General features: G+C 52.5%; 89 protein-coding genes (1 of these 89 running past the window's edge). 17 read left to right on the plus strand and 72 right to left on the minus strand.

Annotated elements, in window-relative coordinates:
• A protein-coding gene (locus tag RSX24_RS16095; protein WP_236415631.1) for an ABC transporter substrate-binding protein crosses the window boundary here: on the minus strand, window positions 1-343 show its beginning. It extends 1259 nt beyond the left edge of the window; 343 of the gene's 1602 nt are visible here — the first part of the coding sequence; the start codon lies at window positions 341-343; the stop codon falls past the left edge of the window.
• Window positions 344-594: 251 nt separating this feature from the next.
• On the opposite strand from RSX24_RS16095, the gene RSX24_RS16100 reads away from it, so the two are divergent.
• Entirely contained in the window at window positions 595-2097 is a 1503-nt protein-coding gene (locus RSX24_RS16100) for a carboxypeptidase M32 (RefSeq protein WP_343261176.1), read from the plus strand.
• Window positions 2098-2325: 228 nt separating this feature from the next.
• Window positions 2326-4080 carry a glycoside hydrolase family 13 protein gene (locus tag RSX24_RS16105; protein ID WP_343261177.1) on the plus strand — a complete coding sequence of 585 codons (1755 nt, stop codon included), beginning with the start codon at window positions 2326-2328 and terminating at the stop codon, window positions 4078-4080.
• 107 nt (window positions 4081-4187) lie between these two features.
• Here the strand turns inward: RSX24_RS16105 and RSX24_RS16110 are convergent, their stop codons facing one another.
• The 3 genes from RSX24_RS16110 to RSX24_RS16120 are packed head-to-tail and all read right to left on the minus strand — an operon-like array spanning window position 4188 to window position 8660.
• Complete coding sequence (locus tag RSX24_RS16110) at window positions 4188-5711, minus strand: ANL family adenylate-forming protein (protein WP_343261178.1); 1524 nt, start codon at window positions 5709-5711, stop codon at window positions 4188-4190.
• Window positions 5708-7273: an acyl carrier protein gene (locus RSX24_RS16115; RefSeq protein ID WP_343261179.1), complete on the minus strand. Its 1566-nt coding sequence runs from the start codon at window positions 7271-7273 to the stop codon at window positions 5708-5710. The genes RSX24_RS16110 and RSX24_RS16115 overlap by 4 nt, the downstream gene beginning before the upstream one ends.
• Window positions 7274-7277: 4 nt before the next feature.
• A complete protein-coding gene (locus RSX24_RS16120) occupies window positions 7278-8660 on the minus strand; it encodes an alpha/beta hydrolase (protein WP_343261257.1) in 1383 nt (460 codons plus the stop codon).
• Window positions 8661-9133: 473 nt separating this feature from the next.
• On the opposite strand from RSX24_RS16120, the gene RSX24_RS16125 reads away from it, so the two are divergent.
• Complete coding sequence (locus tag RSX24_RS16125; RefSeq protein WP_343261180.1) at window positions 9134-11290, plus strand: alpha-amylase family glycosyl hydrolase; 2157 nt, start codon at window positions 9134-9136, stop codon at window positions 11288-11290.
• Window positions 11291-11417: 127 nt separating this feature from the next.
• Here the strand turns inward: RSX24_RS16125 and RSX24_RS16130 are convergent, their stop codons facing one another.
• The 5 genes from RSX24_RS16130 to RSX24_RS16150 form a co-directional block, all read right to left on the minus strand.
• Window positions 11418-12551 (minus strand): serine hydrolase domain-containing protein, encoded by a 1134-nt coding sequence (locus RSX24_RS16130; protein WP_343261181.1) that lies wholly within the window; start codon window positions 12549-12551, stop codon window positions 11418-11420.
• A gap of 225 nt (window positions 12552-12776) precedes the next feature.
• Window positions 12777-14078 (minus strand): MFS transporter, encoded by a 1302-nt coding sequence (locus tag RSX24_RS16135; RefSeq protein ID WP_343261182.1) that lies wholly within the window; start codon window positions 14076-14078, stop codon window positions 12777-12779.
• Between the two features lie 131 nt (window positions 14079-14209).
• Window positions 14210-15046 (minus strand): sugar ABC transporter permease, encoded by an 837-nt coding sequence (locus RSX24_RS16140; protein WP_236415619.1) that lies wholly within the window; start codon window positions 15044-15046, stop codon window positions 14210-14212.
• Entirely contained in the window at window positions 15043-16398 is a 1356-nt protein-coding gene (locus RSX24_RS16145; protein WP_236415617.1) for a carbohydrate ABC transporter permease, read from the minus strand. The genes RSX24_RS16140 and RSX24_RS16145 overlap by 4 nt, the downstream gene beginning before the upstream one ends.
• A gap of 150 nt (window positions 16399-16548) precedes the next feature.
• Complete coding sequence (locus RSX24_RS16150; protein WP_438286848.1) at window positions 16549-17841, minus strand: sugar ABC transporter substrate-binding protein; 1293 nt, start codon at window positions 17839-17841, stop codon at window positions 16549-16551.
• Window positions 17842-18301: 460 nt separating this feature from the next.
• Here RSX24_RS16150 and RSX24_RS16155 point away from each other — a divergent pair, with 460 nt between their 5' ends.
• Window positions 18302-19336, plus strand: a complete 1035-nt coding sequence (locus RSX24_RS16155; RefSeq protein ID WP_339274112.1) for a LacI family DNA-binding transcriptional regulator — start codon at window positions 18302-18304, stop codon at window positions 19334-19336.
• 176 nt (window positions 19337-19512) lie between these two features.
• On the opposite strand, the gene RSX24_RS16160 is transcribed toward RSX24_RS16155, so the two are convergent.
• From RSX24_RS16160 to RSX24_RS16170, 3 genes are all read right to left on the minus strand, one after another.
• Complete coding sequence (locus RSX24_RS16160) at window positions 19513-20835, minus strand: LLM class flavin-dependent oxidoreductase (protein ID WP_343261183.1); 1323 nt, start codon at window positions 20833-20835, stop codon at window positions 19513-19515.
• Window positions 20836-20861: 26 nt separating this feature from the next.
• On the minus strand, window positions 20862-22094 hold the full coding sequence (locus tag RSX24_RS16165; protein ID WP_343261184.1) for an MFS transporter: 1233 nt from the start codon (window positions 22092-22094) through the stop codon (window positions 20862-20864).
• 277 nt (window positions 22095-22371) lie between these two features.
• Window positions 22372-24390, minus strand: a complete 2019-nt coding sequence (locus RSX24_RS16170) for a methyl-accepting chemotaxis protein (RefSeq protein WP_236415611.1) — start codon at window positions 24388-24390, stop codon at window positions 22372-22374.
• A 343-nt stretch (window positions 24391-24733) separates the two neighbouring features.
• Between RSX24_RS16170 and RSX24_RS16175 the strand changes: the two genes are divergently transcribed.
• Window positions 24734-26137 (plus strand): RidA family protein, encoded by a 1404-nt coding sequence (locus tag RSX24_RS16175; RefSeq protein WP_339274118.1) that lies wholly within the window; start codon window positions 24734-24736, stop codon window positions 26135-26137.
• 387 nt (window positions 26138-26524) lie between these two features.
• Here RSX24_RS16175 and RSX24_RS16180 read toward each other — a convergent pair whose 3' ends face one another.
• The 11 genes from RSX24_RS16180 to RSX24_RS16230 form a co-directional block, all read right to left on the minus strand.
• The gene (locus RSX24_RS16180) at window positions 26525-28546 is read right to left on the minus strand and encodes a GDSL-type esterase/lipase family protein (RefSeq protein ID WP_343261258.1); all 2022 of its coding nucleotides are present in this window, start codon (window positions 28544-28546) and stop codon (window positions 26525-26527) included.
• A 100-nt stretch (window positions 28547-28646) separates the two neighbouring features.
• Entirely contained in the window at window positions 28647-29792 is a 1146-nt protein-coding gene (locus RSX24_RS16185; RefSeq protein ID WP_343261185.1) for a glycoside hydrolase family 88/105 protein, read from the minus strand.
• Between the two features lie 83 nt (window positions 29793-29875).
• Window positions 29876-31483, minus strand: coding sequence for a glycoside hydrolase family 43 protein (locus RSX24_RS16190; RefSeq protein ID WP_343261186.1), 1608 nt, complete (start codon window positions 31481-31483; stop codon window positions 29876-29878).
• A gap of 225 nt (window positions 31484-31708) precedes the next feature.
• Entirely contained in the window at window positions 31709-32842 is a 1134-nt protein-coding gene (locus tag RSX24_RS16195) for a TerD family protein (protein WP_339274124.1), read from the minus strand.
• Complete coding sequence (locus tag RSX24_RS16200; RefSeq protein ID WP_343261187.1) at window positions 32839-33366, minus strand: SMI1/KNR4 family protein; 528 nt, start codon at window positions 33364-33366, stop codon at window positions 32839-32841. The genes RSX24_RS16195 and RSX24_RS16200 overlap by 4 nt, the downstream gene beginning before the upstream one ends.
• A gap of 49 nt (window positions 33367-33415) precedes the next feature.
• On the minus strand, window positions 33416-34237 hold the full coding sequence (locus RSX24_RS16205) for a purine-nucleoside phosphorylase (protein WP_339274128.1): 822 nt from the start codon (window positions 34235-34237) through the stop codon (window positions 33416-33418).
• A 331-nt stretch (window positions 34238-34568) separates the two neighbouring features.
• Window positions 34569-35762 carry a Ger(x)C family spore germination protein gene (locus RSX24_RS16210; protein ID WP_343261188.1) on the minus strand — a complete coding sequence of 398 codons (1194 nt, stop codon included), beginning with the start codon at window positions 35760-35762 and terminating at the stop codon, window positions 34569-34571.
• Window positions 35759-36856: a GerAB/ArcD/ProY family transporter gene (locus RSX24_RS16215; protein WP_343261189.1), complete on the minus strand. Its 1098-nt coding sequence runs from the start codon at window positions 36854-36856 to the stop codon at window positions 35759-35761. Before RSX24_RS16215 ends, RSX24_RS16210 begins: the two co-directional genes overlap by 4 nt.
• Before the next feature lie 20 nt (window positions 36857-36876).
• Window positions 36877-38589, minus strand: a complete 1713-nt coding sequence (locus RSX24_RS16220) for a spore germination protein (protein WP_343261190.1) — start codon at window positions 38587-38589, stop codon at window positions 36877-36879.
• Window positions 38590-38716: 127 nt separating this feature from the next.
• Window positions 38717-39250, minus strand: coding sequence for a chromate transporter (locus tag RSX24_RS16225; RefSeq protein WP_343261191.1), 534 nt, complete (start codon window positions 39248-39250; stop codon window positions 38717-38719).
• A 10-nt stretch (window positions 39251-39260) separates the two neighbouring features.
• Window positions 39261-39896, minus strand: a complete 636-nt coding sequence (locus tag RSX24_RS16230) for a chromate transporter (RefSeq protein WP_343261192.1) — start codon at window positions 39894-39896, stop codon at window positions 39261-39263.
• A gap of 268 nt (window positions 39897-40164) precedes the next feature.
• Here RSX24_RS16230 and RSX24_RS16235 point away from each other — a divergent pair, with 268 nt between their 5' ends.
• Window positions 40165-41352 (plus strand): ROK family protein, encoded by a 1188-nt coding sequence (locus RSX24_RS16235; RefSeq protein WP_343261193.1) that lies wholly within the window; start codon window positions 40165-40167, stop codon window positions 41350-41352.
• A gap of 160 nt (window positions 41353-41512) precedes the next feature.
• Here RSX24_RS16235 and RSX24_RS16240 read toward each other — a convergent pair whose 3' ends face one another.
• The 18 genes from RSX24_RS16240 to RSX24_RS16325 all read right to left on the minus strand — a co-directional run bounded on the left by RSX24_RS16240 (window position 41513) and on the right by RSX24_RS16325 (window position 63991).
• Window positions 41513-42535: a formylglycine-generating enzyme family protein gene (locus RSX24_RS16240; RefSeq protein WP_343261194.1), complete on the minus strand. Its 1023-nt coding sequence runs from the start codon at window positions 42533-42535 to the stop codon at window positions 41513-41515.
• Between the two features lie 283 nt (window positions 42536-42818).
• Complete coding sequence (locus tag RSX24_RS16245; protein ID WP_343261195.1) at window positions 42819-43166, minus strand: hypothetical protein; 348 nt, start codon at window positions 43164-43166, stop codon at window positions 42819-42821.
• A gap of 267 nt (window positions 43167-43433) precedes the next feature.
• Window positions 43434-44420 carry a glycoside hydrolase family 43 protein gene (locus RSX24_RS16250; RefSeq protein WP_343261196.1) on the minus strand — a complete coding sequence of 329 codons (987 nt, stop codon included), beginning with the start codon at window positions 44418-44420 and terminating at the stop codon, window positions 43434-43436.
• Window positions 44421-44508: 88 nt separating this feature from the next.
• Complete coding sequence (locus RSX24_RS16255) at window positions 44509-45534, minus strand: endo-1,4-beta-xylanase (protein ID WP_236415585.1); 1026 nt, start codon at window positions 45532-45534, stop codon at window positions 44509-44511.
• Window positions 45535-45597: 63 nt separating this feature from the next.
• A complete protein-coding gene (locus RSX24_RS16260; RefSeq protein ID WP_343261197.1) occupies window positions 45598-47154 on the minus strand; it encodes a glycoside hydrolase family 43 protein in 1557 nt (518 codons plus the stop codon).
• Window positions 47154-47993 (minus strand): carbohydrate ABC transporter permease, encoded by an 840-nt coding sequence (locus RSX24_RS16265; protein ID WP_236415831.1) that lies wholly within the window; start codon window positions 47991-47993, stop codon window positions 47154-47156. The genes RSX24_RS16260 and RSX24_RS16265 overlap by 1 nt, the downstream gene beginning before the upstream one ends.
• Window positions 47994-48103: 110 nt before the next feature.
• Window positions 48104-49069 carry an ABC transporter permease gene (locus RSX24_RS16270; RefSeq protein ID WP_236415582.1) on the minus strand — a complete coding sequence of 322 codons (966 nt, stop codon included), beginning with the start codon at window positions 49067-49069 and terminating at the stop codon, window positions 48104-48106.
• Between the two features lie 144 nt (window positions 49070-49213).
• Entirely contained in the window at window positions 49214-50893 is a 1680-nt protein-coding gene (locus RSX24_RS16275; protein WP_343261198.1) for an ABC transporter substrate-binding protein, read from the minus strand.
• Between the two features lie 118 nt (window positions 50894-51011).
• Window positions 51012-52550, minus strand: a complete 1539-nt coding sequence (locus RSX24_RS16280) for a response regulator transcription factor (RefSeq protein WP_339274148.1) — start codon at window positions 52548-52550, stop codon at window positions 51012-51014.
• The gene (locus RSX24_RS16285) at window positions 52540-54363 is read right to left on the minus strand and encodes a sensor histidine kinase (protein WP_236415577.1); all 1824 of its coding nucleotides are present in this window, start codon (window positions 54361-54363) and stop codon (window positions 52540-52542) included. The genes RSX24_RS16280 and RSX24_RS16285 overlap by 11 nt, the downstream gene beginning before the upstream one ends.
• A gap of 43 nt (window positions 54364-54406) precedes the next feature.
• A complete protein-coding gene (locus RSX24_RS16290; RefSeq protein WP_343261199.1) occupies window positions 54407-55933 on the minus strand; it encodes a helix-turn-helix domain-containing protein in 1527 nt (508 codons plus the stop codon).
• A gap of 82 nt (window positions 55934-56015) precedes the next feature.
• Window positions 56016-56864, minus strand: coding sequence for an aminoglycoside phosphotransferase family protein (locus RSX24_RS16295; protein ID WP_343261200.1), 849 nt, complete (start codon window positions 56862-56864; stop codon window positions 56016-56018).
• A gap of 106 nt (window positions 56865-56970) precedes the next feature.
• Window positions 56971-57504 carry a cysteine hydrolase family protein gene (locus RSX24_RS16300; RefSeq protein WP_236415574.1) on the minus strand — a complete coding sequence of 178 codons (534 nt, stop codon included), beginning with the start codon at window positions 57502-57504 and terminating at the stop codon, window positions 56971-56973.
• A gap of 40 nt (window positions 57505-57544) precedes the next feature.
• On the minus strand, window positions 57545-57985 hold the full coding sequence (locus RSX24_RS16305; RefSeq protein WP_236415573.1) for a hypothetical protein: 441 nt from the start codon (window positions 57983-57985) through the stop codon (window positions 57545-57547).
• 3 nt (window positions 57986-57988) lie between these two features.
• Window positions 57989-58129 (minus strand): hypothetical protein, encoded by a 141-nt coding sequence (locus tag RSX24_RS16310; RefSeq protein WP_343261201.1) that lies wholly within the window; start codon window positions 58127-58129, stop codon window positions 57989-57991.
• A gap of 166 nt (window positions 58130-58295) precedes the next feature.
• Complete coding sequence (locus tag RSX24_RS16315) at window positions 58296-58850, minus strand: methylated-DNA--[protein]-cysteine S-methyltransferase (RefSeq protein ID WP_343261202.1); 555 nt, start codon at window positions 58848-58850, stop codon at window positions 58296-58298.
• Window positions 58851-58869: 19 nt separating this feature from the next.
• Complete coding sequence (locus tag RSX24_RS16320; RefSeq protein ID WP_343261203.1) at window positions 58870-59592, minus strand: DNA alkylation repair protein; 723 nt, start codon at window positions 59590-59592, stop codon at window positions 58870-58872.
• 355 nt (window positions 59593-59947) lie between these two features.
• On the minus strand, window positions 59948-63991 hold the full coding sequence (locus tag RSX24_RS16325) for an S-layer homology domain-containing protein (protein WP_343261204.1): 4044 nt from the start codon (window positions 63989-63991) through the stop codon (window positions 59948-59950).
• Between the two features lie 328 nt (window positions 63992-64319).
• Between RSX24_RS16325 and RSX24_RS16330 the strand changes: the two genes are divergently transcribed.
• Window positions 64320-64901: a LysE family translocator gene (locus RSX24_RS16330; RefSeq protein ID WP_339274159.1), complete on the plus strand. Its 582-nt coding sequence runs from the start codon at window positions 64320-64322 to the stop codon at window positions 64899-64901.
• A 15-nt stretch (window positions 64902-64916) separates the two neighbouring features.
• Complete coding sequence (locus RSX24_RS16335; protein ID WP_236415567.1) at window positions 64917-65693, plus strand: AraC family transcriptional regulator; 777 nt, start codon at window positions 64917-64919, stop codon at window positions 65691-65693.
• Window positions 65694-65777: 84 nt separating this feature from the next.
• Here the strand turns inward: RSX24_RS16335 and RSX24_RS16340 are convergent, their stop codons facing one another.
• From RSX24_RS16340 to RSX24_RS16355, 4 genes are all read right to left on the minus strand, one after another.
• Window positions 65778-66890, minus strand: coding sequence for a Ger(x)C family spore germination protein (locus RSX24_RS16340; protein ID WP_343261205.1), 1113 nt, complete (start codon window positions 66888-66890; stop codon window positions 65778-65780).
• 5 nt (window positions 66891-66895) lie between these two features.
• Window positions 66896-68404: a spore germination protein gene (locus RSX24_RS16345; RefSeq protein WP_343261206.1), complete on the minus strand. Its 1509-nt coding sequence runs from the start codon at window positions 68402-68404 to the stop codon at window positions 66896-66898.
• Window positions 68401-69543, minus strand: a complete 1143-nt coding sequence (locus RSX24_RS16350; RefSeq protein ID WP_343261207.1) for a GerAB/ArcD/ProY family transporter — start codon at window positions 69541-69543, stop codon at window positions 68401-68403. The genes RSX24_RS16345 and RSX24_RS16350 overlap by 4 nt, the downstream gene beginning before the upstream one ends.
• Before the next feature lie 190 nt (window positions 69544-69733).
• Window positions 69734-71167 (minus strand): glycoside hydrolase family 1 protein, encoded by a 1434-nt coding sequence (locus RSX24_RS16355; RefSeq protein ID WP_236415563.1) that lies wholly within the window; start codon window positions 71165-71167, stop codon window positions 69734-69736.
• A gap of 88 nt (window positions 71168-71255) precedes the next feature.
• On the opposite strand from RSX24_RS16355, the gene RSX24_RS16360 reads away from it, so the two are divergent.
• From RSX24_RS16360 to RSX24_RS16370, 3 genes are all read left to right on the plus strand, one after another.
• Window positions 71256-72197 carry a helix-turn-helix transcriptional regulator gene (locus RSX24_RS16360; RefSeq protein ID WP_343261208.1) on the plus strand — a complete coding sequence of 314 codons (942 nt, stop codon included), beginning with the start codon at window positions 71256-71258 and terminating at the stop codon, window positions 72195-72197.
• A 63-nt stretch (window positions 72198-72260) separates the two neighbouring features.
• On the plus strand, window positions 72261-73079 hold the full coding sequence (locus RSX24_RS16365) for a class I SAM-dependent methyltransferase (RefSeq protein WP_343261209.1): 819 nt from the start codon (window positions 72261-72263) through the stop codon (window positions 73077-73079).
• Between the two features lie 48 nt (window positions 73080-73127).
• On the plus strand, window positions 73128-73757 hold the full coding sequence (locus RSX24_RS16370; protein ID WP_343261210.1) for an SMI1/KNR4 family protein: 630 nt from the start codon (window positions 73128-73130) through the stop codon (window positions 73755-73757).
• Window positions 73758-73807: 50 nt separating this feature from the next.
• Here the strand turns inward: RSX24_RS16370 and RSX24_RS16375 are convergent, their stop codons facing one another.
• The 3 genes from RSX24_RS16375 to RSX24_RS16385 all read right to left on the minus strand — a co-directional run bounded on the left by RSX24_RS16375 (window position 73808) and on the right by RSX24_RS16385 (window position 76834).
• The gene (locus RSX24_RS16375) at window positions 73808-74602 is read right to left on the minus strand and encodes a hypothetical protein (RefSeq protein ID WP_343261211.1); all 795 of its coding nucleotides are present in this window, start codon (window positions 74600-74602) and stop codon (window positions 73808-73810) included.
• Between the two features lie 84 nt (window positions 74603-74686).
• Window positions 74687-75106, minus strand: a complete 420-nt coding sequence (locus RSX24_RS16380) for a hypothetical protein (protein ID WP_343261212.1) — start codon at window positions 75104-75106, stop codon at window positions 74687-74689.
• Window positions 75107-75553: 447 nt separating this feature from the next.
• A complete protein-coding gene (locus RSX24_RS16385; RefSeq protein WP_343261213.1) occupies window positions 75554-76834 on the minus strand; it encodes an XRE family transcriptional regulator in 1281 nt (426 codons plus the stop codon).
• Window positions 76835-77011: 177 nt separating this feature from the next.
• On the opposite strand from RSX24_RS16385, the gene fabV reads away from it, so the two are divergent.
• On the plus strand, window positions 77012-78202 hold the full coding sequence (gene fabV, locus RSX24_RS16390; protein ID WP_236415556.1) for an enoyl-ACP reductase FabV: 1191 nt from the start codon (window positions 77012-77014) through the stop codon (window positions 78200-78202).
• Window positions 78203-78341: 139 nt separating this feature from the next.
• Here the strand turns inward: fabV and RSX24_RS16395 are convergent, their stop codons facing one another.
• The 3 genes from RSX24_RS16395 to RSX24_RS16405 all read right to left on the minus strand — a co-directional run bounded on the left by RSX24_RS16395 (window position 78342) and on the right by RSX24_RS16405 (window position 80715).
• Window positions 78342-79598 carry a DNA glycosylase AlkZ-like family protein gene (locus RSX24_RS16395; protein ID WP_339274178.1) on the minus strand — a complete coding sequence of 419 codons (1257 nt, stop codon included), beginning with the start codon at window positions 79596-79598 and terminating at the stop codon, window positions 78342-78344.
• Between the two features lie 133 nt (window positions 79599-79731).
• Window positions 79732-79986: a ribosome rescue factor BrfA gene (brfA, locus tag RSX24_RS16400; protein ID WP_236415554.1), complete on the minus strand. Its 255-nt coding sequence runs from the start codon at window positions 79984-79986 to the stop codon at window positions 79732-79734.
• A gap of 126 nt (window positions 79987-80112) precedes the next feature.
• Window positions 80113-80715: a restriction endonuclease gene (locus tag RSX24_RS16405; RefSeq protein WP_236415553.1), complete on the minus strand. Its 603-nt coding sequence runs from the start codon at window positions 80713-80715 to the stop codon at window positions 80113-80115.
• A 259-nt stretch (window positions 80716-80974) separates the two neighbouring features.
• Here RSX24_RS16405 and RSX24_RS16410 point away from each other — a divergent pair, with 259 nt between their 5' ends.
• Both RSX24_RS16410 and RSX24_RS16415 read left to right on the plus strand, forming a co-directional pair.
• Window positions 80975-82234 carry a hypothetical protein gene (locus RSX24_RS16410; protein ID WP_343261214.1) on the plus strand — a complete coding sequence of 420 codons (1260 nt, stop codon included), beginning with the start codon at window positions 80975-80977 and terminating at the stop codon, window positions 82232-82234.
• 423 nt (window positions 82235-82657) lie between these two features.
• A complete protein-coding gene (locus RSX24_RS16415; RefSeq protein WP_343261215.1) occupies window positions 82658-83521 on the plus strand; it encodes a putative RNA methyltransferase in 864 nt (287 codons plus the stop codon).
• Window positions 83522-83600: 79 nt separating this feature from the next.
• Here the strand turns inward: RSX24_RS16415 and msrA are convergent, their stop codons facing one another.
• From msrA to RSX24_RS16440, 5 genes are all read right to left on the minus strand, one after another.
• Window positions 83601-84116: a peptide-methionine (S)-S-oxide reductase MsrA gene (gene msrA / locus RSX24_RS16420; protein WP_236415548.1), complete on the minus strand. Its 516-nt coding sequence runs from the start codon at window positions 84114-84116 to the stop codon at window positions 83601-83603.
• A 250-nt stretch (window positions 84117-84366) separates the two neighbouring features.
• Window positions 84367-84624 (minus strand): GlsB/YeaQ/YmgE family stress response membrane protein, encoded by a 258-nt coding sequence (locus tag RSX24_RS16425; protein ID WP_236415546.1) that lies wholly within the window; start codon window positions 84622-84624, stop codon window positions 84367-84369.
• 176 nt (window positions 84625-84800) lie between these two features.
• Window positions 84801-86114 carry an AAA family ATPase gene (locus RSX24_RS16430; protein ID WP_339274184.1) on the minus strand — a complete coding sequence of 438 codons (1314 nt, stop codon included), beginning with the start codon at window positions 86112-86114 and terminating at the stop codon, window positions 84801-84803.
• A complete protein-coding gene (locus tag RSX24_RS16435) occupies window positions 86115-87563 on the minus strand; it encodes an RtcB family protein (RefSeq protein ID WP_438286849.1) in 1449 nt (482 codons plus the stop codon).
• A gap of 587 nt (window positions 87564-88150) precedes the next feature.
• Window positions 88151-88969, minus strand: coding sequence for a TerC family protein (locus RSX24_RS16440; RefSeq protein ID WP_236415542.1), 819 nt, complete (start codon window positions 88967-88969; stop codon window positions 88151-88153).
• Window positions 88970-89434: 465 nt separating this feature from the next.
• Here RSX24_RS16440 and RSX24_RS16445 point away from each other — a divergent pair, with 465 nt between their 5' ends.
• Window positions 89435-90535, plus strand: a complete 1101-nt coding sequence (locus RSX24_RS16445; RefSeq protein ID WP_236415540.1) for a glycosyltransferase family 4 protein — start codon at window positions 89435-89437, stop codon at window positions 90533-90535.
• Window positions 90536-90573: 38 nt separating this feature from the next.
• On the opposite strand, the gene RSX24_RS16450 is transcribed toward RSX24_RS16445, so the two are convergent.
• The 11 genes from RSX24_RS16450 to RSX24_RS16500 all read right to left on the minus strand — a co-directional run bounded on the left by RSX24_RS16450 (window position 90574) and on the right by RSX24_RS16500 (window position 106044).
• Window positions 90574-90957, minus strand: coding sequence for an HIRAN domain-containing protein (locus tag RSX24_RS16450; protein WP_339274187.1), 384 nt, complete (start codon window positions 90955-90957; stop codon window positions 90574-90576).
• A 50-nt stretch (window positions 90958-91007) separates the two neighbouring features.
• Complete coding sequence (locus tag RSX24_RS16455) at window positions 91008-91973, minus strand: helix-turn-helix transcriptional regulator (protein WP_339274189.1); 966 nt, start codon at window positions 91971-91973, stop codon at window positions 91008-91010.
• 272 nt (window positions 91974-92245) lie between these two features.
• Window positions 92246-92764, minus strand: coding sequence for a hypothetical protein (locus tag RSX24_RS16460; RefSeq protein WP_343261216.1), 519 nt, complete (start codon window positions 92762-92764; stop codon window positions 92246-92248).
• 277 nt (window positions 92765-93041) lie between these two features.
• Window positions 93042-93677 carry a 50S ribosomal protein L25 gene (locus RSX24_RS16465; RefSeq protein ID WP_343261217.1) on the minus strand — a complete coding sequence of 212 codons (636 nt, stop codon included), beginning with the start codon at window positions 93675-93677 and terminating at the stop codon, window positions 93042-93044.
• Window positions 93678-93939: 262 nt separating this feature from the next.
• A complete protein-coding gene (pulA, locus tag RSX24_RS16470; protein WP_343261218.1) occupies window positions 93940-96840 on the minus strand; it encodes a type I pullulanase in 2901 nt (966 codons plus the stop codon).
• A 330-nt stretch (window positions 96841-97170) separates the two neighbouring features.
• On the minus strand, window positions 97171-98682 hold the full coding sequence (locus tag RSX24_RS16475) for an extracellular solute-binding protein (protein ID WP_343261219.1): 1512 nt from the start codon (window positions 98680-98682) through the stop codon (window positions 97171-97173).
• 70 nt (window positions 98683-98752) lie between these two features.
• Window positions 98753-99856, minus strand: a complete 1104-nt coding sequence (locus tag RSX24_RS16480) for a glycoside hydrolase family 88/105 protein (protein ID WP_343261220.1) — start codon at window positions 99854-99856, stop codon at window positions 98753-98755.
• Between the two features lie 23 nt (window positions 99857-99879).
• Window positions 99880-101382, minus strand: coding sequence for an extracellular solute-binding protein (locus tag RSX24_RS16485; RefSeq protein WP_236415525.1), 1503 nt, complete (start codon window positions 101380-101382; stop codon window positions 99880-99882).
• A 56-nt stretch (window positions 101383-101438) separates the two neighbouring features.
• The gene (locus tag RSX24_RS16490; RefSeq protein ID WP_236415524.1) at window positions 101439-102311 is read right to left on the minus strand and encodes a carbohydrate ABC transporter permease; all 873 of its coding nucleotides are present in this window, start codon (window positions 102309-102311) and stop codon (window positions 101439-101441) included.
• Window positions 102312-102356: 45 nt separating this feature from the next.
• Window positions 102357-103310 carry an ABC transporter permease gene (locus tag RSX24_RS16495; RefSeq protein ID WP_236415522.1) on the minus strand — a complete coding sequence of 318 codons (954 nt, stop codon included), beginning with the start codon at window positions 103308-103310 and terminating at the stop codon, window positions 102357-102359.
• A gap of 394 nt (window positions 103311-103704) precedes the next feature.
• Complete coding sequence (locus RSX24_RS16500) at window positions 103705-106044, minus strand: helix-turn-helix domain-containing protein (protein ID WP_343261221.1); 2340 nt, start codon at window positions 106042-106044, stop codon at window positions 103705-103707.
• A gap of 644 nt (window positions 106045-106688) precedes the next feature.
• Here RSX24_RS16500 and RSX24_RS16505 point away from each other — a divergent pair.
• Together RSX24_RS16505 and RSX24_RS16510 are read left to right on the plus strand one after the other, a co-directional pair.
• On the plus strand, window positions 106689-108815 hold the full coding sequence (locus tag RSX24_RS16505) for an endonuclease MutS2 (protein WP_343261222.1): 2127 nt from the start codon (window positions 106689-106691) through the stop codon (window positions 108813-108815).
• Window positions 108816-108868: 53 nt separating this feature from the next.
• Complete coding sequence (locus RSX24_RS16510) at window positions 108869-109108, plus strand: cysteine-rich CWC family protein (RefSeq protein WP_236415517.1); 240 nt, start codon at window positions 108869-108871, stop codon at window positions 109106-109108.
• Between the two features lie 168 nt (window positions 109109-109276).
• On the opposite strand, the gene RSX24_RS16515 is transcribed toward RSX24_RS16510, so the two are convergent.
• The 5 genes from RSX24_RS16515 to gcvH all read right to left on the minus strand — a co-directional run bounded on the left by RSX24_RS16515 (window position 109277) and on the right by gcvH (window position 115251).
• A complete protein-coding gene (locus RSX24_RS16515) occupies window positions 109277-110422 on the minus strand; it encodes a mannitol-1-phosphate 5-dehydrogenase (RefSeq protein WP_339274201.1) in 1146 nt (381 codons plus the stop codon).
• On the minus strand, window positions 110419-110853 hold the full coding sequence (locus tag RSX24_RS16520; RefSeq protein ID WP_236415513.1) for a PTS mannitol transporter subunit IIA: 435 nt from the start codon (window positions 110851-110853) through the stop codon (window positions 110419-110421). The genes RSX24_RS16515 and RSX24_RS16520 overlap by 4 nt, the downstream gene beginning before the upstream one ends.
• The gene (locus RSX24_RS16525; RefSeq protein ID WP_343261223.1) at window positions 110850-112931 is read right to left on the minus strand and encodes a BglG family transcription antiterminator; all 2082 of its coding nucleotides are present in this window, start codon (window positions 112929-112931) and stop codon (window positions 110850-110852) included. The genes RSX24_RS16520 and RSX24_RS16525 overlap by 4 nt, the downstream gene beginning before the upstream one ends.
• 14 nt (window positions 112932-112945) lie before the next feature.
• Window positions 112946-114409, minus strand: a complete 1464-nt coding sequence (locus RSX24_RS16530) for a PTS mannitol transporter subunit IIBC (RefSeq protein ID WP_343261224.1) — start codon at window positions 114407-114409, stop codon at window positions 112946-112948.
• A 449-nt stretch (window positions 114410-114858) separates the two neighbouring features.
• Window positions 114859-115251: a glycine cleavage system protein GcvH gene (gene gcvH, locus RSX24_RS16535; RefSeq protein WP_236415507.1), complete on the minus strand. Its 393-nt coding sequence runs from the start codon at window positions 115249-115251 to the stop codon at window positions 114859-114861.
• Window positions 115252-115343: the final 92 nt, after the last annotated feature.

Here is a 115343-nt window from a genome sequence, read left to right on the forward strand (position 1 = left end):
GGAACGTGTACGTCAATCGATCCTCGCTAACTTCGTAGGACTCGGCCAATAGCGGAATGACTTGGGCGTTTTGGTCCAGCGTAACCAATTGTTCGTAAATTTCGCGGGACACGTCCTTTACGGCCGTATTGGAGGAAATGTGGGCGTCCAGCGTCACGGGCTGAGTCGGATATCCGATATTCAGCACCTGGCCTTGCTTGGCCTCGCCTTCGGCCGATGCGGGTGCGTCATTCCCGGACGCAGCTGCTCCCTGCGTCGTTTGCCCCTGACCTCCCGAAGCGCAGCCGGCGAGCAGCAGCACGATCAGGATCAAGAGCAGCGCAGGTTTCCATTTGTTTTTCATAAGACAATCCCCTTTCTATTCTTCCCGATGGGTAAGGCCCGACAGGAACGATAATCACGACTTAACTTGTCGGATTAGTGAAATTTAATCTAAGGCTAAACGGAGGCCTGCGTTTTGTAAAATAAGCATTTATAAACTATGAATTCATTTTTTGTTAATCCACAAAGTGGGTCGATTTCGTTTACACCCACAAACGCCGGATGCTAAGATACTTGAAAAATTATCCTGATTATGGGAAAGGAGCTTGACCGATGCCAACGATCACGAACCTGCATCCGAAATTGCTTCAACATATCGAAAAAATCGAACATTACAAACAGGTGCTCACCCTGCTGAACTGGGATGCCCGAACAGGTGCGCCGCGCAAAGGCGCGATCCACGCCGCACGTGCCAAAGGTACACTTGCCGAAGAATTGTTCAAATTACAAAGGGACCCGGAATTCGGCAAGCTTTTGGAAGAAGCAGATTCTGATGAACATGCGGATGATCTCACGAAGCGGATTGTACGAGAGCATCGCAGAGCTTTTACGCGCTGGAGCGCTATCCCTGTGGAGGAATATCGAGCATTCGTAGATCGGCAAGGACTCGCAAGCGTAGCCTGGCTCGAAGCCAGGGCAGCCAATGATTTTTCCCTGTTCGCTCCTCATCTGAAATCCATTTTCGATCTCAGCCTGAAATTTGCTTCCTACTGGGGATATGACGAGCATCCGTACGATGCGCTGGTGCAGCAATTCGATCCCGATTTGAATGCCCGAACCTTGAACCGTATCTTCGGAGAATTGAAATCGGCGTTGTTGCCCCTGATTGCACGCGTAACCTCCGCGCCAAGACAGCCGGACACATCCATCTTCACTCGGCCGTTTCCGTTGGATAAACAAGAACAGCTTGGAATACAGTTGTTAAATGCAATACGATACGACTTCGATGCCGGTAAATTCGGCGCAACGGTACATCCTTTTAGCTCAGCCATTAACCCCCATGACGCGCGGGTGGCGTCGAAATATGTAGAAAATGACGTGCGCATTTCATTATGGAGCGCGCTCCACGAAGGCGGCCACTCGCTCTATACCCAGCATATCGATCCCGAATTGATCCATACCGGTCTTGGCATCTTTACCTCCTACGGCATACATGAATCCCAATCCATCTTTTTCGAAAAATTTATCGGCAGGCACAAGGGCTTCTGGCAGAACCATTATCCAGGCCTGCAGCAATTGCAGCCGGACCCGTTCGCCAATGTTGAGCTGGACGAATTTTATTTAGCTCTGAACGCCGTACGGCCTTCGCTGAACCGTTTCGAGGCGGACGAGCTGACCTACAACCTGCACCTTATCATTCGATACGAACTGGAACTGGCTATCATTGCCGGGGAAGTCGATTACGATGCATTGCCTGAAGCCTGGAACGACAAGTACGAGGAATATCTCGGCGTGCGTCCGCCATCCCATCTGGAGGGCATTCTGCAGGACGGGCATTGGTCTGCCGGGTTTGGACTGTTCCCTTCGTATACGCTCGGTTTCGTCTACGCTGCGCAGCTTCATGAAGCGATCCGCCGAGACCTTTCCGACTACGACCAACTGGTCGAAGAGGACCGACTTGAACCGATCCTCGAATGGCTGGCAACGCATGTCCAGCAATACGGCAAATCGCGTTCCGCTGACGAACTCATTCACGCTATTACGGGACAAGGCATTGATACCGCTCCATTGATTCGTTATTTGACCGAGAAATACGAACGGTTATATTCGTTGTGAGCGCAACAAACCCAATGCAGCAAAACACAACCGGAAATGATTTCTTTTCGGGAAAAAATTTATCATTTTACGGCTTCCCTTTTCCTCCGTCCGACTGTATAATAATGACATAATTTAAAGGCTATGTTGCCGAAAGGTACAACCTCGCGAACATTGGAGGTTGTGCCTTTTTTGCGTTTTCTGGCCTGATTTGCACCACCACTATTCCATCCAAGGAGTGAATGTGTAATGCAGCTTGAAGCTATTTATCATCGTGCACGCTTGAACTGGTCTTATGCTTATGATCGCAACACCCTGCATATCCGCCTGCGAACCGGACGTGACGATCTGGATCAGGTATCCGCCGTCATCGGGGACAAATACGCTTGGGAACGCACCGCCCGTACCCTTCCAATGCGCAAATTCGCCAGCGACGAGCTGTTCGATTACTGGCAAATCGAAGTGCAGCCTCCATATCGGAGACTGCGCTACGGGTTCGAACTGGAGCAGGACGGCGAACGGATTTGGATGACCGAACGGGGATTCGAAACCGAGCTGCCCGAAAACCCGCTGGAATTTTACGACTTTCCTTTCCTGAATCCGGCGGACATTTTCCAGGCGCCTGCATGGGTGAAGGACGCTGTCTTTTATCAGATTTTTCCGGAGCGTTTCGCGAACGGCGACCCGTCCATCAGCCCCGAAGATGCGGAGCCTTGGGGCGGCGAACCGACGCCGACCAATTTCTTCGGCGGAGATTTGCAGGGAGTGATCGACCACCTCGACCATTTGAACCAGCTCGGCGTAAACGCCATTTACTTTACTCCGGTGTTCGAGGCCAGCACCAACCACAAATACAATACGGCCGATTATTTGAGGGTCGATCCTCATTTCGGCACCAATGCCAAGCTTAAGGAGCTCGTGGATGTATGTCATGCCCGCGGCATTCGGGTGGTGCTCGATGCGGTGTTCAACCATTCGGGAAGAGACTTCCCGCCTTTCGTCGATGTAATGAAAAACGGCCAGGCTTCGCCATACGCCGAATGGTTCCATGTGCGCGAATGGCCGCTGCGGATCGAGGACGGCATTCCGACGTACGATACGTTTGCCTTCGAACCGATCATGCCTAAGCTCAACACCGAGCACCCCGAAGTCAAAGCCTACCTTCTTGAGGTCGCCCGGTATTGGGTGCAGGAAATCGGCATCGACGGATGGAGGCTGGACGTGGCGAACGAAGTGGATCACCGCTTCTGGCGCGAGTTCCGGGATACGGTCAAAAGCATCAAGCCGGACGCGTATATCCTCGGCGAGATCTGGCACGATTCCATCATGTGGCTGCAAGGGGACCAGTTCGATGCGGTCATGAACTACCCTTTTACCAATTCGGTGCTGGATTATGCGGTCCATGGCAAATTAGACGGAGCTGCCTTCGCCGGAGAGATTGGAAATCTGCTCGCGGCTTATCCGCAATCCGTCACGGAGGCGGCCTTCAATCTGCTGGGCAGCCATGACACGCCGCGCCTCTTGACGGTCTGCGAGGGCGACGTTCGGCGCATGAAGCTTGCCGTCCTGCTGCTGTTGACCTACCCGGGAGTACCATGCATCTACTACGGCGACGAAGTCGGGTTGGAAGGCGGCTACGATCCGGGATGCCGGAAATGCATGGAATGGGACGAAACCCGGCAAAACCGCGAACTGCTCGACTTCTACACGCGGATCATCACGCTGCGCAAAACCCATGCGGCGCTGCGCGGCTCCCATTGGCGCATCGTGCACGCCGCCGAAAAAGATGCCGCAATCATAATCGAACGCACCGATGACGGGAGCCACGAACATTTCCGCCTGCTGATGAATGCCGCCGAGTCGCCTCGGGTGCTGCAATTGCCCATGCCGGAAGAAGCAAGCTGGCGCGATGCATTTAGCGGCGAAGTGCTGACCTCGGAAACGTCGACGCTGGATATAGCGTTGGAAGGGCTTGATTTCCGCCTGCTCAAACTTGAAGTCTAGTGTATTCGGCTCAACGTTAACCCAAACCAAACACCCGCAGGAACCGATGGTCGATGGGCCATCCCTGCGGGTGTTTTCACGTTTAATGTTTCAGCCTTATCTTCGGCTTATGTTTCGATTTGTTCTGGCGAGACGGCAAGGGGCTGCCTTACCTTTTTCATGCGCGGGCTCGTCAGGCCGTCCTTCGCCAAGATGATCTTTTGCGGAATTTTGTAATCCGGCAGGCGTTCGCGGCAATAATCCCAGATCATCCGGCGCAGCTCGGCGAGGGGCATCTCCCGGCTTGTCTGCACGGTGACCGTTACACGCTGGCCGGTGATGCCGCTGTGTTCGCCGCAAACGACCGCCACTTCAATGACCTCCATCTGCTCCAGCACGCCCTCCACCTCTGCCGGATAGACTTTGCGGCCGCCTACATTGATGATCTCGGAATCGCGGCCCAGAATGCGGAGATACTCCCCTTCCATCACGGCAGCATCTCCTGTGCGCAGCCAACCGTCTTCGGTAAACGGCGACGGCGCGTTTAAATATCCAAGCATGGCCGTTGCCGTGCGAATTTCCAGCAGCCCGTCCACCACGCGATACTGCACTTCCCCGTCCCGTACGGCAAACAACAGGGAGCCCGACGCTTTGGAGCGCGTCGGCAAAATGCCGAGCTCGGACATCCCGTAAGCTTGAACCGTCCGAATGTGAGGAAACGCCCTGTTCCACGCTTCGAGCAGCGCCTGTGACATTACCTCAGACCCATACGACACCACTTCCAGACTGGACAGATCAAAGTCCCGGTACGCACCGCTGAGCAGGAGCAGGTTCATAAACGTCGGCGATACGGGCAAGGCCTGCACCCGATGCCGCTCGATCGTTCTGCACACCTCCTCCGGCGATCGCTCGGGGATCATGCACAGACAGCCGCCGCTGGCCAGCGATTGCAGCAGCGTATTGAAACCGCCGATATGGTCAAAACGCATGAAAGGAATCGTCCGCAGCGGGCGGCCCTGCCTTTGAAACCGCTGCAGCAGCCGATCGGCGCGATGCACGGCAGCCTTGCTTCGTCCCGTCGAACCGGAAGAAAAAATGACCAGACCGCCGACCTGCTGCTGACGAAGTTCGGTTAATAGCGGCGGCAATCCGTCCGCCTCGAATCGCTTTACGCTTAAGGCCACCAGACCGCCAGGCACGGCATCGCTTAACGTTGCCGTACACCGATCTTCGTCAGGCACGGAACGAAGCTTGTCCGCACTCCAAAGCAACCCCTCCGATAAAGTGTCACCTACATCATCAACGTCGGCCCCATACCCATCAGTATCGGAGTGCTTCTCCCGCCTGGCCACGATTCGCCATTCCGCTCCAGCCAAATCCATATACTCCTCCCGCTTGTTCCGAACTAGGTCCGGAGCCAGCGGAATAACGATGCAGCGCTGCTCCAGCAGAGCCAGCAAAGCGGCAGCGGCATGGGGAGAATAGTCTGTCTCCAGCGTAACGACGCAGCCCGCCATGCCGGCATTGCCGATCAGGCGGTTCATCCTGCGTACCTCTCCGCGCAGCCATCCGTAGCTGTAACCGTCATTCTGCCATACCATGGCCGGGGCGGAGCCCCATCCCTCGAATCGCCGCAGTAACGTTTCGATCATGGTTCCACTCCTTCCCGCTGCGCACGCAGTTTGCCCTCCAGGTAATCCACCAGCGAACCGACCGTGCGGTAAGGACTTTCAGGCATCGAAGCAGCCGCCATCTCCGTCAGTGCGACCGATATGCCGTATCGATCCTCGACCTCCTGTTCCACGACGGCTAATAACGACACCAAACCAAGCGAATCCAACCGGCCGTTCCTGCCATAGAGCGGAGCATGCAGTCCAAGCTCCACCGGGATGCCGCCGCGTCCATATGCATTCAGTTCATGACAGCTCTCCAGAACGATGCGGGCCAGCTTTTCTTCCCGCTTCGCCTCCGCCGAATTCGCCTTTTCATCCCCGGCAAATGCACGCTGAACAAAGCGGGATTCGCTGCCATGGATGGATTGCATCTTCTCGTACCAGGCCCATTCATCGTTCGCCAGTTGCCCGATGACCCCACTGAGCTCATCGTTCCAACCGGAATCACGCTTTGCGAGCCTGGCCATCAGCAGCTTGTGACTCCGTTCCCAACGCCCGATCAGGCCCTGCCAGGCCTCAAGATAGGCGTCGTACGGCGAGCCTAACACGCGAGCCGCTTCCAGCAGTAAATCTCTGAAAAAATACCGGCTCCATCGCATATCGAACAATAGGCCCGGTAGCCGGGAAACACCAGCATTACTGGATTTCCAATCACCGGAAAGGTTAACCTCAGACATTGCAGCGGTCGCCCCCTGCTGCCCATTCCGGAAGACAGAATGGTGTGCACGCTCACTCCCGGACTCTCCTTGAACGCGGGAACGTGCCCCGCCTTCGTCTTCTTTTCCTTCCATATGGAGCGTGCGCAGCAGCTCTACGGTGACGGCTTGTCCAAAGTAATAATTCCGTTCCCCTTGCCTCACCTGCCTGGCCGCCAGGAACTCGTGAATTTGCGTAGCCAGGGCTGCGCGCAGCACCTCTCGATACCCGTCATCATCCAGCTGGCCCGCGGACCGAACCTCCATCGTTCCGTAGGTTCTCAGCTCTTCCTTTCGCTTGGCTGACGCCAGTTCGGGCATCGCCTTGTGCCCTTTCCAGAAATCGCGAAAGGCCGAAAGCGAGACCGCCCCCTTATATTTGGAGGGGACCGGATCATACACGTCCACATGCCGTTCCCCGATATCGCACACGGCCAGCCAGTGGTCCACCAGATGCAGGCGGGAACCCTCCCTTAGATGTTTATGGATATACTCCGGATTCCGAAAGTTCTCGTCATACGGCAAATGGTAGCTCGAACCCGTTGCGAGGAACAATTCACCTTCTCCCACGCGCTCACGAATGGCGGCAAGCCCTTCCTCGAAACTGCCCATTTCGCGCTGCTCCCCCATGCTCCAGACGGCATCCTCGTAATCCAGCTTGTGAAAATAAGGCTTGACCAGCCCCGTGTCCGAACACGAGGGAAGGGTAAACAATCGGCTGGCCGCCAGAAGGCCAAGGCTGCTCTGGCAGCCCTGGCGCCGCAAAACCTCATGAATCAGCGGAAAATGGCAGGGATAATAAAACGGAATATCCATCAGTGGCTGAACATGCCGTAAGGATGACATCGGTTTACCTCCTCGTTTCGTTTCTGGCCGGGCTGTCGCCCCAGGAACGGATCGTATAATGGAGAGACTGCGGATGCGTGGCCCGGAAGACGCGATTGGGCATCGGCCGACCATCCGGGTCGGTCTCAAATCGGCGGAAACCACGCGTAAACCGGAACCGGAAACCGCTGTCCCGCGGAACTTCGAAGCATCCTTCGTAATGTCCGTCTCCGACATGTTTCAGCTTCATGCCCATGCCGCCGTATATGGTGTCTTCCGCAGGTTCGCGAGACGGCGATTGTGCGCTCAGGCAGATGAGAACGTGACCGGAAAGCTCCTCCACGACGGTGTACGCCTTGGTTGCCGTCAATTCCCCGAACTGAAGCCGAACGACCGCCCTGCCGGTAGCGACGGGAATCAGCGTTCCATCCGGCAGTACCTCGAGCACGTCAGGTTGTTCGGAAATGTATGCCCCTTCCAGCAGGCTGACCTTAACGCCGTTGTCATAGCGGAGCAGGGCATTAATTCGGCATTTCATATCTCCTTTCAACCCTAGAACACTTCTGCCCTTGAGTTCGAGGGAAGCCGGGTTGCCTTTTTTACCGAACATGCAGAGCAGCGGAAGGTGTACGCGTTCGGCCCAATCGGCTTCCTGATGGCCGGCATCGGGTTGTTCCAGGTAAATGAGGTCCTTGCCAGCCACGTAACCACGGTCCAGAAGTTTGTCAACAACCTCTCTAATTTGGCTTGGAAGGAACAGACCTTCCATATCCCCGATATCCATCCACATCCGTACGTCTGGTTTTCCTGCGGGAAGCCGAATCATCGGCTCTTCTTTCAGCCGTCCCGGGGAACTCGCATCCAACTGCACGTCATAAAAAAACGGCGACAACATCATCAGCTTGCCAAAAACGTCCGGATGGCGCATGCCGATGTGGAACGTGCACAATGCGGCTGCGGATGAACCGATCATCCCCGTATGCTCCGGCTCCGTTAACGTCCGATATCGCCGGTCAATGAACGGCTTGAGCTCATGCACGATGAAATGTTCGTACAGCAGCCCCGAGCATCCCACGTCTACAGCTTCGCGGACCGGCGCAGCATAATGGTAAAACTCATTGTGCGTAACCGGGCGAACATGGGAGATGCCCACAATAATCAGCTCCTCCATGAGCCCCAAACCGATCAGGCGGTCTGCCGCCACATCCATCTGCCACGTTTCCTGGCCCGGCTTGGAGAGGCCGAAAGCGCGCTGGCCTGCATGCATATAAACGACCGGATACCTTTTATCGGTATGCTCATGATATCCCGGAGGCAGATACACATGGATATTTCGGCTGTTGCCCAGCCGCGTTGCCTTGAATTCGCTCAAACATTCGATAACCGACCTTGTCTCCAATGAACTCATCACGGATCATCGCTCCCCTCAGCTCATCATGCCTTGCAATAATGAAACGCCTCTCTACGCTGCTGCCTGCAACGACAAACAACCCCGCCTCGAAGGAGACGGGGTTGTTTCGGATCGGATCATCGTTTCCGAAATGCATGGCCCTTGTATTGTGGATTCTGCGATTAGTGTAAATCCAATGATGCGGTTTGTAAATACGAAAACAAGAAAAATAAACCTAAAATAAAAGTTATTGACAAACCCATTGCCGTTTTTTATGATTACGGTGTGATGTACAACTCGAGGGCCATGCTTTTTAGACCTAAGGTCTAGGACAACCCCGGTAACTCCAGCAGGAGATGCCGGGGTTTTTGCATGCAGGAAGGAGGTAGACCCGTCCATGGTTGGCAAATGATTGGCCATCCGCAATTGTAAGCGTTTTTACTTCCACGGATTACATAATAACATACTCTAATCGCGAAGGGTGGATTACCATGTTGAATGTGACCAAACGCATCATTCTCAGCACCACGTTAACCCTCGGCTTGCTGGCCGGGAGCGCACTCCCCTTCCTGCCGGCGGCTTCCGTGCTTGCAGACCCCGACACTGCCGTAACGAACAAGCAGAATTTCAGCACAGACGTCATCTATCAGGTATTCACCGACCGCTTTCTGGACGGCGATCCTTCCAACAACCCTTCCGGAGCAGCGTACGATGCCAGCTGTACCAACCTGAAATTGTATTGCGGCGGGGACTGGCAGGGATTAATCAACAAAATCAACGACAACTATTTCACGGACCTGGGCATCACCGCGCTCTGGATCTCGCAGCCGGTAGAAAACATCCATGCCGTCGTCAATTACTCGGGCGTCAACAACACTTCCTACCATGGATACTGGGCGCGGGATTTCAAGAAAACCAACCCGTACTTCGGTTCCATGACCGACTTCCAGAACCTTATTCAGACCGCTCATGCCAAAGGCATCAAAATCGTCATCGACTTTGCTCCAAACCATACGTCACCGGCCATGGAGACCGATACCTCGTTCGCCGAGAACGGCAAGCTGTATGACAACGGCACGCTCCTTGGCGGTTACACCAACGACACCAACGGTTACTTCCACCATAACGGCGGCTCGGACTTCTCTTCCCTCGAGAACGGAATCTACAAAAACCTTTATGATCTCGCCGACTTGAACCACAACAATGCGACCATTGATAAATACTTCAAAGACGCCATCAACCTCTGGCTTGACATGGGCGTCGACGGCATCCGCGTGGATGCGGTCAAACACATGCCGGAAGGCTGGCAAAAGAGCTGGATGTCGGGCATTTACAGCCATCAGCCTGTATTCACGTTCGGTGAGTGGTTCCTCGGCTCTTCCGCTGCGGATGCGGACAACACCAAATTCGCGAACACTTCAGGCATGAGCCTGCTTGATTTCCGCTTCAATGCCGAAGTGCGGAACGTGTTCCGCGACAACACGTCGAACATGCATGCGCTGGATTCCATGATCAGCAGCACAGCAGCAGACTACACGCAAGTCAATGACCAGGTGACCTTTATCGATAACCATGACATGGACCGTTTCAAAACAAGCGCGGTCAACAACCGGCAGCTGGAACAGGCTTTGGCCTTCACGCTGACATCCCGCGGCGTGCCTGCCATCTATTACGGCACTGAACAATACCTGACCGGAAACGGCGATCCGAACAACCGCGCCAAAATGCCATCGTTCTCCAAAACAACAACGGCATTCAACGTGATCAGCAAGCTGGCTCCGCTGCGCAAATCCAATCCGGCCATCGCTTACGGCTCGACGCAGCAGCGCTGGATTAATAATGACGTGTACGTCTATGAACGCAAATTCGGCAAAAGCGTTGCCGTCGTGGCGATCAACCGCAACCAATCGTCCTCTGCCTCCATTAGCGGACTTGCAACGTCCCTGCCTTCGGGAACGTACACGGACGTCCTTGGCGGCGCGCTGAACGGCAACAGCATTACGTCCAACAACGGCAGCGTTCCTACATTCACGTTGGCCGCAGGCGGGACGGCAGTGTGGCAGTACACGGCTTCCGAAAGCACGCCGACGATCGGGCACGTCGGACCGATGATGGGCAAACCCGGCAACGTCGTCACGATCGACGGCCGCGGCTTCGGCGCAACCAAAGGCACCGTTTACTTCGGCACAACGGCCGTAACCGGATCTGCGATCCAATCGTGGGAAGATACCCAAATCAAAGTTACCGTTCCTGCCGTTGCAGCGGGCAATTACGCGGTGAAGGTAACCGCAGGCGGCGTAACCAGCAACAGCTATAACGGCTTTAATATTTTGACCGGCGAGCAGGTCACCGTTCGATTCGTTGTCAATAATGCATCGACATCCCTGGGCCAGAACGTGTACTTGACCGGCAACGTTGCCGAGCTCGGTAACTGGTCCACAGGAGCAAACGCCGTTGGGCCAACCTTCAACCAGGTCATTCACGCCTATCCGACATGGTATTACGACGTTAACGTGCCTGCCGGAACGCCACTCGAGTTCAAGTTCTTCAAGAAAAACGGCTCTACCGTCACATGGGAAAACGGATCGAATCACACCTTCACCACGCCAGCCAGCGGCACCGCAACCGTAAACGTGAACTGGCAATAAAATAACTCGGCAAAACCAAACACCCCGATGCAGCACGCATTTCGCGTATGCTCGGGGTGTCCGTATTTCCGTTTTGCTTTTCAAGCTGCATCGCTGATTAATGGATAAACAAGAATTCCCATCTGCTCTATAAGCAAGCGTAAACGATATTTCTCAAGCGAGGCTGGATGTACGGCTCCTGACTGTTCAACAGGTGCTGCGCATACATAACCGTAAGTTCCGAATCCGGATCGATGATGGCCATGCAGCCGGCAGCGCCGCTCCAGCCGAACTCGCCCAGCGGACTCAAGGAGCCGCTGCCGGCCTTGGAGACATGGGTCCGTACGCCTAACCCGTAGCCGTAGCCTTTCATTTGATCCCAGGAGTAATCGCCTCGGGTCAAATCATTCAGATGGTCCGTACGCATCAGTTCGACCGAAGCCTGTGACAAGATGCGCACGCCGTCCGGGCTTGTGCCGCGCCCAGTCAACGCATTTAGGAACAGCGCGTAATCGCTGACGGTAGACAACAATCCTGCACCCCCGCTTTCCAGCGCCGTGCCTACCCGGAAACCGTTGCCGTCCATGCGAACGGCTTTGCCAAGCTCGTCATTGTACGCATACTGCGGAATCAATCTGGCCTGCTGCTCGTCATTCAGGTCAAATGCCGTATCGTGCATGCCGAGCGGGTCGGTGATTTCCTCTTTTAAGTATGTGCCGAACCGTCTGCCATCCACGACTTCAATCAAAGCGCCAAGCACATCGTGGCACATGCTGTAATTCCACTGCGTCCCGGGCTCGAACAGCAGCGGCTCTTTCGCAAGCGCCTTCGCAAATTCACGCGTCGACAACGTTCCGTTCGTGCTCTTCACGGCCTCATGGATAGATGGTGCTCCAACGTCATAGGAAAATCCGGCCGTCATCGTAAACAGGTCGCGCACCGTAATGGCTTTTGTCGCTTTCTCCAGCCGTACTTCCCCGTTCGGCAAAGTTTTTCTGACCGTCATCTCGGCATATTCCGGCAGATAGTTCGAGATCGGGTCGCCAAGCAGCATTTGTCCTCTCTCCACAAGCTGAAGCGCTGCGACGCAGGTCATGATTTTGGTCATGGAGTACAAGTTGATGATCGCGCCTTCGCCGATGGGCGTTTGCTCTTCCAAATTAGCAAAGCCGTTGCGATAACGGAAAACCGTTTCGTTGCGATGCATGACAAGTACTTCCGCCCACGGAATACGCCAAGCGGTGATGCGGTCGATAAATGAAGCAAGCGGTTTAAAATCCATGTTCGCTCATCCCTTTATATGTAGAATTGATAATTATTGCGCCATACGGCCACGTTCTCCCGCATGTAACCGCATACTATTAATATACGACCAATCGCATTCAAAGACCACCATCAGATCGCAAGAACGGACGCCGACCGGGCGAATTCCCGAATGGAAACTCAACGATCGCACCAAGCAGGCGAAACCGCAGTACGTGTTTTCCTCAAGTCCCAAGCATGCCTTCTACTTATAAGCACGGATGGGCTTCATGGCCACTGCCATAACAAACGCGGTCAACAAAAGCAGAGCACCCAATCCTTCCAGCACCACCGGAGCTCCGAAGCGGTCCGCCCAAACGGACACGACCGATAGGCCAATGATCGGCGCCGTGCTTGTGAGCGTGCCCATGACTCCATAAACCCTCCCTTGAAGTTCATCGGGCACTTCAGCGCGAACCATGATCTGCGGCAGCATCGTGCAGCAGGCGAACATGGCTCCGCCGGCTACAATGAGCGGCAAAGCCCAATACGGCGAAGTGATGTAGGATAACGCCGCGTACAACGGTCCCAGCAGCAGGAGGCCAACAAATATCCACCTTCCCCGGTGCTTCATCCGGCCAGCCATGGCCATAAGCCCGGCAGAACCAAGCATGTACCCGAGCGGAATGCAGGTTTCGATCAATCCGAATTGCACCGGATTCACTTGCCATACCTTTACCGCCATCACCTGCACGAGCATCATGGCAGACATGAAAAAGAGCAGCAGAATCGGCTGCAGCACAACAATGGCGCGCACAAGCGGCTGCGAGAAGAGATAAGCGAAGGAGCCCCTCCACTCCTGAACAAAGGTGGTTTTGGCGGTCGTTGTCCGTTCCACGGATGGAAAACGGCCGGCAGCCGCCACGCAGACCGCCGAGAGCAAAAACGTGCTTGCCGTAACGAGAATGGCATAGAAGCCGCCGATCAGCGCCACCGCCGCTCCTGCCGCAGCAAGTCCGCTGATCCGGGCAATGTTGTCGACCAAATGGATTGCGCCCGTAGCCTGCTGCAGATGTGGCTTGCCGACCAGGCGGCTAACCGAAGCGTAAAAGGCAGGTGCATGAAACAAGCTGGAGAACATCGACAGGCCAAGCATGAGCAGCAGCAATGGAAAAGGGGCATGCAGCACAAACAGGCTTACGGCAATGGTCGCGGCCATAAAAGCCCGGAACAGATCCGAGGACAGCATCAATGTGCGACGGTCAAAGCGATCTGCCAGCGTGCCTGCAAGGGAACCGAAAACAAAGCTGACCGCCATGTTGCAAATTTGCACGGCGGCCATGCTCTTGGCGCTGCCCGTCGTCTGTAAGACCCACAAGCTGATGGCAATGCCGTTGAAACAATCGCCGAAGACAGAAATGCCGTAGCCGTAAAGCAGTCTTCGAAAAGCTTTGTTGTGCCGCAATGCCGGTTCGGACGCGGTATCGTTTGCAGGACAAGCCGTACCCATGCCTGGGTGCAAATCCGCAGAGCCGGAGCCCGAATCCACCTGACGAACAGTATCCATAATTTCGTTTCCCTCCCGTTTGTATCGATCATTCCAGCCGTAAATAGGACATGCATGAAAAGCGCTCCGAAAGAAGGAGTCATTGTGCAATTCCTTCGATCAAAGCGCCTGAAGAGGTGATGAATGTATGTTTATCCTTTGGAGGCTCCTGTCGTAAGCCCCTGTACCAGGAAGCGCTGCAGGAACACGAAGAGCAGCGTGATCGGAATCGCAATCAGCACCGCACCCGCGGCGAACATCGTAAAGTTGCTGTCCTGATATCGGCTGACCAGATCCCACATGCCTACGGCCAGCGTCCAATTTTCTTTGGTGCGCAGCACCAGCCGGGCGAAAATAAAGTCCATCCATGCCCCCGTGAAGCTGGTGAGCGCCACGTAGGTCAACATCGGACGGGACAGCGGCAGAATGATGCTGACGAAGACGCGCAGATGGCTCGCTCCATCGATCCGTGCCGCTTCATCCAGGCTGCGCGGAATCGTATCGAAGAACCCTTTGACGATGAAACCGCCCAGCACGGCACCCGACGAATACACCAGAATCAGCGCGGCATGCGTATCCAGCAGCTGAATTTGCAGCAGGATGATGTAGATGGCGATCATGCTCATGAAGCTCGGGAACATGCCCAGAATCAGCATCGTGGACAGGATGGTCTTGCGCCCGCGGAAGCGGAAGCGAGACAATGCATACATTCCCAGCGTGACGAGCAGCGTCGAGAAAATCATCGTAAAGAACGCGATTTTGAGCGTATTCATGTACCATCTGCCGTACAGGAAAGAAGGGGTCGTGAACAGTTCACCATAATGCGCCAGCGTGAACGCTTCCGGCCACAGGCTTTCACTGAATAACGCGGCGCCCGGGCGCAAGGACGAGAGAACGATCCACAGCACGGGATAGATCGAAACGATGGCAATGATGACCAGCAGGACATAGCTGAGGACCAGCCGCAGCGGATTGTTTCGTTTCTTCATTGGATCATGTCCTCCTCCTTGAATGATTTCGAACGGCGGAAGTTCCAAATGGAGAACGATGCAATAATAAGGAAAATGATGATGCCTACCGCCGATGCCATGTTGAACTTGTTGTTATCGAGCGTCAGTTTGTACAGCCATGTCACGAGCAAATCGGTAGATCCGGCATATTGGTAATCGCCGCGAAGCGGGTTGCCGTTCGTGAGCAGGTAGATGACGTTGAAGTTGTTGAAATTGCCCGCGAACTGCATGATCAGCACAGGCGTTGTGGCAAACAGGATGAACGGCATCGTAATGATGCGGAATTTCTGAAAGCTGCTCGCCCCGTCCACTTCGGCGGCTTCGTACAAATCACGAGGAATGGCGGTAAGCACACCCAAAATGAGCACCATGCTGACGGGGATGCCGATCCACATGTTCACGACGATGACCGTCACTTTGGCCCAGAACGGATCGGTCAGCCAAGGCAGCCCTTCCAAACCGAACGCTCTCATGTACGTATTGATCGGACCGAACTGTCCGTTGAAAAGGTTGCGCATCAAGAGCAAGGAAATAATCTGCGGGATGGCATAAGGAAGAATGAAGATTGTACGCCACAGCTTCTTAAAACGAATGCCGCGCTGCTCAATCAGCAGCGCAACCAACACGCCGCCAAAATACGTCGTGACGGTGGCCAGCACGGCCCAAACGACCGTCCAACCCAATACGCCCATAAACGTCTGGCTCCAGGATTTCAACTGGACCAGGTCGCTGAACGTGCCGAACCCGACCCAATCGACGAGTTTGGCGGGAGGAATGTGATCCGGAGCCGAGTAGTTGGTGAAAGCCAGCGTGATGGTGAACAAGATCGGCATGATCGTGAAGAACAGGACACCCAAAGCGGGAATGGCAAGGAACAGATACGGGAACTGGGTATCCAGCGCGCTTCGAAGAGAATTCATGGCGGATCGCGGCTGTTTGCCTTCTTCCCTCCATTTTCCCGTTAAATATGCATCCCTTACGTTAAGCGTATATATAAGTAGAAATACGAACAGAACCAACAGTACGATCAGGCCGTCCAGCAGCAAAAAGATCGAGTGATCCCCTTTCTGCAGAACGGTCGATCCATTGACCTTCACGAACCGCTGCGTATTCTCGCCCAAGGTCCAGATGCCCCAGACCGCATGGTTCAGGCGGGGAATGAGGTAGGCAAGCCCTACGGCTTCCAGCGCGATCAAAATCAGTCCCTTGATCCACTGGCCATTGTACAACTGCCCCAATCCCTGCAAAATAACGGACAGCACGGCCGCGGTCACGCGGTGCTGCCTCGCTCCTTCCGGTTTTACGTTCACCGGAACATGCTGCTGCTTCATGGATATGCTCCTTCCGGCATTAGAGTGGCCTGCCCGCAGTGCGGACAGGCTGGTCTTTATCCGCCGGCCGTACCTTGCCACCATGAACTGCTGTCGTAGTCGAAGTCGAACGTTCAGCAATCCATCGTAACGAACACGGTCCAGACGCGATTATTTCGTGGTAGCAAGGCTTTCGTTAATCTGTTTGACGGCATTGTCGAGCGATGACTTCACGTCTTTGCCCCCGTCCCAAATGTCCGTAATGGCGGAAGAGATCGGTCCCCATACGCTATCCATGGCCGGAAGCGAAGGCATCGGCGTTGAATGGTTGAATTGCTCCAGAAACGCTTTGGTGATGTCGTCCCCTTGAACTTTGGGGTCTGCCGCCACGTTTTTATCTGCCGGAAGGGTTCCGTTCATCTCGAAATTAAGCATCTGCGATTCCTCGCTGGAGAGGAATGCCGCAAGCAGTTTCGATGCATTCGGGTATTGCGTGAATGCATTGACGTAATACGCCTTGACGCCGGAGAACGAGGTCATCGGTTGTCCCTCGATTTGCGGAAGGGGCGCAACGCCGAAATCGATGCCTGCATTGCGATAGTCGGCGATCGTCCATGGTCCATTGATATCCATCGCGAGCTTGCCGCTGCTGAACAATCCTTTTTTGATATCGTAATTCACGTCGCCGAGCTTGACAGGCAGGACCTCCGCTCTCAGCTTTTGCAGGAATTCCCCGCCCTTTTGCGCGCCTTCGTTGTTCAAACCGATATCCTCGCTGTTCATGCCGTCATCCCCGAAGATGTATCCGCCTTGGGATGCCAGGAACGCAAAGTCGTAGTAAAACTGCTGCAGCTCCCACATGAGTGCATATTTATTGTTTTTGGTATCGTTGAACGTTTTGGCAAAGTCGATGATTTCATCGAACGATTTCGGCGCTTCCGGATAGAGCGCTTTGTTATAGAACAAGGCATACGTTTCCACGCTGTACGGATATCCATACAGAATGTCCTTGAACGTTACTGCCTTCAAAGCGTTTTCGCTGGTCGATTCCGTCGTTCTCGATTCAAATACGTCGTTGGGCAAAATCAGGCCCGCTTCGGAGGCACTTCCGATTTTGTCGTGCGGGAAGACGACAACGTCCGCGGCCAATCCGGCCGGTCCGTCCGTCGTAAGCTTTGTCACCTGGTCCGTCGGCGGCAATTCTTCGAATTTGACCGGCACGCCGTATTTCTCCTCGAATTGTTTGATTCTGTCCGCAATGAAGCTGCTCTGGTTTTTGTCTTCCCAAATGACCAACGTGGCCCCTGGTTCCGGTTGCAGCGTGTCTGGAGTGACGGCCGGTCCTTCCGTATTTTCTTCGGCGACCGGCGTTGTTCCCGCCGTTCCGCCGCCTCCGCCTGCCGAACAAGCAACCAGCGATAACGACGTGAATGCCGCGAGTAGAATCCCCTGCCATTTCTTCATTCTCATTTCCCCTTCCCCCTGATTGGTAAAGCGTTATTGTTGCGCTCTTTCCCCCTCTGCCGTGCTCTTGTCGCCAAAGCTTCGAATCACAGCAAAGACTGCGTGTTACGTATGGACAAACGTTTGCCCAAAATTCAAATCAAGCGTCTTTGCTTATTCATCAAGAAGGAGGAAACAGACGTTAACACCCAATAATCGTCCATGTAAGCGCTGTAATAATAAACACATCATACACTAGGGTTCTCCCCTTGCACAAACGTTTGCACAAATGATTTTAGACGAAATTGCCCCAAAATTTGTTATCTGTCTTGAAAAAGTGACGTTTTGCTTGATCTGTCTTTATTTTCCTTCATTTTCCTCTCTGGAGTATTGTCCCGCATACTTGCGGATTGATTTCTTCCAAACCATGAATTAACATAGGAGCATGTTTTGATATGACGGTAGGGAAGGGATTTTTCACATGATTACAATCAAAGATATTGCCAAAATGGCGGGAGTATCCCCTTCTACAGTATCCCGGGTGATCTCGAATCATCCCCGGATCAGTCGCGAAACCTCGGTCAAGGTCCGGCAGATCATGAAAGAACACAACTATCATCCCAACATCATGGCAAAGAGCCTGGTGTCCAAAACAACGCAAACGTTAGGCATCATGCTGCCGCGGCCGGCGGAGGAGCTGTTTCAGAACTACTTCTTTGGGGAATTGCTGCGAGGCATCATGAGCCATGCCACCCGCATGAATTATGAAGTGCTGCTATCTACCGAGTCGACTTCGGGCAACGGCCTTGACGCCATCTCCCGCCTGGTCTATGGAAGAAGAGTCGATGGCATTATGCTGCTTTCGTCGCGACGGGAAGATCCGCATATTGCGTTTCTGGAAGAGGAGCGTTTTCCGTTTGTGCTGATCGGCCGCAGCGAAACCCATCCTGATGCACCCATGGTGGACAATGATAATGTGCAAACGGCTTATGACGCGACCAGCCATTTGATTGCGCAGGGACATGCCCGCATCGGGTTCGTCAGCGGACCGCCGGAGTTTACCCTTTCTCATGATCGCATGACGGGATATGCCAAAGCGATGGAAGATGCGCAGCTGCCGACCCATTCCGATTGGATTCTGGAAGGAGAATATTTGCAGGACAGCGGATTCCGGGCCATGTCGCTATTTATGTCACTGCCAAACAGACCGACGGCGATCGTGGTCATCGACGATCATGTGGCTTTTGGCGTATTGCGTGCATTGGATGAGTTGGGATATCGCGTACCTGAGGACATCAGCGTCGTCAGCTTCAACAATATCGCCCTGTCCGAATTGGCTTCACCGCCGCTGAGCTCCATCGATATCGGCACCTATCAGCTTGGCTATTCCGCCGTTCAATTGCTGTTGAAGATCATCCAAGGCGACGAAGGCGCAATCTCGCCGAACCCGATTATCATCCCCCATCGCTTGATGGTCCGGGAATCTTCACTTTATACCTTGCCAAGACAGATTTAAGCATGTCCGCGCAAACGTTTGTCCAAAATCCTGAAAACGGATTCTCCCCCCATCACCCCGGTTCCGGGGTGATGGGCTTATCCATGCTTGCCGCAGGATGAAACGAAAAAACCACGCCCTGGGAAGACGTGGTCTGGCGTTCAGCCTTTTTTGCCTGCTGATGCTGATCTATGATTCTACTTTACCGATTCCAATGCGTAACGGTTGGACGGAATTTCAAGGCCCAGATTGCCCCGCAGCGTCGTTTGCTCATACGCCGTGCGGAACAAACCGCGTTCTTGCAAAACGGGCACCACCAAGTCTACGAAATCCGCCAGGCCGTTCGGCACGACCGTCCGGATGTTGAATCCATCCGCCGCTTCCGACTCGAACCATTCCTGTATCAGGTCCGCGATCTTCTCCGGCGTGCCGATAAAGGAAGTGCGCGGCGTGGATGCCAGCAATGCCACTTCCCTTAAGGTCAAGCCTTGCTCGCGGGCCTGCTGCTTGATTTTGTCCGTCGTGCTGCGGAAGCTGTTGCTGCCCAAATCGCCGATGTCCGGGAACGGCTCATCCAGCGCATATTGCGAAAAATCGAAATGCTCGAAGTAGCGCCCCAAGTAATTCAGCGCTTGGTCGATGGATACGAGAGCGGCGATTTCTTGATATTTGCGCTCGGCTTCTTCTTCGGTACGCCCCACGATCGGACCGATGCCTGGGAAAATGAGCAGTTCCTCCGGTTTGCGTCCATGGGCTGCCGCTCTCGCTTTTACGTCCCGGTAGAATTCTCTGGCTTCTTCCAAAGTTTCGTGAGCGGTATAGATCGCATCTGCCGACCGGGCTGCAAGATTTTTGCCCGATTCCGAGGAACCGGCTTGGAAGATGACCGGGTGTCCTTGGGAGGAACGGGCCACGTTGAGCGGACCCTGCACGGAAAAATGCTTTCCGCGATGATTCAGCGCATGCAGCTTGGACGGATCGAAGAAAATGCCGGCCTCCTTGTCGCCTATGAAGGCATCATCTTCCCACGAATCCCACAGTCCTCTGACGACTTGCAAATGTTCCTCGGCAATTTCGTAGCGCAGCGAATGATCGGGATGCTCGCCTTTGCCGAAATTCAGGGCCGAGCCTTCGAGCGGAGAAGTAACGACGTTCCATCCCGCCCGTCCGCCGCTAATCTGATCCAACGAAGCGAACTGCCTTGCAACGGTGAACGGTTCGCTATACGAGGTCGACAACGTAGCCACAAGACCGATGTGCGACGTCGCGCCAGCCAGCGTGGATAACAGCGTAATCGGCTCGAAACGGTTGAGGAAATGGGGGTTGGATTTTTCATTGATATATAAACCGTCCGCGATAAACAACAGGTCGAATTTGCCTTCCTCCGCCTTGCGCGCCTGCTGTTTGTAGTATTCGATGCTGACGCTGGCATTGACCGGAATGTCCGGATGCCGCCAGAAAGAGATGCTGTTGCCGACCCCGCTCAGATTGGCTCCCAGTTTCAATTGTCGTTTGCTCATCGTGTATTCCTCCCCGAATGGATGAATTAGTGGTTGCTGCTGTGCCCTGCCCCGGCGACAGTGTCTGAATTGTCCTGCTCCAGCTTCTGTGGGGTAACCGCGCTCTTTCGCACCATCCACGCCGCAGCCAACAGGGCGATGCCTGTCAACAGGAATACGACGGGAATGCCGGCCGAGCCGCCAATAAAACCTCCGACCAGCGGACCAAGCACAATGCCGAACTGGTTGGCGGATTGGCTCAAGCTTACCGCTCTACCCCGAAATTCAAGGGCTGCATGCCGCACGACCATCGCGTTCAGCGTTGGATAAACGGCAGCAAAGAAAAGGCCGTAAGCGAAGCGGACTCCCCCGAACACATACAGGTTGAATGCTAGTACCTGCAGCAAATTGCCAATCCCGCCGCCAACCAATCCGATCATCAACGTTTTATCGTATCCAAGCCTGCCGCCGAGCCTACCCCAGCGAGGGCCCATAATGACCGTGGCCACGCCGACTGCGGAGAATACGATCCCTGCGCTAAGCGTCGCCGTATCCGGATTTCCTCCAATGGAGACGACATATAACGTAAGCAAGGGCTCCAGCACCATGACCGAGGTGGATACAAGCAGGATCAAGCCATAAATGCGCATCAAGCCCGGCGTGGCGGCAGCAGTCTTCAAATCGGCGATCCAGCCTGTGCGGACGCTCACCCGTTTCGCTTGGTTTTCGCGAACCCCCATGACGATCATTGCAGACACCAGCGTAAGGATGCCCGAAGCGACAAAACAGCCCCGCAGCCCGACCCATTGGCTGATCACGCCGCCGGCAAGGGGTCCCAGAATGCCCCCTGCCGCCGTGGAAGTCGATATCACGCCCATCGCGTAACCGACATGCTTTTCCGGCGTATTGGTGCCAACCAGCGTGACGGAAGCTGGATGGAAACCGGCCATCAACCCCTGAAATATGCGCACGGCCAGAAAGGAATACGGGTCGTGGACAAAGGCATTGGCCAAATGGGCCGCAGCCAAGCCTGCGCCGGAGCGAAGCAGCATCAGCTTGCTGCCGTGCCTGTCCGCCAGCGATCCCCAGAACGGCGCGCACAAGCCGCTGATCAGAAAGCTGATGGAAATCGATATCCCCGACCAGACTTCAAGTCCCGACTGAACGCCAAGCTCATTTTGCAGAAACAACGGAAAAAAGGGCACAGAGAGCGTATACGCCATGTAGTTGAGAAACAGGCCCAGCCATAAGATGTACAGGTTTCGCTTCCAATGCGGCATGGCATGCTTCTCCATAGGTTTAAATTCCTATCAGGTAACTAGGTTATATATCATGTTAACGGAATACTTGCGGCATGTGTAATAGAAAAGTTCGATCGGCGTATTTAATAATTGAATAGCGGCATGTTTTTGCCGCATCCGCGAATCGGGCTTATGGGGTATGCCCAGCACACCTCCAGACATAAAAAAAGGAGAGCCGCGCTGTCATACGCTGCTCTCTCCTTCTTTTCACCAAATGTAATACCGATTCTAAGGTGACGTCCCAGAAACTTGCTTTCTATACCTTGAATTTGCCGATCAGTTCTTGAAGCTCCTGCGCCATTTTGCTCAGACTGTCCGCAGACGCGGACACCTCGACCATCGATGCGCTCTGCTGTTCCGTCGATGCTGCGACGCTTTGCGTGTTCCCCGCCGACTGCTCGGCAATAACGGCCACGTTTTGGGCCATTTCAACCATGCTCTGCGCGCTGGCGTGCACCTGCTCCACGATCGCGGAAACCTCGATCGTTTCGGACGCCGCCTGATCGATGGAATCGGCAATGACGCCGAAGGCTTCTCCCGTGCGGGAAACCAATGAAATGCCCTCGCGGACCACTTCCGTCCCTTCATTCATCGAGGCTACCGCGTTTCCGGTTTCCTGACGCACTTCCTGCACCAGTTTGCGAATCTGCTCTGCGGAGCGCGTAGATTGCTCGGCCAGCTTTCTGACCTCGTCAGCAACGACCGCAAATCCCCGGCCATGCTCCCCTGCACGGGCGGCCTCGATGGCCGCATTGAGGGCGAGCAGATTCGTTTGGCTGGAAATCTGGGTGATCAAACCGATGATTTCGCCGATTTCATCCGTCTTCTGTCCAAGCTTGTGAACGACATCGGCCGTTTGATTCACTTTGTCGTGGATCGTGTTCATTTGGGCCACCGCATGATTCACGACTTCGGCGCCTTCCTGCGCCTTTTCGTTCGCGGACTGGGTCAGCTGCGTAACATACTGGATGGAACTCGATGCCTGGTTCATGCCTTTGGAAATGTCTTCGGTCGCCTGATTAAACGCGGCCGAGTTGTTCACCAACCGGTCCGAACCGTCGGCGATCTGCTGCACCGCTTCCGAGATATACTCGGCAGTTGTCCGCGTCTGCTCGGAGCTTGCGGACAATTCCTCGGAGGTTGCCGCCACCTGCTCGGCATTGAATCCGACCTGCGACACCAGACTTCTCAAATTGGCGGACATTTGATTCACGGCGCCGGACAACTCGCCGAGTTCATCCTTCGAAGTGATCTTCACCTCGTTGGTCAGGTCACCCGCGGCAATATTGTTCGTTGCCGCCATCAGCCGTTTCAACGGCGCGTCGATGGAGCGAATGATCCAGGCGGCCACCAGCGCTCCGCCCACGATGGAGACGGCAATGATCACCAACGTGGTATACAATATTCCGCGGCTTGCTGCCGAAATTTCTTCCACGTCGATGACACCCACGATTTTCCACCCGGTTGCCTCATTGGTCGCGTACACGGCAATTTTGTCCGTTCCGTCTGACGAATACTCGACATTCCCTGACGGTTCCACTTTCATTTGCTCTACGTAGCTTTCGGTATCTTCGGAACCTATTTCAATCGTCGGATGGGTTATGTACTTGTTATCTTTGTCCAATACGGAGACATAACCTGTCTCGCCAACTTTGATTTTGTTGATTTGCTCGGCAAGATTGGTCAGGCTAAGCACGATGCTGACTACGCCGGAGTCGTCGGCGGTGGCCATGGAAGGCACAACGATCACTTTGCCGTCCTGGCTAATAATCGGATTGTTGACGAGCGTCTGCCCTTTATTCTCCATGGCCAGCGTATACCACGCCCGTTCCCTCGGATCGAAATCTTCCGCAAAGGTCTGCTGCGGCGAGTTGAGCAGCTTTCCTTCCGTTGTCGCAAATTGCACATGGTCGTACTCGGATTTCACCGCTTTGATTGGGTCCAAAATTTGACGAAGCAGCGGACTTTCGTCACCGTCGACCATGCCCTTGTTCACCGTTTGCGAGAGGTATTTCAGATCCTCCAGGCTAGTGTTGATCAGTGTTTCCACTTGCGTATTCACGGTTTCTACCGATTGACGCGTATTTTTGAGAAACTGTTCCGTGATGTCTTCCTTGGCGGTCAGATACGACAACCATCCCAAACCGGCTGTCGGAACGACGAGAATCACCAGAAAGGCCAAGGTGAGGCGTGCCCGGATCGTAAACTTCCTTCCGGTTTTGGGGACGCCAGGTTGAACGACAGGCTTGCTGCGTTTTGTCTTTTGCTTCTTCATGAATCCTATCCTTTCTTCGGCATCAAAGTTCTACCCATAATCGTCATGCATAGAAAGTGGCAGTTTTATATATTTCGGCATGACAGGCCGATAACTTTAGGCTAAAAGTCCTTTGATTTAATGAAAATTATAAATTTCGACATTTTCCTTGTTGGGAATTAGAGCATATCAGCAAATTTTTATTCAAACTTGCTAGCATAGTAGTCTTTTAGTTGCGCAAAAGATACATTATCATCCAAAAATTTAGGATGAAATACCCAATAAATCAATTGACAGGATGTGTACTTGTGATATAGTAGTCGAGAAATATTTTAATATGCCTACATAGGAAGGGTAGTTGGAGATGACAAATAAACAAACAGGAAGAGCCGTACGGCGTTTGACCGCAGGCATGCTTGCATTGCAAATTGGCATCACCGCATTCGGAGTTCCCGCATTCGCTTCGAAAGTGACCATCGTCTCGCCTCATGGCGTGGAAACCTTATCGCCGGAAGGCGCCATTCAGTCCACGGGAACATGGGATGTAGGAACGCGCGCGGGAGACTATGTTTACGTGGCAGGCATGCGCGGCATTGACCCCACGACCAACAAACTGGTCGCTGACGAAGAAGGCCGCATTCGCCAGGCGTTTCTCAACATGAAGCTGATTGCCGAATCCGAGGGCGCCACGCTGCAGGACGCGACTCGCCTCGTAGTGTATGTGACGGATATGTACCGGTATCGGCCCATCGTGAATCAGATCCAGGAAGAACTTTGGGGCAAGGGTCCGTACCCCCCGCGTACGATCGTGGAAGTGGACCGCTTGAACCAGGATGACATCGTCGAGGTAGAGGGCACATTCTATGCGCCGGAGAAAACATCGAAAGCAGCTCAGAAGGGACCGTCCGCGAACGGCACGAACGTGTCGCCTAACGGCGTCAAAACCCTTGCTCCTCAAGGCGCGATCCAATCCACGGGGACGTGGAATCTCGGAACGCGGGCAGGCGACAACATTTACGTGGCAGGCATGCGCGGCATCGATCCGGCCACCAACAAGCTCGTGTCGGACGAGGAAGGGCGTATTCGCCAAGCGTTTCTCAACATGAAGCTGATTGCCGAATCCGAGGGCGCCACGCTGCAGGATGCAACCCGTCTCGTGGTGTACGTGACCGACATGTATCGATATCGCCCGATCGTGAACCGGATTCAGGAAGAACTGTGGGGCGACGGACCCTATCCTCCGCGCACGATCATCGAGGTAGACCGCTTGAACCAGGACGACATCGTTGAGGTGGAAGGCACATTCTACGCGCCGGAGAAAACATCGAAGGCAGCTCAGAAGGGGCCGTCCGCGAACGGAACAAACGTGTCGCCTAATGGCGTCAAAACCCTTGCTCCTCAAGGCGCCATCCAGACTACAGGTACATGGGATCTTGGAACGCGTGCAGGGGATACCATTTATGTGGCAGGCATGCGCGGCATCGATCCGGCCGCCAACAATCTCGTGTCCGACGAAGAAGGCCGCATTCGCCAAGCGTTTCTCAACATGAAGCTGATCGCCGAATCCGAAGGCGCCACGCTGCGGGATGCTACCCGGATCGTCGTGTACGTCACAGACATGTACCGGTATCGTCCAATCGTCAATCAAATCCAGGAAGAACTGTGGGGCGACGGACCTTATCCTCCGCGGACCATTATCGAAGTGGATCGTCTGAACCAGGACGACATCGTCGAGGTGGAAGGCACGTTCTACGCGCCGAAAAAATAAATACGCACAACATGGCGGCTCCCTTGCGGGAGCTGCTTTTTGCTGCCACGAATCCGAGAGATCCAGTCGAAGCCGCTCCATTCTATCAACTTTTGAAGGGTCAGCCCGTTCGCTGGACTTGCCTGGAATCCACGGAAACTGCGGCTTAGCCCCCTCCACATGCCGCATGCTGTAACGAACCTCCCACACCTTATATGATGTTTTGGAGAGCGGTTGGAATTCTAACGAAACTCAGACACGTTATTTGACCGGAAAATGGGCGATTATGCACCATTTCCAGGAAATAACGTGTTTCAGGTTCATTAGAGCGGCTTGAAGAACACCAAAAAGGGCTCCCGCATTCATCCTTGAACGCACGGAAACCCTTTTGACAGTACTGGAGGAGCCTTAACCGACCCAATGCGCCGACTTGGTCTTCAGCCGGGAAAGGTCGTTTTCGATATTTATCGGCTGGGAAAGCACCCACATATAGTATAACGATTTGGCCGCTTTCTCCCGGGTGACCCCTGCTTTGGGTTCCAGTTCCCGGCCGTTCCAGACTCTTCCCCGTTCAATGTCTTTCTCTGAGCGCAACAATCCCAGCATGTACGCCTTCCTCACCCGATCGTAGAGAGCCGGGTCGATCTCGGCCGTATCCTGCAGCTGTTCAAAGGACACAAGCGGATAATACATGATTCCTCGTTCGTCGGGCGCCAAATGAGCATCATAGTCCGGTTGGTCCGGGGGAACTGCTTCCCCGTTATAGTCGGTCATGTAAGCCGGGAGCACCTTCGCACCGAATTTTGCCTCAAAGGCATCCAACAGCATGCAGCCCATGGTCTCTCTGGACAATGTCCCTTCCGCCTGCACGTCCCGACCTAATACGTCTGGGGCCAGATCCAATAACCGGGACAATGCATGTCGAAATTCGCCAAACTTCATCAACGCTTCCGGGTGAAAGCAGGATCGTTCATCCAGCTTCATAACGCCCAGCTGGACCAGCTTCTCAATCTGATTCCGGTAATACGCCCCGCGTCCTGTCATGGCATCGACAGCCATCTCGGGATATACGGCCGACCAATCCTGATTCCGAATCGCTGCCTGCACCTCCGGCTTCAGCCACGAAGCAACCCGGGCAGCATCAGGCTGCCCCTGCTCCGCAAGCCGCGCAAGACACGTAGCCACGATGCGGGCAAACGACTTGGAGAGGCTTTCTTTGAAATGCGTGCCATCGATCTTGCGCGCCGGATGACCGTTCGCAAGACTGCCGTCATTGGTTTTGCCCGGCGTCTCCCCTGCTTCGATCGACATGAAGACGGCGGTTGTGCCTTCGACACCGATCTCGTTATAGTACCGCACGCTCTCCCGGTTCAAATCGATCAGCGGCACGTTCAACTGTTCGGCCAGTTCACGCATGATCTTCGGAAATTGCCGCTCGCGGAAAGAGTCCGCGTAGACATGCCCGGGCGCGGCATTCCCATCCACCCGGGACATTGGCGTGACCAGCATCGGGATCATCTGCCTGGACCGGATCGCCGGAATGTACACCTCGCGAATATACGTGCGGTACATTTCTTCCGTCGCGCCTCTGCCAAAGCGGTGGTTCTCGTCACGCGATTCGTCGTTGTGCCCGAACTGGATCAACACGACGTCCCCTGCATTTCCCGTCAGCAAAATATCGTTGAAGCGCCCTTCCGTATAAGCGCTTTTGAAGGACCGTCCGCCCATGGCATAGTTGATCACCCGCACCTGCCTCGGGTCGAACAAATCATCGAACACCTGCCCCCAGCCGCTCATCGGCGCTTCCATGAAAATATAGGATTTCACGGTGGAGTCCCCGAGCGTAAACAGTGCAGGCAGCTTGCTTTCAGGGCGCGGGTAGACCGGTATGGGCGTCAGCACCAGCTCGGCGATGCCTACAGGACAGCCCAACCGGCGAGGTTCGATTTCAACGTCGATAAAGTCGCGTCCGTTCACATAGTCGTAACTCCATAACCGCTCGTCCTGAAAAACGCGTGTCCTATTGGGTACAAGCCGTGCCGCATCCCAATAATCCGCATTCAGCAAGCCATCCGCATGCATGCCCGAGATCGCGATCATCGTGTCGCCAAGCCCGGACGTGGTACGTACCTGTATCCGATATGCGCCAGGCTCGGCCTTGACCCGGAAACACATGCCGTAATGGTTGAAATCCTTCTCCGTGGATTCGTTTCGATCCGCAAATCGTTCCTCGATGATGACGCACCCCTCTTGAACCGGCACGATCTGTTCAATATGAACCTCTCGTGGCGGCTGGGCGCAGGTTCTTTCCACGAAACCATATCCGGCGGCGTCGTCATAACGCGGGACGACGCCCTGCTCTTCCTGCACAACGGACCGATACCCCTTTTTTGGCAAAGCCGTGAAGTTGAACTGCATGCTTTTGACCATCACATCGATCCCCCCTATCCGTTCATGCCATGATGGATTGCATTGCCTGCTTTCCCTTATTCCATCGTCCAGCCATCCATTATTTCAGTCCGCACCGTGCTTATCCGGACACAGAGCCGGCGTTTGCGGAACCGTATCGTTCCACCTCCAACGATGCCAGCAGATAGGGAGCTACGCCCATCGGTGTATCGGCAACGACCTGTTCCGAAATGTAATAATCATAGGAGCCGTTGCGATCCTTGCTTAACCCGGCCCCATTGCAGATCGAATGCAAGTGCAGTCCTTGTTCGTCCTCTGACACCAGATGTGTTCCAATGCCTTCATAACCGCGCAGCATGCCTGCGGCAAAAGACTTCTCCAAATACCCCAGCCTGATGCCTTTGGCTAGTGCATAGACGAACATGCAGGAACCCGAGGCTTCCACATAGTTGCCAGGGCGCTTCGCTTCATCCAGCACCTGGTACCACAGCCCCGTGGCTTCGTCCTGGACGCGCAGCAAGGCATGGCACATGCGGTGGAAGATGCCTACCAGCGTGCCGCGCCGCGGATGAGTGACCGGGAAATGCTCCAGGCTGTCCACGAGCGCCATCGCATACCATCCCATGGCCCGGCTCCAGAAGTGCGACGACAGGCCGGTCAACGAATCGGCCCACTCCTGTTCCCGCGATTCGTCCCATCCATGGTAAAGCAGGCCGGTCCGGGGATCGCGGGTTTTGCGCTCGATCAGCTCAAGCTGGTGAGCAACCTCATCCATCAGCTCGGGACGGGCAAATACCTTCGCATATTCCGCCAGAAACGGGGATGCCATGTATAAGCCGTCCAGCCACATTTGAAAGGGATACACTTTTTTGTGCCAGAAGCCGCCTTCCGACGTCCGGGGCTGACTGATCAACTGATTTGCCAGCAAATGGGCAGCCTTCGCATAACGTTCGTCCCCCGTCTGCCGGAGGAGCGGAAACAGGTTTTTGCCCTGATTGATCTGATCGAGATTGTACTCTTCCAACGAATACGTGCGAATCGATCCATCCTCGTTTACAAAAGCGTCCATATGCCTTTTTACAAAGCGAACATATTCGGCCGCTCCAAGCTGCTCGCCTGCACGTCCCATGGCCATGAGCAGCATGCCGGGCACATAAGCCCATCGTTTCAATATATATTCATGTTCTCCCCGATCATTACACTGTCCCAGAATCATTTCTGCAATGGTTCGTGCGCGGCTTGCCTGTGCTGTTTTCACGTGATCCATTCCGTGTTCCTCCTGTCATTAGTTCTCCTTCCCCTGCGGGTCCAACGCGTGAGCATTGTTCGACCGGGTAATGATCGCAGATTCTAATTCAGCCCCTCGTATTCGAACCAGCCGAAGTCAGCGAATACATCATCCCTTCCAGCGCTCTCCAATGCCTCGCTTCCGGTCGAGTCTGTGCCCGGCTGCGTGCAAGCATACAGGCCGATGTACGTGCCCGTAAATCCCCCGGCCCGGTCCGTGCTGAGCAGCCTGCCGTCTGCGTGTTCGCACAAAGGCGTCCATTCCGCCGAGTCATGCTCGCGATAGTCGAAACGGTAATCCTGATGATGCGCTTCTACCTTCAGTTGGATGCGATCGGCTGCCCATGCTGCCGCAGCCAGCCGTCTCTCCCGTCCGCCTTGGCGCTCCATCAGGCGCAGTACACGCTCGCCCCGCTCCAAGGCGATCTCGCATCGAAAATGATGATCCCCGTTATGGAACAGCGCTAGCCCCGCCGTTTCGCCTTCATGCCCGGGCTTAAACTCCAACTGCACGGCTGCCCTGAAGCTCAGATGCTGCTGGCGGCGTCCGACGAAGGCCGGATTGCCCTGTCCGGAAAGCGTTTCTTGCTTCAGCCTCAACCGTAGATAACCGGGACGTTCGCCAAGGCTCCAAAAGTCGCCGCGCGGCGTACGGAGGAAGTTCCAGACCGGGGAAAGACCGCTTCCATCGAACTCGTCCCGGACGGGATCAGCGGGCCAGACCGTTTCCGGCAAATCCGGCGCCTGGACCTCCAGTTCCAGCCTGCCCGCACCCGGGCTGACGACAGGCCATTCCTGTTCCCACACTACCGGAGCCAGAAACGTTTCCCTGCCCAGATTGCGGTAATATCCACCCGCCGTGCGGGAAGCAAGGCAGAACATCCACCACTCGCCATGCTGCGTCTGGACCAATTCGCCATGGCCCACGTTGACGATGGGATACTCCCGGCCGAGATGCCGATGGGTCAGGATCGGGTTAGCCTTGTGGCCTTCATATGGACCGCGCACGCTGCGGCTGCGGGCAATCGTTACCGCGTGCGTATGCCCTGTTCCGCCTTCAGCGATCAAGAGATAGTACCAATCCCCGATGCGGTACAAGTGTGGCCCTTCCTGAGCATGCGCGACTTTGAGCGCGCCTTGCCAGATGCTTTCTTTTTCGCCGATCAGCCGTCCTTGTTTCAGGTCAATTTCCTGCAGCCAAATATCCATATGTTTGGGATGGTCCTGCCCTTCCGGCGGGACGCGATTGCCCGTATAATATGCACGGCCGTCCTCATCGAAGAAGAGTGAGGGATCGATGCCCGGTGCGTCCTCCAGCCAAATGGGGTCCGACCAGTCGCCGGCCGGGTCCCTGGTTGTGACGTAAAAGTTATGTTCTTTTTTGTCGTTGTCGACATAAGTCGTGATCATGTAAAATACGCCATCATGATACCGGATCGTGGGAGCCCAGATGCCTCGCGAAGGCAGGATGCCGTCCAGATTGAGCTGGGAGGCGCGGTCGAGCACATGCCCAAGCTGCCGCCAGTGAACCAGATCCTTGCTGTGGAACAGCGGCACGCCCGGAAAATATTCGAAACTGGATGTCACCAGATAATAGTCATCGCCTACGCGAATGGCCGACGGGTCGGGATAAAATCCGGGCAGTACCGGGTTTTGAAACGTTCTCAACATAACTCTCCTCCAGTTCGTCGTATGGAAACACGCCCATTATAGTGGATTGAGAGGTCGTTTTTTTAATCGTTCCATGTGCATTTCGCCTTTTCTTCATCTTTTTTGCTCTTATGAGGGATGCCCCGGCCCACCCTGAATCCCAAAAAAAGAAACCATCCTGCATTTACGGATGATTTCTTATCGTTGCAAAAATGGATGCTAACGTGGTTCTCCATTATTGTCAGCTTACTTAAACTCTTCCGGACCGACATCCATCGCAAAGGTACCATCAGCATACAATAACGGACTGCGTTCAACGTTTTTGCGAGAGTATTGCTCTACGTGTGAGACGCGCATTTGCTTAGAATCGGTAAAATCGATGTGAGCAATCGCTACCCAATATGAAAGATGGCTTTTCTGGTGCAGCGGCGTGGTCACAACTTGCCCCTGATGATTGTCGACCACTGCTCGGACCTTCATGGATTTGAAACTTCCAATCCCGTTGCTGAGCGCGCTGTATGCCGCAAACAGAATGTATTTCAATGCCTCGGGGCGATGGATGACGATGGTTTCTTTGCCATGGGATAATGCATCCCCGTATAACTGTATGTAGGGTTGTTCAAGAGCGGATCCCAGGTTGCGATAATAAATTTTTCCGATCTCGTTGTCCTTCGTCACATAGAAGCAATAGAGATCCAGATCCTTGTCTTTTTTCCATTCTAACGTGGCGGTAACTTTTTCAGACTTCTTAATGTTGATGCTTTCTTGCTTTTTAAGGTCCAGCTTCAATGGCATGGGCGGTTCTTCTATTGCGGCAGCAGCTTCTTCGGCGGCATCCTCCAGCGCAAGGCCGTAATTGGTGACGAGTGCGGCAAGTCCGCCATGAAACCCGCTCCCGACGGCATTGAATTTCCAGTCCCCGTTATGAATGTACAGTTCGCCCACAACGATGGCCGTTTCCAGATTCAATCCGTCTCCGAAATGAAATGTAGCGATTTGTTCGCCATTGGAAGGATCATAAATCAGGCATGAGGCGTCCCGGACCATGGAAAAATTTTTTCCGTTGATTTCTCCTTCATGGATCGTCAGCGTGATTCCGATTTTATCGATGTCGGGCGGGATTTTACCAAACGAAATATGAATGCGTTCCATCTGCCCGTCTCCACCGAAACTATGCCTAACGGCTCCTTGCCTGCCCGATTGTTGGTTATAGAAAATCATATCATCGTCTCTCGTGCATCTCCCTTCATGATTAAGAAGAAACGCAGAAGCGTTGATATCGATGGATGGTCCCGACGTATGCCACGTAAGCCCAATCGCCAATTCAGGAAATATCCTGCCTTTAGTAAGTTCCACTTTTTGTCCTTTTTGCACAATCATAAACGCTCCTCCTCTTCCAGACACAACTCCAAAAATGCAAACAATCCGGATGCCTCCACCGCACGCCTGCCCCAATCATGCCAAAAGTAAAGCACCTGCCCCGCCTGCCCACGTTCTGACGGGTCCATGTCAAGACACAAGTAATCCCCGCCGCCGTTGCTGGCAATCGGAATCCATTTCGGATTCCAAGCCATCGGTTTGATTTCGGCATCGGCCTCCGGTTCCATTTCATCCGGTTCGAACTCCTCCTGCAGGAAACGCCAATTCTCCAGCACCTCCGCTAGCGGGGACAGGGTCAGGTTGCGGACGAAACACTCCGTCCCGATCTCCCACACCTGTCCATTGTGCACGCGATAGAGGTCCTTCATTTCTTCAGGCAGGGAGAAGCCGAGTCCGGTCTCGACATCGCGAAACTCCTCTTCGCTTGCACCCTGCTGCAAACCCAACGCCTCCCTGAAATCCGGACGCTCGTTTGCTCCTTTCGCAAATATGCGCTGCCACAACGTTTCTGCTTTGCTGACCATTCGGCTTCATCCTCTCCCCATAAGATTCCCGGCATGCTGCCGGAGCAGATTACATTTCTTTTAAAACGCCTTTGACCAAACCGATAAACGTCGTTTTCACCTGCGCAGCCACTTCGATGACCTCATCGTGGCTCAGCGGCTGGTCCAAAATGCCGCACGCCATGTTGGTCAGGCAGGAAATGCCAAGCACTTTCATGCCACCATGGGTCGCCACGATTGCTTCCGGAACGGTGGACATGCCGACGGCATCCGCGCCCAGCGTGCGAATCATGCGAATCTCGGCCGGCGTTTCGTAGGCTGGTCCCGTCCACCACGCATACACGCCTTGCTGCAGGCTGATATTTTGTTCCTCGGCGACCCGCAATGCCAGATGGCGCAGTTCACTGCTGTACACCTCGGACATGTCGGGGAATCGAACGCCAAGCTCATCATTGTTCGGGCCGATGAGCGGATTGTTGGCCACCAAATTGATATGGTCCGTAAGCAGCATCAGTTGACCTGGCGCAAAGCCGGTGTTCACCGCGCCGCAAGCGTTGGTAACGATCAGCTTTTCCACGCCCAGCGCCTTCATGATGCGAACCGGGAACGTCACTTCATCCAGCGTAAATCCTTCATAATAGTGAAGGCGCCCTTTCATCGCAACAACCGTTTTGCCCTGCAGCTCACCGATCACGAGTTCGTTCGCATGGCCAACGGCTTCGGATTGCGCAAAATGCGGAATGCTTGCATACGGAATCACCGTTGCATTTTCGATCTCGTCCGCCAGCGCCCCAAGGCCTGAGCCCAAAATCATGCCGACAACAGGTCGGCTTGCGCCGATTTTGCCCAATATGTAATCTCGCGCTTCATGAATATGTGATGTTTGATGCATGGATAGGTCCTCCCGAATGTATGGAATTAGAGTAGGCGAAACAGCACTGCATGATCCAGTGTAAGCTACCGAACCATCCGATGCAAACGAAAGGCTGACCTAAAAGGCAAAGACAAAGGCCGCTCGGCCCCTTACGACTGGAGCAGCTCGAAATACGGGATGACAGTGCGTCGAAATCCGGAGCTTCGCCCACATTCTCGTGAAACTGCATGCCAATGGAGTAAGCCTCATCTTGTCCCCACTGTACACAAAAAAAAGACTCTCTGTCGAGAGTCGGCATTCATATATTCCGTACAAACGAATGTAAACGAAGCTGATCCGTCCTTCGGCTTTAATCCACCGTCATGATCGAAGCCCCGTAATCTTCAATATGAACCTTCGCGCTAAACGTAACGGGAATCGCAACAAACTCTCGGTCCCAGTCGTCCTTGAGCTGCTCCCACAGGGCGGGATGCTGAATCCGTACGGTTTTGCCGAAGCCGGCTGCTTCCGCCCGCAGCAATTTCATTTTGGCGACGGCCTGCTGTGCCAGCGCGATCACCCGCTCCTCCACGATATCGGCTTGTTTGGCGAGCAATGCATTGTTCCCCTTGTTCTCTTTGCGAACAAAACTTTCCGAGATTCGACCGGTCGACGTTAACGTGACATGAAACGAAAGCTCGTCTCCCCGAACGTTGGCTTTGATTTCGCTTTTGGCAGACTTGATTTCGTAGGTGAAATTTCGCTGTGAACCCGGCTCCGCGACTCTCACGATGCCTCCGGCCAGATCGCCGGTGATCCACTGCAGCCCCTCCACATCGATTTCGCTTAAATGACCGCCGTATTCCCGCGTTTTACCACGGATTATGCCCGCACCGGACAGCTTGACACCTTGTTTCGTGACGATGACATTGGGCAAGATGAAGCTTGAACCCGACTTCAAGGGACCGATGACTTTGGCGAGTGAAACCGGTTTGACCATACGGGCGCTGCGGGATCGGTTGTTGAACAGGTCCTTAAGCATGAAGGCCGGCGTCTGTCTGGAATGCGTTTCTTTAAACGCATCGCTGGCCATTCCCGTGCTCGTAAAAAGCAGCAAGCTCAATCGAATATCGTTATCCGCCAGATAGAAGTCCAAGAGCTCATTCATGGGTACCTGCTCCAGCAGTTTCGAACCGATGACAATCGTTTTCAGATGAAAGCCTGCCGGAGACTGGTTGCTGAGATAACTTTCCCTGGTCATTTCCATGTTGGAATTTCCCGTCTCCTGTTCGTTGTAGAACGTTTTTCCCGGCGAAGCGGCACCGGAATTATCCCCCTTCTCAGGCAAAACAAACTGCACGGTTCGCCGGATGTATTGTTTGGAGTCATTGCTCTCCTTCCCCACTGCTGACGATGCGCCGTTCTCGTCCGGGGAAATCCAGTCCAGCGCAATCCCGGCCTCGAGATTGCGCTCCTCAATCGGTGAACTGCTCCAGCACCCCGCAAGCAGGATGCATCCTGTGAGCGCGCTGATCAGCAGCATGCCGAGACGTGCTTTTTTCATGACAGTTTCGACCTCCAAACGGAAAGCAGGAGCAGGATGATCGGAAAACACGAAAAGAGGACCAAATTGGCTTTTCCGACAAAAGCTCCCACAGCAAATACTTCATTCATGTTTTGAGGCAGTTGGGACAACACACAGATGAAGGGCACGGTCACATACAAGCTCCATTTGTACGGCATTTTCGTGATCTGGGACAACCCCAAAGCCGCGCAGTAGAACACAATCGTGAAGGTGGCGAAAATCTGGATGATCCAGATGGACAACAACAGGGATTCGAACCGTTCCAGCAACAGGTTCTCCACCTCCACGCTGCGCGCGAGATCAAAAAAAGGCCAGGTCCGCGTCAGGACGCCATCAATCGAAAATGCGCCGATACAGATGATCACCGCCGTCGTATAAAATACGACAGCCAACCCGATGCCCCACCCGGCAATCAGCGTCGCTTTCTTTGGGTTTTGCATTCGGCACAATATGAACAACAGACATTCGCTCCCGCTGAAGGTCAGCGTGGTCGATCCCATGCCATGCAGGACAGGCATGAACCCTTTGGCGAGCACCGGTCGAAGATTGTCCACATCGAAAATATGAAAACCCAGCGAAAAAATCAGAATCAGGACAAAAGCGATGATCGGAAAGATCACTTGACACACTTTCCCGATCGTGGTTATTCCCTCCATACACAGGTACAGGGATGTCCATATAAACAAAGCCAAGATGGCCCAGCCTGGCGTTCCTTCCAGCAGAAAGAACGAAGTGACTTCTTCCATGGATCGCAGTTCGAAACTGGCCACATTGATGTAATACAGGATCAAGATCAATCCGATGCACTTGCCCACGAAAGAACCGGCAATTTCCTGCACGTATTCGTAAAAGGTCATTTCCGGAAAACGCTGGCTCAGCTTGATGATGATCCATGCGTTAACAAAGCTGTATGTTCCTCCGACAGCCACCGTCATCCAGGCATCAGGCGTGCCGACTGCCTCGGCCAACTCCCTCGGCAAGATCAGCAGCTCCGCGCCAATGATGAAACAAACAATCACACCCATGGCTTGTAACGTCGTTAGCTGGTTGGATTGAGGCAACCCGGCTGACATCGCTGCACCCCCTTCCTGAGTTAATCGCTGCGTTTCGGATCTTTCGTTTTCAATACGTTCGGCCGGCTTTTCATGAATTGCAGCGGCGCGCGGATTAAATAATCCTTCCAGTCTTTAAGAGACTGGGGTACCGCCATCGTGACGTAGGGAATGCCAAAGCTTTTGAGCTTCAGCATATGGATCGTCAAAAACAGAAAAGACATAATAACGCCATAGAGCCCAAAGATCGCGGCGCTGAACATGATCGGAAACCGCAGCAAGCGCATGGAGATGCCTGCGCTGTACATCGGCGTGGCAAACGACGAAATGGCCGTCACCGCCACGACAATGACCAGAATGGGGCTGACGATGCCAGCATTGACCGCAGCTTGCCCGATAATCAAACCGCCGACGATCCCCATCGCCGGACCAATTGGTTTGGGCAATCGCAAGCCTGCTTCCCGCAGCATTTCGATCGCTACTTCCATGATCATCGCTTCAATCAATGTGGAGAAGGGAACGCCCTGCCTGGTGCCGATAATGGAAACGACCAGCTTCGTCGGAATAAGGCCGGGATGAAACGAAATGAAGGAAATGTAAACTGCCGGAGCGAACAACGAGATTAATGTAGCTACAAAGCGAAGGATTCGAATCAGGGAACTGGGCAGCCACCGCTCATAATAGTCTTCGGGCGACTGAAGCATCATGCCGTAAGTTACAGGCATTAGCAATGCATATGGGGAGCCGTCGAGCAAAATGGCTACCCTGCCTTCCAACAAAGCCCCCATCACCCTGTCGGGACGCTCGGTACTTTGAATTTGCGCGAAGGGGCTCAGAAAGTTGTCCTCAATCAGCTGCTCCACGTAACCTGCTTCCATCACTTCATCCACCTCGATGGTGCCGACGCGCCGCTTCACTTCTTCTACAAGCTCGGGATTGGCAATATCCTTGAAATAGACGACCATCAGTTCTTTTTCAACCCGGGTTCCTACCTTGTACGATACCATCGAGAGGCTGGCGCTCTCGCCATGTCTGCGAAGCATCGCCGTGTTGTCGCTCAGCACCTCCGTAAAACCGAGGCGTGGACCGCGAAGGACCGATTCGGAGACGGGTTCTTCAACCGAGCGGCTTTTTCCCCCGGAAATGCCAAGCACAATCCCGCCGGGAGCACCATCCACCAGCAGCATCACCGATCCGAACAAAACTTTGCGGAGCGCCTGCTTGACATCCGCAACCCATTCGATTTCTGCGATCGGCAGCAATTGCTGCATCAGAAAATCCGCCAGCGTCCGATCTGCTGCGAACCGTTCCGAATCCAATGGTGCGCTGCCCCAATCCAGCAGTGGTTTGATCACATTTTCGTCCAAACCGGACTTATCGGTCAGACCGTCAATGAAAAACAGAACCGCTTTCACGTTCAAATTTTGCAAATAGATTGTTTTTTCGTTGATGTCCTGCATGTCTCTGGCTGAAGCCCTGAACTTGCCCAGATTCAGCAGATGATCCATCGTAAAAGACAGCCCTTCTTCGCCAGCTTCCCCATCCCCCGTTTCGGTGTCCTGCCGGTCCGCATCGGAGTAAGCGGAAGGCTGTTTTTGTACCTCTTCCATCCTCTGTTTGCGCCTGCTGTGCCTTCCGTCCCAGGCCTGGATCTGTTGAAAGAGCTGCCATATGAGCAAAGGAAACAATGTCAGCCATACTGCTTCCGCTATCATGTTCCATTTCGGCAGATGATGCATGATCGTTTGCCACATGGTCCATCCCCCGTTTCCAAAACCTCCATATAGGTTGTAGAGTTTCCAAAAGATAATAAATCATGCAAAAAAAGAACAAAAGCGACGATTGGGTCTCATGCCCCAAATGACTTTTGTTCTTTCCGATTTAAAATATAACGATCCCGCCCGCTGCCGCAAGCAAAATGACGACGAACGGATGCAGCTTGTACTTGATGATCCCAAGCAGGCAGCCTGCACAGATGACGAGCATCCCCAGCGTCGTCCATTCGAGCAGCGATCCGGTATTGCCGCCAATGCCAAAGTGAATGGCCGCGTAAATGATGAGTCCGGTCACGATTGGCCTAAGGCCATAAAAAGAGGAGCGGACCCACGTATTGTTCTGCAAACGCAGGAAAAACGCAGTGAAACAAATAACGATGGCAAGCGACGGCAAAATAATGCCGATCGTGGATACGATCGCTCCCGGGATCCCGCTCTCGGAATATCCGATCAGCGTGGCCGTATTGGTGGCAATCGAGCCTGGGGCCATGCCGGCCAAGGAAACGAGTTCTTGGAACCGTTCCGGTTCGATCCAACCCTTATCCATCACTTCCCGCTGAATAAGGGTAATTACCGCATATCCTCCGCCGAACGAGAGGGAGCCCACTTTTAAAAACAACCAAAATAATTCCCACAGCATGTAATCACCTTCAGATGTAATATTCGGGAAAATGAGGCTCCTGCTTGTTCTCGTTGTCCTCCTTCTCCGTTTGTGCCGCCATGCCGAGTGCACGTTTGACAAACACTACAAGCACGCCGATGATCGGACCACCGATAATCAGGTACAGCGAATGAACCTGGGTGAACAGCAGCACGGATACGCTTGCGGCGGTCAGCAGCAAAGTCGCGGCATCCATGATCGACCGTTTGCCCATCTTGAATGCAGCCACGATGATCAGCGCCGCTATGGCTGCATGGATTCCTTTTAAAGCCGCCTGTACTTTGGGAACGTCCTGGAACATCATGCCAAGCAGGCTGAGGACAAATACGATGATAAACGTAGGCAGCGTAATCGCCGCAACGGCACCTATGGCGCCAATCACTCCTGCCATTCTATAACCGACAAACGCGGCTGAATTGACGGCGACGCCGCCCGGTGCCGAACCGGCCACCGATATCATGTCTGCCATTTCGGAGCGATCCAACCATTTCTTTTTCTCGACGACCTCGCGCTCGATCGCAGCAATCATGGCATAACCGCCCCCAAAGGTAGAGGGACCCAGCTTCAGAAACACGGCACACAACTGGACAAGGAGGTTAAGGTTAATTTTGCGTTGTGTGTTCATATAACACCTTCCCGTTTCATGTTCAATAACTCTTATACTTCATTATAGCATGTTTATTCCATTTTGGAATAAAGTCATCAAAAAATATTAGCCTAAAAGTTATCCTCCCTTTCACAACCTAAAAAACACCACATAATTCCACCAACTTAATTCCATAATAGAATTAACTCAATTATTCCTATAACATTAGCTGGAAAACGTAACTTTCTTCCGTTATACTGAATTTATCTATCCCGACTCATTCACTTGGAAATGGAGCCGTATACTGATGCTTAAACGTTCCCATTCTTCAATTCATAAACAGATTTACGATCGGATCGCTTACCTTGGCACCGTCTCCAAAGCCGATCTGCTGGAATATTTCACGATTACGAGCAGCAGCATGACACGTATTTTGGAAGATATGCTGGGCCAAAAAAAGATCGTCGTTTCCGGATTGGGCAGCTCCACCGGAGGACGCAAGCCGATTCTGTTCCAAACCAACCCATCCTACGGCTATTTGCTTGGGCTGGATATATCGCGAATAAGCTCTTCGCTGGGGTTATATGACCTTCACCTCCAACCACTGGCCCTCTCTCGCTGGAAAATGGATCGTGATTTAACGCCGGAGCGCTTCGTGGAACTGGTAGTCCAAGAAACGCAAGCGATGCTGGAGAAACATCAGATTGCCGCAGAGCAGGTGCTCGGGCTCGGCATAGGTGCTGTCGGACCTCTGGATCCGAAGCAAGGCATTATCCTGCAGCCGGACTTTTTCCCGTCCGAAGCGTGGAACAACGTGCCGATCTGCCGTATGCTGGAGGAACAGCTTCATATTAAGGCACGGCTGGACAATGGGGCCAACACGGCTTTGCTTGCGGAGCATTGGGCGCTGCGAGACGATACCTGTGAACACATGTTATATGTGCACTCGGGGGTCAGTATCCGCTCGGCCATCATGTCCGGCGGCAAAATCCTGCGCGGTGCGGCGGATACCGAAGGGGCCATCGGACAGATGATTATTCAGACGGGCGGCAAAAGGCTGCGGGACAAAGGCAACTACGGCGCCCTGGAAGCCTACGTCTCCGTCCCGTCGCTGGAGGAGCGGGTAAGCGCTCAGCTCAAAATCGGCCGGGAAAGCGTCCTGTCCGGACTGCCGCCGGAGCAAATCCATTTCGCGGCATTGGCTGAAGCGCTTGAACAGAACGACGCTTTGGTCAAGGAGCTTTTTACGGAAACCGCCTCTTATCTGGGCATCGGGCTGGCCAACCTGATCAATACGGTTCATCCGGAATACGTCATTTTGGGTGGAGCTCTCGTCAACGCGCATCCGCTGGTCTACGAGTCGGCCATTCAGATTGCCCGCAAAAACATCTATCATTATCCCGAGTACGATCCGGTCTTCTCTCAAGGGGAGCTGCGGGACGAAGGCGTGGTCACCGGCGCAGCGCTGATGATTTTGCAGGAATGGGATGGATGACCTTCTGCAAATCGTGCCAAACACATGCCAAAAACAAACCTCTGAACGATCGCGAACTGCGAGAACAGAGGTTTGTTTTCGTATGCCACAGCCTGAAAACGACAATCGGTGTAATCAAAAAAGCACCCTATAGGGGTGCTTGCATTAGCTTCTGGAAGCCTCAGCCGCGTTGTTCATCATCCGCGTCCGCAGCGCAGCGGAATCCGGTATTGCCTGAGGAGCTGTCAGGCGTATTTTTGTTGCGTGCCGCGACCCTGTACCGGTTGCAATAGGAGTCGTGGCATAGGTACGAGCCTCCACGCATGGATCGCGCATTTCCTCGGCTCACGCCGAGCGGATTGATGTTGGACGATTGGCGATGATAATACGGATCGAACTCGTCCGCACACCATTCCCACACATTGCCTGCCACATTATACAATCCAAATCCGTTTGGCTCAAACGCATCTACCGGCGCGGTTCCGACATATCCATCCTCGGCATCATTGCTGATCGGAAACTTTCCTTGCCAAATGTTGCACATATGTTTGCCGTCCGGCGTCAACTCGTCTCCCCACGGATACCTTGCCTGATCCAAACCGCCGCGCGCAGCATATTCCCACTCCGCCTCTGTTGGCAGACGTTTTCCGGCCCATTTGCAATAAGCCAGCGCATCGTTCCATGATACATGAACGACGGGATGGTTCATGCGATCTTCCACATGGGAACCCTTTCCTTCGGGATGTTTCCAATCCGCACCATCCACGATGTGCCACCACGGCGTCTGCATGACCATCGTGGCTCTGTTCTGCCTTTGTTCCGGCGGTAGCAATAAATGAAACACAAAGGAGTTGCCGAACCGCTCTGCTTCCGTGACATAGTTGGTATCTTGGACAAAATCGGCAAACTGCGCATTCGTCACGGCATAACGATCGATGTAAAACGATGAGAGCTTGACTTCCCTGGCCGGTCCCTCTCCGTCCTGTTCGAAACCTTCCGTGCTGTCCGTTCCCATACGGAACGTTCCACCCTCCAACCGAATCATGCCTGGGCGCTCCGCTGCAGGTGCATTCTCTGTGTCGCTTTCCTGACAGCAAGCCTGTTTTAGGGTAATACGCTTCCCCGGCTTGATGTTGACCGCCGTTTTTCCGCGTCCCGGCGTGCAGCAAGAGGCCTGGTTACCGTCCCGTTCGTTGTGATCCATAAAACGTACCCCCTTCGATGGTCTTTGCTTTATTTAATTATATCATCTTAATTTCATTTTGGAAGAAAGTGTTGGGCGGCAACTATATAAACCCCACTAAGCAATCACACAAGGCACTGCGAGTGCAGTACCATCTTCCGATCACGACAAAGACATCTTCCGGTTCCACCCGAATGTAGGGGGCTACCAAAAGATGTCGCCTGAATCGTCATCTTCATTTCATTTTGGTTTGGGTACAGCAGCTTGGAAGCGGCTTGCCCCTGTTGGAACCTGCGTCCTTCTTTTATAACTTGTCTACCTGCAGCACGATAACCTGCTTCTCGGTGACGGCATGGCGAAGCCTTTCTTCAGTCAGCACGCCCAGCTTGATCAAGCTTTTGATCTTGTTTCCATCCGCCCTGGACGCGAGCCTCCACAGCTCAGGATCGGCAAGTGACGCATACAGCTTGTTGTCATCGTATTCCTTGCGGTGCTGCAGCACCGTTTTGATGGAAAATCCCCCAATGCACGTCTCGTACACGCCTTGCCCTTCGCAGTATGCGACGATTTCGTCGCGCAGTACGGCCAAGCGCTGCTCAATCTCCTTTTGCTGCCGTTTCAATTCGAAATACTCCGTAACCTTTTGTTCCATGGTCCCGCCTCCTTATAGCTTAATTCATATGCAAAGAGGCGAAGATTAGGACTTGCATCCTGAAGATTGTCCGCTGATGCCCTTGTGAGGATGCTGCCCGGATGGATGTGGTGCGCCGCTTCATGATTAAAGTAAGATGGTCAGCCACATGTCATGCAAAAAAACATTCTTGCCACGTATTCGTGACAAGAATGTTCTCTGCGAAAAGTACATCGGCAAGAGGTTACTGTCGATGTCGTCCAAGCCGACAAAACTTCTCCACCCGCATTACTTCTCGGGATAAGGGTTAATCATGCGAATGGTGCCATCCGGATTGTACGCCAACTCGGCAAATTTCACGCAGCGCTTGTAATCGACGCCGCCGGAAAGGGAGCAATCGTGATAGAAGAGATACCACTTTTCCCGGAATTGTACAATGGAATGATGCGTTGTCCAGCCTATGACGGGCGGCAAAATGGTGCCTTGGAATGTAAACGGCCCCATTGGGCTGTCGCCGATGGCGTACACCAGTTTGTGCGTCGTTCCTGTAGAATAGGACAAATAATATTTGCCATTGTACTTGTGCATCCATGGTCCTTCAAAATATCGGCAATCCTCGTTGCCTGCGGTCAGCGGTTTGCCTTCCTGATCCACGATGACGATCTCCTGCGCCTCCGAAGCCAGCGATAGCATATCATCGCTCAGTTTCGCCACTCTTGGTCCGAGGGCGGGAGCATCCGGGGCAGGACCTTCCGCATGTTCCACGTAGCTTCCTGTCTGCCATTTCTCCAACTGTCCGCCCCATAGCCCGCCAAAGAACATGTAGGCCTGATCGTCCTCGTCGACGAACACAGCGGGGTCAATGCTGAAGCTGCCTTGAATGTACTGCTCCTCCGGCTTGAACGGGCCTGCCGGAGACGACGATGTAGCCACACCGATGCGGAAAATGCCATCATGGTCCCGCGCAGGGAAAAACAAATAATAAGTGCCGTTTCTGAACGCGGCATCCGGTGCCCACATCTGGCTGGATGCCCAAGGGACATCCTTCACATGCAGCGCCTCGCCATGATCCGTCACGGGTGAATCCATGTCCGTCATGGACAGCACATGATAATCCTCCATCTTGTACTGGTCCCCGTTGTCATTCACTGGACCATCATGGTCGAGATCATGGGAGGGATAGATATAGATGCGATCCTCGAACACATGCGCTGACGGATCGGCAGTAAAGATATGGGTTACTAAAGGTTGATGCGGTTTAGGCAATTCGGACATGCAAATGGCTCCTTCCAAAAGATATGCAGCCGCGCCCAGCTTCTGGACGCGGCGACGGGTTCAACGATGACGGGTGATCCGTCTAGCTTCACTTGGGCGCGGCGATTTGCGCAACACGCTGATAGGCTTCCTTCGGACGATGCGACTCGTCGAACAGGAAAGGCCAGTTTTTCCGCCCTCGGACAGGGAAATCGTCAAGCCAGGTGTAATCGTCGGCAGCCCCCCAGAATGTCACGGCGCTGATATGTTCCTTGTATTCGTAAAGCAGGCGGAAAATGGATTCGTATCGCTCGGCCTGCAACTCCAGCATCTCCTCCGTAGGATGAACCAGATCCGTGCGCCTGTCGTCAAAGCGGAATACCGAGACATCCAGTTCGGTAAGCTGAAGCTGCAGGCCAAGCTGCGCATATCGCTCAATCGCGGCGCGCATATCGTCCAGGCTCGGATCATACAGATTCCAATGCGCCTGCAGGCCGACGCCATGAATCGGCACGCCTTGATCCAGCAGCGAACGGACGAGCCGATAAATGCGCTCCCGCTTGTGCGGATTGGACTCGTTATAATCGTTATAGAACAAAAGCGCCTGCGGGTCTGCTTCATGGGCGAATTCGAACGCTTTGGCAATAAAGTCCTCTCCCGCGATATCCAACCATTTGGAAGGCCGCAGGAATGCATTTTCGTCGTTCGCATCATCCGAAATAACCTCGTTCACGACATCCCAACCATAGATAACGTCCTTATATCTGCCAACGACGGTTTGAATGTGTGCGCGCAATCGCTCCAGCAATACAGCACGTTCCACCAGCCCGCCAGCTTTGTTCTCGAACAGCCATTCGGGAGTCTGGTTATGCCAGACCAGCGTATGGCCGCGCAGCGCCATCCCATGCTCCCGGGCAAAGGCCGCGATGATATCCGCATCCTCGAATGTATACAGTTCCTCCTTTGGATGCACGCTGGAGAATTTCATTTCATTTTCCGCCGTCAGGCTGTTGAAGTGATATGCAAGCAGTGAACGCTGGCGTTCGATCGTACCCGGATTCACTGCTGCTCCGATATGGAAAGCGTCCTTGTACAATTCCTTCAGTGGGGCCTCTGTTCGAAACGAAACCATCATTTCCCTCCTCGTTATTGCCCTGTTCCTCTTGGGCTGAAGCTTGCAGCCTGTATTGGCGGCAGGTCAGATCGAATACTCAAACCAGTCGAAACGGGCAGGAGTGCTGCTTGCCTGGCCGTTGCCCGTAGCGTATAGCCCGATCACCGCTCCGGTGAAGCACATTTTATGGACAAAATCCTCCGGAGAGATGGCACGCGCCGAACCCGACCCCAAATCCCTCCAGTTTTCCCCGTCCTCGGAACAAGCCAGCCTGTATTCCTTTTCTGACGATTCGATCCGGAGCCATAGCTGCTCCGCTTGCGTTTCACTTTCATGAACCGTGTGCGACTCTCCGCGCACCGTCAGACGGGCAAAGAGCACATTGCGGCCTTCCAACCGTCTTATGCCAAGCTCGTAGTGCGCGTCCTCATCCCGGCGGATGCACAACCCCGCTTCTTCCCCGTCGGCGACCGGCACGAATGACATACATGCCGTAAAGCTGGCATGCAGATGCTGCTGCCTCCGGCCGACAAACGTGAGCTGGCCAACGTCGCCGAGACCCGCCGCCTGACCATACAACGTCAGGAAACCCGGTTTTTCTGCAAGCGAGCATGCTCCCTCTGTCGGATTGCGCACAAACATCCATTGCGGTCCAAGTTCTCCATCGAATTCGTCCCGGCCGACAACGATGGCTCCATTTTCCTCCAACAAAGAAGGGGCCGTCACGGGCTGGCGCTGAACCGTCATATCCAGGCTCACTATTCCTTCATTGTTGTCAATGTGCGGCCAACCGTCATTCCAAACGACCGGTGCGAGGAACGTTTCCCGTCCCAGCACGCTATATCCTTCCTCCGTCAACCGCACGCCGAGAAATACGGCCCACCAGTCGCCGTGGTGATCCTCCACCAGATCGGCATGGCCCAAATACTGGATTGGATGATCCAGATGGCGATGGGTCAGGATGGGCTCTGGATAGCGTTCGAACGGACCGTAAGGTTTATCGCTTCTGCCGATGATTTCGCGGTGCTCCTTGGCCGTTCCGCCCGAAGCGGACATCATATAATACATGCCGTTGATTTTGTACAAATGCGGCCCTTCGGTCCATGGACCGCCGTCTCCATGCCAAACGACTTGCGGTTCGGAGAGCGCCTCTCCCGTCGCAATGTCGATCTCATACTGAATGGCGTGAGAGTCGTAATCCGCGCCTTGCTGGGCCGTAACATACACTTTGCCGTCATCGTCAAAAAACAGCGATGGGTCAATTCCGCCATACGGAATGCGAATCGGATCGGACCACGGTCCGGCAGGGTTGGTTGCCGTCACGTAGAAGTTGCCGATGCCTCTCACATCTGTCGTAATCATATAGAACGTGCCTGCGTGGTAACGCAGCGCAGGAGCGTAAATGCCGTCCGAGCTTTTCTGCCCGGTCAAATCAAGCTGGCTGATCCGGTCCAGTACATTGCCGATCTGCTCCCAATGAATCAGATCCCGGCTCCGAAAAATCGGTACTCCGGGAAAATATTCGAACGAACTGCAAACAAGGTAAAAATAATCCTCCGCCTTCACGATGCTCGGATCCGGATAAAATCCGGGCAGGATCGGATTGGCATAACGGATCGTATGCGATTGAAGCTGTGGCATTATTCCTTCACACTCCCTACGTTAAGTCCAACGACAAAGTATTTTTGCATGAACGGATATACGAGCAGGATCGGTACCGAAGCAACAATGGTAATCGCGGCCCGGATTGAAATCGGCGTTACCTGTGTCGAATGCTCCACCCCAACGCCGTTGGCTACCGAAGGGTTGCTGTTGGCGTTCATGCTGGAGGATAACAGCTTCATCAATTCATATTGCAGCGTGCTCAGCTCTTGACGGGAGGACGTATACAGAAAAGCATCGAACCAGGAGTTCCATGCCCCTACCGCGACGAAGAGCGCAATCGTTGCCAAAACGGGTTTGCACAGCGGAAAGATGACTTTCCAGAAAATCCTGAAATCTCCGGCCCCGTCTATTTTGGCTGATTCGATCAGGCTTTCGGGGATGGTATAGATATAAGTACGGATGACGATCAAGTTAAACGCGCTGACCAGCGACGGGATGACATACACCCAGAACGAATTGATCAAATGCAGGTCCTTCATCAGGAAATACCCCGGAATGAGCCCTGCGTTGAAATACATCGTCAGTACAAACACGGTCGTGATCAGCTTGCGGAAAATATATTCCCGGCGGCTCAGCGTATAGGCCAGCATGGTGGTCAGGAATATATTCAGCACGGTGGAAAGCACCGTACGCGCCACGGAAACCATGAACGCATTATAAATCGTGCCTGATGCAAACACCGCTTTGTAATTCTGCATCGTGAACTCGCGGGGCCATAAGTACAATCCACCCCGGATGGTGTCATTCCCTGCATTGAACGAAACGACAATCGTGTTCAGAAACGGGTACAACGTGACAATGACCAGCAAAATCATAAAGATGGTATTGAAGGTGTTGAACAGAATCGGTTCAATGCCCCTGCCACCCGGGCGGCGTACGGAAAGTGCCGTATTCCCTGAACCGGACAATGTAGTTTTTTTCATGATTATAACAGCCTCTCTTCCCCAAGCCGCTTGGCGGTCCAATTCGCGATGAGCAACATGGTAATGCTGACTACGGTTTTGAATATCCCGCCGGCAGTAGCTAGCGAATAGTTGCCCTGGGCAATCCCGTATTTGAGCACAAAGATATCAATCGTTTCCGACCAGTCAACAACAAGTCCGTTGCCCAGCAAATATTGAACCTCAAAGCCTGCTTCCAAAATATGTCCGATCGACATAATCAGCAGGATGACAATGGTTGGCTTGATTCCCGGCAGGGTGATGTTCCACATTTTTTGGTACCGATTGGCTCCATCAATGTCGGAGGCTTCATACAGCGCCGGATCAATAGAGGCCATAGCCGCCAAATAAATAATCGTGTTCCAGCCGACTTCCTTCCAGACATGGGAACCCGCAACGACTCCCCAGAAATACTTTCCTTCCGTCAGCCAGAGAATGGGTTCATTGATGAGGTGCAATTTCATTAAAATATCATTAACGATGCCGTCGGAAGCGAGCGAGGTCGCCACGATGCCGGTAACGATAATCCACGATAAAAAGTGGGGCAGATACGAAATCGTCTGCACCGTCCGCTTCCACATGACCTTTTTGATCTCATTGAGCAGCAGGGCCAGAATAATCGCGGTTACAAAGCCTAATATGAGGTTGATCACACTCATCGCCAGCGTATTGCGAAGCACTCGCAAAAAGTTGTCATCCGTGAATAAAAATTGAAAATGCTTGAATCCTACCCAGGTTTGCTGTGAGAAGCTTCTTGCAGGCTTATAATCCTGAAAAGCCATGGTCCAGCCCCAGACAGGGACGTAAGCAAAGGTAACGATATACGCAAGCAGAGGAACAGACATCCAGATCAGCTGTCTCTGCGCTTTGATGTTCTGCCAGGTCAGCCGTCGGATTTTCGGTTTTTTCTTCGGGCCGAGCGGCTTGTTGCCCACTACGATTTCCTCCATAATATCAAGCTCCCTATCCAGCTTTGTATTGAAAAGAAAACGTCAAGCGACGTTTTTCCAAGATGACAGACTGCGTCCAGCAATACGCGTTTTTGCAAAAACAGGAAGGAAGGAAAGCTGCCTCCCTTCCTGATGACCGTTGTCTTATTTCACGGACCAGTTATCGATTCTCCACTGCAATACTTCATTGATCCGGCTTTCGTAAGCCTTGATATCCAGCTTTTGAATTTCGGAAACGTATTCGTTCCAGACACTGCCGAATTCCGATGGGTTGGCCAGAATCGCTTTCGGCAAATATTTGGTCGACAATTCGTTCAGCTTGGTATTGGCAATCTTGGCTGGAGAACCTTCAACCAGATCGACGGACCAGGCCGGGTAGTAGATTGGATTTTCCGGCGGATCGCTGAAGAAATCCACGTAGCTGTTGAATCCATATGCATCCAGAACTTCCTTATCAAACGGTTTCAGGCTGGATTGATATTCTTCGGGCTGATTGCTTGCCGAAGTGGCGTTGCCATCGCTGAAATAGCCTTCCAGCTTCGGTGCGGTGGCATAGTAGGCGTCCGCTTTGTTAGCCAGCTTCCATGCAGCATCCGCAGCGTTGTCGCGTTGTTCCTGCGTTTTCATGAAGCGTCCTTCGTCGTTGACGTAGTAGTCCTCGCCCTCAATGCCCCAAGTGAGCGTTTTCTGCCATTCTTCTTCCATCAACTTGTCGAGCACTTTAATAATTTTTACAGGATCTTTAGCGCTTACGGTAATACCGAAACCGTTGTTCAAGTTGAGCGCTGCACGGTCGCGGTAGTAGTCCTTCGTGCTGCTATCGTACACGAGCGGGAAGCCGACATACGTGCGTTCGATTTTGCCTTGTGTTACCAAAGAATCTTCAGCGCTGCCGAAGTTCCAGTGCTGGTCGAACATGCCGAGTACTGTGCCGCTGGACAATTTAGCCATGTACTGATCGTAGTTTTGCGCAAACGCTTCCTTGTCGAGCAAGCCTTGTGCGTTAATTTCATTAAGCTTCTCATAGTACGTTTTGGCGTAATCCTTGTCCGCAAAAATCTCTGCCTTGCCATCGTTTACAACGACGCCGCCATCATTCGGATGACCGATCAAATGCTGTGGCGGGTTCAAAAGGCCCCAGTTTTTCCAGTCATAGTTCAATACCTCGAAGCCGATGGTCGGCTTGCCGTCGATGGTTGGATATTTCTCCTTGTATTTCGCGATCAACTCAAAGTATTCGTCCAGTGTCTTCAGCGTCGGGTAACCGAATTCTTTCAACACGGCTTTCTGAATCCAGAAGGCAGGTCCACTGTAATAAGTATCCGCTACCTCGCCGTTGTAAGCCCCGTAGTTGGGCAGGTAATAGATGTGCCCGTCGTTAGGGTCCTTCATCTGGTTCCAGTACTTTTCATAATGTTTCTTCAGATTAGGCGCATGCTCCTCGATCAGGTCTTCGAGCGGAATGACCGAACCGGCTGCAGTCAGCTTGGTATCCGCTGAGATCAGATCCGGATAATCTCCTCCGGCAATCATGACGCCGAGCTTTTGGTTTTTGTCGCCGGCCAAAAATTCGAATTTGAACGTAACGCCAAGCTCTTCCTTCATTTTCTTGTAGATTTTGTTGTCTGCGGTTGGCTGCTGTCCGGCCTCGTTCAGAAATACCGAGATTTCGATCGGATTGTCAGGTCCAACCTCGCTGCCGCTGCTTGCCTCCCCGCTGCCTGGTTCATTTGCACCGCCGCCTGAGCAGCCGGCCAGCGCAACGCTAAGCGATACCAGCAATATTGCCCCCATGCGGAAAAACTTTTTCTTGCTGTCCCCCATAAAGCACCTCCAAAATTTGATCTTGCTTTTGTGAAAGCCCTTTCATGTGAATGATTTCATTATAAATTTACAGCTGTCTGGAAACTATATTCGAATTATAGCTCTTTCCGAGAAAAGCTCAGGTTTTCTTGTATTCGTTGGGAGACATCTCAAGACGCTTTTCGAATTGTTTCAAAAAATGATTGTAGCTGGCGTATCCAACCCTTTCTGCCACCTCGCTGTTTTTGTACAGATTCGTCTGAAGCAGCCGGCAAGCTTCCTCAATGCGCAGATTATGGAGCAGCTCGTTGAAGCCGATTCCGTTTTTCCGTATCAATAATTGCCCCAGATAAGCCGGGTGCAGAAAGAAACGTTCCGCCAGCAGCTTAATGGTCAATCCTTCGCGAAAATGCGTATGGATATAGTCATTGATATCCTGCACAATGCCCTGGGCCTCGGCCGCATTCTCCTTTAGCAGCAATTCAAAGCAGACTCGTCCGCATGAATGCAGCATGCCGATCAAGTCATCAAAGGTCAACAGGACTTCATCCAGATTAGGGATTTCGAACAGACGATTTGAAGCGCCTGAATCCTTTTCCATTTGTTCCCCCATATACGCGCGAATTTCATGAAGAAGGTAGATGACGAATTTTCGGGCCTCATCCGGGTGAACCCGCGTCTGACGGAAGGATTGATTCATATGATCCACAACGGCCCGATAGGCCGCATGGTCAATGAGATGAAACGTTCCCAGCATGCGATCCAGCAGCTCCACCTGGTCGTAATGCCTTTGAAAAACATGCTCCTTGAGCGCGTCATATTCCAATACTTCGTTTCTCTCCGCTTCATAAAAGGCGTGCAGCAGCGCTTCCTCGGCCGTGATTCGCGAATGGCCGATGCGCGTCAGCGAGGATTCGGCTGCGCCAATCGCCATAAAGGCACGAAAGCCCGCCAGATGGCGAGCCAGTGCCTCCAATCGCTTCCTTACGCTTTCTCCCGATCCTTGGGAGGAGTGGGCAGCATCTCCGAACACAATGGAAACCAGATCGTTGCGCAAGCGGATCATATAGATGGCGTTCCACCCGTTCAGAAACTCTGCTGCAATGCTGTTCCATCGGCTATAATCCTCTCCGGACACCTGAACCAGGCATACATTCCAGACATCGGCGGACCGGGACAGGGATTCCATGAATCGAGCAGCTTCTGTGGATAGCGCTGTACCCGTCAGCGCCTCCTTAATCGCCAAAATCTCCTGCTCTCTCTGCGCGACCTGTCCGATATAAAGCTGCTCCTGCTCCTTGATCAGCTCTTGACCTATCGCGCGCACCTCGGACTCTGCCTGTTCCTCATCCAGCGGTTTGAGCAGATACCGGGAAACTCTGAATTTCAGCGCTTTTCGCGCATACCCGAAATCGCTGTATCCCGTCAAAATAATAAACTTGGTTGACCAGTTGCCTCTGCGCCGCCATTCCTCGATCATCTCCAACCCGTCCATGACCGGCATATGAATATCGACCATGACCAGATCCGGCTTCAGCTCTTCCATCCGTTCCAACCCTTCCGCCCCGTTTCCACACAAGGCACACACCTCAAACCCAAGGCTTTCCCAAGGGATCCACAGCTGCAAGCCCTCCAGCGCCCAAGGCTCATCATCGATCAGCAGTACTTTAAATGCCAATGTCCTTGCCTCCTTCTCCACCCTGATGCTCCAGCAGGTGCAACGGAATTTCAAAGGACACCTCGGTCCCCTCGCCCATTCTGCTCACCAGGCTGAAATTCACCTTATCGTCGTAATACAATTCAAGACGACGATAGACGTTGCGCAGGCCGATATTGCTGCCCCCGCTCTCCTCCTTGCTCCGCATGTGGTACAGAACCTCTTGCAGCCGCTCCTTGTTCATGCCCTTGCCATTATCGGATACAACGATGCGCAGGCGCTCGCTTGCGATTTCGGCTCGGATCTTCACATAGCCAAAACCCTCAATAGCCTGTATGCCATGCTTGCAAGCATTCTCTGCCAATTGCTGGATGCTCATTTTTGGTATTTTATAATGCCTCGCTTCATCGCTGATGTCAATGTAATATTCAAACTTGTCCCGGAAACGGAACTTTTCGATCCCCAGGTACATGACCGTAAAACTCATCTCCTCCTCCAGCGTTACCAGGTCATCCTTCCAGTTCAGCAGGCGGCGCAGCAGTTTGGAGAGGTCCTTGATGATATCCTTGACATCTACATAATTGTTTTTGGTGCTAACGACAAGCAGCGCATTCAGCGTATTAAATAAAAAGTGGGGATTCATCTGGCTTTGCAGCAAATTCAGCTCGGCACGAATGCGTTCGGCTTCCTGGCTTCGCTGCTGAATTTCAAGTTTGTACACATTGTTGATCAAGGAATGGATCTGAGCGGTCATCATATTGAAATTGCGGATCAGATGGCCGATCTCGTCTTTTCCGCCATCAATGTTGATCAGATCGAATTTCTCGTTGCCCACCTTTTGCATATGTCTGGACAGACGCTTCACCCGATAATTGTAGGACCGCAGCATGACATAGATGAAAACCGACGTAATCAGTGTAATGATGCCGGCGAGCATGCCGAAATAAAGCTGCATGGACAGCATCGCTTGTTTGACGCGTGTTTCCTGGGGCACGCCGATCAGCTTCCAGCCTTTCACATAGCTGGCGGTGCCAATCGTAACGATATGTAGGTCCTTGTCTGCCGTCTTGCTCATATCGAACAACGCGTAGTCGCTATCCACCTCGCCCTGATACTTGTCATCCGTCGACACGATGATTTGATTCTGTGCGTTGACCAGATACAGATCCAACGAGCTTTTTTCTCTGGCAATAACGTCGTAGAAACGATTAAGGTAAAAGTCAATGCGGACCAGCTTTTGATAAGAATTGTCCGCGTTGTAATAGTCCATTTTTTCAATTACGCTAAAATACGAAGCGATCGCCGCCCGATCATTCGCAGCCTGATCGCGGTAAGCGATCACTCTCAGCGATTCTCCTGCCGCTTTCCACTGCCTGAACCAAGTACTGGCGCGCATCGTATCGTCCAGATAGTAATAATCCCCGCCAGGCACGATCGTTGGATTGTCCGTGTAGATGCCAATTCGCTGAATTTGGTTGTTCACGGGAATATACGAGGTCACCCGGTGGCGGAGCTGCTCATCGAACGTGGTGTAGAAATCCAGCTGGCCGTTGTACTCCCGATCCATCGATTCGGACAACAGCTTGTCCGTAATCAAGGCGTGACTGACGGCGATGCCGCCGTCAATCATCGTATGAATGTCCTTTCTGGCCCGCTCCAGCGATATTTGCAAATTCTGTTCCTCGCGCTCTTTGATCAGACCGGTCATGCGATCCATGAACAAATAATTGCTCGCGATGATGGGAAGCAAAATCCCGATAATATAGATCAGCATAAACTTGTAGTTCAGAGGAATATCGTTCACGATGCCGCGCCATCGGAATTTTTTAAACATATTTGCTATCGCCATCCTTCATTCGTTACTTTCCGAGTCGGAACTATGGTTGCTTTCTGTATGCGGAAGGGGACATGCCCGTCATTCGCTTGAACTGACTTACAAAATAGTCGGCATTCGGATACCCTGAGTTTACCGCGACATCGGCAATGCTTAGACGGCTCTGGCGCAACAGCCGCTTTGCCTCTTCAATCCGTTTATCATTCAGATACTCCCGAAAGGACTTTCCGGTCTGCTGTTTGAAGGCTTGCCCCAAATAGTTGGCATTCATATGAAATTTCTGAGCAAGCTCCTGAAGCTGCAGTTTCTCCCGGAACTCCTGATTGACATACTGCACCACCCGAAAGGCCGTGCTGCATTCCTTTTCTTTCCGCTGCTCTTGCAGCGCCTTCGAGGCAATGCGGCTTAATTCGAGCGCATATTCCCGAAACGCGGGATAGGAATGTATGCCGGTAAGGCCGACCGGCATCTGTTGAACGTGCAGCATAAAGCTGTCCATATCCCCGTCCAGTTCCTTCAGCTGCTTGAGGACCCCCATTTCGAGGGCCAGCAGTTGAACCCGGACATATTCAATGTCCGACCCGTGGCTTCCTGCGTCCGAATTGGTCAACAGCGCATGTACCTCTCCCTCCAGCCTGTCTTGTTCGCCCGACAAAATCGTTGCAAGCAGGTTTGCCAGAGCTTTATGATTTACGCAGGCCACGTCCTCGTACTGCGGCAATTCCTGATCCTGCACGAAGCCGCCTCCATGCTGGTAACGCTTCCATTTTAGCGCGGATAACGCTCTGTCATACGCTGACCGCAGCGCGCCTACTCCGCCTGATTGATGACCGAATGAAACAATGATCGACGCATGGCCGGAGTATGTCTCAAACAGACTTCTCCCCAATGTTTCAAGCCGCTCCAGAGATCCTCCGCTTTCGGCAGCGAACACGCCGATTCTTCCTTCGGCATCCATAAAAGGCTCTGACCAATGTTCGTCGGCCAACAGGCGTACCCGTGCCTTCACGTCCTCTGTGCCGGCATCCGTTTCAATCAGAAGACAGGCCATGCTCTCATGACCTTCCATTTGCAGCATGCCCATCACCTCCGCTTGCAGTTCGCTGTCGTCCTCACCCTGCAGCAGACGGTTGAACAAACAATTCACATATAAAGCACGCTCGCGCTGATGCGCTTCCTTCGAAGCATGCTCCTCCTGGATTTTACGGCTCATCTGCTCCAATACGGTTTCAATCTCGGCCTCATCAATAGGTTTGAGCAAATAATCCTCCACACGCTGTTCCAACGCCGTTTTGGCATATTCGAAGTTGTCGTATCCGCTTAATATGACGAATCGCGGTGGTTTGGCCAGCCCATGCATAGAACGGTCGATCAGTTCGAGACCACTTACGGAAGGCATGTGAATATCTGTAAACACCAGATCCGGCTGAAGCCCCTCAATCATCGACCAGGCGGCATTGCCGTTCTCGGCCTCTCCGCAGATTCGAAAACCGTATTTGTCCCAATTCACCATGGTTCGCAGGCCTTCCAGTACCCACGGCTCATCATCCACTAATAAAACATTCATCATTCATGTTTCCCCCTTTCATGAAATGAAGCTTGCAGGGTGTCGTGTTTCAAACGTTGCCGCCATTCGTACTGTCGCCCTTCAACTACCGGAGCAACAAATCCGTACTTACATATGGATTACGATGCAGGATGGCCGCCATACGCTGCAGCGTTTCGCCATGCAAAGGCACGCCTCCGGTCCGTTTCAGCAAAAGCCAGCGCAAGCAGGCAAGGGCTTCGAACCAAATCATATCCTCACTGGCATAATCGTTCCACTGGAGAAATTCCACACGGTACGTTTTTCCGCATTTGGGGCCGGTATAGACGTCCATCAGGAAAACAGACCATGCGACGTCGTATCTGGGATCGCCCCATTGTCCGTTCGTCCAGTCAATGATGGTGCAGCACCCGTTCGCCTCCAGGACGTTCCACAAATTGTAGTCTCCATGAATCAGGCAGTCCTGCCTGAGTGATACGCGCTGAAGCGCATCGGATAAAATCCGTTCCAGATCCGGATGACTTGCAATGCCGGGAAAAAAGTAACCGGCGAAATCATAGGCTGGAATAAAATCATCATCCTGGGGGCTTTTCCTAAAGCGGTGTACCTCCATCAGCATTAACGCCAGGTCCTTGAGCTTCTCTGAAGTCAGCGTGTCTACAGGGATGCCGGCGTCGTTCATAAGCAAAACCTGATTCCGCTCTGCATCTTCGCCCCATCCATAAGGAATGGACACCTTCACACCTTGATGATGCAATTCGGAAAGCAGCCGATACTGATTGGCGATATTGGGCCTCGATTCCTTGTTCCAAATTTTGAGCACACAAGATCTGCCTTCGAACCCGTACCGATATACGTCTGCCTCCATCCCTGGCGACAAGGGGACGACATGGCATGGCTGGTTCATGAGTGCCCGAATGTCCTGATGGAGCTCGATCCAATGAATATCTTTCAATGCACAAACACCACTGCCATGCAATCCGGCTCCCCTCCCCTACTCCCCCTCAAAAACATTTCTGCCAGATGCGGTTACAAGGCTCCTAGCGGAAATTCGAATCATGTCATGCTCCGCCGGTCCATATTTCTTCCTCGCCCGCCACTGTCGCGAACAATCTCAGCACATGATTATGATGTGAGATGATCTGGCCTGCCTGCAGCTGCGGGGAATGCCAGGTGCTGTGCGCATCGCTCACGAGCGTTACACCATACCCGTGACTGAACGCGCTGCGGCAGGTCGTATCGACGCATACCTCTGTCTGCATGCCGCACAAGATGAGCTCTTTCACGCCCATCTCTTGCAGTAATAAATGTAATTGCGTTTCATAAAAGGAGTCCGGCGTCAATTTCTCGACGATAGCATCCCCTTGCAGGGGCGCAATGCTTGGATGAATTCCCCAGCCGTTCGCCCCCCGTTCCAGCGGGGTGCCCGCTCCTTCGGTATGCTGAATGTAGATCACGGGATGACCGTTTTGGCGTGCTTTGGCGATCAAACTTTTGATTTTTTGAAGCAGCGCCTCTCCCTGGACTACAGGGTCGGCTTCATCGAACATGGCTACCTGAACGTCGATAACTAGAAGTGCTTTTGAGTTGCTCATCCCCATTCCTCCGCTTCCAATATTTTATAATGAGCATCGCTCATCCAACCGGAGGTTTAATCGTTTTGGATGAGGCAAGCAGCCTTCGATCGATGCACGCGAATAACAAGGCGGCCAAAATGCCAAGCAAGCTCAGCGGCAGCCACTCGCCAAAAGAACTTTGGAGCGCCCTTCCGGAGGTAATAACGATCAAATAGATGGTTCCTCCAGCAAAACCAGCGATTGCATACCCAATCGTCGTTAACGTCGTTCTGACACCGGCATTTGCCGTGTGAATCTTGCCCAACCCGTAATCCAGGAGGAACGAAACGGGAATCCCAATCAACAGAAGCCCCGGCGTACCGTAAATCGCATAAATCAGAACGTACATATGGAAATCGTACGCCCCCCTCATGCCTACCGATAGAAGACCTAGAATACATGCAAATGCGATGGACGCAAGCAATGCCGAAAGCAGTTTTCGCGGGATAGCAGCCATCATCCGTCACCCTTTCTTTTCGTTTTCGGGCCGCTGCTGTTTCATAGATCCGGGTCGCCCTTTTACCGGGTAGCCAATTTCCCGGATGTCCTCTTCAAATCTCTCGATGCCGGGAAGTATGCCAATGAAGTTTGAATCCGTCATCATTTCATCTCTCCTCTCCCCGACCCTTCTTCATTCATATCCATCATAACCCATATATCGGAAGATGTGACAGCAAAAAAACCACGGTTTCCCGTGGTTTTCCGCTGTAGTGCGCCTCATTTCAGGCCCACCCTCCATTTCTCTTCCCTTCCCGTCACATCACGAGTCATTAAAACCGAAACCGCTCATGGCCGCCATCGGCCACGCCGTCTATGCGCTCCATGTCCAGCAATCTTCGCTTCAATTCAAGGCCGCCGCGAAATCCGGTCAGCTTCCGGTTGGCCCCGATAATTCGATGGCATGGCAGAAGGAGGGGAATGGGATTTGCTCCGTTCGCAGCGCCTACAGACCGTACGGCGGAAGGTCTGCCGATGGCCACGGCAATATCCCCATACGTCCGGGTCTCCCCGTACGGCACACGTCCAAGTTCCTGCCATACCTGCTTCTGAAACGCCGTTCCGACCAAATCCAGCGGAATGTCCCGCGATACCGCCATCCGTTCTCCGTTGAAGTATGCCTTCAGCCAATCGACGATGCCCGTTCGTTCCAGCGCGGACGCGTCTTCCTGCAGTTCCGCTTCCGGCGAGATCCGCGCAGCCCATGCGCTCCAGTCCTGCAGCGTTTCGTTCGGCATCACGATGCGGCACACCCCTTTTTCGGTAGCCATCGGGATCCAGGGCTGCCCATCCAGCTCCAACGCGGTCCATTTTATGCTTTGTCTCATCGGTTGTCCTCCATTCCGTTCAACCCTTGCTGCTCCGTGCAGTATGCTGCACTTTGGCAGTCTTTCTTTTCATGCTGCGAATCAACGCTTTTGTCTCTGCATCCACGCGGAGCGATTCCGTAATCTTTTGAAGCGCCTTGTTGTAGGTGAAATCGTCCAGCGTATTGTTTTGCAGATAACGCATCGTAATGTCAGGCTGCTTCACATAAGCGATCGAAACGGCCCAAGCCACGGCCATTTTGACGTAATATGCCTCATGCTTGATCCGGTCCAACGCAGCCAGCGCCCTGTCGATATAATGCTCGTCCATATAATAATTCAAGAGCATGACCGCCCCGAAGCGAATCTCGTATTCCTGGTCAGAAATCAGGTATGGCTGCAAAAAAGCCCACACTTCGTCTTGATGCTGTTTCGCCCTTTTCAATCCGATGCAAAAGCTGTCGCAAACGGACCAGTTATCGATCTTGGGAACGAAGCGGGCAATCTGCCGCAGCCATTCCTCCAGATCGGTTTTGACATAACCAAGCACCATCGCCTGCAGCATGGCTTCTTCGAAATAATCGTTCTTCGCCGCCTCCAGGTAACCGCGCCAGTCTTCGGCCGCGATTCGTTTCGCCACCTTGCGCAACGCCGGCAACCTCACTCCGAGCAAATTCGTGATGTTGGGAATGAGCGCCGACGCAAATTTTTGATATTCCGGTTCGGCGAGGGACAACAATTCGGTACGCACATCAGTAATCACTCGGGTCCTCCTCTGATATATAAACTGCAATAATCAATCACACAAGGCCACTGCGAGCGCAGTACCATCTTCCGATCGCTGTTATCCCCAGATTTTTTGATTCCCCTTTTTCAAGGGGAAAATCCGGTGATAAATGCGAACGCTTCGCTTCTCCAGATTGGTTCTGCCTCTCCGTTAACGTGTGTATGTTTTTTGCGGTTTACATAGATATATCTATCTACAAGTATAACTTTTAAGCCTGTGATTGTAAGCCTTACAGGAATGTTTGAGCAAGATTGCAAAATCAAAAAAACTATTTAACTGAAAAAAGAAGCGACGAAAGTTGCTCTCGTCGCTTCTTTTTTCTTGCCCGTTACTATTGTTTGGTAACTTGAATATAATCGAAATCCGGAATAAGTGCACCAGCTGCATCAGACAATTGTTGTTGGTCTTCTTGATTGACTTTTGAATATTTGATTTGAATGTCGCTGCCTTGCTCCACAGCCTGTTTAAATTTCCAAGAATATTTTTCATTGAGATCAATATAAATTTGGTTTTTGCTGTTCCAGTTAAGCGACATCAGATACCCACGAAGAGCATATTCTACGCCGTCAATCTTCAACGTTAATCCTGCTACTGCTGTAGAAGAATTACTTAGCTCGAATCCATTCGCAAATGATAAAAGAATCTTACCGTTTTGTTGAGAATAACTTGCTGTTGGCGACCCGGAAGCAGGAAGCTGCAAAATCGGTCCTGATATTATCTCTTCTGGATACGAATCCTGGGCCCAATCGATCAATCCGGTTGAATTGAACTTTAACGTTGCTTCCCCTTCAGGAAGAGGTGAATCAAATTGCAGTGTGTACGTGATCTCGCTCGATCCATAGCTGTATTTGATGAAATTCGGATTGTAACTCACACTTGCAATTTGCATACTGAATCTTGCTCTAGAAGCCGCGTCGAAATTCAACTCAGGAAAATCATACGGATCCCAGCCGGGCTCTATGTCTACCAAAACAGAACGACGATCAGAACTAAGCATAATATTTGTGAATTTTGGACTATACGCATTAATTTTTGCATTGGAGAAGCTTACTACCTCATTTTCAGCATCGCTCAAGTCCTTCAATGCAGTGCCGTTATAGCTGACTCTCAGAGTACTCAAATCAGCCTCTGTGATGCCACTGACATGAAGCTTGACATAGGCCGGTTGGATCCCTGTCTGCTTGTTAACCACACTTAAAGATTCCACGCGGCCACTGCTCAGCGTAAAGTCTTGGATGGAAGGAACGCTACTTGTGTTTAGTTTCTCGTTGAAATAGACATAAATCGAGTCCAGATCTCTGTTAATATACTTTGCGTAAGAAACTGGAGGTTGGGTATCCAAACTGCCGACGACGGTCTGGTCGAATTGAATTCGAGTGACTTCGCTTGAAACATACCCTTGGGATTGGTTAGCAATAACAAATTCCACTTTGGCTTCTGACTTATTACTATCAGAGATTTTGACCCCTGTATCGAAATCCTGAACCTGGTTGATTTGATCGGAGGTTATTTCAAAATACGGCCATTGATTCGTATAAATAAGCTTATTGTTTTCCCCTGAATGCCCTTCAAGGACAGCCTTTACATCTGACTTCCACCCACCATTAATAACGTTGACAATCATGTAGACTTCCGCAGGCGCGTTCAGTGCATATTTAACATGAATTGTGCCATCTTTAATATAAGCTTGGGGATAGCTGCTCACAAAATACGGATCGATAAATCCGTCAATGCCTACATTGTTCGTTCCAGCGGCCCTGATCGTCAAATCGTATTCATGTGTTCCTGCCGCTCCGCCGCTTAAAGTCGCTGTTAATTTTACGAATTGATCCTCTTTTTCAATTCGGGTGATGACCCCTGTGCTGGACAATGCAGACTCATTATCAGTCGACCAACTGATTAGAACTCCCGGATAGCCTGGCAGGGAAGTCGGAAGAAACAAATCACTAATGACGTTATTTTTATCTGTATTTTTCCCGAGGAACACTTTCTCGATTTCAGCGAATACTTCCTTTGCGCTTACGGGAGTTTGAACAGGTCCGAAAGCTGCACTTATGGCTGAACCGCTAGCCTGGATTTCGTCAGACGCAACATGAACACGAATATACTTTCCGCCATCGTCTTCAGTTAACGTATATTTTGCAAATGTTGCCCCATCAATTTTACTGTACAATCCTGTCTCTGTATCCGAACGATACCACTGATACAAAGCCTCTTGATTTACAGGCCCACCTTCGTAATGCACTGTTCCTGCACTTAACTCTGATCCTACCAATAGCTCCCCTGCGATCGGATCGATTGCCTGTAGAACCACTGTTCCTTCCGGACGATACGTAATCGTCATAGAAGTATCCGCATACCCTTCACGAGAGATGATGAGCTGATGCTGTTCAATGTTTCTTGGCTGATGGATGTCTAACTTGAGCAAGAAACGGTTGGTTTCATTTCCTTGACTCAGTCCCACTCCAAATTCAGGATTATACTCCATCCCATCCAAAGTTACTTTTACCCCAGAAACATCCACTAACGGATTTGCATCTGCGTCCGTTAAAGAAACAACACTGTATACAGAGGTAGTTACCGTTCCCTGCAAAGCTTGCGTTGCTGTTATCGAAGCATCGTAATGATTTGCTTGAATTAACGATTGATCGCTGCTTAGTATCGTAACATGTTCATTATTGGTTTTTGTTTCCTCATCCAGTTGGGTATCGGGATCTACAATGGACCCTTCATATTTAGACAATGTTATACCCAATGCGGGTGCTGAAACCGTAATCGTTGAACTAAAGCTAAATGTTCCATCCTCAGTCGTAGCGATAACTGTTCCTGTACCGGGAGTCAAGGCCGTTACTAAACCAGAATCGCTTACACTAATGATCGAAGTCTGGCCGTCAGCTACTTTCCAGTTGACTCTGGGATTGGTCGCATTGCCGGGCGAAACCGTTGCGGTAAGTTGCGTTTTTTGGCCAACCACAAGAGAAGCCGATGCAGGTGCAACCGTTAGGCCTGTCACCGCAACATATTCGTTTCCATTCCCTGGTGCAGAGCCTCCCGAATTTCCTCCTCCGGTGCTACTTCCACCAGAATTTCCAGCATTACCACTATTTCCAGTACCTGTACTCGATCCTGTCGTTCCAGCCGAAGGTACATAAGCAGCACCGTTAACTACAATGCTTGAGTTGCCTGAAGACTTGTCAATGTTGACGTTTCCGGTAATATTCGTTTCTGCTTCAGCAACAAACTCCTTGATCGACCCACTTGCTGCAATTTTTACATTCACAGCATGGTTTACTACTTTGTTGAAGTTGCCATCCAGTTTGATTTCTTGGCCTGCAAGGATATCGGCCGGGATTTCAACTGTCTCAAATCCGCCACCGGTAAGGTCCTTAGTGACAACCAAAGCGCCGCTTTCAAGTACAGTTAAAGATACCGATGTGCTTCCTGTAGCAAGAATCCGCACTTTGCCATTGTATTTGTTAACGACAAGTGCTCCTTGTACATCTACATTATTAAAAATAATGGAGTGCTCCCCACCGCCTTGAATGTGTACGTTGCCTTTGATTTGGACGTTATCAAGGGTTACTTCACCTTCTCCGACACCTTGTGTGACATACAAATCTCCGGAAATAGTCATATCCTTCAAAATCACATCAGGGGTATTGACCACAATATTTCCTTGGACGTCTTGCGAATATTCTCCAGGGGTTGTGACGAGCATCTGTATCAAATGATCAAATAAAGTGACCGCTTCGGCTCGAGAAAGGTTGGCCTGGGGCTCGAACGATCCATCCGGTCTGCCGTTAATTACTGATGCGGATACGAGGCTTTGTACCGATGCTTTGGCCCAATCAGCGATTTGATCACTGTCTTTGAATGTAACCGAATCTGTACCAGCAGCCGTTTGGAATGCTCCGGCCAAAAGCACTGCCGCTTCCTGACGCGTAATGGTTTTCTCCGCCAGAGCCTCACCATTCGTTCCTTTAAGAACGCCTGCCTTGTCCAGCTTTAGAATCGCACCGTAGTACCATTTATTCGATTCTAAATCCGAGAATGAATTGCTTCCCTCTTCTATGTATTTCATAATATTGTCAATCATGGCGGCAAACTCAGCCCTTGTTACTGGTGAGTTAGGACGAAACTTGCCATTGTATCCTTTTACTACGCCGTATCCTGTCCACTCTTCAATTGCTTTTTGTCCCCAATGTCCTGAAATATCCCCGAACAAGGACTTGCTGTTGAGACTCTCTGTAGAAATGGTTTCCGCATTTGAATTCATAATTTCAAAGGATGAAGCAAAAGTTGGAGTTATTCCCGGTAATAAAAGTGCGGTTGCAAGGCTAGCGCTTACAATCTTTCTCGAAAACTTCTTATTCATTTTTTATGGACTCCCTCTTCAAAAATTGGTAAAGGCTAGTTTTGTTATCCCTCCCTTCAGCAATTATAGTCGACTTAGTCTTTAAGACTCTCTTTTGGATCATTATAGTAAAAAAGACATAATGAAATATTAGTCTTTAAGAATCATAAAAACAATAGATTTGGTAAATTTTTTTCCTTTTTATATTTTTTTATCGTATTCAACCCCAATGTTCCTAACCCTTAAGCACTATTCTAACAACCTAAAGCGACTTTTCTGCAATAATGTACTATAGCGAACATATGCCGCCAAGGTATGATTCAGGGGACTTCAATTCCAAGGAGGCACCATGAATCTTACGTCCTTTCTCGTCTACTGCGTCATCGTCACGTTTACCCCGGGACCCAGCAACCTGGTCATTCTGTCCTCCGTCCAACATGCGGGCGTGCGAAAAACGATGTCCTATGTATGGGGCGCTACGCTGGCCTTTGGCCTGCTGCTGGCCGCCTCGGCGTATCTCAATCATCTGCTGGCAGACATGCTGCCGGGCATTCTTCGCACCATGCAGATCATCGGCTGCGTCTACATGCTCTATCTGGCATTCCAAATCTATAAAATGGGTTCAACCGAATCGACGGGTGGGCATACGACCGGCTTTATAAACGGCCTGCTGATGCAATTTGTGAATCCCAAAGTCATCCTGTTTACGTTTACCGTCATTCCAAGCTATGTGCTGCCCTATTACAACAATCCACAAACGTCGTTCATCTTCGTGCTGCTGATTACGTTCATCGGTTTTCTCGCGTACTCCAGTTGGCTGGTTTTCGGGGCCGTCTTTCGCACCTGGCTGCAAAAACACCGAAAAATAGCAAATACACTCATGGCATTATTTTTGGTATACTCAGCTATCATGGTATCCGGGATCATATAGAGAGGGGCTGACAGGATGGATATGTTCAACTACAAAAAAACGACCGACGTGCTGTCCCTGACGGCCAGCTTCTCGGAATTCGCCTATAAAAAGCATTGCCACGAGGAATATGCGGTGGGGGTCACGCTGCGCGGCATTCAACAATACCATTTGGATGGGCATTACCAAGCTTCCCATAAAGGCGGAGTTATGCTGTTCAACCGGGAACAGTCCCATGACGGCAGCTCCTACGACAAAGACGGCATCGATTATGTCATGCTGTACATTCGGCCGGAGCTCGTACAGGATATTCTGGGAAAAAAGGAGCTGCGTTTCGACGCGCCGATCGTCTATGACCGCAGAATGGCCAGCAGCATCTTGAAGCTGAACGATGCCGTTCAGCGTCAGGACGAGCCGCTGTGCAGCGAACTTTTGCTGGACCTTGTTCATTTTCTGGCCCGATCCGAAACCCGGAGTCCGGCACTCAGGCCCCATCACGAGTTTGTCCGGAAAGCCAAAGAAATCATGTTTTGCAGTACGGACGACGTACTCCAACTTGAGGCATTGTGCAGCGAATTCGGCATGTCCAAGTACAAATTTATCCGCGAGTTCAAAGCACTCTCAGGCATATCGCCATACCAGTTCTTCCTGAATTGCAAAGTGGAGCGGGCAAGGCATGTCATTGAAAGGCAAATGGATATCTATGCCGCCGTGGCAGAATGCGGCTTTGCCGACCTGACACACCTGAACCGGCATTTTCGCAGAGTATTCGGCATTACGCCCCATGAATACATGCTGCAATTGAATGCGTAACAAGACGGTCGCGCCTGTCCCAAGCAGCTTCACGGCTTCGCCAGCCGAAGCATTTTTCAAGGAAAGATTTTCAGAACAGCGAAGTCATTCCACAATGCCATCCTGAATGAGATGCAAATCGACATGGACCCGAATGTCCATAGAACCGTAATGTGCATAAAATTTCTCGCTGTTCCAATGCGGCGTGCAGCTTCGCACATATTCGCCATAAGCGACGGGGTCAACATTGGCTTGTTGAAATTTGCGCACCAGTTGATTGATTTTGGTTTCGAGATGTTTCTTCATTTCGGTTTCGCGGGCTTTCATGTCCCGGCCGGAAAGCAGAAACTCGTTGCGCGCCGCTTTGATGACGGAAGCATGGATTTGCACGGAGGTTTCTACCGCAGGTGCGGCCGAATGGCCGCCCAACAAACGATGCTTCACCGACGAAGACGTTATTTTCAGCAGCGCGTAATCATCCCCGGGCGGAGTGGTCTGCCGGTTCTTCGCCGAATCGCCGATCGGGGCCAGAAACTTGCCGTTTTTCGCGTTTTCCGTTAGCAGCTTCAGGCAGAGCCCTTCTTCTTCATTGATCTGCAACGCAGCTTTGTCCCCTTTGAAAACGACCACCCCGTCCACGGCGATGCGGTCCTCTCCGATCGGCCTGAGCCGAGGCAGGTATACGTCCTGTCCCTTGCTGAAATATTGGAACAATGCCTGGTGCAGGCTAAAATGGGGACTGTTTTGAGCATTGGAATTTTGCTCGATCAGCTTTAACAGGAACAGCGGATCGTTGAATTTCATCGACTTTTTGATCAGCTCCAGCGCTTCCCCCTCGGCCACGGCCATTTGCATTCTTCGGGACACCCGGGTGTTATGGGCCAGCACCTGCAGAATGTCCGCGATTCCCCGCTCGACATATGCTTCGCCCAGCACCATGACTCTCAGTTGACCGTATTCGATCGGCTCTTTCGCCTGTGCATTCATGCGCGGCATTACGTCGAAGCTGTTGGTCGAATCGATCTCCAGCAGGTCTACCCCGCTCTTGTCCTTGTCCGTATATTCGCCGATCAGCACGCCATTGTGGATCTGGTTGTCTTTCAGGTCGTACGCGGAGGTCAGCACCAGACTGATCTCGTTAATGATGCTGGTATCCCTGCACGAACTGAGAAGCATCAGGGTGAAGGACAGCAGCAGTATTTTGCATGCACGAACCATACGTGTCACTCCTCGTCGAGTCGATTCGTTTGGCGGGATGTCCTCGGATTGTAGCGCCTCATGGACAAAGGCTTGAGATAACTCGGTCTGGTATCGGTCACCTCATAGGACGCGCGAATCAAACTGTCTGTGAGATCCTTGAAACGCAGCGGAAAGAAGGGGGCCATATACGGAGAACCCAGCGAGCGCAGCCTGGAAAGGTGCACCAGCAAAAAGCAAAGCCCGATCGCGATGCCGAGCGCACCCCAGATGGCTGCCAGCAAAATGATGGGAAAACGCAAAAAGCGGATGGCATTGGACATTTTATAGATCGGGGTCACGAAAGAAGCGAGTGCGGACAGCGAAACGATAATGATCAGCACGTTGCTGGTTAAGGCCGCCTCTACGGCCGCCTGGCCAAGAATGATGCCTCCCACCACGCCCAGCGTCTGTCCGATCCGGTTTGGCAATCTCGCTCCTGCCTCCCGCAGAAATTCAATCGTAATTTCAAGAAAAATGGCTTCGATAAAGGGAGGGAACGGCACGTTCTGCCGGGACGCAATCAGCTTGCCGAGCAGTTCCTTCGGCACCACTTCGTAATGATAGGTCATCAATGCAACGTAGAGAGCCGAAGCAAACAGGGAGAAAACGACGCCAAAGATGCGAATCAATCGAAAAAAGGACCCCAGCGCCCAAGGCAAATAATAATCCTCCGGCGAAACGAAAAAATCGAACAGCGTGGACGGTCCCGTCACGATGCTTGGCGAGCCTTCGCTGATGACGGCCACTTGGCCCTGCATGAGGGCATAGACGACGCGATCGCGGCGCTCCGTCGTCGTGAACAGCGGGAACGGGGTCAGCGAATTGTCCGTGATCAGCTGATCCAGTTGCGACGTGTCGAAGACTACGTCGAAGTCGATCCCCCTCAGTCTCTCCTCCATCCTGGATACGTTCTCGGGATGAGCGATGCCCTCGACGTACAGGATGGCCACGGTGGATCGGGATAAAGAGCCGAGCGTCATTTGTTTGATGATCAGATTCGGCGTCCGCAGCTGCATGCGAATCAAATGCAAATTCACCGGCAATGCTTCCACGAACCCCACCTTCGGGCCGATGACGCTGAATTCGTTCTCGGTGTCGTTGTCGCCCCGCACCCCGTCTTTACCGACCATCGGAACAATAATAACCTGCTCCGCCCGGGCATGTTCACGAATGATCAGATTTCCTTGAAGAAGCAGCGGTATCACCTGATCCGTCTGCTGCTCGACTTTCGTTTCCTCGATCGGGATGCAGCGTAACAGATCGTGCAGCTCCAATCCCGCACGGGGAGCAAGTTGGTCCTGCAATCCGTGAATGACCAATTCCAGCAGACGGCTGTCCACCAAGGTCTTGTAGTAACACAGCTGCAGCTCCAGACCATTTCCGTCCAATTCCATATCCTGAACGATAAAGTCGTCGGAACGGCGGCAGGAGGAGAGCAGGTCTTTGTCCTGATGCTCCGGATTCGGAGATGTCTCTTTTTGCTCCGTATTCATACGCCCTCCCCTTTCCCTGAATGAAGTGGCTCGCCCTGTCGCGGACGATCCCTTTCGCTTCGCCGGATCAATGAAACCAGAAATAACAGCGGAACGTACATCAGAATCAGCATTTCCCCTGTCAAGTCATACCAGGCCGTCAGTTTTTCGAGCATGACCGTATCCTTGACCACGAACAGCATCGTCACAAAGAGCAGTATCATCGCCTTCAATCCAAGGCTGGGCCGGATGGCGCTTTGCAGCTTTATGCAGCGGCAGGAGGCCCAAAGGCTTAAAGCGATGATCGACAACATTTTCAGCAACCAGAGGGACAGCGCCAAATATTCCATGCGCTGGATGAGCGGCAGTTCGATGATGCTGATGAGACTGAGCGTGGGCCACAAATGCTCTTTCATCTGTCCGGGGCTGAAAAACATGTAAGCAAGAACGAAAAAAACAAGGTAAACCGCCGTTGCGGTGAACAATGCCGAATACGCCCATTTCACCGAACGCTCCGGAGACTTCACGTATGGATAGATCACCAGCAGTATCCCGCAGCCGATGAATTCATGCAGCATCTGCCGCGTGGACACCCATAACGCTCCCGCATCGTGATCCAACACGGGAAGCAGATTGCGGGGATGCAGGTAGGAGGCAACCATAAAGGTCTGGGGAAAAACGAAAATCAGGATAAACAACGTGCCCCACAGACAGATGCCGGCAACCGAACGAATCCCGCCCGAGACGCAGTAATAGATCAGGATGAGAATAACCAGACCAAGCATCCACGCGTTTTGCGTTGGCAGAACCCAGAGCTGGATGATATGGACATAGGTTTGGAACGTCACGAGCGCCCCCATGATAAAGTACAGAATGAACATCCAGTTGATGAAGGCTCCCAGATAGGAACCCCAGTATCGACGATTGATATGCACAAGAGAGGATCGGTCCGGAGATTGGCGGCCAAGCAGAACAAACATCATCTTGATGATCAGGCCGATGATGGCGGCTGCGGCCAAAATGCTGATCCAGCCGTCATTCGCCGCGCCGCGCAGCATATTGTGTTGAAAATTCATCAAACCTGCACCGACGAAGCTTACATAGAGCACGAAATATAGATGAAGCGGGGACATCGCGTAGCGATTTTCAGAAGTGTTCACAGAGATCTCCCTTTCTCAAGTGAATCGGATGGTAACGATTGCGTCATCATCATGCGTTTTTCCTTGAGATTAGGTTGGAAATAAATCGAAATTTTATGCAAAAAAGAAAGGACCGCCAGCGGCGATCCTTTTCAAACCAAACGGCCTCGCCGGATCGGAATGATCCGGCAAGGCCTGTCCAAATCACGGATTACAATTGTTCGCCGTTGGACGCGATGACGTCTTTGTACCAGTAGAAGCTTTTCTTCGGCGTTCTGCTCAGATCGCCGTTGCCGTCGTTGTCTTTGTTGACGTGAATGAATCCGTAACGCTTTTTCATCTCGCCCGTCGATGCGCTGACCAGGTCGATGCACCCCCACATCGTGTATGCGATCAGATCCACCCCGTCAGCCACCGCTTCCTTCATTTGCGTGATATGGTCGCGCAAATACCGGATGCGGTAATCGTCGTTGATGGAACCGTCCTCTTCCACAACGTCCACGGCTCCCAGGCCGTTTTCCACAACCATGAGTGGAATTTGGTAGCGGTCATAGAGATGGTTCAGCGTATATCTCAATCCTTGCGGATCGATCTGCCAGCCCCAATCGGACGCTTCCAGATACGGGTTTTTGACGCCGCCGAGCAAGTTTCCTCCGACTTTTTCCACCGATGGATCAGCACTTTCCACGAGGGACATGTAATAACTGAAGGAATAGAAGTCTACGCAGCCTTCTTTCAGCGTTTGCTCGTCCTCCGGCTGCATCTCGATCTGGATGCCTTGTTCCGCGAAGAAACGTTTGGCAAAGCCGGGATAAGCTCCGCGGACTTGCACGTCTCCGCAGATCATGTTGGAGATTTGGTCTTTTTTCTGTGCAAGCAAAATATCGTCCGGGTTGCACGTGTTCGGGTAGGTCGTCATAAACGCGACCATGCAGCCGATTTTGAAGTCAGGATTGATCTCATGGCCCAGTTTCACCGCTTTGGCGCTCGCCACGAACTGATGGTGCAATGCCTGAAAACGAGTCTGCGGATCGTCGATGCCGTCCGTCAGCGTCGTTTTGCCGTCGAACAGGATGCCCGCGGCCATGTACGCGCCCATCGGCATCGTCAGGCAGTTGATTTCATTAAATGTCAGCCAGTATTTGACCTGGTCTTTGTACCGGTTGAAGATCGTGTCGCAATAGCGAAGATAGCAATCAATGACTTCACGGGAAGCCCAGCCGTTATATTTTTGAGTCAGCCCAAATGGCGTTTCGTAATGGGAGATCGTAACCAATGGTTCGATGTTGTATTTTTTCAGCTCGGCAAAAACGTTGTCGTAAAATTTCAGGCCCTCTTCATTAGGCTCCAGGTCGTAACCGTTCGGATAAATTCGGGACCAGTTGATGGACATGCGGAACATTTTGAAGCCCATCTCGGCCATCATCGCGATATCTTCTTTGTAATGGCCGTAGAAATCAACGGCCTCGTGGCTCGGATAATACGTCCCCTCTTCCAGGACAGGCGTAATGCGACGCGGCGTCGTGTGCGTACCCCCGGTCATCATGTCGGACGTGCTTGGTCCTTTGCCGCCCTGATTCCATCCGCCTTCAAACTGGTTGGCCGCCGTAGCGCCGCCCCAAAAGAATCCGTCTTTCATCTTCATCTCTGCATCCTCCTTCATGTCTGGTCAAGCCTTCAACACAAGTGTACCACTCATACCCTGACAACGTTTGTCATGGTATAATCATGATATGGAACATAATCGATTATTCAAAATGTTGTTGCTTCTGCTGGAAAAAAAGAAAACGACCGCCCCGGAGCTTGCGCGCCTGTTCGAAATATCGGTGCGCACCGTCTACCGGGATATCGACCGTTTGAGCGCCGCTGGCATTCCGGTTTATACGACGACCGGCAAACATGGCGGCATTCATTTGATGGACCACTATGTCATGGACAAATCGCTGCTCAGCGAGGACGAGCAAAATGAAATTTTGCTCGGTTTATACAGCGTCAGTGCCATTCCCCACCTGAATGGCGCCCGGATGCTGCAAAGGCTGACGGCGCTGTTCGACCACAAGCTGGACTGGATCGAATTCGAGCATTCGCCGTGGGGCAGCATTCCTGATAAAGAAATGGAGCTGTTCAATCAGGTGAAGCAGGCGATATTTGCGCGCCAACCGATTTCATTCCATTACGTGGATTCCAATGGCGAGGCAAGCATGCAAACGGCTCAGCCCGTAAAACTCGTATTCAAAAACAACACCTGGTACTTCAAAGGATTGAAGCAGCTTGAAAGCGGCACGGCCGTCGTCGAAACCTTCAAAATCAAACGGATCAGCCAGCTGCGGTTTGTCCCCGGCCTGCCTGTCCTTGATCCATTCGCTTTACCGACGGATGAAGCCATGCAAACGCCGGAGGAACTGGTCCGGATCGAGTTGCTTTTTTCGGATACTGTGGCGTACAGGGTACATGATTTCTTTGATCCGGTGTCGATCCACCCTGAACAAGACGGTACGCTGCGGGTAGTCATGCACCTGGACGAGGGCGAACGGCTGTATTCCTTTCTGATGTCCTTCGGTGCCGAAGTCACGGTCTTAGAACCAGCGAGAGTCAGGGAAGAATTGTTGAGGCGGCATCGGCGGGCCGTTCAACATTTACTGGAAGAAAGTGGCGTCGAGGGTAAGGAGGAGTGATATAATGGAACCAGCGTTGTCTTTTTTCGAATTATACCTATCTCTTGCCAAGGAGGCTTGTCCATGATCCAACACATCCGACGCAACAATGTTGAACGCTTCAAAGGATTTGGCACGCTGTACGACCAAAATCGGCCTTCCGCCCCGACGGAAGTGGTCGAAATCCTGACCGCCTATCTGGGCGGGCAGCCGCGGCTTGTCGCTGACGTTGGCTGCGGCACCGGATTGTCCTCGTGGGTTTGGCTGGACCACGCCGAGCGCATCATCGGTATCGAGCCGAGCGACGACATGCGCGCCGTTGCGGAAGCCAAATGGGAAGCTGCGGGCAAGCCGGACAATCTGAGGTTTGTTTCCGGCATGTCCCACGAGCTCGGGCTTCCGGATGGAAGCGTGGACGTGCTGACATGTTCCCAGTCCTTCCACTGGATGGAGCCCGTGTCCACCCTGCGGGAATTCGCGCGTGTGCTGCGTCCCGGGGGCATTTTCGCTGCCTATGACTGCGATTGGCCGCCCGTGCTGGACTGGTCGTTGGAAACGGCCTATCAACGTCTGATCGCACAGGCCGATGATTTGGCATTCACGCTATCGGAATCGGATCACCAGGCCCACAAATGGAGTAAAGAAGGGCATTTGGAGCAGATTCAAAAGTCGGGACTCTTCCGTTATGTTCGGGAAATCGTGTTCCATCATCACGAGACCTTCACGGCCGAACGTTTCGTTAATCTCGCGCTTAGCCAAGGCGGACTGCAAACCGCATTGAAACTAGGAGCGGAAGAGCTGAACGGTTTGGCAGATGCGTTCAGGCAGCAAGCCGAAGACGTGTTTGCGGGTCAGACCCGGACCGCTCTATTTTCCTATCGCATGCGTTTGGGAGTCGTTTGATCGTTGGCACGGAAGAATGATGTACGCACCAAAGGAGAGTGTTCAGACTTGCACGTTAAGACGTATGAAGATTGGATAGGCCAATGGCTGGACGCCCATTTCGATACGCCACATCGGGAAATGGTCATGTCCTATCCCGCCAAAACGGATGCTGAAGACTACGGCGTGCCGCAAGCGATGCAAGATGGCAAGGTCGACGAAGAAGGTTGGGTGCGCTGGAAAATGGTCGCCTCAACGGTCACGGCAGAGCAAGTAAGGGAAATGGAGCGTACTTGCCGCCTCGCCGCTCCCGTTCCCCCGCTGTATCTGGCTTATCTCACTACACGTTTCGTGTTGAACGTAAACCTTCGATACGATGACTTCATCGTTACTTTGCCGGACCTGCCCTCCGATCATGCTTTACGCGACGTACGGACGATGTGGATGAACTGGGAGCAGCTCATTCAGCATGGATATATTCCGATTGCCACGTATGAAGATGGTGCAGGCCCCGTTTGCTGCGATACGCAGAGCCCCCTTCCGGATGGGGATTATGATATTGTCTGGTTTGATCACGAGGAATTCGTAACCGAAGATGCCGGAAGCCGCGCACGCTTGGAAGCAATGGTCAAGCCGCTGTTTCCGTCATTCCGGGACATGCTTCTCTCCGCCAAAGGAAGTCCCGCATCGCTGAAATGATGAATTACAAACAGCCGTTCCTTGGAGAGCGGCTGTTTCAATTTTTCCCGTCAGGAAGAGAACAGGCGGCTTAATTGGCCTTCCTGTGCGTTTAGTGCAAACACCACCTTGGAGGGGTCCTGCGGCGAGTACATCACCTGAATGATGTGTCCCTGCTGCACCTGCGGCAGCGCGGAGGTCAAGATTTCCTTTTGCGTCGTGACGGTAAACGTTTCTCCACTGCTCTTCGTTATGCTTAGCGTGATCTGGAGTTTGATCTTGCCGGATGTGATGCTTCCCAGCGGAGTTACGTCCATAATTTTGGCCATTGCCTTCTCCCCGGTGCGCGCAATCTCCATCATTTCCGGCGATACGCCCTGCTGCACCATCTTCTCGTTTAACAGTTCCTGCAAATCGTCCTGCGACAGCCGTCCCTTCAGGTCCAACCCCACCTTCCGCTCATCCTTCTCAGAGACGATCAATGGCACGAAGCTTCCCGGCTGGAATTGGGCCAATGACGTGAGCGGAACGATCGTGCGCAGCTCGGCATCATACTTCTCCCGTCCTTTGCGGGAGACGGTAAGCCGGAGCCTGACCTCCGGCTGTTCATTCACGTAGGTGCCTGTCTGCTGAATGGCGTTAATGATGCCGACCGCAGGGAGCCCCGATTTGATGCGGCGCGTCCCTAAAAACATGCTCAGCAACGACGGAATGAAAATCAGGCCAAACCCCGCATAAATCGCTGGCTTATACCACCAAGCGTCCATAATTAGGAACGGATCATTCCATAGATGTTGAGCCAGAAAAGGGGAGAAACCTACGCCGAATACAAGCAAAATACCGATTAGTCTAAAAAACGATACCACGTTATCACCTCTTAAAATCAATTCAATTCGTTGTTATATGAATTTAATGATGAATCCACTGCCTTATGTTCATTCCCTCGGCCATCAGCCCGATATCCATCCCATATAGATCAGTTCTGCCGGGTTTGCGGGATTTTTTCCTAAACCTACCCGGTCGCCAGCTCTGGGAATCTGCATTTTGGACACCAGCGTCTCCAGCGTTCGCCGATACCTGCTGCCATCCGTCTCGGTCACGTCAAGAACCAGCACAACGATGGGATCGAAGTTGATCAGCTTGCCCGTATCGGTAACGCTCACCACCGTCGCCGTTGCTGCGATGGGCAGCGAACCGCTTGCCGCCAATTGTGCCTGTCTGGCCGAATCGAGGCTCTGATTGATCGCGTTGCGATACTGCTTCGGCACCATCCCTTTCATCAGCATGCCCGTCAATCCTTTGTTCATCAATGTATCGGCCTTTGCGATCGCATCTTCCTGTTTGTTTTTTCGTCCGAACCATCCCATCATGATCAACCCCTCGTTTGGTTTGTTCTATATAAACCACACTAATCAGTCACACAAGGCACTGCGAGTGCAGTACCATCTTCCGATCGCTGTTATCCCCAGATTTTTTGATTCCCTTATTTCAAGGGAAAAATCCGTTGATCAATCTATGCTTCCGATGCAGCTTTCTTTCAGAAAGCTTCTAGGCGACCGCTTTGCTTCTCCAGATTGGTTCTGCCTCTACGTAAGGTATGAATGTTTTTTGCGGTTTATATAGGTTATAGTTTCATTATAAACACGCCATCCCCTGATTGGATACGGGTTCGGAAGCATACAAAAAAACCGGAAAGATCGGCCGTTTAAATCTCCGATTTCCCGGTTTTGCATACCCTCAAGGGTCGTTTCTGCAAAAAAACGATAGCTTTACCACAATCAATGACTGTTTTAGAGAAATGTTTTGCGGTATGGAGCTTATTTTTTTCGCAGCAAATATACGAGCTTGCGATAATACGTCGCCGCCTCCTTGTACCGCCGCAGCTCCTCGTTTACGACGGCCAACCCCTCATACAGCCGCTCGAGCCGCAGCGCATGCTGCACCGACTCAAAATACGGCAGGCAGGCCAGCGCTTTCGCAAGAAACGGCTCCCGTTCGCCGTGAGCAAGCGCCAGCTGGCTCTGATAAAACGTGGCAGCCATCTGTTGATCCTGCGTGATTGCGCAATTTTGCAGCCGGTCCACGCTATGGGCCAGCATGCCCCAGTTTTTGCGGGCCAGGGCTACCTCGCAGCGATATATCCAGAGCAGCGGCGCCATCGCCTGCCGGGTCTCCTCCGGTTCCCGTCCGAGCAGTGCTTCGAATCGGTCGATCTCGTCCTGGGCCTGATCCAGCTCGCCCGTCATCGTCAGCATGACGATCCGGTTGTTGGCGATCGCCGTCACGAGATCGCCCTGATTCGCCGCGTAGACGAGATTGGCTTCCGCCATCGACAGCGCCGAGAGCGCTTCTTGCGCGAGCCCCATTGCGAAACAATACCCGCTATATGCTACGTACAGTCCAGACAAGCGGTGAAACAGCCGCCGATCGTACACCTGCCGCATGGTCAGCTCAAACGTCTGTTTAGCCTCCTCATACTGCTTGACCTGAATATAAGCTTCCATTTTGATGTTCTGCACCGACAGCCAGAACTCGCTGCCAGGTGCCACAAGGTCGCCAAGGCGCGTGGCATGCGTCAATACGTCGGTAAAAGCATGCTTGGAGCGATAATACTGCACTTTGTAATATAAAAGCGCTTTGGACAGCGGGGCGGGAAGGTCCACGTCGTCGGGCCGTCCGTATTTCTCAAGGTAAAAGTTCAAATAGGATGTATGGATGTATTCATGGGCATCCGCATCGTTCAGTTGCTGATAATAGACCGCCTTCATCAGTGCGGTGGTCAGCTCCACGACTAGTGCATCGTCCCTGTCGTCCAGCGCATGCACCGCTTCCTCTGCAAGCATCGATGCCGGAACCGACAACTGTTCAAAGACGGCTTCGGCCCGGGCCAGCGTGCCTTCATCTTGTGCCCCGGCTTGCAGCACATAGGACGGCGGAACGCCAAGCCGCACTGCAATGGCTTCCGCCAAATCTTCGGGCAGCGGGTAGCGCTGCGCAAGAATATTCGCGAAATGGGCCTGCGTCACCAGCCCTTCCACCAGATCTTTGCGCGAAATGCCTTTTCGTTTGCTTAGAAATTCAATCCGTTCTTTTAGCATGACAGCATTCCTTTCCAACCAACTCGGGGGTCGTCCCTCTAGTTGTTATCATCCCAAATTCGCAAACCGAATGCCAGCATTCGGGCAAAATCATTCCAAACGGTTTCCGTTTCGGGCCTAATTGTTTTACAATGGAAAGGTATGTACACATGAGCTGAACATGAAAGGATGCTAATCATGATCATTAAACCAAGAACGCGTGGTTTTATTTGCACAACTTCCCATCCGGTCGGCAGCGCCGCCCAAGTACGGGAGCAGATCGAATACGTGAAGTCCCAGCCGAAGCTGAACGGGCCGCGCAACGTGCTTGTCATCGGTGCCTCCACCGGCTACGGACTGGCTTCGCGCATCGTCGCCGCATTTGGCGCGGGAGCGAACACGATCGGCATCTATCGCCCAAGCACGTCCACCGATAAACGCACCGCTTCCGCAGGCTGGTATAATTCCGCTGCATTCGAGCGCGCGGCCGAAGAAGCCGGACTGAAATCGTACAGCCTTACAGGCGATGCATTCGCCAACGAAACAAGAGAACGCGCCGTTGAATTGATCCGCAGCGAGCTGGGCCAAGTCGACCTCGTCGTATACAGCGTCGCTTCGGCACGCCGTACCGATCCGAATACCGGCGAAGTATTCAACTCCGTGCTGAAACCGATTGGTCCGTCCTATACCAACAAAACCGTCAACTTCCATACAGGGGAAGTCAGTGAGGTAACACTGGAATCTGCGACGGAAGAAGACATTCGCCAAACGGTAAAAGTCATGGGCGGCGAAGACTGGCAGCTGTGGATCGATGCCTTGCAGGAAGGCGGCGTGCTTGCCGACAACGCAACCACCATCGCGTTCTCCTATATCGGTCCGGAACTGACGCATGCTATTTACCGCGAAGGAACGATTGGCCAAGCGAAGGATCATCTCGAAGCGACGGCACGCCAATTGAACGAACGTCTTGGCGCAACCGGAGGCCGGGCGTACGTGACTGTGGCCAAAGCGCTTGTGACCCAATCCAGTTCCGCCATTCCGGTGGTGCCGCTTTACATTTCAGCGCTCTATAAAGTGATGAAAGAAAAAGGACTGCATGAAGGCTGTATCGAGCAGCTGCAGCGTCTGTTCGCAGACCGTTTGTATGCAGGCGGCGAAGTGCCAACCGATGCGGAAGGACGTATTCGCATCGACGATTGGGAGATGCGCGAGGACGTTCAGCAAGAGGTTGCCGACATCTGGAACCGCATCACGACCGACAACATCTATGAGCTGTCCGATCTGGAAGGGTACCGTAAAGAGTTTTTCCAACTGTTCGGCTTCGAAACCGAAGGCGTCGATTACGATGCAGACGTTGATCCAAACGTCGAAGTGCTGCATCAGCGCTAAGCCGACATCCTTAAATGACAAAGAGACAGTCCAGCACCAATGTATGGCGTGTGGACTGTCTTTTTGTCATTTTGCTCGGGCATAATCCTTATATACCCGGCCGCACTATGCGATTCATTTTAGCAGCCCATCTCACGTTTCAAAGCGTTTTGAGCTTGCGAAACAACCTGCTCAATCCCTTCGGGTCCGTCTTGCGGACCGTGATGGAACGTGCACCGTGCATGCCGGCGAACAGCGCCAGCCCTTCCTTGAAATCATCCAGCCACTCGTCTGCCGCGGGCGCGCCTGCTTCAATATGGAGCAGCTGAATCGCAAGCTCGCCCGTTTTCCGGTCCAATCGAGGGTCCATGCGCCCAATCAGCCGATCGCCATGAAGAATGGGCATGGCATAATATCCGTACGTCCGTTTCGACTCGGGCGTATAAATTTCCCATTTGTAATGAAAATCAAACAGATCGACGATGCGCTCTCTTCTCCACAACAAATTGTCCAGCGGCGGCAAAAAACGGACCGGACCGACCGGTTCATAGTGCGCTTCCTCCCGCTGCATCTCGCGCAGCAACGGTTCGTCCTCGGCTCGAATATAATATGGCGCGGCGACTTCCTCCACCTGCAGCGGGATCAATCTCCCGTCCCGCACCCTGGCAGCAAGTTCGGACCGACGCTCGGCCGCCGTTCGCGGAAACCAGCCGAGCCGAGGGTCTCGTCCATCGATGACGCGATAAGCATGCGCATACTTGTCCATCAGCGCCTGCTTTTGCTTTTCCGCATCCCATGTTTCGCCGAACTGCAATCCTTGCTGTTCCAGATGCGCCTCCGTAATCGCAAAATAACGTTCGGTTCCTTGTCTGGCTACAACGCGAATCGCGGCGGAATCCCGCAGCAGGTTAATCGCCAATGACGTATCTTTCGTTTTGAGCATATCAGGGCTGTCCCAATATCCGCTTACCCGCCGGGTCGCCTGAAAGGCCTTCGAAGGCAGCGGTCCTTCATCTCTCAATCGCTGCAGCACGTGGTCTGCTGCTTGGCGAACGTTTTCCAGCGAAGGAGCCAGCCGCTCCCGGTATCTGGCCCGAATCGGCTCATAGGTCGAATAGTCTTCCATCGGAATAACGCAGGCGGCATTGGCAAAATATTCGAATACTTGATGTTCCTTCAACAGCCCATGCAAAATGCCAGGCGTATAACCTGCGTCACGCGCCCCCAGCACCAAATGCTGATTTCCGGTGACGGCTGCGACAGGGTCGATTTGCACGCAGCCGAGGGAACGGATCAGGTTCATAATTTCATCCGGTTGGGACTGTCGGGATGGGGTTGGCCATGGTCCCAATAAAGACTGGGTGTGGAGCAGGAGACGCCGAACCGCAGCTTTGCTTGTATGCAGCACAGTTGTCATGGGTAAAATTCGTCCTTTCCGTACTGAATATAATTCCGGCTTAGATCACTGCCGCTGTCTATCGACATTATCATACCATTCCGATCATTTGTATCCAATTCAAGGGAGATTTTCCGAAAAGCAGCGACGGGGATCAGGCAACGGATTCGGACATCTGAATATTTCTATGTAAAGGTAAGCCTCTTGGTATATAAAAAGAAGCGCCACCATCCTGGATGATCCGCTTCTTATGTTTGACTTTATTCCGTTTTTCCTGTTTGCTCGGCATCACTCTGACATGTTGGGACAAGGCTCCGTAATCCCCATTGACTCTCCGGCTTTGTTCCGGACACCAGGTTCCCGTCCGCTGTGCTTTGCGCAGTGCTTTTTGCGTTTGCGTACGCGCCATCGGTACAACACTCCCTTTGAATTGGTATGCACCAAATATACCATGTGCTGCCTTGCAAGTGAAGGTGTCATCGCCCTGCTGCTTCGAGGAAAACCTTGGACCGCAAATGAACGCCCACGGCAAGCATCACCGTTGACGAACCGTCCTTTTCCTGCGGGATTGCCACGTTTCGATCGGGACGTCGTCGTCGTCTTCAATAAGTTCCATGGCCTCATCGATCCGCCTTGATTTGAACAAAACAATCAATTCATCCAAATCCTCCCGATCCAGCAGCTTCACCCCGTTGACCGCAGCCAATGTGCGGCAAGCCTCGGTATAACGCGCTGACGTCAGCACGATCGACCGATCCGCCTCGTAATAGCGCATGGACGCATAGATTTCCTGCACGGCGCTAAGACCCACCGGATGGTTGGCACCGTACCGCTTGGCCTGGACCACGCTGCGACGGCCTTGCCTGTCCACAAATACCAGATCTGCGCCGAAATCCCGGCTGCTCGTCGTTTTATGCACTTCTCCGTAGCCCATCTGTTGGAACAGATGAAACAGGTACAGCTCGAATTCGGAACCATCCTCCATTTTATCGATATCGCGCATCGTGATCTTCCGCGGGTTGGCTTCCCGCCGTATGCGCCGTCCCCGTTGCATTCGCCGACGTATGACCCATGCCAGCAGAAGCAAAAAAACGATGCAGCCTACCAGCAGCATACTTGCCTGATCGTTCCCATTCATCAGATTTTCTCCTTGTCCGTTTCAGCCCGGCTGCAGTTCAACCACGCCTTCTCATCCGATTAATATATCAAACTTTCGTCCTGGCAGAAAGAAAATGAATGCCTTGTAACCACGAAAAACGACGATAATTCTCCAAACAACGACAATTTATTCCCGTTTCTCTACAAAAGGTTGCAATCATCCCGTTGAACTCATGCAACTCGAAATGGTAGAATTCAACAGTTACATGTATTTCGATAACTGAAAGGTGGTCTATCTCTTGCATCATTCCCACAAAAGAAACACCAAAGCTTTGACGGCCTTGCTGCTCGGCAGCGCCCTGTTCTTCGGCATTACCGGAGCCGGTTCCGCTGAAGCGTTAACGAAGCCTTCGTGGACGTCCCCTTCCGTGGTGTTGTCCGAAGCCAACACGGAAGAACAGGTTTCGATCAAGGAGCTTCATGCAGTTCCCACCAAAAATCTCGTTTATGTGCATACGTCTCAGCCCGTGACCAAAACGAGCAGCAATACAACCCTGGATTGGCAGCTTGACTCTCTTCAAGCCTATGATGCCACGAGCGGGCAGCTGAAATGGAGCACCATTTTTCATGAAAAAAGCGGGCCTTACACGATCTCGTCCAAATCCCTGTACAGCAGCACCGGCACGGCATACGTCTACATGGCATACTCCGATGGAACCAAGAAAGTGTATTCGTATAATACATCCGGCAAAACCAATTGGGTGAAGAACGTTCAGGCTCCTTCCGAGATCTACCTGCTTGACAACGACACGCTCCTGGTCAGCTCAAGCCAAGGCGTTCAAACGAACGGGACCGTTCGCTCCACCCTCTCCCTGTATGATCGAAAAGGGACGTTGACCGGCAGCAAAACGATCAACGGTGCAGTGCTGCAAGCAGGCAACCATCGCGTCGTCGTAGATGCCAGCAAACAAACCAAAGTCGGCGGTTATTGGCAGCGTGCAGCGAATCCGAAGGTCGAAATTTATGATCAAACGCTGAATCGCCTGTCCTTCTACCAGTTCCCGAGCAATGCCAATACGATTGGAGACGGAGGAGGCGAATCCCTTGCCGTACTCGAGGACGGCTCTGTCATTATGCGTGCCAATTTCGCCAATACGGGCAACAAGCTGATGGGCTTCGGAAGCGACGGCAAATTGGCATGGGGACGCAGCATTGCAGGCAACGCCTACATCCAAACGTCTGGCAAGGGTTATACCCTGCTGACCGGACAGAAGCTGGAGCTTTACACAATGAAAGGTAAAGTTACGGAACGTATTTTCAAAGATGAGCAGCCTGTTCTAATGCAGATGGTTCGCACACAGGATGGCATGTACCGACTTGATTTTGCCAAAACGGGATATATCCTCGATCCGGAAACGCTGAAAACCGTGCACACCTATACAAGCTCTACATCGCCGTTGTTCGAAAATGCAGCAACGTACATCGATAACGTGTTTTATGCGATCCGTCAGGATGCGCTGAACAAATACGTGATCCCGTCCGCTTCGTCGGGCAAATAAACTTTAGAGCGCTGTTTTCCTTCTAAATAAACCGTAGAAAACATCCACACGTTAACGGAGATGGTACTGCGCTCGCAGTGGCCTAGTGGGATTTATTATTGCGGTTTATATTATAAAAGGGGACGGCGCTCTTTCATTTGCAACTTTCCTTTTTGGCAATGCATCGGAACCGATGCTATAATGGACAAGGTCGAATCGCTTGACTTATGCGTTAGACTGAGGCGTTGTATTGACGCCATCTTCATTGAAACTCACTTCCGCACAAGTAAGGAGCGCAGCGATCCCATGATTATTCAATTCATTCGATATCGATAACTAGGGGCATAACCTTGAACCTCGCTTTTTTTTGAATGATTGCGAAGGTTTATTTGTTATGCCCTTTTCTTCAGTTATCAAATCTGAATGAATGGGGTGCTGGTCCTTATGTCCATCCAACGAAGAGAACGCAGCGCAGCCTTGCTGCGTCCACATATCCACATGCTTCATTGTCCTTTATGCCATCATGAACTGGCTGCGGTTAATGCCGACTCCGTGCTATGCACCGCAAACCATACCTTTGACTACGCCAGACAAGGGTATATCAATGTTCTGACCCGCCCGTTCAACGGCCGGTATGACAAAAGACTCTTCGCCGCAAAAAGGGAAGTATGGTCCCGCATGGGTCTCTATGCTCCTTTGGTTGCCGTGCTTCGGGAGCAGCTTACGGAACACGCTCTCCGGCAGCGCGAGCCCATCCATGTTCTGGATGCCGGCGCAGGCGAAGGATCGCTTCTTCAACAGGTGACTCAACATCTGCCCGCCGTAGGCTGGGGTATGGATATCGCGAAAGAAGGCATCGCCATGGCCTCTTCGTCCTACGACGGCCAAATCTGGATGGTGGGGGACCTGGCCTGCAGTCCGTTTGCGGACCAACGGCTGGATGCTGTAATCAACATTCTGTCCCCTTCCAATTACGAGGAATTCATGCGAATCCTTCAACCGGGCGGCAGGCTCATCAAAGTTGTGCCGCGAAAGCTTTATCTAACGGAATTAAGGGAACGGCTGCATTCAGGCCGCATAGAGCGAAGCAATCCAGAACATCTGTCGCTTGAGCGCTTCAAAAAGCATTTTAAGCTCACAAGCCGAATTCCACTTACGTATACGCTTCAAGTAGACGAAGCCGTACGCGCTGCGCTCGTGCACATGACTCCGCTATCATGGCATAGCTCGGATGACCAGCTGCAGCAAGCAAGCCACACCCTCTCGCAGATCACCATTGATGTAGAGATCTGGACAGGAGCAAAATAAACAAAAGCCGGGAGCGCTCCAGCAGGAGCCTCCCGGCTTTGTTGCTTTGCAATCAAGAAGTCAGCCTCGGTCAGCCTCCTTACTTCCAGTTGCGTTCTATGAATTCATCCCGTCCGGACATGGCCCGATCTTCCTTGTAATGTTTCTCGTTTTTTTTGTGATAATCCTGATGGTAGTCCTCCGCCGGATAAAATACGGACGCGTCGCGAATCTCGGTCACGATCGGTTGGCTGAAGCGTCCGCTTGCCGCAAGCTCCCGCTTCGAACGTTCTGCCGATTCGCGCTGTCGCTCGTTATGCACAAAAATGGCTGTGCGATACTGGGAACCCCGATCCTGGAATTGTCCGCCATCATCGGTCGGATCAATTTGCGGCCAGTACAATTCCAATAACCGCTCATACGGGAACACCTCCGGATCAAACGTAATTTCCACAACCTCCAAATGTCCGGTTTCCCCTGTTTTGACCTGCTCATATGTCGGATGATCGACGTGACCGCCGGTATAGCCTGATATGATGCCATGAATGCCCGGCTGTTCTTCAAACGGCGTCACCATGCACCAGAAGCACCCGCCGGCAAATGTCGCCTTTTCCATGCTGTTCATCTCCCCTATTTCCATAACACACTTGATTTTCGTAAATATAAGTTTCGCCATCCCGGGCCAAAAATACAGGATTGGCCTTATTCTAACGATAACAGACTTCTCCCCGGTCTGCCAGCGTCACACAACAAAAGAAGGTTAAACGCGGCCGTTTGAAGCGGCCTCGCTTAACCTTCTTCATTCCGAGTCAATCGTCATGCAAGTGCATGCTCTTCAAGCCCGGACTCAACATTCTAACGACAGATTATCCCCGGCTGCGGCCCATGGAGCGGAAAATCAGGCTCACGATCGCCACCAGCACAATGGCCCCGATCAATGCCGGAACAATGTAAAATCCGCCCATCTCAGGACCCATGTCCCCGAGAATGACTCCACCGAGCCAGCCGCCGATAAACCCGGCTACAATGTTTCCGATGACGCCGCCAGGAATGTCACGGCCTACGATCAAACCTGCCAACCATCCAATGATACCACCTACGATTAATGACCATAACCAACCCATGTCATTCACCTCAATTACAAGTTATTGTTGTGTCTGTCTACTATTAACCGTTGAGCCGAATTTTAAACACCCCCACCCCAAAAGATGGTCAGCGTTCTGCCGGATTCATGTAAACAGCATTAGTATAACCTGGATAGGCAAATTTGTTGCATCATGGCCCGTTCCCGCTTTGAAACTTAGAAAAAGCCTACCCGACCCTGGCCCGGCTGCTCCATCCAGTTGTGCTTATGGCTCTTGTCCAGTTCGCCGCGCATACCCTGAATGAGCTTTCCGATGTCCACCTGTCCATGCTGATGCCATTCCAGCGCGGCGCTGACGTACAGTTCCCCGAGTTGGGCCAGCGAAAATGTTTCGGTACGTCTCGCCGCTTCCACCGTGCCCTCCTCGTCCGCAAAGGCGTCGAATCCGCGCTGCCGCAAATATTGCAGCCGCAGCGCTTCGTCGGGCATTGGAATTTCGTAAGCCCTGTCGAACCGACCAGCACGGTTCATGAGGCCCGGATCTATTTTTTCAGGATAATTCGTCGTTCCGATCAGAAAGATGCCTTCCTTCGACGTGGCCCCGTCCAACGTGTTCAGGAAGAACGAGCGCACCTCGGCAGGCATCGAATCGATGTCTTCGATGATCAGTACCATCGGCGCGAGCCGCTTGGCGGCATCGAATACTTCGCGCACGGACTCGCTGGTCGTGTATTCCGTAATCTGCCAGTACGCTGCCGGGCCTGGAATGCTGGCCGCAATCGATTTGACCAGGGTTGTTTTTCCATTCCCGGGATGGCCATAGAGCAAGATGCCCCGTTTGTACGGAATGTCATATTTGCGGTAAAAGGTGCGGTCCGCCTCGAAGAACTGGTCCAGCGAGCGGAAAATTTCCTGTTTGATCTCCTCGGACAATACTACCTCCTCCCGCGTTACGGAACGCGTAATGGACTCGGTCTGCCGATGGATGCCGCTTCGGGCATCGGTGTACACGGTCACCTTCTTCATGTTTTGCTGGCGCTCGCGCTCACGTACGCTGCCTAGAAATTGCTTCAGATGTTCTTCGCCCGCCGCAAACACAAAGTCCTCATTGTAAATGCCGTTGCTGCGGAAAAAAGGGATTCGCACAAGCGCAACGCCCCATTTCGGATAAGCGAACACATTATTGCGAATGGAATACTGCACCCCATAAGACGGCTCGTCCCCATCATCATCGTCGTAATGGAGCGTCCGCAATTCCAAATCCTCGAAAATCCGGGCGACCAGCTCCACATCCGGGCTTTCGGAACGCAGATCTTCATCAAGCAAGCTCCAATACTCGCTGTTCGGGTCATCGCTGGCATATAACTCGTAACGAATTCCGTATCGCTTGTACAATGCGGCAATGATGCCGCGGATCAGGCGAGCGTAAGTAGCATAACCTTCAATGCGGCCATCATGCTTTTCGTCAAAGGCATAGATGGATGAGATGGTGGTATTGTCTTCACTTGGCTTCAAGTTCTGTATCGTCATTTATTTGGCTCCCTTCACGGCCGCAAGCGGTTTGCACTTTGCCACGACCTGTGCCAGCCCTGCGCCGGTCACACTTTCAATAATTTCGTCCACATTTTTGTATGCTTGCGGGGATTCGTCGATGATGGATTCCAGCGAACGCTGGTTCACCACAATTTCATGCTCGGTCCCCACGCCCAGCGCCGACTCGAAATCCTGGACGGTCACGAGCCGCTTCGTTGCCGAACGCGACCGCACGCGGCCTGCCCCATGGCAAATGGAATAATAGTTGTCCGCACCCTGCGGCCGGCCCACCATTATATACGAGGCGGTCCCCATCGAACCCGGAATCAGTGCGGGGTGGCCTGTGGCCAGATAAGGTTTTGGATTATCGGGATGGCCTGCCGGCAATGCCCGCGTCGCTCCTTTGCGATGCACGAATACACTGCCCGCATCCTCATGTTTTTCTTCCCACGCATAGTTATGCATCAGATCGTACAACGTGTGAAACTCGCATTTTGGGCCAAACACTTCGCGAAACGCTTCCCGGATGGAGAACGCAATCAGATGGCGGTTCACCACCGCATAATTGAGCGCGGAATACATCATGTTCACGTAATGCTTGCCCTCTGCATGTTCGAGCGGCGCAAAGACCAGCTTGGGGTCAGACGTCCCGAGCCCGTTCCGGTGCATGACTTTGGCGATGGCCGATGAACTCGTCTGGCTCACATATCCGCCCCAAGCGCGGGATCCCGAATGGATCATTACTACAATTTGGCCGTCTTTCAACCCCCATGCTTCAGCAATGTCGCGGTTTTCTTCAGCAATCTCAATCGCCTGAATTTCGGCAAAATGATTTCCTCCGCCGAGCGTGCCAAGCTGACGATGCGACCGATGCCAGGTCATATCGGGCACAAGGTTCAATACCTCCTCGTCGAAAGCAAACTTGCTGCTTTCCACATGGGTCAGGGAGGTCGATTTTTTGGGCGTATAGCTGTCCGGAATGTATTTTTTCGGCAAACCGTGAAGCCCTTTGCGTACGATGTGTTCCAAACGAAGATCGGAGTAATGCCCGCGCTGGTTCGCTTCCATCGGCAATACCTTCTCAATGGCCTTGACCAACTTCCGGCGCAGTTTCACGTCTTTCAAGTCGTCCTTGTGCAAATTGGTCATATGCACCCGCATGCCGCAGCCAATGTCACTTCCCACGATGCTGGGAGAGACGTATCCGTCCTGCGCATCCCATACTGCTGTGGTGCCAATACACGTTCCTACGCCAACATGCACGTCAGGCGTGTAGCTCATGTACGAAATGCCGGGAATTTGCAAATTGTTGTTGGCCATCTCGAACACCTTATAGTCCAGCGATGAAAAAAGCTGTTGTGCCGCATATACCGTCAGATTGCCTGCAGGCAGGTTTACCTCATGCCGGTAAGCTTTCATCGTATGGTCCGAAGATAACATATTCATATTCGTTTTATTCGTATTATTCATAAACGTTGTACAAACCCTTTCCGTTGTTTCAACATGCAGCTTCATTGGATATCCGCAGTCATGTTAAAACCTTTTGATCATGATTTTCATGTAAATCGTTCATATCGCCCGTTAACGTCCATTGGATTAAAAACACAAAAAAACCATGGACAAATTGCCCATGGCTTCTTGAAGTACAACGATGAATGACAAGGACGGCATTTCGCATGCCGCAGTCAATGATTCATCATGATATAGGTTACGTGAGGCACACCGAAACGGCCGGGAAATAACGCTCCCTGATTCCAAACGATATGCCGCCATTCCTATGTCGCCCGTAAGAGGCCAAAGAGACAATGAGCAGGATATGAAATTGTAAACGTGCTGCGTTGTGCCTGGGTGAAATCATAACCCACCATCATGTCCTTCAGCCTCCCTTCATGAATTGTTATAAACCATATTAAGCTGGTGCCTTTCAGATTGTCAACCCTTTTCTTGGAAAAAGAAAAAACAGGAGTTCTTCCGAACTCCTGCCTCATGCCGATTGGAAATCGTGCATGTCATGCTGCGGCTAACATTTTGCGTCACAAGCCCGCTTGTTTTTCGACCTCGCCGACCGGGTTCTCGTCTTCCTTCTCCGGAACTTTGGAAGACATGAACCAACCGAACAAAGCGATGGCGATCAACACGACGTAAAACCCGAATTTCCAGATTTTATTTTCCGGAAAATGTTCATCCAACACGCCGAGAGACGGATGAGCCAACGTAATTACGGCCAGCTTGACCCCTACCCAGCCAACGATGACAAACGCGGCCACTTCCAGTCCAGGACGGGAATGAAGCAATTTGACAAAGAACGAAGCAGCAAAACGCATAATGACAAGACCGATAAACCCACCAAGGAAGATCACGATGAACTGGCCTCCATCCAACCCCCCGATATTGGGCAGCCCGCTTGGAGGCAAGGCTACGGCCAGCGCGACAGCCGCCAGGATGGAATCAACGGCAAAAGCGATATCCGCGACCTCGACCTTAAACACGGTCATCCAGAAACCGGATTGTTTTTTGGGCTTTTTAGGAGCTTCTTCTGCCGCTTCATCGGTTTTATTGCGGCCGCTCATTATTTTTTTCACGATATGGTTAATAGAAATGTACAGCAGATACAATGCACCGATGGCCTGAACCTGCCACACGTCAACGAGGAACGAAATCAGGAACAATGAGCCCAGACGGAAAATGAAGGCGCCGAGCAAACCGTAAAACAACGCTTTTTTGCGCTTTTCCTCAGGCAAATGCTTAACCATGATTGCCAGGACCAAGGCATTATCCGCTGCCAGAAGTCCTTCCAATACAACGAGTACAATTAATACCCAACCATACTCCAACAATAATGACAAATCCAAAATGACTCCTCCTTAGGTTCTATAGGATGTACAAAAAAAAGGACCTTTACCATCGCTGGCAAAGATCCTTTTTTTGACATATAAAAAGACCTTTACCCAGCATAACAACTTGGTAAAGGTCTCGCTAACAACAAACGCTGCCAATAAAGCCGGGGATGACATCCCGAATTGACGACTTTATTGTAAAAGCTACTCCCCTTTAACGAAGGATATGTAGTTTTCAAAGTTGAATCATTTCAATGTTTCATATAACCTGCTTTAATCATATTCATTACGACATTTGAAGTCAAGCTTTATTTGGGCAGGCCCCACGTTTTTTTTGAGAGAACGTTGAACGCGTGGAATCGGCGTCTCATTTTATTACGTACTGCGGCGACCTTGGTTGCATGGGGTCAAAACGTCTGAAGCCGGCATATCATAGGGAGAACCTTATATTGGGAATGCGGGACAAGGAGGGACCTGCGAATGAAAATAGCGATGGTTGCACCCGAAAAGCTGCCTCTGCCCGGAAACGGATCTGTTGAAATCTGCATTCTGGCCATTGCCCGCGAACTCGCTGAACGGCACGAAGTCACCATTATTAGCCGCACGGTGCCGGGATTTCCGCAGAAAGAACAACGGCAAGGCATCACCATTCGCCGCGTTCCTGCTCCAAGCCCGGACAGTTATACCAGGGCGGTGCTCCGTGTATTGAAAAATGAAGCCTTCGACCTGATCCAGGTCGATAACCGGCCACGATCCATGGCTACCATCAAACGAAGCTTGCCCGACATTCCGGTTGTGCTTTACCTGCATTCCCTCACCTTTGCACAACCGGGGGCGTCCAGACTGGCGATGCTTCGCCAGGCGGACTTGATTGCCGTCAACAGCAGATCGCTTAAGGAGCGGCTTGGTCGCAGATTTCCTTCTTTGAAACAGCACATGCGCATCGTTCCGCTCGGAACCGATTTGAATCGATTTGCTCCTGCAAGCCGTGCCGAGAAAGAACAGCTGCGCAAACAACTAGGGGTCACCCAACCGTTTTGCGTTCTTTACGCAGGAAGACTCATCCCTCGCAAAGGCGTGAATGTTCTCATTCGAGCCGTCGCCATCCTTCAGCAGAAACACCCTGTACAGCTGTTGATTGCGGGTAAAGGGCCGCCAAGTTACGTTCGCAAGCTGCGGCGTTTAGCTGACAGAAAACAGGTCCAGGCAACTTTTTGCGGACAGATCGCCCATGAAAGGATGGAACGATTATATCGTGCTGCCGATTGTATCGTCTGCCCATCGCAAAAACATGAAGCATTTGGCCTCGTCAACGTTGAAGCCATGGCATCCGGATTGCCCGTCATTGCATCGGACAACGGAGGTATTCGCGAGATCATCCAGACTGGAAACGAAGGATATCTGGTGTATGCCTACGACAAACCGGAATCGTTTGCCCTGCGTCTGAATCAGCTCGCATCCAACCCTGAACTCGCCCAAAGCATGGGCCAAAAAGGAAGGATTTGCGCAGTCAGCCGATACAGTTGGTCACGTACGGCCATGCACCTGGAAGCAGCGTATACCCGGCTCATTCGCGGATAGCCGCGAATGAGCTCCTTTGAATTTTTTTCAGCATGATGTTATTGCCCTCCTGTTCTGCCCTCGTGCTTTGTGCCTTGTATCTTCCGGCCCTTGATAAACGAATCCATATGGGGAATGGGCACATGCATCATTTCAATCATCTCCAGAATGATCAGGTCCTTCATGCAGAATCGCACTCTGGCACAGGTCTGTTGGTGGAATACGTCATATACCCCGCTGCCTGTCCAGCATCCATGGGGCACTTCAAGCGAGTTGTTTACGATATAACCGACAGTGCCGATCGGCGGCATGACGACTTTAATGGCTTGACGGTCCGTGCGGTTATCCGGATCCTTGACCAAAAAGAGAGTATCTCCGACATTCAACGCTTCCGTGCCATGATACTTTTCCATTCCTTGCATGGCCACAAATAATTTGATCATCATATTGCTCCTTCTGTTGTTTATTTCTCCTGTCCGGACAGGGGATTGAACTAATGATCACCCTCATAGCTTTTCAACCATTCCATCAGTTGATTCCGGATCTCTCTGCGATATTCCCGGGGCTCGAGGACCTCTGCTTCAGGTCCGTATTGGTACAACCATTGCAGAAACTCTCGACTGCTGTTTAACGTTACCTCGAACAACAAGCTGCCATCGGGCAGATCTGTCATTCGCGGACGGACAAACATCTCTTCTTCTTTTATGTAGGGAGCTATTTTTTCGGTAAATCTCACCTTGAAATGAATATGTTCGTCGCCACGGTCGACAGACCACGTATTTTTCATATATTGAATGATATTGAAATCACTCTTGTCAAAATGCTTGTTGGTCTGCAAAACATCGAGAAAACGGCTGATTCTGAACAATCTTACCCTTTGCTGCATATGACAGTAACCGATGAGATAGAAACGCTGGTCGCGCGGAATCAAATAATAGGGATCAATATCCCTGACTGTAATTTCATTGTTCGTAAGCGTATGATACTGGGTTCGAATCGTTTGCTGATCAAGGATCGCTTCAATAATGGGGATGAGCAGATTGGGATCTTTGCCTTCTTCCCGATATGCGGGAGTACCCATGCGAATAATGCCTGCAATGTTTTCCACGATTTCATTATTTTTTGATTTTGATTTGGTGTGAGCCGAAATAACCTTGTCAAATGCCGAGTCAAATCCAGCCGGCAGCTGCGAAGTATCCACCACGGACGGAAGCATGGAAAATACCATCGCCTCCTGTTCGGTAAAGTTCAAGGGATATAAGGCAAACTCGCCTATAAAACGATAACCCTTTCCATAACCCTCATTGATAATGGGGGCCACCCTGTCCAAAATCCGCAGATCTCGATAGATCGTACGAACGGTGGTGTCGCATTTCAAAGCCAATTCCTTGGCTGAAATTCCGGGATTCGCTTGTATAGCTTGAAGTATGCGCAGCAGACGAATTAATTTCTCTGTCATGCAGTTTCTCCCCTTCGATATTTTATCGGCAAGGAAAACTAGTTCCTTTAGTACTGAAATAAATCTTTAGACCCAACATCAATTTCGCAAATTCACCCTCCAGGCATAGTCCGATTGCACTTATCCCGCTATCCCAATATACCTTCCCTTACTTGCTTGCGTAAATTTTTTGCGGAGATCTCGCGTTCCTACGCCTATTAGCCTATACGCAAAAGGGTTGAATCGACAAAAAAAGCCCCGTCTCTTGAATCAAGAAACAGGGCTTTTCGGATTTATGAATGGCTAAGCTGCAGCAGCGGGGGGAGCACGTTGATCATATGGTCACACAGCTCTGTGATATCTTCCATCTGCTCTTCATTCACGGTGCGGACAAAATGAACATCTGCTGTAATGCGGTAACCATCGGATCCCCCGTATGTATAATGAACCTCTAGCTCGACGCGCTGTCCGGGCCAACCCTCGTCCAGGATGGAACGAATCGCCGGACAAGACGCTCCCGGATCCTGAACCAGCAGCTCATAGCGTAATTGTAAACGGCAGCCAGGTCGGCTGTCCGGCGTTTCCAATATTTCAGCCGCAAGATCGGAGAGCGAACTCTTAAGGATCACTTCTGCCGTCACCTGCGGCTGCCCTCTCAGGCAGCATTGAAGAACAAGTTCCCTGGACATTGCAGCCATCTCGAAGATATCCTTTCTGCCTGTAACCTGGATGATTTCGTCCAAGTTGTCAAGATCATAAAGCGCGTTCTCGAACCCCACTTTCAAATTGTCGTAAATGGTTGGATCAAACATGCCATCAAACCTCTTTCTTCATTTACTCCGTGCCCTTAGCAGAAGCTCTTGTTAGATAAAGAAGGTAACCAATAAATGTCTCCATTCCAGGGCGACATATTTTATTTTACGCAAACGATCCCAATTCGTCTCCAAATTTTCCAACTCGCCGTAATATAAAAAAACATATGTCAAACCATTGCCACATTGACGAAGCCTTTTGTCATGATCAAGGCGGCAAAAAGGCCCGGTCGGAAGACCGGGCCACAGGTTTCAAGCACCTCGAAACCATCACACATTATGCTTCTTCTATATCTTTTCCGGAAGCTGCCGATTCTGCATCAGCCTCTTCAGAGGTTGTTTCTTCATCAATCGAAGCTTGCGGCGGCATGACTGAAGCAATGATGGAATCTGCAGGCGTCACCAGTTTAAGCCCTTTGGCAAGGGTAATGTCGGAAGCAGTCAGACGATCCCCGATCTCCAGGCCGCTAACATCCACTTCAATGGAGGACGGGAGATCGGCAGGCAAACCTTCGACCTCGAGCTGTACCTCCTGGGACTGGAATACGCCGCCCGCTTTGGAACCGGCAGCCGTCCCTTGGAAATCGAGCGGAATGCTGACCGAAACCGGTTTATTCTTCGATATTTGCAAAAAGTCCACATGCAGCAGGCGGCCGTTGCGCTCCTGTTGGTCCTTGATCAGAACAGGCACTTTTTTTCCGCCTTCCAGTTCAAGGTTGAACATTTCGGAACGACCGGTTCGGGCCACTTTGAGCATTTCTTTTTCATCGACATGTATGGCGGTTCCCTCGATTCCCGGTCCATACACTACCGCTGGAATCCGGCCGCCTTGTCTCAACAGGCGCAGCGCGGCGCCTTTTTTTTCGGTTCTGGGTGTAGCCGTCAGTTGAGCCATTTCTCCGTTGGATTTCATGATTGAACATCCTCCTTCATGGTCCATGCGCCAAGGTTTTTCGTTTGACACACAGGTCTCTCTTTTGCACGACAATATGATCTTCGGCCATCATTCGGGCCATATCTATACTTACCCCAAAGCCACCGCATCTCAAACGTTAATCCGCTCATTTTTTCACATTAATCCATCTTTGCCAATCGGCTCCGATGTTCACGGCAAAGGCAGCCGGAGATCCTCCGGCTGCCTTTGCTCAAATACATACATGACTCTTTATGAAGCATTATGCACTGCTGAGATCGTTCATTCTCCCTGCATCGCGTATCACCTGCATATGGTCGGAACCACTCTGGACGACGATCAGCACATTCTCGTCCTCGGGCGTAATATCAACGTATCGGTCGCCGCACGTATCCTTGGCCTCCCATTCATTCAGGCGAATGATCAGCCCGAGATGCTGCAGACCGGAGGCCACCCGGAAACGCGCCTCCGCCGCATCGCCGTTCCTTTCCAGGCGCACGGCGCCATCCTGCATGCCCGTGCCCCAAACCCATACATCCCATCCGTCATACTGCCGATCCTGACGCTCGTACCGAAGCGTGACCAACCGCGACGTCTGCCTATGAACCGCAATGTCGATCGATCCCCGGACTCCTTCCGTCTCCGCTGTAATCCGGACATGGCCAGGTGCCAAACCGCGAACGATCCCGGCGGAACTGACCGCGGCCGTTTCCGGATGCGAAGAGTGCCAGCGAACGCGCACTCCCGATAGAGGCTGACCGAACTGATCCAGCACCAATGCCCTCAGCCGGCTAATGCGCGTCGTATACAACACGTTTTCTCCAACAATTTCGAGCCGTTCGGCATATCGCTCTTCGACCAGCAATAGACTGTAAGCAGCGATATCTCCGTATCGGGCCGTAATGACCGCATCTCCGGCTTGGATTGCCTCGATCGTTCCATCCTCTTCGATCCGGAGCACCTCGGGGGCCGAAGACGTCCACGTCGTCTTCGCATTCGGCACTACATTGCCCAAACTGTCAAGCACGACGGCGCGTATCCTTGCCTTCTCGCCAGGGCTATACGCCTGCCGCGGAGCATTGACTTCGATCACGGCGGGTTCGGTAACGCCTGCCTGCTCCATGTCATATAACACCATCAGCGACAAACGCTCAACCAGCACAGTCCCTTGCACGCTGTCAATCGCCTCCGTGCCGGCCCGCCGGTCATTGACGACCACATGCCAAGTCCCTTCAGGCAGGGTTAACGGCTGAGGCTGGGCAGAAGCATTGTAGATGACAACGATTCGGTTCCAGCTATCCTTGTTGGCTCCGTCCTTAAGCATAAAAACAACCATTTGCCCTTCGGCCCGGAGGAATTGCAGGTGCTTCCTGATCTGATCCGCATGAATCATGCGAAAGGCAGGGTGCGTCCGGCGCAGCTGAATCAGCCCGCGATAATAGTCGAATACGGCCCTGAACCTGGATTTATTTTTCCAAACGATCGAATTCACCACATCATCGCTGCGATAGCTGTTCTGGTCGCCAAACTTCGAGCGCAGCATCTCATCTCCGGCATGCAGAAACGGAATCCCCTGCGAGGTCAGCACAATGCCTGAAGACAACAACGAACGCCGAACCATATCACATTCCAGCACATCTTCTTCATCCACCAAACGATACGGGTCTGCTGCCCTTACTGCGGATTCCGCACTCCCGCCGCCAACCGGCTGTCCCCCTTGCCATTCGGGAAAACCAAGCTGGGGCCTCAAGTTCATCGTCGTGGCGATTTTATCCCATAGATTGAGATTGTCATGGGCCGTAACATAATTGATCGTTTCCGCTGGCGTGATCGTAAAGTCGTCGATGGCTCCCGCAACACCTGCGACGATGTCTTTCTCCTTGCCGCCGGCTCCGGTAGCGAATCCTTTGTCTGCACCGTCACTGTCCCCTTTAATGGCTCCACGAAAATGATCGTTGAACACGGCGAAGCCTTGACCGCGTTGGGCGCCTTTGAGCGTTTTTCGATTCAAGGGCGAATCCCCGCCCGTCCATGGCTCGCCATAAATCAGTATCGCCGGATCAATTCTCTCTTTCAATTCTCGCGTCAGTTCGTTCATCGTGTCCGTATCGATCAGCCCCATTAGGTCGAAACGAAATCCGTCTACATGATATTCTTCTGCCCAATGAAGCAGGGAATCCAAAATGTATTTCCGCACCATCGGCCGCTCCGTGGCCAGCTCATTGCCAACCCCTGATCCGTTACTAAGCGTCCCGTTCTCCCAATAACGGTAATAATACCCCGGTACAATCCGGTCGAAAGGTCCTTCATTCACGCTGAACGTGTGATTGTATACCACGTCAAGCACGACGCGAATGCCTTGCCTATGCAGGGATTGGACCATGGTCTTGAATTCGCGGATCCTTGTTGAAGGGTCCCGCGGATCGGTCGAATACGATCCTTCCGGCACATTGTAATGCTGGGGATCGTAACCCCAATTGTAAGGCAGCCTTTCATGGGGACCCGCATCCGCCAGAAGCAGTTCATCCACGGTTTGGTAATCCGCGACAGGCATCAAATGCACATGGGTAATCCCCAATTCGGCGAGGTGGTCCACCCCGATGGCATTTCCGTCCCGATCCGTCAGCCCTGATGCAGCAAAGGCCAGATATTTTCCTTTAAACGGAATATCAGCTTGGGGATCGGAAGAGAAATCGCGAACGTGAAGTTCGTAAACGACGGCATCAATCGGATGCAAAAATGCGGGTCTGGCATCATTCTCCCAATCAGCAGGATTCGTTGCGTCCATATCGATAATGGCCGTGCGCTGCCCATTGGCTGTGACCGCGTGCGCATAAGGGTCCGGCGCAATGGCAATGCGCCCATCCTCGTGAACGAGTCGGTACATATAATAATGGCTGTTCCAATCCCCCTCCAAGCGCAGACTCCATATCCCTTCGGCACTTCGAGTCATGGTATGGGAAATTCCGCCCTCATGTTCGGTTACCCGTCCATCCTCACCATAAGTCCCTTGCTCATCAAAAATCAGCAGCGTAACCTGCCGAGCTGTGGGCGCCCACAGCTTAAACGTGCTTGCAGCACGGGTATAGGTTAAACCAAGATCATTGCCCTCATAACGAAATTCGGTCCATTCCAGCATCGTTCCCACCGCCTTTGTATCCATGAATTTCGGTTTCGTCCCGATGTTACGGACCGGGACGCCATTTGTCAACCTAGGACCATGCATCACATATCGGCTGAATCTCCGCTTGCCATAGCATCATCATTGGTTGAAGAGCAATCGCTTCCAGAATCAGCATATGTAAACAAGCGCCTCAGATTGACAACGTTTGTGACTTTCCTGATAAAAAAAAGAGAATGAATCTACGAAATGCACGCTCTTCTTTGTATACCCGTTCTGAGCCACGTCCATAAGCAGGAAACCAAAAACAGGCCATGCTTCACGTCTTGATGACGTGAAACACGGCCTGTTTACAGTCACTTGTTTACGGGATCATTTCCCGTTCAATTCGGCATAGGAAGCTTCCAGTTCCTGAATCAACTGGTCGCCTCCCGATTTTCTCCAGTTCGCAACCTCCTGCTCCCAGCCGGCGTCGTCGATTTTGCCCATAATGTATTTGGTCTGGGCGTCCCAGATCATCTGATCCAGCTCTTGCCCGCGCTCGGTGTAGATATCCGATGACAATGTTAACGCAGGATTCGCAATGGCATATTGCTCGTTTTCGCGCGCCATTTTGGTTCCCTTCATGCCGATGGGCAGATCAACCAGCTCGGCGACGTTATAACCTTCGATGTTAAGCAGGTTATCGCGGTACGGCTTCACCTCGCGTTGATACCCATCAAAGTCCTTGAATTCGGTTTTGCCGTCCGCCGTTTTCGTATAATGCACTCCCTCAAGCCCGCGCAATTGCAACGTGCTTAACTCTTCGTCCAGAAGCTGGTCAAGGAAGGTGAGCACCCGCTTCAACTGCTCCTCGTCCGGCACGGAAGCTTTTGGAATCACGAGCATGCCATAGTTGCCTGGCTCGCCGGCAATGCGTATGCCGTCCTTGCCCTGGAACGGAACCACGTCAATTTCTCCGTCCGCTACATTGGGGGTCAGACGCTGCTGGAAGGACTTCCCGTTCTGGGCCACGCCGTTCAGCTTCATGCCGACGAGGCCGGAGTCGATCTTTTTGTCCGCATCCGAAGGATCGAGGGCCGGAAAATCGCTGTTGATCAGCCCTTCGCTGAATAAGCGTTTGAACAGCTTCATCGTGTCCACATACTCTGGCGTCAGAAATTCGGGAGTGAGTTTGCCTGCCTCGTCCACGCCCCACTTGTTTACGCCGCCAATACTTACAGCAATGCGCGTGAGCGGGGAGGACACGCCTTCATTATACTTTTTGTACAACAACGTGCCGTAAGTATCTTCCTTGCCGTTGCCGTCCGGATCGTTTTTGCGCATCGCCAGCATGATGTCGTACCAGTCGTCCAGCGTCTTCGGAACGTCCAGCTTCAGCTTGTCGAACCAATCCTTCCGGTATACGATCGCCGTACGGCCAATGTCCCGGAAATTGGGAATGCCGTAGATTTTGCCGTCAATCTTGATATTGTCGAAGTACGCCTTCGATTGGGGAGACAGGTTTTTGTAATCCTTCAGGTAAGGGCCCAGTTCCCAGAACAATCCAGATCGGGCTGCATTAAACGTGGTTGGCACATAATTCACCCGCATGATGGTGGGCATTTCGCCGGATGCCACCATGACGTTGACTTTGTCGTCAAAAGCCGACTGCGGTATCCACTGTACATTCAGATCGGTACCCGTATATTCCTCGATCTTTTTCTCGATCCCGTTTTCCTTGGCAGGCACGTCGCCCACCTGCATCAACGAAATGTTGATGGGAAACGGGCCTTCCCCCTCGGCAGGCGCCTTTTCGCCTCCGCATCCTGCCAACAATCCGGCGGACAAGGTCAAGACCATCATCCCCGCGCCTAATCGGGACATCCGTACTCGTGGGCTCATGAACCATCTCTCCTTTGGGTTACCATATTATGAATGCGCTATCATAATTGAGTTGAAGAAGGAACCGGCCTTACGCCAGTTCCAACTCTGTCCCTGCCAAAATGAACGGAGCGACCGATTTGGGATCATTGATCCGGATCGACTCGGTCACGTAATACTCGTATGAACCGTCACGATACGGAGTACCCCCAAGCCCAGCACCTCCATTGCACTGGGTCAAGGAGAGCATGCCTTCGCGGTCTGTTTTCAAGAGATGCTGTACCAGGCCATGGTATCCTTTTTCCGCAACCGGCTTGAATGTATCGCTGAGATAGCCTTTTCGAACGCCTTTTGCCAGCGCGTACACAAACATGGAGCTGCCCGAAGCTTCCAAATAATTGCGTTCACGGCCCGGCTGATCCAGCAGGTGCGGCCACAGGCCGGTCTGCTGGTCCTGCACGTTCACCAACGCATTTGCGATCCGCTCAAAAATGCCTACGATCTGGCCTCGCTGTTCATGATCTACCGGCAGATGATCGAGCGTGTCGACGACCGCCATGACGTACCAGCCCATCGCCCGGCTCCAGACATGCGGAGAACAGCCGGTCTCGCCCGAGCTCCAGCGCTGTTCCCGGCTTTCATCCCATGCATGGTACAGCAACCCGCTGCGCCGATCCCGCGTTTGCCGCTCGACTAACAGCAGCTGCAAGGCCGCTTTGTCGAACCACTGCCCATCCCCTGTTGCCGCGCCGTATCGGGTCAAGAAAGGCGTTGCCATGTACAGGCCGTCCAGCCACATCTGGAACGGATAGATTTTTTTGTGCCAGAACCCGCCCTCGCGTGTGCGCGGTTGCCCCTTTAACTGGACCATCAGCAGATCGGCGGCTTTGCGATATTTGGCTTCCCCCGTTTCTTCCATGAGCAGAAACAACGATTTTCCCTGATTGATCTGGTCCAGATTATATTCCTCCACTTTGTATGTGCGGATCGTTCCGTCTTCCAGAATGAAGTGGTCCATCAACTCGCGGATGTAGTCGAAGTACCGTTGTTCCCCTGTGCGAAAATAAAGCTCTTCCAGCGCTCTCAACACGCATCCGTTCTCATAGTGCCATTTCGCATACAGCTCATGCTGGCGGTAACTTTCCATAAATTGCTCTGCCATGCGTACCGGCGTGAATTGCAACGTTTCCTTCATGGACATCCTCCGCTTCCGGCTGCTTATTGAGCTTGTTTTTTGTAATCTTCCGCGTATTCCTCACGAATCTTGTCTCCGCCCGCCTTCTTCCAGTTCTCGATCTCCTGGTTCCAGCCGTTCTCGTCGATCTTGCCCATGATGTATTTCGTCTGGGCATCCGCGATCATCTGGTCCAGATCCGCCCCGCGATCGCCATAGGTCGGGGAATAGAGCGTCAGCGCGGGATTCGGCACGGCATGCTCTGCCAGTTCCTTGGCCAGCGTCGTTCCTTTCTCGCCCAGTTCGGTATCTTTCAGCTTGGGCACGTTATAACCCTCGACGTAAGGCAGATTATCGCGATACGGCTTCACCTCGCGTTGGAACGCATCGAAATCGCTCATCTCCACTTCGTTTTCGCCAACCTTGACAAAATGTTTGTCCTCAATGCCGCGCATCAGAAGTGTGGCCATTTCAGGCTCCATCAGCTTGTCGAGGAAAGAAAGCAGGCTTCTCAACTCTTCTTCCGAACCCACGGTTGCTTTCGGGAAAGCCAAAATGCCGGAGTTGCCCGTCTGCCCCGCTACGCGGTCACCATTCACACCCAAGAGTCCCGCAATGTCCACGACGCCGTCCGGCACGTTTTTGGACAGGCGCTCCTGCTGGCTCTTGCCGTTCTGGGCCACGCCGATGCGCATGCCAACAAGGCCGGAATCATACTTTTTCTCCGCTTCCGTCGAATCGAATACGGCAAAGTCCTGGTTCAGCAATTTTTCGTCGTACAGGCGTTTCAGCAGATCCAGCACCTGCTTGTATTCCGGTGTCATGAACTCGGGAGTGAAGCTGCCGTCATCCTCGACCTTCCACTTGTTCGGCGCGCCGAAGCTGACTCCGAGACGGGTCGTGAAGGAATATTGGTCCTCATTGTACTTCTTGAACAGCATCAGCCCGAACGTATTGTCCTGGCCGTCACCGTCCGGATCGGAAGTAGCCAGCGTTTTGATCGTTTCGTACCATTCGTCCGGCGTGGTCGGCACGCTCAGGTTCAGCTTGTCGAACCAGTCCTTCCGGTAAATGACCGTCGCGCGGGCAATGTCGGAGAATACCGGCACACCGTAAATTTTGCCGTCCACCTTGACGTTTTCGAAGAAGCGCTCGTTCTGGGCGGACAGGTTTTTGTAATCCTTCAGCAGCGGGCCGATTTCCCAAAAGACGTCATTGCGCATCGCATTGGTCACGGTCGGCGTGTACTGGACCTTCACGATTTTGGGCAGGTCGCTGGAGGCGATCATGACGTTGATTTTGTCGTTGTACGCCGATGCGGGAATCCACTGAATGTCCAGCTTGGTGTTTGTGTATTCCTCGATTTTCTGCTGAACCTCATTGCCTTTGGCCGGCACGTCGCCGACTTGGGCGATGGCGATGGATATGTTCTGAACCCCGCCTTCCGCCGCCTGACCGGAGTCCGACCCGCCGCAGCCTGCCAGCAAACCGGTTACCAATGCCAGCGTGCTCAGTACAGCCACTGCTTTCTTTTTCGTTGCTTTCATAAGAAATGAATACCTCCCCTTTTTAATCGGTCCTGACGTTCGCATGCAAATTAAGGTCAACCTTTTACCGAACCCAGCATCACCCCTTTGGCAAAGTGCTTTTGCAGAAACGGATATACGATCATGATCGGCAACGTGGAAAAGACGATGACGGCCATCCGGATGGTCAGCGGCTGAATTTCCGTCTCTTCGATGCTGGTATCCCCGATCCGGCTCTGGGCCAAAATGACGATTTCGCGCAGCCACACCTGCACAGGCCACTTTTCGCTATCGTTGATGTAGATGATCGCGTTGAAGAAGCTATTCCAGTGGGCAACGGCGTAAAATAGCGAGAAGGTTGCCATCGCCGGCATGGACAAGGGAAGCACGACACGGAACAGCACGCCGACGTCGTTGCAGCCGTCGATCTTGGCCGCATCCTCCAGCTCGTCAGGAATGGCCTGGAAGAAGTTTTTGAGCACGATCAGATTGAATGCGCTGATAGCCGTAGGCAGCATGAGCGACCACAGCGTATCGGTCAGATGCAGCGATTTGACGACGAAATAGGTAGGGATCATGCCGCCGCTGAACAGCATCGTGAACAATACGCCGAGCAGGATCGCCTGGCGTCCGCGCAAATATTTGCGGGATAACGGGTAGGCCATGAGCGACGTGAACAGCAGGTTAATCAGCGTGCCGACCACGGTGATGTAGATGGATACGCCCAAACTGCGAATCAGGGTATCCGTGGAAAAAATGTACCGGTAAGCCGCCAAGGAGAACTCTTTCGGAAAGAGAATGAAACCGCCCTTGGCCACCTCATGCGGGCTCGTAAAGGATACCGCCAGAATGTAGATAAACGGGATGACGGTCACGATACCGATCAACAGCAGAAGGCCATGGTTGACGATATCGAAGATTCGGTTACCCCACGTTTTGTCCTGTTGCATGGTTAAGTTCACTCCTGTCTGGTAAAGAACGTCCAATGCACTGCATCAGTAGACGCCTTCCTCCCCGAATTTTTTGGCGAGCCTGTTGGCACCGAGCACCAGCGCCAGTCCGACGACCGATTTAAAGAGACCTACCGCGGCGCTATAGCTGTATTGGGCCTGGGTGAGACCTTTCGTATACACGTAGGTATCGAAGACTTCGCCCACGTCCCGGTTGGTTGGCGTCAGCATCAGGAAGATCTGTTCAAAGCCCGTGTCCAGGAAATTGCCCAGACGGAGAATGAGCAAAATGATGATGGTGCTGCGGATGGCCGGCAGCGTAATGTGCCATGTCTGGCGCCAGCGGTTGGCTCCGTCGATGCGGGCAGCTTCATAGAGCTGCGTATCCACGCCGGACAGCGCCGCAAGGAATATGATCGTGCCCCAGCCGACCTCTTTCCATATGGATTGTCCCACGATCATCGAACGGAACCAGCCCGGTTCCAGCAGGAAGGCGATTTTCTGCCCCGTCAGGCTGTAAAGCATCTCGTTGATGGCCCCGCCTTCGGTCGTGAACAACATGTAGAATACGCCGACAACGACAACCCATGAGACGAAATGCGGCACGTATACCAGCGTCTGCACGAACCGTTTGAAGCGCTCCCGCCTAACTTCATTCAACATGAGCGCAAGCACGATCGGCAGCGGAAAGAAAAAGATCAGGTTATAAATCGCAAGCAAAAACGTATTGCGGAAAAGCATCCAGAATTGAGGTTCCCCGAAAAAACGCTGGAAGTGCTTGAACCCGACCCAGTCGCTGCCGAAGATGCCTTTGTATGGCGTATAATCCTGAAACGCCATCGTGATGCCATACATGGGTATGTATTTGAAAATAATGAAGTAAAGCACGCCGGGCAGCAGCATGATGTACAGCCACCGGTTTTTGATGATTTCCCTCCACAACAAGGTTTTGTCACTGCGAGCAGCGGGCTTTGTCCGGGCCGCCGTTTCGGCTTTCATAGTGTCTTCCTCCCCACTTTGGAAACGATTACATTTATCACTTCCTGAAATTCATGTTCTCATTGTCGGGGATAAACGGGTAACTGGCTATCATCTTGTTTTAGCTTCTTGTTTTTCCTTATGCAGCAAGGGTTTGCATCGTTTTCGGCAATGACGTTTCCAAGCGGGATGGACCGTTTTTAACCTGCATCCTCCGACCTTAACCGGCCGGGAATCATGCTGGTGAGCGGCTTGCTGCATGCTGTTATGGGGACGGAATCACCGAAAAAAGCCTGCCCGCCATGGCAGGCGTAGCAGGCTTTATATTCGTTGCAAGGACAAGCCCATTCAGGAGGCAACCAGACAGGACTCCGGCAATTTCCGCGAAATCCCCAGCCGGCTTCCCGACGCAGGGTCATCTCTGCTGCTCGCGGTATTTCCCCGGCGTGGTTCCCGTAATTTTGCGGAACGTGCGGATAAACGCCGTCGGATTCGTATAATTCAACTTTTCCGCGATTTCCGAAATTTTTAGGTTGGTCGTCTGCAGCCACGTTTTGGCTTTTTCCATGCGGTATTCGGCAAGGTATTCGGTAAAATTCACGCCGGCTTCCTTCTTGAACACACGGCTCAAATATACCGGATGAAAATTCAGCTCCTCGGCGCATACCTCAAGCGACAACTCACGATCGTACCGTTCCTCGATCAACCGGATCATGCGATGGGCAATGTTCATGTATTGCGATTCTTCCCGTTCATGGCAAAAGCGGATCACAGGCTCGAACAGACGGCGGCGGAACCAACCCGTCATTTCGTCCAGCGTGGATAACTTCAATAACCGTGACATCGATGCTTTCTCGCCGAGCACCTCGGCCACGTCTCCTCCCTGCTCCTGAACGAGCTGATACACCCTGGACAGCAGCTGCACCATAATGACGGGATATTCGCTGAAATGCAGCTTTTTGTCTGCGAGCAAAGCCAAATATTGCGCAAAGTATTCGTCGGTCTTGTCCTGATCCCCTTGCTTCAATGCGGAAGCCAACTGATCTTCGATCATGCGCAGCTGGGTATAGAGCGCCGCTTCGGTCCGACCTCGCGGCTGAATATCCTCATAATGCAAAATAATGCGGCTGCCCAGGCTTACCCTTCCGCGCAGGGCCTCTCGACTCTCATGGTAAGCCTGCGGCGTATCCCCGATCGCGGTATAGGCACGACTGATGCCGATGCTCACCGGCAATTGCAGATAGGTCACGACCCGCTCCCTTATGCCCTCTGCCTGCTGATGCATCCATGCTTTCAGCTGAGCCTCGTCCTCCAGCTTGGAGGCCAACACCGTCACCTGCGCATCATCGATCATGATCGGCGTAAATCGCATCTCGTGAGGCAGCAGCTCCTCAACCATGTTGGTCACGGCAAACAACAGCAAATCCCGATCCTGCTCTTCATACCTGGTCCCTTCCATCGTATCGATCTGCAGCGTCAACACGCCCAGCCTGGACCAATCTGTGGGAAAATCATACCGTTGCCCCTGATATCTGAAATCCTCCTCGGATATTTTGCCGGTTAACAGCTTCGTCATAAAAAATTCCTGCAAATGCACGTGCTGCCCCTTCATTTGCTCTCGCAACGTTTTCTCCGAGCTGAACAGGGTTTGCAGCTGTTCCTCAATGTACCCGAATTCATCCTGCCTGCGATTCGCCTGCGCCGAAGGGGAATCCAGGCCTTTGGTAAATTGCAGCAGCCTTGAAATGGGCGAGTACATCCGCCGACTGCCATACACGGCAACCAGGCCGGTAACACACAACATGACCAAGGTCGCCACGCCCGTAACGATCGCGATTTTTCGCGATTGGGCGGTAATTTGGTCGAGGGATACCACCGATACGTACAACCAGCCGTTTAACGGTGATTGTCTGTAACTGACAGCCATCGGCTTGCCTCCCACCTCTGCATTGAAAAAGCCCTCGGTCTCGCCGGCCAACCGAATCTTTTGATCGATTTCACGGTTCAGGAGCTCATATTTCTCTCCTTGCTCCACATCGTCCAGAAAGAAATGGCGCTCCTTGTCCAGCACGTACATATCGCCGGAGTTGGGATTGCGGCTCAAGAACGCACCCAGTTCCGCATCGGCGATGTCGATGACCAAGAACCCCTTGGGCTTGACATTGCCCGGCACCATCGGAATTTTGAATACCATGCTAACCACGTTATCCGAAGAGATCAGGCTTGGCGGGGAGACGTCTTGCCCGGTTTCGTTCATTCCTGCGGATACCGGCACGCTCTCCTTGGCCGAATGCACATTCCGCGTGACCCAAAAAAGACTGTTCGTATATGTCAAATAAGAATCGACGCGGTCGCGTATGCTGAAATCGTCCACTTTGCCAAAAGAACGCATGGAGACAACCCAGTCTTGTTCCAGATTGACCAAATAAGCCTGATCAATGCTTGTAACCGCTTGCAGGTTGTTGAACCCGGATGTGAGATCCCTGATTTCCTCAAATTCGCTGCTGTCGAGCGGCTGTTTCATCGCTTGAAGCACCAGCGGAGAATTCACGTATTGGATGGAGGACAACTGAAGGCTACTCAACACCTGCTCCATTCTCATCTGGGTCTGGTGCAAAATTTGCAGATTGCTCTCACGCACTTTCTGTTCAATGTCTTGGGAAGCAATGGAATAGGACACCGAACCGATCACGATCACCGGAAGAGCCCCAAGAATCATCGTAAAGCACAGCAATCGCAGCAAATATTTGGGCAAGTAGAGCAACCTCCTTTGTATAATATCGCTTTCATTGGATTAATTTACTATTGTTATTTTAAAACCCATCGTTATTCAAGTCCACTATTTCTTATTCATTGTTGACTTCAGAGCATTTTCCAGTTTATAGTGTAAGCATATCCTCAATCGTAAGGAGAGATTTTGATGTCGGTGAGCGTTCTTAACTAATTAGCTTCATATTCAGGATTATGGCCTTGCACTTGTGCATATGCCCAAATGGCGTATGTTTGTTTCTTGCTGCGCCAGAACCCTGTACTTAGTTAAGAACAGCGGATATCAACCATCATCTTCGGGATTGTTATGGGACCGGATCCAATACCGCGCTGTTGTTCAGTGCGGTTTTTTTGTGTCAGAAAGGTGTGCAGCTTCCGTGCAGCTTCTTTCTGGCCGTTCAAGAAAAACTCCGCGAAACGCGGCCTCTCTTTTGTGTATGCATCTTCAGCATGCTTCACAATTGACGTTTTTCTTGTTTGGGTCCGGTTGCCCTTCTTTCCCGTACAGTATGCGGGCGGAGAATGACGTATGTTCATTCTTCGCCCTTTTTTGCGTTTCCGGGCCAAACCTTGCACCGTGATGCGAAAACGAGAGAGGATACCAAATCTATACTGAGGAGAGATTCCCTTATGAAAGAACAAACGCTGCAGCGTCTTGATTATCATCGAATTCAACAGCTCGTTTCCGGCTGTGCCCTGTCCTATCTCGGCAGAAAGCACGCCCAGGACATGAAACCGATCGCCGATGCCCGCATGATCCAAATACGACTTGGGGAGGCCGACGAAGCCGTTGCCTTGATCCGTTACGGAGCAAGTGTGCCCATCCCTTCACTCGATGGCATGGAGACCATCATGAATCTGCTTGGTACCGGATATTTGTTCAACGAACAGGATTTCGGTCATCTGGCCCAGTTTCTGCGAAGCTGCGCCCAACTGATGAAATACATGGAGGGCAAAGCGGGGGTTGCGCCTACGGTCAGCCGTTATGCGGCCTCCATGATGCAAATGGAGCAGCTGCTGGGCGAGATTGAACGCTCCATCCACGCCGGGCGCATCCAGGACCATGCCAGCAAGGAACTGGCCCGCATCCGCAAAAAAATGGCTGTCAGCAGCGAACGCATGAAACGAAAGCTGGACGCGCTGGTAAGCAAACACCGCTCGATCATGCAGGAGCATGTCATCAGCCAACGGAACGGCAGGGCAGTGCTGCCGATCAAAAAGGAGTTCCGCAAACAGGTGAAGGGCAGCGTGCTGGATGAGTCCGGCAGCGGCCAAACCGTTTACATCGAACCTGCCGAGCTGGTCGGGCTGCAAATGGAGCTGTCTTCGCTTCAGGCGGAAGAATCGCGGGAAGAGATGAAAATATTGGGCGACCTGACCGCGCTGGCCGAATCCTACAGCCACGAGATCAAGCTTAACGTGGATACGGTAGGCATACTGGATTTTCTGTTTGCCAAAGCCAAATTTGCCGCAAGCGTGGACGGCGTAGTCGTGCGAGTCAATACTGAGGGGCGCACCCGTTTGCTGCAGGCAAGACATCCGTTAATGGGCAAATCCATGGTTCCGCTGGATTTCTCCATCGGGGACAGTTACTCGTCGCTGATCATCACCGGTCCGAACACGGGCGGCAAAACGGTCGCGCTCAAAACGCTCGGCTTGCTTACACTCATGATGCAGTCGGGTCTGCTCGTCCCTGTTGCGGAAGGCAGCGAGATGGCCGTCTTTGAAGAGATGGCGGTAGATATTGGAGACGGACAAAGCATGGAACAGGCGCTCAGCACCTTCTCTGCCCACATTCGGAACATGATCGGCATTCTGGAGCAAGCCGGCCCATCCACGCTGGTATTGATCGACGAGATGGCTTCCGGTACGGATCCCGGCGAAGGCGTCGGGTTGTCCATTGCCATGCTTGAAGAGCTTCACCGCCGGGGAGCCACCGTTGTGGCAACGACCCACTTCGGCGAGATCAAACATTTCGCTGCGGCGACGCCTGGATTCGAAAATGCGCGCATGGAATTCGATACCGTCTCCCTTCAGCCCCTTTACCGGCTGCGGATCGGAGAAGCGGGCGAAAGTTACGCCTACGCCATCGCGCAAAAGCTTGGCATGCCGGAACGCATCATCGAACGTTCCAAAGCGGTTTCTTCTCATGGAATAACGGAGAAAAAGGAACGACGAGATGTTTCTGAACAAGAAATGGATTCCATTCGCCCCCGTTCAGGAAGCCAACCAGGCGATCAGCGTTCCGTTCAGGAAGCACAACGTTTTTCTCAGCAGGGCTTGGGGCATCCGGACCATCATGCCTCCGGGCAGACGTCCGCCTTCGCTCCAATCCCGGCGCGGTCTCAGACTGAAGCAGGGCCGCAGCATGCCAAGCGACCTTCGAAATGGGATGCCGCCGTTCCCGAGCGGACCGATACACAGCCAGCCTCGGACTCGGATGAATCTGAATCCACTCACCGGACCAAAGCATTCAGAAAAGGCGACCGTGTATTCGCGGCCTATTTGAACGAGACGGGCACAGTGTACGAAACGGAGGACAAACGCGGAAACATCGGTGTGTTGATGCGCGGAAACAAAATCAAAATCCACAAAAAACGGCTGACGCTGCACATCGCTGCGGAAGAGCTCTATCCCGATCTGGATCACTACGATCTCGACATCGTGCTGGATACCAAAGAGAACCGAAAAAAACGTAAACAGATGGCGAGAAAACACGTGGATGGATTGATCATCGAAACGCCTCCTGAACATTGAAGCCGAAGCTGTTATACTGGGGAAAGGAACGCTATTAGAAAGAGGGGCTGCCCATGAGTTTGGAATCGGGTTCCGTGCACGACAACCTGCGCATAGCCAATGCTTTGACCTGCCCGCTGTGCGGCGAAGCCAACGGATGCACGTACGCGGCAGGCCGGCCTCATGAGGAATGCTGGTGCAAGGCCGCCGAATTTCCGGAAGGCATTCTGGATCGCATTCCGCCCGCGCAGCGCAGGAAGTCCTGCATCTGTCAGCGGTGCGTCGAAGATTATACCAAGCGTGCCAACGCATGAACGAAGCATATGCCTTAGTCTGAATGTTTACTCGACAAGGGGAATCTCTCGCCAAGAGTGGTCTCGAATAATTCAAGCATGACAAAAGGAGCGAATCGCCCCGATCATCCGGGGTGGTTCGCTCCTTTTTGTTTGAACTGCTAGAAGCAGTCCTCTCTTGATTGAACGTTACATTTCAGAGTGGTACTTCACGGCCTGTTGCAGCACCGGATGGGATTCGTCCAGGGATGTCACCTGGCTCAGCGCAGCAGCAACGCCTTTTTGGCGAATCAGGCCTTGAAGTTCGACGGCTTCCGGGTCCTCAGCCACGTCAAATTTGCAGGCCGCTGCCATACCCATGGCCAAATGCACGGTCTCCATTCCGTATTCGTAAGCCTGGGTAGCCGGGCGTACGAGCCGATCGTTCGGGGACAATTTGCGCAGCGGAGATCTTCCTACGCGCGAGACTTCGTCCGTAAGGTACGGATTGCGGAAACGATCCAATATTTTCGAAATATATTTCCCGTGTTCCTCGGCATCGAACCCAAACCGTTTCACAAGCACATTTCCCGTCTCCTGCAAAGCACCATGCACGATGGACCGGACCTTCTCGTCGGCAATGGCTTGCTGAATGGTGTCGTAACCGTAGACGTTGCCGATATAAGCCGCAACACAATGTCCCGTGTTTACGGTGAACAGCTTGCGCTCGATGTACGGTTCCAGATCCTCCACATACATGACACCTTCAATCGGGTTGAACGCAGGAGACATCTGTGAACGATTCACGACCCATTCATAGAAAGGCTCTACCTGAACATGCAGCGGATCCTCATGATGCTGAATCGGAACGATCCGGTCCACGGCGGAATCCGGGAAGTAAACATATTGGTCTGCCAAGCGCCGAGTAGACTCCTCCAGCAGCGAATAGACATGGTCTTTCAGCTGCGTGCTGGCACCGATCGCATTCTCGCAAGCGATGATGTGCAGCGGTTCGATCGCTCCGCCTTTGCCCAGCCGCTTTTCGAGTCCTTTGGCAATACCCGGTGCAATATGTTTCAAAATGTTAACGCCAACGGCAGTGGTGACAAGGTCCGCTTCCGCCACCGTTTCCGCAACGGTGTCCAGGTTGGTCCCGTCGATAGCATCAACATGGGTGACCGTTTCCGTGTCTTTGGATTCGTTCGCCAATTCCACCGTGTACTGTTTGCGCTGCTGCAGCGTGGACACCAGCCCTTGGTTCACGTCCGAAAAAACGACCTCATAGCCTGCGCGGGAAAGGATCAGCCCGATAAAGCCCCGTCCAATGTTGCCTGCACCAAAATGTAATGCCTTCATAGTTCCATTTCGCTTTCAAGAAGAGTGATGATTTCTTCGGCCGTTTTGGCATGGCGCAGAATCTCCATATTTTCTTCTTCTGCACAAATGACCGCGATGCTGGTCAGTATTTCCATGTGGTCTCCGCCTTGCGCGGCGATGCCGATGACCATGTATGCTTTCTCGTCGCCAAAGTCAACACCTTGCGGGAATTGAATAACCGAGATGCCGGTGGACAAAATAAATCCTTTCGATTCCTTCGTGCCATGCGGAATGGCAAGCCCGTTACCGACGTACGTCGATACGATCTCTTCTCGCTCCAGCATTTTGTCGATGTACTCCGCCGTAATGTGGCCAGCATTTTTCAGCACTTGCCCGGCCATGCGAATCGCTTCATATTTATCTTGCGCCGTCGCGTTCAGGACGACTTTGTCTGTCGTTAAAATACTCATGGTTGTTGCCCTCCAATTTCGGTTTTGCTGCGATAAAATCCGACCAGTTCACGGGAAAGATAATGAATGAGATCATCCCTGTTCCCTTTTTCCAACAATTCGATCATTTCTTCCTGCAGAAGCAGGGCGCTGATTTCGCTAAGCACCTCCAGGCTTTCCTTCGACAGCTCCCAAGGGCCCAGCATCAGCAAGACGTGGCTGACGCCTTCCGGGTCGTCTTCGGACATCAGCAGCGGCTGCGTCAGTTGGAACAAGCTGATCGATGCCCTGTAGATGCCTTCGCTGCGCGTGTGAAACAAGGCGAGCGAAGTGCCCGGAATTTTCTGGCTGCCTGCTTTTTCACGGGCCTCCAGCAATTTGGTTACTTTGTGCGGAGCTTGAAGCACGCCGCGCTCATGCTGTATTTTGCACATGGCATAGACTGTTTCATCCAATCCCAGGCCCTTATTGTCCAACGGAAATACCTGGAACTCGCCGATGATTCGCACGATCTCTACCAGCATGGCCTCAAGTCCTGACCACTGCGTTTCGCGAACGACAGGGGAATGCCCGCTTGAAGGCGGGCTGTGTTCCCGCTGCAGCGTCGTCGTTTTGATAAAATGCCGAAGCTGTTCGCTTTCCTCTCCGGTCAATAGCGGACTGACTTTGTAGTACTGGTGCTTTTCCATCGGCAAATCCACGGTCGACAATACGAGATCGTACTGCTCCTTAGGAATTCGGGCCGCTTCGTACCAAGACACGCTGTCCACAATGCGAATTTCGGGAATTTCCTTGGCGAGCCTGCTTGAGAGCATGCGCGACGATCCGATGCCGCTGGTGCACACAATGACGGCTCTGACCTCGCGCTTCAGCGTCCGCAACCGTTCAATGGAAGCCCCAAAATGCATGACCAAAAAACCGATTTCCTCATCAGGTACTTCAATGCCATGCCAAGCATCATTTACCGCCCGTTTAACGTCCGCGAACAAGGCTTCGTAATCCTGGCGGATTTGCTGCAATAAAGGGTTGCGGATCAGCTGCCGCCCTTCGATTCGTTCCAGAACAGGCTCCATATGGGCAATCAAACCTTCGCGCAGCAGCCGGTCTTCATGAAAATCGTAATGCGTGATCTTCTCCATGCTGTCGATCAGCGAAACGACCCGGTCAAGCACAAGCAGATCATCCACCGGCAGCAGCCGGGTGGTATGCATCAATTGCCTGGCTTCGATCAGCAGGCCGTGAACGTATTTCCGCTCCGCCAAATCGAGTTCGATGCCCAGTTCACTGGCAAGAATGGTGCAGAGACGCAAAGCCATATATTCCGGAACACTGTCTTCAGCGATCTGTACGTGCGGCATATCGTTCTCGATCGCACGGCCTTTGTTGACACGGGCCGCCATCACCGACAATTGCAGCAGCAATCTCATGTACTGGCGCTCAGGCATGTTCTCCAGCCATTCGATATCGGGCTGCCATAAGGCGTTTTCTACTTTCAATACATGACCATGCCCGATGATTTCGAGCAGCTTGTCGTTTGCCTTGGAGTTGGTATGCTCCGATCGGGCGCCGAACAGATCCGATTCGTCCAAATGCTCCATGGCAAGTTCCACCATTGCCCGACGGATATGAGATTCGCTCCCGGTAATCTCCACGCCGTATCCACGTCTTCTCACCAGAACGAGTCCCTGCTCCTCGATCCATGATTGCAATTCATCGAGATCGTGGCTGACCGTTACGACGGTGACTTTCAAATCGGATGCGATCGCGAGCAGCTTAATGGGCTCTTGATTATCGTCCAGAAGCAGGCTGAGCGCGTAAATTTTGCGCTCTTCGGGCGTCCATTCCATCGGCTCGACTTGAAACAGCTGTTGTCTTAGCCGTGAAAGACAGGAGGGATCTGCATCTAAATAGATGCCGATCCCGGATTTTTTTTTGATTTCGACCCCGTAAGAGACCAGTTTTTCTTCCAATGCGCTAAGTTCCCTCAATATCGTTCTGGTGCTCACATTGATCCGGGCCGCGATGTCCCCGGCGGTCACTTCTTTGGTCTGCTGCAGGAGAAATTCCAAAATCTCGCGTTGCCGCTTCGAAATATTCATTGTTGTGGTTCCGTTCAGGAATTGGATTTGAGGCGTTCAACCAGTGCCTCGTATTCCGGGCTCTTCAGGAAGTTTTCAATGGAGATGTGCTCCGCGTTCGGCGCGACCGTTTTGGCCCGGTCGGTCAGCGTTTTTTGCGTAATGACGATATCCGCATCCTGCGGAATTTCGCTGATCGCCGTATTGGTGACGTTCACGTCCACACCGGCCTGCTTCATTTTCTTCCGCAAAATCGAAGCACCCATCGCGCTTGATCCCATTCCCGCGTCGCACGAGAACACGATTTTGTTGACATCTTTCTTCACTGCGGAAGCCCCGATGTCTGCCGCACGGTCTGCTTCACGGTTGTCGTTGGCTACGGTTTCGTTCGCCGTCTTGCCTTGATTTTTCATTTCTTTCATCCGGTTGGATGCAGCTTCCAAATCCTCGTCTTTTTGTTTGCCCGTTTTGAGCAGAACGGCAGCAACCAGGAAGGAAACGACCGCTGCAATGATTACGCCTGCCAACATCGGAACGTACCCGCCCTTAGGTGTCAACAAGAAATAGGCGATGATACTTCCCGGAGATGGAGCGGATACGAGTCCCGCACCCGTCAACATGAACGTCAGCGTTCCAGCGACGCCACCCGCAATAGTGGCCAGGATCAGGATCGGTCTCATCAGGATGTAAGGGAAATAAATTTCGTGAATCCCGCCAAAGAAATGGATGATGGCAGCACCTGGAGCCGAAGATTTCGCAGAACCACGGCCAAAGAAGCAATATGCCAGCAAGATACCAAGTCCGGGACCCGGATTTGATTCCAGCATGAACAGTACGGATTGACCGAGATCTCTAGCCTGATCCGTTCCCAAAGGCGTCAAAATCCCGTGGTTAATGGCATTGTTCAGGAAAAGCACTTTTCCCGGCTCGATGATCAGGTTGACGAGTGGCAGCAAGCCGAGATCCATCAATCCTTGAACGCCCGCGGACAGAATTTTACTGAGCGCCTCAATCAGAGGGCCGATCCCTTTCAGGGCGATCAAGGCCAGAATTCCGCCAATAATACCGGCAGAGAAGTTGTTGACCAACATTTCAAAACCGGATTTGATTTTGCCTTCAACGGCTTTGTCAAACTGTTTGATGATCCAAGCCGCAAGCGGACCTGCGATCATTGCGCCAAGAAACATCGGAATGTCGCTGCCCACGATGACGCCTATGGTCATAATCGAACCGACGACGCCCCCGCGCGTGCCATGCACCATCGTACCGCCCGTATAACCGATCAGCAATGGCAGCAAATATTTGATCATCGGATCAACGAGCTGCGCAAAATCGGCGTTAGGGAACCAACCCTTCGGTATGAATAAAGCCGTGATCAAGCCCCATGCGATAAATGCACCCATGTTCGGCATAACCATGCCGCTCAGGAAACGTCCGAACTTTTGCACGCCTACCCGCAGTCCTTCGGCTTTCCCGGACTTTGCGTCCACTGAACTCATATTGATAACCTCCTCAACATGTTAAACCTTGACTCGACTGAACATATCAACACGCAGTTCAGATGAATAAAGGTACAAATCTTGTATTCGTGATTTTCAAGTTCATACTAAATGAAAACGGTATCCCTTACAACGAAATGAAAATCAACTCCCGTCATGAACGTTGATGACAAGATTTAAATTGGATCTGTTTTGCGTTGTCGCAAGTTCAACAGTAACGTACCGATTCCTTCTATGTATCATGCCCAATCATAGCCCTGGCTTATTAAAACAAGAATGCATAATATAAAAAAACAGTGTTTTTTAAGAGGCACAAGAGATACACCCTTTCAGACTTTCCCCTTAAACAACGCAAAAAAGCCAAGCGGCAGCTTGGCCGCATCGGCTTTTCAAACCCATGAAATATACACTTTTATTTTCAGTAATAATACGTAAATTAGTGCAAACGATTATTCTTCGGTATGCTTCCGGTAGGCATCCGCGTCCAGCAGCCCTGACAGCGCCGCGCTCAAATCGCCGTCCACGCGGATTTCAACCATCCAGCCTTCTTCATAAGGAGAAGTGTTGACCAGCTCCGGCGCCTCTTGCAGCGCCTCGTTTACGGCCACAACGATTCCTCCCACGGGCGCAAACAAATCCGAAACCGTCTTTACGGATTCGATCGTTCCAATGCCTGCCTCCGCTTGCACATTCGAGTCAAGGTCAGGCAGTTCAACAAACACAATGTCACCCAGCTGATGCTGCGCGAATTCGGTTATGCCTATACGCACAGTATTTTCACCGACGGTTTGCACCCATTCGTGTTCTTCACTGTACAGGAAATCGTTTCTCAATTCGCTCATTTGGTTATCCGCCTCGCTTTTTCATTAGTGGAGTGCATGCGTTCCTTGACCTTCCCTTTTTCCCAAAACATAGCGTATGACATGTCGGCCAT

The organism is Paenibacillus hubeiensis (genome assembly GCF_032334105.1).
Lineage (GTDB): Bacteria > Bacillota > Bacilli > Paenibacillales > Paenibacillaceae > Paenibacillus > Paenibacillus hubeiensis.

Excerpts from the sequence above, each read along its gene's own strand:
- RSX24_RS16100 (WP_343261176.1), top strand. The coding sequence starts at position 595 with ATGCCAACGATCACGAACCTGCATCCGAAATTGCTTCAACATATCGAA.
- RSX24_RS16105 (WP_343261177.1), top strand. The coding sequence starts at position 2,326 with ATGCAGCTTGAAGCTATTTATCATCGTGCACGCTTGAACTGGTCTTAT.
- RSX24_RS16110 (WP_343261178.1), bottom strand. The coding sequence starts at position 5,711 with ATGATCGAAACGTTACTGCGGCGATTCGAGGGATGGGGCTCCGCCCCG.
- RSX24_RS16115 (WP_343261179.1), bottom strand. The coding sequence starts at position 7,273 with ATGTCATCCTTACGGCATGTTCAGCCACTGATGGATATTCCGTTTTAT.
- RSX24_RS16120 (WP_343261257.1), bottom strand. The coding sequence starts at position 8,660 with ATGAGTTCATTGGAGACAAGGTCGGTTATCGAATGTTTGAGCGAATTC.
- RSX24_RS16125 (WP_343261180.1), top strand. The coding sequence starts at position 9,134 with ATGTTGAATGTGACCAAACGCATCATTCTCAGCACCACGTTAACCCTC.
- RSX24_RS16130 (WP_343261181.1), bottom strand. The coding sequence starts at position 12,551 with ATGGATTTTAAACCGCTTGCTTCATTTATCGACCGCATCACCGCTTGG.
- RSX24_RS16135 (WP_343261182.1), bottom strand. The coding sequence starts at position 14,078 with ATGGATACTGTTCGTCAGGTGGATTCGGGCTCCGGCTCTGCGGATTTG.
- RSX24_RS16140 (WP_236415619.1), bottom strand. The coding sequence starts at position 15,046 with ATGAAGAAACGAAACAATCCGCTGCGGCTGGTCCTCAGCTATGTCCTG.
- RSX24_RS16145 (WP_236415617.1), bottom strand. The coding sequence starts at position 16,398 with ATGAAGCAGCAGCATGTTCCGGTGAACGTAAAACCGGAAGGAGCGAGG.
- RSX24_RS16150 (WP_438286848.1), bottom strand. The coding sequence starts at position 17,841 with ATGAAGAAATGGCAGGGGATTCTACTCGCGGCATTCACGTCGTTATCG.
- RSX24_RS16155 (WP_339274112.1), top strand. The coding sequence starts at position 18,302 with ATGATTACAATCAAAGATATTGCCAAAATGGCGGGAGTATCCCCTTCT.
- RSX24_RS16160 (WP_343261183.1), bottom strand. The coding sequence starts at position 20,835 with ATGAGCAAACGACAATTGAAACTGGGAGCCAATCTGAGCGGGGTCGGC.
- RSX24_RS16165 (WP_343261184.1), bottom strand. The coding sequence starts at position 22,094 with ATGCCGCATTGGAAGCGAAACCTGTACATCTTATGGCTGGGCCTGTTT.
- RSX24_RS16170 (WP_236415611.1), bottom strand. The coding sequence starts at position 24,390 with ATGAAGAAGCAAAAGACAAAACGCAGCAAGCCTGTCGTTCAACCTGGC.
- RSX24_RS16175 (WP_339274118.1), top strand. The coding sequence starts at position 24,734 with ATGACAAATAAACAAACAGGAAGAGCCGTACGGCGTTTGACCGCAGGC.
- RSX24_RS16180 (WP_343261258.1), bottom strand. The coding sequence starts at position 28,546 with ATGGTCAAAAGCATGCAGTTCAACTTCACGGCTTTGCCAAAAAAGGGG.
- RSX24_RS16185 (WP_343261185.1), bottom strand. The coding sequence starts at position 29,792 with ATGGATCACGTGAAAACAGCACAGGCAAGCCGCGCACGAACCATTGCA.
- RSX24_RS16190 (WP_343261186.1), bottom strand. The coding sequence starts at position 31,483 with ATGTTGAGAACGTTTCAAAACCCGGTACTGCCCGGATTTTATCCCGAC.
- RSX24_RS16195 (WP_339274124.1), bottom strand. The coding sequence starts at position 32,842 with ATGATTGTGCAAAAAGGACAAAAAGTGGAACTTACTAAAGGCAGGATA.
- RSX24_RS16200 (WP_343261187.1), bottom strand. The coding sequence starts at position 33,366 with ATGGTCAGCAAAGCAGAAACGTTGTGGCAGCGCATATTTGCGAAAGGA.
- RSX24_RS16205 (WP_339274128.1), bottom strand. The coding sequence starts at position 34,237 with ATGCATCAAACATCACATATTCATGAAGCGCGAGATTACATATTGGGC.
- RSX24_RS16210 (WP_343261188.1), bottom strand. The coding sequence starts at position 35,762 with ATGAAAAAAGCACGTCTCGGCATGCTGCTGATCAGCGCGCTCACAGGA.
- RSX24_RS16215 (WP_343261189.1), bottom strand. The coding sequence starts at position 36,856 with ATGTCAGCCGGGTTGCCTCAATCCAACCAGCTAACGACGTTACAAGCC.
- RSX24_RS16220 (WP_343261190.1), bottom strand. The coding sequence starts at position 38,589 with ATGTGGCAAACGATCATGCATCATCTGCCGAAATGGAACATGATAGCG.
- RSX24_RS16225 (WP_343261191.1), bottom strand. The coding sequence starts at position 39,250 with ATGCTGTGGGAATTATTTTGGTTGTTTTTAAAAGTGGGCTCCCTCTCG.
- RSX24_RS16230 (WP_343261192.1), bottom strand. The coding sequence starts at position 39,896 with ATGAACACACAACGCAAAATTAACCTTAACCTCCTTGTCCAGTTGTGT.
- RSX24_RS16235 (WP_343261193.1), top strand. The coding sequence starts at position 40,165 with ATGCTTAAACGTTCCCATTCTTCAATTCATAAACAGATTTACGATCGG.
- RSX24_RS16240 (WP_343261194.1), bottom strand. The coding sequence starts at position 42,535 with ATGGATCACAACGAACGGGACGGTAACCAGGCCTCTTGCTGCACGCCG.
- RSX24_RS16245 (WP_343261195.1), bottom strand. The coding sequence starts at position 43,166 with ATGGAACAAAAGGTTACGGAGTATTTCGAATTGAAACGGCAGCAAAAG.
- RSX24_RS16250 (WP_343261196.1), bottom strand. The coding sequence starts at position 44,420 with ATGTCCGAATTGCCTAAACCGCATCAACCTTTAGTAACCCATATCTTT.
- RSX24_RS16255 (WP_236415585.1), bottom strand. The coding sequence starts at position 45,534 with ATGATGGTTTCGTTTCGAACAGAGGCCCCACTGAAGGAATTGTACAAG.
- RSX24_RS16260 (WP_343261197.1), bottom strand. The coding sequence starts at position 47,154 with ATGCCACAGCTTCAATCGCATACGATCCGTTATGCCAATCCGATCCTG.
- RSX24_RS16265 (WP_236415831.1), bottom strand. The coding sequence starts at position 47,993 with ATGATTTTGCTGGTCATTGTCACGTTGTACCCGTTTCTGAACACGATT.
- RSX24_RS16270 (WP_236415582.1), bottom strand. The coding sequence starts at position 49,069 with ATGGAGGAAATCGTAGTGGGCAACAAGCCGCTCGGCCCGAAGAAAAAA.
- RSX24_RS16275 (WP_343261198.1), bottom strand. The coding sequence starts at position 50,893 with ATGGGGGACAGCAAGAAAAAGTTTTTCCGCATGGGGGCAATATTGCTG.
- RSX24_RS16285 (WP_236415577.1), bottom strand. The coding sequence starts at position 54,363 with ATGTTTAAAAAATTCCGATGGCGCGGCATCGTGAACGATATTCCTCTG.
- RSX24_RS16290 (WP_343261199.1), bottom strand. The coding sequence starts at position 55,933 with ATGATGAATGTTTTATTAGTGGATGATGAGCCGTGGGTACTGGAAGGC.
- RSX24_RS16300 (WP_236415574.1), bottom strand. The coding sequence starts at position 57,504 with ATGAGCAACTCAAAAGCACTTCTAGTTATCGACGTTCAGGTAGCCATG.
- RSX24_RS16305 (WP_236415573.1), bottom strand. The coding sequence starts at position 57,985 with ATGATGGCTGCTATCCCGCGAAAACTGCTTTCGGCATTGCTTGCGTCC.
- RSX24_RS16310 (WP_343261201.1), bottom strand. The coding sequence starts at position 58,129 with ATGATGACGGATTCAAACTTCATTGGCATACTTCCCGGCATCGAGAGA.
- RSX24_RS16315 (WP_343261202.1), bottom strand. The coding sequence starts at position 58,850 with ATGAGACAAAGCATAAAATGGACCGCGTTGGAGCTGGATGGGCAGCCC.
- RSX24_RS16325 (WP_343261204.1), bottom strand. The coding sequence starts at position 63,991 with ATGAATAAGAAGTTTTCGAGAAAGATTGTAAGCGCTAGCCTTGCAACC.
- RSX24_RS16330 (WP_339274159.1), top strand. The coding sequence starts at position 64,320 with ATGAATCTTACGTCCTTTCTCGTCTACTGCGTCATCGTCACGTTTACC.
- RSX24_RS16335 (WP_236415567.1), top strand. The coding sequence starts at position 64,917 with ATGGATATGTTCAACTACAAAAAAACGACCGACGTGCTGTCCCTGACG.
- RSX24_RS16340 (WP_343261205.1), bottom strand. The coding sequence starts at position 66,890 with ATGGTTCGTGCATGCAAAATACTGCTGCTGTCCTTCACCCTGATGCTT.
- RSX24_RS16345 (WP_343261206.1), bottom strand. The coding sequence starts at position 68,404 with ATGAATACGGAGCAAAAAGAGACATCTCCGAATCCGGAGCATCAGGAC.
- RSX24_RS16355 (WP_236415563.1), bottom strand. The coding sequence starts at position 71,167 with ATGAAGATGAAAGACGGATTCTTTTGGGGCGGCGCTACGGCGGCCAAC.
- RSX24_RS16360 (WP_343261208.1), top strand. The coding sequence starts at position 71,256 with ATGGAACATAATCGATTATTCAAAATGTTGTTGCTTCTGCTGGAAAAA.
- RSX24_RS16365 (WP_343261209.1), top strand. The coding sequence starts at position 72,261 with ATGATCCAACACATCCGACGCAACAATGTTGAACGCTTCAAAGGATTT.
- RSX24_RS16380 (WP_343261212.1), bottom strand. The coding sequence starts at position 75,106 with ATGATGGGATGGTTCGGACGAAAAAACAAACAGGAAGATGCGATCGCA.
- RSX24_RS16385 (WP_343261213.1), bottom strand. The coding sequence starts at position 76,834 with ATGCTAAAAGAACGGATTGAATTTCTAAGCAAACGAAAAGGCATTTCG.
- fabV (WP_236415556.1), top strand. The coding sequence starts at position 77,012 with ATGATCATTAAACCAAGAACGCGTGGTTTTATTTGCACAACTTCCCAT.
- RSX24_RS16395 (WP_339274178.1), bottom strand. The coding sequence starts at position 79,598 with ATGACAACTGTGCTGCATACAAGCAAAGCTGCGGTTCGGCGTCTCCTG.
- brfA (WP_236415554.1), bottom strand. The coding sequence starts at position 79,986 with ATGGCGCGTACGCAAACGCAAAAAGCACTGCGCAAAGCACAGCGGACG.
- RSX24_RS16405 (WP_236415553.1), bottom strand. The coding sequence starts at position 80,715 with ATGAATGGGAACGATCAGGCAAGTATGCTGCTGGTAGGCTGCATCGTT.
- RSX24_RS16415 (WP_343261215.1), top strand. The coding sequence starts at position 82,658 with ATGTCCATCCAACGAAGAGAACGCAGCGCAGCCTTGCTGCGTCCACAT.
- msrA (WP_236415548.1), bottom strand. The coding sequence starts at position 84,116 with ATGGAAAAGGCGACATTTGCCGGCGGGTGCTTCTGGTGCATGGTGACG.
- RSX24_RS16425 (WP_236415546.1), bottom strand. The coding sequence starts at position 84,624 with ATGGGTTGGTTATGGTCATTAATCGTAGGTGGTATCATTGGATGGTTG.
- RSX24_RS16430 (WP_339274184.1), bottom strand. The coding sequence starts at position 86,114 with ATGACGATACAGAACTTGAAGCCAAGTGAAGACAATACCACCATCTCA.
- RSX24_RS16435 (WP_438286849.1), bottom strand. The coding sequence starts at position 87,563 with ATGAATATGTTATCTTCGGACCATACGATGAAAGCTTACCGGCATGAG.
- RSX24_RS16445 (WP_236415540.1), top strand. The coding sequence starts at position 89,435 with ATGAAAATAGCGATGGTTGCACCCGAAAAGCTGCCTCTGCCCGGAAAC.
- RSX24_RS16450 (WP_339274187.1), bottom strand. The coding sequence starts at position 90,957 with ATGATCAAATTATTTGTGGCCATGCAAGGAATGGAAAAGTATCATGGC.
- RSX24_RS16455 (WP_339274189.1), bottom strand. The coding sequence starts at position 91,973 with ATGACAGAGAAATTAATTCGTCTGCTGCGCATACTTCAAGCTATACAA.
- RSX24_RS16460 (WP_343261216.1), bottom strand. The coding sequence starts at position 92,764 with ATGTTTGATCCAACCATTTACGACAATTTGAAAGTGGGGTTCGAGAAC.
- RSX24_RS16465 (WP_343261217.1), bottom strand. The coding sequence starts at position 93,677 with ATGAAATCCAACGGAGAAATGGCTCAACTGACGGCTACACCCAGAACC.
- pulA (WP_343261218.1), bottom strand. The coding sequence starts at position 96,840 with ATGGATACAAAGGCGGTGGGAACGATGCTGGAATGGACCGAATTTCGT.
- RSX24_RS16475 (WP_343261219.1), bottom strand. The coding sequence starts at position 98,682 with ATGAGCCCACGAGTACGGATGTCCCGATTAGGCGCGGGGATGATGGTC.
- RSX24_RS16480 (WP_343261220.1), bottom strand. The coding sequence starts at position 99,856 with ATGAAGGAAACGTTGCAATTCACGCCGGTACGCATGGCAGAGCAATTT.
- RSX24_RS16485 (WP_236415525.1), bottom strand. The coding sequence starts at position 101,382 with ATGAAAGCAACGAAAAAGAAAGCAGTGGCTGTACTGAGCACGCTGGCA.
- RSX24_RS16490 (WP_236415524.1), bottom strand. The coding sequence starts at position 102,311 with ATGCAACAGGACAAAACGTGGGGTAACCGAATCTTCGATATCGTCAAC.
- RSX24_RS16495 (WP_236415522.1), bottom strand. The coding sequence starts at position 103,310 with ATGAAAGCCGAAACGGCGGCCCGGACAAAGCCCGCTGCTCGCAGTGAC.
- RSX24_RS16505 (WP_343261222.1), top strand. The coding sequence starts at position 106,689 with ATGAAAGAACAAACGCTGCAGCGTCTTGATTATCATCGAATTCAACAG.
- RSX24_RS16510 (WP_236415517.1), top strand. The coding sequence starts at position 108,869 with ATGAGTTTGGAATCGGGTTCCGTGCACGACAACCTGCGCATAGCCAAT.
- RSX24_RS16515 (WP_339274201.1), bottom strand. The coding sequence starts at position 110,422 with ATGAAGGCATTACATTTTGGTGCAGGCAACATTGGACGGGGCTTTATC.
- RSX24_RS16520 (WP_236415513.1), bottom strand. The coding sequence starts at position 110,853 with ATGAGTATTTTAACGACAGACAAAGTCGTCCTGAACGCGACGGCGCAA.
- RSX24_RS16525 (WP_343261223.1), bottom strand. The coding sequence starts at position 112,931 with ATGAATATTTCGAAGCGGCAACGCGAGATTTTGGAATTTCTCCTGCAG.
- RSX24_RS16530 (WP_343261224.1), bottom strand. The coding sequence starts at position 114,409 with ATGAGTTCAGTGGACGCAAAGTCCGGGAAAGCCGAAGGACTGCGGGTA.
- gcvH (WP_236415507.1), bottom strand. The coding sequence starts at position 115,251 with ATGAGCGAATTGAGAAACGATTTCCTGTACAGTGAAGAACACGAATGG.